This is a genomic window from Streptomyces asoensis, from assembly GCF_013085465.1.
Taxonomy (GTDB): domain Bacteria; phylum Actinomycetota; class Actinomycetes; order Streptomycetales; family Streptomycetaceae; genus Streptomyces; species Streptomyces cacaoi_A.
On sequence record NZ_CP049838.1, the window covers coordinates 7,433,563 to 7,548,905 of the forward strand.

The window sequence follows — 115,343 nt, forward strand, 5'->3', positions numbered from 1 at the left end:
GCCGAAGCAGCAGGACGAGTTCACTTGCATGAGCTGCTTCCTGGTGCACCACCGCAGCCAGCTGGCCCGGGAGAAGAACGGCCAGCCGATCTGCCGCGACTGCGACTGAGGCGGGGTCGGCCGTGACTGGCTCGACCCCACCTCGGAAGCGCCGCTTCCCCCTGCGGGGAACGGACAAGGGGCCCTCCCGCGGCCCTCACGGCGTGCGTGACGACGAGCGAGGCTCATCCGGTACGGGAGCGGTCCCTGCGGGATCGGCCTCGCTCGAACCCGCGGCTGACCGGGCTGACCTCCCGGTGCCGACGCGGAGCGCCGCCCCCGTCGCCAAGCGACGGGCGGCGGTCATCCGGGACAAGGCGACGGACCTGGCCCGGGAAGGCGTCCGAAGGGGCGGGAACCGCGCCAGGGCGGGACTGGGGCACCTCGCCGACCGGATCATCGACCTCGCCCCACGGGTCCCCGTACGGGACCTCCAGACGCTGCGCGGGCAGTTCCCCGGTCTCGGGCCCGAGCAGCTCGCGGACAAGCTCGTGTCGGGCGCGGCGAACGCCACGTCCACCGTCGGCGCGGGCATCGGGGCGGCGGCGATGCTTCCCGTGCCCCCCGCGATGCCGACCGAACTGGCCGCGGAGATCACCGGGGTCGCGGCGATCGAGCTGAAACTCATCGCCGAACTCCACGAGGTCTACGGCGTGCGGCCGGCGGGCAATCTCAAGGACCGCAGTACCGCGTATCTGCGCTCGTGGTCGGGCGAACGCGGCGTCAATGTCATGAAGCCGTCCTCGATCAACTCGGCGCTCGGCGGCCAGATGAAGCGTGAGCTGCGCCAGCAGATCATGAAGCGCATGGTCCGTGACCTGCCGAACCTGATGCCCTTCATGGTGGGCGCCGCCGTCGGCGCGGTCATGAACCGGCGGGACACCAGGAGAGTGGCCGCGAAGGTCCGGGCCGACCTGCGGAAGATGCAGGTGCCGTGGGACGCGTTGCCGGAACTGCCGCCGCTGGAGAGGCCGGCGGATCCCCTGGCCATGGGGGAGATCTCCAAGAACCCCTTGAACCCCTTGGGTCCCGACGACCCCGATAACCCCGATAACCCCGGAGAAATCGGGCGCTGAGGCTCCGGCTACGCCGTCGCCTCCCGAGCCGCCTTCAGTGCCTCTGCCAGGCGCTCCGGCTCCCGCGTCGACAGGTACAGGTAGGGCGTGGGGTCGTCCGGGTCGGTGACCTCGACCCGCAGGGCCGTGGGGATGTAGGAGCGCAGCAGCAGGAAGGCCCGGGTGTCGGCCTTGTACGTGCGCCAGGCGCGCGCCTCGTCCGCGTCCAGGATCTCCGCCTCGCCCAGGGCCGCGACCGGGATCTTCGCCTCGCCCGCGATCAGCGAGTCGCCCACGACGCGGATGCGGAGAGAACCGTAGGAGCTGGCCACGACCGCCGCCGCCGCGGTGCCGCCGACCAGACCGCCGAGCAACGGCAGGGTGCCGAAGGGCAGCAGGATCAGGGCCATGGAGACACCCACGAGGAACGAGACGAACCACCACGATCGAGGGGCGGTCAGGCGTTCTTCGTACGGGGTGGTCGAGAGCTGCATGGAGCCAAGCTTGGCACGGTGTCCTGATAGGGCGGACGCGCGGGTAAGGTCTGCGGCTGTGAGTGGTACTTCCGCAGCTCTTGAGCCTCCGGCCGATGCCGTGAAACCCGTCCGGCACCCCGACGCTCCCGTGCCCGGCGAGCTTCTCGGCGCCCACTACGAACACTGTTTCGGATGTGGCGGCGAGCAGAAGCATGGGCTGCATCTGGAGGCGCGGGCCGGCGAGGGGGTGACCGTCACCGCCGAATTCACCGTGCAGCCCGCCCACCAGGGCGCGCCCGGCCTCGCGCACGGCGGCATCCTGGCCACCGCCCTCGACGAGACGCTCGGCTCGCTGAACTGGCTGCTGCGGACGATCGCCGTGACCGGACGGCTGGAGACCGACTTCGTACGGCCCGTGCCCGTAGGTACCACGCTGTACCTGGAGGCCGAGGTGACGGCGGTCGCCCGGCGCAAGATCTACTCGAGCGCCACCGGGCGGATCGGCGGCCCCGACGGGCCGCTCGCCGTCCGTGCCGACGCGCTCTTCGTCGAGGTCGCGGTCGAGCACTTCGTGAGCCACGGCCGTGAGACGGAGATCCAGGCCGCCATGAGCGACCCGGACCAGATCAGGCGCACCCGCGCCTTCGAGGTGAACCCGTGAGCCGCGACCCCCTGAACGTTCTGATCCGGCGCGTCGACCCCGACGTACCGCTTCCGACGTACGAGCACCCGGGTGACGCCGGAGCCGATCTGCGCACCACACACAGCCATGAACTCGCGCCGGGGGAGCGGGCCGTGCTGCCCACGGGGGTGTCCATCGCCCTGCCCGAGGGGTACGCGGCCTTCGTGCACCCGCGCTCGGGGCTGGCCGCCCGGTGCGGCGTCGCCCTCGTGAATGCCCCGGGGACGGTTGATGCCGGGTACCGTGGGGAGATCAAGGTGATCGTGGTGAATCTCGACCCGCGCGAGTCCGTGCGGTTCGAGCGCTTCGACCGGATTGCCCAACTGGTCGTCCAGCAGGTCGAGAGGGTCCGCTTCCAGGAGGTGGCGGAGCTTCCCGAATCGGCGCGGGCCGCAGGGGGCTTCGGGTCCACCGGCGGGCATGCCGCCGTGGGCGGTGAAAGCGGTACAAGCGCCTCGGCCGCCGAGGGCGGCGCGACGGGTGGGAATCGATACGCTTCGGTCGTATCCGACCGGGAAGGACAGTGACGTGTTCGGACGTCGCAAGAAGAAGGGTGCCGCCGAGGACGCGGCCGGCGAGGCCGAGCAGGTCGTCGACAGTGTCGACGCTGAGGCGGACGACGTAGAGGGCGAGCGCGAGCGGGTGCGGCTCGAGCCCGAGCCGCGGCCCGACGGGCCCTGGGACGACTCGGAGGTGCGCGACCCGGCCGAGGGCCGTGTGGACCTCGGCGGGATCTTCGTGCCCGGGGTCGACGGCATGGAGCTGCGGGTGGAGGTCGCCGGTGACGCGATCGTCGCGGCGACCGTCGTACTGCGCGACAGCGCCATCCAGCTCCAGGCCTTCGCCGCTCCCAAGCGCGAGGGCATCTGGGGCGAGGTGCGCGAGGAGATCGGCTCCGGCATCACTCAGCAGGGTGGCATCGTCGACGAGGTCGAAGGCCCGCTGGGCTGGGAGCTGCGGGCTCAGGTGCCGGTGCAGCTGCCCGACGGCACGGGTGGTTTCCACGTCGTGCGGTTCGTCGGTGTGGACGGTCCCCGCTGGTTCCTGCGCGGGGTGATCTCGGGCCAGGGCGCGGTGCAGCCGCAGGCGGCCGGTCTGCTCGAGCAGATCTTCCGGGACACCGTCGTGGTCCGCGGTGAGGGCCCGATGGCGCCCCGCGACCCGATCGTCCTCAAGCTGCCGAACGACGCGCAGATGGTCCCCGAGGGCGTCCAGCAGCAGGACGAGAGCTCCCGCTTCTCCGGCGGCATGGGCCAGCTTCAGCGCGGACCGGAGATCACCGAGGTCCGCTAGTCCACGACGGCAGACCGTACGGCTGAAAGGGCCGCACCCCGGACGGGGTGCGGCCCTTTGTCGTGTTCGCGTCTCGCGTGCTTCTCGTGTGTGAACCCTTGACGGCTTATTGGTCTGGACCTACGGTCTCCGCTCAACGCCTGAGTTCATAAGGGCGCTCTGTGTTCACATACGCGAACGAGAACGGAGCTGCTGTGCGTCGAACCGCATTCCTTGTGACCGTCACCGCCCTGATCGTGGGCGCTCTCGCCTCCCCGAACGTCCCCCGGGCTCAAGCCGCCCCCACCACCTTCGCCCACCCCGGGGTCACCGTCTCCCGGGCGCAACTGGACTTCGTCCGGGGCAAGGTCGACTCCGCGGCCCAGCCCTGGAAGGGAGCCTTCGACCAGCTTCTGGCGAGCAAGTACGCCAGTCTGAGCCGCACTCCCAAGCCCCGCGCCGTGGTCGAGTGCGGGTCCTACTCCAACCCGAACTACGGCTGCACGGACGAGCGGGAGGACGCGCTCGCGGCGTACACCGACGCCCTCGCCTGGTACATCACGCGGGACGAGCGGTACGCCAAGAAGGCCATCGAGCTGATGGACGCCTGGTCGGCCGTCGTCAAGGACCACACCAACAGCAACGCGCCCCTCCAGACCGGCTGGGCCGGCTCGTCCTGGCCCAGGGCCGCCGAGATCATCAAGTACACGTACACCGGCGGCTGGGCCAACTCCGGCCGCTTCGCGACCATGCTGCGGGACGTCTACCTGCCCGAGGTCATCAACGGCTCCAACTCCAACGGCAACTGGGAGCTGTCCATGACGGAGGCCGCGATCGGCATCTCCGTCTTCCTCGAGGACAGGACGTCGTACGACAAGGCCATGGCGAAATTCCGCACCCGCACGGCCGCCTACGTCTACCTGGCCTCCGACGGCGAGCTGCCGAGGACCGTGCCGAGCCAGAACCTGAACACCCGGGACAAGATCGTCGCCTACTGGCAGGGGCAGGGCACCTTCGTCACCGGGCTGACCCAGGAGACCTGCCGCGACCTCACCCACACCGGGTACGGCATCTCCGCGATCTCGCACGTCGCCGAGACCAGCCGGATCCAGGGGCAGGACCTGTACGGCACCGATGTCGGCGAGCGGCTGCGGCAGGCCCTCGGCTTCCAGGCCAAGTACCAGCTCGGCACGGCCGTCCCGAGCTGGCTGTGCGGGGGCTCTTTGAACCAGGATCTCGGATCGGTCACCGAGGTCGGTTACAACGCGCTGCACAACCGTCTGGGCATCGCGATGACCAACACCCAGACGCTGACCCTTCAGAACCGCCCGGCCGGCACCAACAACCTCTTCGTCGCCTGGGAGACGCTCACCCACGGGGACAATCCCGCGTGACCCGGTGTCCGTGACCCGATGTGCGTGAACCGATCCGGGGGGCTCGTCCGATGAAGGGGTGAGGGGCGCCGGTGCTCGTCTCGCCGCGTCAGGGTTGCGTCAAAGGCGCCCCTCACCCTTCAGCTCGTCCCTTATGTCGGAACTGTTGGCCGTAAGGTCGACGCTGCGTACGCAGGAGTCACGGGAAGACAATGAGGCCATGGCACGCGGAAAGCTTCGGATCTACCTCGGTGCGGCACCGGGCGTGGGCAAGACGTACGCGATGCTGTCCGAGGCGCACCGCAGGGTGGAGCGCGGCACGGACTGCGTGGTGGCGTTCGTCGAGCACCACGGGCGCCAGCGCACCGAGGTGATGCTGCACGGCCTCGAGCAGGTCCCGCGCCGGGAACTGGAGTACCGGGGCGGCGTCTTCACCGAGATGGACGTGGACGCGGTCCTCGCCCGCGCCCCGCGGGTCGCCCTGGTGGACGAACTCGCCCACACCAACGTCCCGGGCTCGCGCAACGCCAAGCGCTGGCAGGACGTGCAGGAACTGCTCGCCGCCGGCGTCGACGTGGTCTCGACCGTGAACATCCAGCACCTGGAGTCCCTCGGCGACGTCGTGGAGTCGATCACGGGGGTACGGCAGCAGGAGACCGTGCCCGACGAGTTCGTCCGGCGCGCCGACCAGATCGAGCTCGTGGACATGTCACCGCAGGCGCTGCGGCGGCGGATGGCGCACGGGAACATCTACAAGCCGGACAAGGTCGACGCCGCCCTGTCCAACTACTTCCGGCCCGGAAACCTCACCGCCCTGCGGGAGCTGGCCCTGCTGTGGGTGGCCGACCGGGTCGACGAGTACCTGAAGCAGTACCGCAGCGAGCACCACGTGTCGGCGATCTGGGGTTCGCGCGAGCGGATCGTGGTCGGGCTGACCGGCGGTCCGGAGGGACGCACCCTGATCCGGCGGGCGGCCCGGCTGGCGGAGAAGGGTGCCGGCGGGGAGGTGCTCGCCGTGTACATCGCGCGCAGCGACGGGCTGACCTCCGCCTCGCCCAAGGAACTGGCGGTCCAGCGCACCCTCGTGGAGGACCTGGGCGGCACCTTCCACCATGTGGTCGGCGACGACATTCCGGCCGCGCTGCTCGACTTCGCCCGCGGGGTCAACGCCACGCAGATCGTGCTCGGCTCCTCGCGCCGCAAGGCCTGGCAGTACGTCTTCGGGCCCGGGGTCGGCGCGACGGTCGCCCGGGAGTCGGGGTCCGACCTCGACGTGCACATCGTCACCCACGACGAGGTCGCCAAGGGGCGCGGGCTGCCGGTGGCCAGGGGCGCCCGGCTCGGGCGGGCCCGGATCATCTGGGGGTGGCTGGTCGGTGTGGTGGGTCCGGTGCTGCTGGCGCTGCTGCTGAACACCGTCCACCTCGGCCTCGCCAACGACATGCTGCTGTTCCTGGCCGTGACGGTGGCGGCGGCGCTGCTCGGCGGGCTGCTGCCGGCCCTGGCCTCGGCGGCGGTGGGCTCACTGCTGCTGAACTACTTCTACACACCGCCCCTGCACCGATGGACGATCGCCGACCCGAAGAACATCGTCGCCATCGTGATCTTCGTCGGGGTGGGGGTGTCGGTGGCCTCGGTGGTGGACCTGGCGGCCCGGCGGACGCACCAGGCGGCCCGGTTGCGGGCCGAGTCGGAGATCCTGTCCTACCTGGCGGGCAACGTACTGCGGGGCGAGACCAGCCTGGAGGCGCTGCTGGAGCGGGTGCGCGAGACCTTCGGGATGGAGTCGGCGGCACTGCTGGAGCGGGCGGACGACAGGGCGCCGTGGACCCGCGCGGGCCATGTCGGGTTCGGACGACCGGTCGAGCGGCCCGAGGACGCGGACGTGGACGTGCCGGTCGGCGACCACCTGGCGCTGGCGCTCACCGGGCGGGTGCTGCCCGCGGAGGACCGGCGGGTGCTGGCCGCGTTCGCCGCGCAGGCGGTCGTCGTACTGGACCGGCGGCGCCTCCAGGAGGAGGCCGACCAGGCCCGAGCGCTGGCCGAGGGCAATCGCATCCGCACGGCCCTGCTGGCCGCCGTGAGTCACGACCTGCGGACCCCGCTGGCCGGGATCAAGGCGGCGGTGTCGAGCCTCAGGTCCGACGACGTGGCCTGGTCCGAGGAGGACCAGGCGGAGCTGCTGGAGGGCATCGAGGAGGGCGCGGACCGCCTCGACCACCTGGTGGGCAACCTGCTGGACATGTCCCGCCTCCAGACCGGTACGGTCACGCCGATCATCCGGGAGATCGACCTGGACGAGGTGGTGCCGATGGCGCTCGGCGGGGTGCCCGATCCGGCGGTGAGCGTGGAGCTGGACATCCCGGAGTCGCTGCCCATGGTCGCCGTGGACGCCGGGCTGCTGGAGCGGTCGGTCGCCAACCTCGTGGAGAACGCGGTCAAGTACAGTCCGGGCGGCGAGCCCGTGCTGGTCTCGGCGAGCGCGATGTCCGACCGGGTCGAGGTACGGGTCGTGGACCGCGGGCCGGGCGTTCCCGACGAGGCCAAGGAGCGGATATTCGCCCCCTTCCAGCGCTACGGCGACGCCCCGCGCGGGGCCGGGGTGGGGCTGGGTCTCGCGGTCGCGCGTGGTTTCGCCGAGGCCATGGGCGGCACCCTCAACGCCGAGGACACCCCCGGCGGCGGCCTCACCATGGTCCTCACCGTCCGCGCGGCGGGACCGCGCCTCGAGCCGCAGGCCGCACAACCTGCACAACCCGAAAGGCACGCCTCATGCTGAGCCCGGCCGAGGGGACGCCCCAGGCCCCCACGAGAGTGCTCGTGATCGACGACGAGCCGCAGATCGTCCGCGCCCTCGTGATCAACCTCAAGGCCCGCAGGTACGAGGTCGACGCGGCCCACGACGGCGCCACCGCCCTCCGGCTCGCCGCCGCCCGCCACCCGGACGTGATCGTCCTCGACCTGGGGCTGCCGGACATGGACGGCGTCGAGGTGATCAAGGGACTGCGCGGCTGGACCAGGGTGCCGATCCTGGTGCTGTCCGCCCGGCACTCCTCGGACGAGAAGGTCGAGGCGCTCGACGCGGGCGCCGACGACTACGTCACCAAGCCGTTCGGCATGGACGAGCTGCTGGCCCGGCTGCGAGCCGCAGTCCGCCGGGCGGAACCCGCCGGGGGAGGCGAGGACGAGGTCCTGGTGGAGACCGACGAGTTCACCGTCGACCTGGCCGCGAAGAAGGTCAACCGGGCCGGGAAGGACGTACGGCTGACCCCCACGGAGTGGCATCTGCTGGAGGTGCTGGTGCGCAACACCGGCCGGCTGGTCAGCCAGAAACAGCTGCTCCAGGAGGTGTGGGGGCCGTCGTACGGCACGGAGACCAACTACCTGCGGGTGTACATGGCGCAGCTCAGACGCAAGCTCGAGGCGGATCCCTCGCATCCCAAGCACTTCGTCACGGAACCCGGGATGGGCTACCGGTTCGAGCGCTAGTGCGACGGGTGGGGCGGCGGCTACGGCTCTGTGGGTGTGCCCCGGTACCCTTCAGACATGAGTGCTGTCCCTCGTTCCGAAAAGCCGGTGGGCCGGTTCCGGCGCATGCTAGACCGGCTCTCCTCGTCGCAGGAGGACCTGGAGTCCGAGGAGCTGCGAGAGGACGCCGAGACGGCCGGATGCACACGGATCGGAGACTGCCAGGACCGCCAGATCGTCACGGTTACTGGTACCTTGCGCACGGTCACTCTGCGGCCACGCGCCGGAGTCCCGGCCCTGGAGGCCGAGCTGTTCGACGGCAGCGCCGCGCTGGACGTGGTGTGGCTGGGCAGGCGCTCCATAGTGGGCATAGAACCGGGGCGCAAGCTCATCGCATCGGGGCGGGTCTCCATGAGCCGGGGCCGCCGGGTGCTGTTCAACCCCAAGTACGAACTGAGACCCCTGGGTAGGGAGTAGCCGGTGACGTCGCTCGACAAGCCGACCGAAGACACGACCGCGGACGACACGACCGCGGCCGACGCCCGGGCGGTGACCGAGGCTGCGCTGTTCGAGGCGTTCGGCGGGGTGCGGGGCATGGTCGAGACGGTCGTGCCCGGCCTGCTCTTCGTCACGATCTTCACGATCAACAAGGATCTGCACATGTCCGCGATCGCCGCGCTCGCGGTGTCGCTGATCCTGGTCGTGGTCCGCCTGGCGATGAAGGACACGGTCAAGCACGCCTTCAGCGGGGTCTTCGGCGTCGCCTTCGGCGTCGTCTTCGCGATGATGACCGGCAACGCCAAGGACTTCTATCTGCCGGGCATGCTCTACACGCTCGGCCTGGCCCTCGCCTACATCATCACGACGCTGTGCGGGGTGCCGCTGATCGGCCTGATCCTGGGCCCGGTCTTCAAGGAGAACCTCTCCTGGCGGACCCGTAACCCGGGCCGCAAGAAGGCGTACGCCAAGGCCAGCTGGGCGTGGGGGCTGATCCTGCTCGCCAAGTGCGCGATCCTGTTCCCGCTGTACTGGTGGGCCAACACCGCGCAGCTGGGCTGGGTGCTGATCGCACTGAAGATCCCGCCGTTCCTGCTCGCCGTCTGGCTGACGTGGGTCTTCCTCGCGAAGGCGCCCGCGCCCATCGATGTGTTCGCGGAGATGGAGGCGGAGGAGAAGGCCGCGGCCGCTGCGTCGGAGGCGTCGGAGGCGTCGGAGGCTGGTGGGCGGCACCGTCGGGAGGGTTAGCTCCCGGTGTCGGGGTGACCGTCCCTGGGGGCTGCGCCCCCAGACCCCCCTTCGGCCCTGAACGGGCCTCGTCCTCGAACGCCGGACGGGCCGGTAAGGACTCGTACGGGCCTCGTCCTCGAACGCCGGACGGGCCGATAGACAGACGCGCGATGGGGGCGCCCGGAGATCTCCGGGCGCCCCCATCGCGCGTCTGTCCCTGGCGGCTCAGCTGCCGGTGTCCTCCTTGCGGACCGACAGGAGGTCCTCCAGTTGTTCCTCTCTCGCCTGGGCGGCCACGAAGAGCAGTTCGTCGCCCGGCTCGAGGGAGTCCTCGCGGGTCGGGGTCAGGACCCGGGTGCCGCGGATGATGGTGACCAGCGAGGTGTCCTCCGGCCATTCCACGTCGCCGACCTGGGTGCCGGCCAGGGCCGACTCCTCGGGGAGGGTCAGTTCGACGAGGTTGGCGTCGCCGTGGCTGAAGCGGAGCAGACGGACCAGGTCGCCGACGCTCACCGCCTCCTCGACCAGGGCCGACATCAGACGCGGGGTGGAGACGGCCACGTCCACGCCCCAGGACTCGTTGAACAGCCACTCGTTCTTCGGGTTGTTCACCCGGGCGACGACCCGCGGGACGCCGTACTCCGTCTTGGCCAGCAACGACACGACCAGGTTGACCTTGTCGTCGCCGGTCGCGGCGATCACGACGTTGCAACGCTGGAGGGCGGCCTCGTCGAGGGAGGTGATCTCACAGGCGTCGGCCAGCAGCCACTCCGCCTGCGGGACGCGCTCGACCGAGATGGCGGTCGGCGCCTTGTCCACGAGCAGGACCTCGTGGCCGTTCTCCAGCAGTTCGCCCGCGATCGAGCGGCCGACGGCGCCGGCTCCGGCAATGGCGACCCTCATCAGTGACCGTCCTCCTTGGGACCCTCGGCGAACGAGGCCTCGACCTTCTCGACCTCGTCGCTGCGCAGCATCACGTGCACCAGGTCGCCCTCCTGGAGCACCGTCTGGGAGGTGGGCAGGATCGCCTCGCCGAGGCGGGTCAGGAACGCCACGCGGACGCCCGTCTCCTCCTGAAGCTTGCTGATCTTGTGGCCGACCCAGGACGGGGCGGCGTGCACCTCGGCGAGCTCGACGCCCCCGGTGGGGTCGCGCCACAGCGGCTCGGCGCCCGAGGGGAGCAGTCGGCGCAGCATCTGGTCGGCCGTCCAGCGGACGGTGGCGACGGTGGGGATGCCGAGGCGCTGGTAGACCTCGGCGCGCCGGGGGTCGTAGATACGGGCCGCGACGTTCTCGATGCCGAACATCTCACGGGCCACCCGGGCGGCGATGATGTTGGAGTTGTCGCCGCTGGACACGGCGGCGAAGGCGCCGGCCTCCTCGATGCCCGCCTCGCGCAGGGTGTCCTGGTCGAAGCCGACTCCGGTGACCCGCCGGCCACCGAAACCGGAGCCCAGTCGTCGGAAGGCGGTGGGGTCCTGGTCGATCACGGCGACCGTGTGCCCCTGTTGCTCCAGGGTCTGCGCGAGGGCGGAACCCACCCTGCCGCAGCCCATGATGACGATGTGCACGACCGTCCTTCCGAGGTCAAGAAGTCAAGAAGTCAATAAAAATTCTGGCCTGGCTTTGAACAGGGTCTCAGACCGTCGACCAAGCTACACACGTGCGGTCGGCGCAGGGCACCCCCGTGCACGCTTTGCGGGATCAGCGGCGGCTGATGCTCCAGACACTGAGGAAGGTAAGGATTCCGAGGCCGACGAGGGTGCCGACGGCGCCGATGATCTCCGCGGTCGTGTGCATGGGACCCTCCAAGGGGGCGGCAGCGGGCGGGGATTGTCATATAGGCATGGGAATCGGTGCGGTCGCGGAATCCGCAGCGCGGGCATGGCCGAATTCACCCGGGAGGCAGACGCGGCACGCCATCACCCGGCTGAGGCCGGGGGAGGGTGGGCGGTCCCGTGTTCGAAGGCCTACGATCCTCTGTTGTGTCCAAACTGACCGACGTGCCCAAACGGATTCTGATCGGGCGCGCACTGCGCAGTGATCGGCTCGGAGAAACGCTCCTGCCGAAGCGCATCGCCCTGCCCGTCTTCGCTTCCGACCCGCTGTCCTCCGTGGCCTACGCGCCCGGGGAGGTGCTGCTGGTCCTGTCCATCGCGGGCGTGTCGGCCTACCACTTCAGCCCCTGGATCGCCCTCGCGGTCGTCGTGCTGATGTTCACGGTGGTCGCCTCCTACCGGCAGAACGTCCACGCCTACCCCAGTGGCGGCGGCGACTACGAGGTGGCCACCACCAACCTCGGCCCCAAGGCCGGCCTGACCGTCGCGAGCGCGCTGCTCGTCGACTACGTCCTGACCGTCGCCGTCTCCATCGCCTCCGGCATCGAGAACCTCGGCTCCGCGATCCCGTTCGTGGTCGAGCACAAGGTGGCCTGCGCGGTCGCCGTGATCGTGCTGCTGACGCTGATGAACCTGCGCGGCGTCAAGGAGTCCGGCAAGCTCTTCGCGATCCCGACCTATGTCTTCGTCGCGGGCGTCTTCATCATGATCGCCTGGGGTGCCTTCCGCGGGCTGGTGCTCGACGACACCATGCGGGCCCCGACGGCCGAGTACACGATCAAGGCCGAGCACCAGGGCCTGGCCGGGTTCGCCCTGGTCTTCCTGCTGCTGCGCGCCTTCTCCTCCGGCTGTGCCGCGCTCACCGGCGTGGAGGCGATCTCCAACGGCGTCCCCGCCTTCCGCAAGCCCAAGTCGAAGAACGCGGCGAGCACGCTCGCGGCGATGGGCCTGCTGGCCGTCACCATGTTCTGCGGCATCATCGTGCTGGCCCTGTTCACCAAGGTCCGGATGGCCGAGAACCCGGCCGTCGACCTGCTGCACAACGGGGTCGCGGTCGGCGCCGACTACGTCCAGAACCCGGTGATCACCCAGGTCGCCGAGGCCGTCTTCGGCAAGGACAGTTTCCTCTTCATCGTCCTCGCCGCAGCCACCGCCCTGGTGCTGTTCCTGGCGGCGAACACCGCCTACAACGGCTTCCCGGTGCTCGGCTCGATCCTCGCCCAGGACCGCTACCTGCCCCGCCAGCTGCACACCCGCGGCGACCGCCTCGCCTTCTCCAACGGCATCGTGCTGCTCGCCGGCGCGGCCACGCTGCTGGTCGTCATCTACGGCGCCGACTCCACGCGGCTGATCCAGCTGTACATCGTCGGCGTGTTCGTGTCGTTCACCCTCAGCCAGATCGGCATGGTCCGGCACTGGAACCGCCTGCTGGCGACCGAGACCGACCAGCTCAAGCGCCGGCACATGATCCGCTCCCGCGCGATCAACACCTTCGGCGCCTTCTTCACCGGCCTGGTCCTGATCGTCGTCCTGGTCACCAAGTTCACGCACGGCGCCTGGGTCGCCCTGCTCGGCATGGTGATCTTCTACGGGACGATGAGCGCGATCCGCCGCCACTACGACGGCGTCTCCGCGGAGATCGCCGCTCCCGAGGGCCCCAGCGACGACACCGTCCGGCCCTCGCGCGTCCACTCGGTGCTGCTGATCTCCAAGATCCACCGCCCGACGCTGCGCGCCCTCGCCTACGCCAAGCTGATGCGCTCCGACACCCTCGAGGCGCTCACCGTCAACGTCGACCCGGCCGAGACGAAGACGCTGCGCGACGAGTGGGAACGGCGCGGGATCGACGTACCGCTGAAGGTCCTGGACTCGCCGTACCGCGAGGTCACACGGCCGGTCATCGAGTACGTCAAGAGCCTGCGCCAGGAGTCGCCGCGCGACGCGGTGTCGGTGATCATCCCGGAGTACGTGGTCGGCCACTGGTACGAGCACCTGCTGCACAACCAGAGCGCACTCCGGCTCAAGGGCCGGCTGCTGTTCACGCCGGGCGTCATGGTCACGTCCGTCCCGTACCAGCTCCAGTCGTCCGAGGCGGCCAAGAAGCGGGCCCGCAGGCGCTCGGAGTGGAACGCCCCGGGCTCGGTACGACGCGGTCCCGCGCAGCAGGGTCACCCGAAGGAGCCGACGGGCACCGGTTCCGGCAGCGCCCCGGGCTCCTCGGGGCCGGACGCGAAGAAGTGACCCTCGCGCCGGGCGGGCCCAAGACCCTCGCCCCGGCGCATGGTGAACGGCCGGACGACAGCCACGTAGACTGGTGGGCTGTTGTCCGGCCGTTCCTCGTTCGACGTTGTGGAGTCACCCCGCCATGCAGGCAGAACCGAAGAAGTCGCAGGCGGTGTCGCTCGTGGGGCAGGAGTACGAGGTCGAGATCGGCCCCGTCGCCCACGGCGGCCACTGCATCGCCCGGACAGACGCCGGCCAGGTGCTGTTCGTCCGGCACACGCTGCCCGGCGAGCGGGTCCTGGCCCGGGTGACCGAGGGTGAAGAAGGGGCCCGGTACCTGCGCGCGGACGCGGTACAGGTGCTGGAGGCGTCCAAGGACCGCGTCGAGGCGCCCTGCCCGTACGCCGGCCCCGGCCGCTGCGGCGGCTGCGACTGGCAGCACGCCAAGCCGGGCGCCCAGCGCCGCCTCAAGGGCGAGGTGATCGCCGAGCAGCTGCTGCGGCTCGCGGGCCTCACGCCCGAGGAGGCCGGCTGGGACGGCACCGTGATGCCGGCCGAGGGCGACAAGCTGCCGGCCGGCGAGGTGCCCGCATGGCGCACCCGCGTCCAGTACGCGGTCGACGCCGACGGCAACGCCGGGCTGCGGCGCCACCGCTCGCACGAGGTCGAGCCGATCGAGCACTGCATGATCGCGGCGCCGGGCGTCAGTGAGCTGGGCATCGAGGACCGCGACTGGTCCGGGATGGCATCCGTCGACGCGATCGCCGCGACGGGCTCCCAGGACCGCATGGTGATCCTCGAGCCCCGCCCCGGCGCCCGCCTCCCCCTCGTCGAGCTGGACAGGCCCGTCTCCGTCATGCGCGTCGAGGAGCACGACGGCGGCATCCACCGCGTCCACGGCCGGGCGTTCGTGCGTGAGCGTGCCGACGGCCGGACGTACCGCGTCGGCAGCGGCGGCTTCTGGCAGGTCCATCCGCAGGCCGCCGACACCCTCGTCAAGGCGGTCATGCAGGGCCTGCTGCCGCGCAAGGGCGACATGGCGCTCGACCTGTACTGCGGCGTCGGCCTCTTCGCGGGTGCCCTCGCCGACCGCCTCGGCGACAAGGGCGCGGTCCTCGGCATCGAGTCCGGCAAACGCGCCGTCGAGGACGCCCGGCACAACCTCGCCGGGTTCGAGCGGGTGCGGATCGAGCAGGGCAAGGTCGAGGCGGTGCTGCCGCGCACCGGGATCACCGAGGTCGACCTGATCGTCCTCGACCCGCCGCGCGCGGGCGCGGGCAAGAAGACGGTCGAGCACCTGGCCTCGCTGGGGGCGCGGAAGATCGCGTACGTGGCCTGCGACCCGGCGGCCCTGGCACGCGACCTGGCGTACTTCCGGGACGGCGGCTACAAGGTGCGGATGCTGCGGGCGTTCGATCTGTTTCCGATGACGCATCATGTGGAGTGCGTGGCGATCCTTGAACCGGTCGCAAAGGGCTCCTGACCTGCGGTTTTGCGCGTGCGCATTATGTGCGGTGTGGGCGTTACGGGCGATATCTTGACGCTGAAATGACGCTCGTGACGCTCATTTGACGCTCGTTCTGATGGGGTGTCAGACGACTTTTTGGCAGCTCAAGTACTTTCACGCTGACCAGAATCGGTGACCGTCGAGGACTGGTGACGCTCTCGATGATGCAGCCGTAAGTCCCAGCGGGACTCGGGCGGCAAGGAGCCGCTCTTCCGGGTCTATACAGGGCGCGCCCGTGCGGTGTGGGCTGGAGGCTGTGGAACGACGGCCTGCTCCGAACGAACGGCAGTGTGCGCTGCTTGAGCGGCTCGCGGCTGGTGAGGAACCAGGAGCCTGGGCGCCGGGGGAGTGGCGCTCGGCGCGTGCCCTGCGTGACCGTGGGCTTTTGACGGTGGACAAGGGCGGCGGTGCTGCCCTTGTGGAGGTCACGGAGGTCGGCCGTTTCTATCTCCGTCATGGCCGCTATCCCGACGAAGCGGAGCCTGCTGACCGCGGTGAGCCGTCGGTGCTGGCCGAGTCTCCGGTGCCGTACAGCGAGCGGCCCGTCGCCCGTGCGCGGCGTGCGAAAGCTCGCGAGTTGGTCGAACGGCTCCTCGCCGAAGGGCACGTCCGGTTCGCCCATGCCGATGATGAGGAGATCACGGAATGGCGGCGCGTCGTCAACTACGCGAAACGGCACGGCATGGAGCCGGTGGGCAAGCGCATCGAGAAGGTGCCGTACGGTCTGCTCGGGCTGGAGTTCTTCCTCGCGGAGGGCCCGCATCCCAATGCCCGGAGTCAGCGACCGAAGGCGGGCGCGTCGGCGGTCTGGGTCCCCATGCGGTTGGCGTCCCTTCACCCGGTTGTAGCTGCGCTCAAGGACAACGCGAGGCAGTTGGTGATGCCGCCCGCGCTGCGCCGCAGGTCGCTTCTGATGCTGCAGGGGCTGGCCGCCGAGGCGGCGCGGCGAGGGCACCAGGTACGGAAGGTCGGGTCGTCCTACTTTCCGCGTGAGGGCGGGGTGGACGTCGTTGTCGACGGCTTCGCGTATCCGGTCACCATCAGGCAGGAGTTTCCAGAGTCCACGGATCCGGAGCGGTCCGCGCGTCTGGTCGTGGAGGTCGCCCACGGGCTGACCGGCAGATCCGGCCGCTGGCGGGACCGTAAGAGTCGGACCCTTGAACAGTCTCTGGGCCTGGTTCTCGGGGAGATCGAGGCGCGAGCGGTGGAGGATGCCCGGCGCAGGGAGAGCGAGGCGCATGCGAGAGAAGAGCGTGAGGTGCGCCGGCGTGCAGCCATGGAGGAAGCGAAGGAATACGCCGTCCGGCAGCAATTCGCCGAGGTACTGCGTGAGGAAGCCGGGCGCTGGCGGGAGGCTGTCCTGATCGGTGAGTACTGCGATGCGTTGGAACGTCGTCTTGCCGAGCTGGACGAAGACTTGGACGAGCAGGCCCTGGAATCGGCCCGAGGTTGGCTGGAGTGGGCACGCGAGTATGTGCGGTGCATCGACCCCGTGCGACATCCTCCGGGCATGCCGACTCCGCGTGCTCCGACACCAGATGAGCTCCAGCCGTTTCTGAAGGGCTGGAGTCCTCATGCACCCGAACGACGGGGCGGCCGGTGACATGCGAGAGCCAGCGTCCTGCTGGTTCCCGCCCTCGATCGGATCGGTGCGGTCACACGTCCCGTCGCTGTGGCGTTTCGGCATCCGTCGCCGTGTCTAAGGAGGTGCCCATCAGCGAGGGGTCGGGGCCGAAGTCGTCCACTTCCATGGTGGCCTGACCGCCCGGCGGGCTGGTGAGGGAGCCTTGGACGCGGACGGGGACGCCGGTGTCGTGGCAGTGGACCGCCGCGTGGTAGTCGGCGTCGCGCAGGTCCATCCACACGGTTCTGACTCGGCGGTTGATCAGGGTCTGGACGCCTACGCGGCCCGTTTCGTCGTCGGGGTGGCGGCTGAGGTCGGTCACGATGCCGTAGATCAGGTGCCGGCTCGTGTAGATCCGTGTCTTGAGTTGGGCGGATACGCGATCTACGACGTCGATCGCCGCCTGGTTGAACTCGACGAGTGGTGGTGTTCCCGGGGGCGGGGCGGCCACGCGGGACCAGTTGAAGATGACGGCGAGGGTTCCGACCGCGTCCGCGCTCACCACCTTGCTGAGAGCCTGGCAGAGTTCGTACGAGACGCCCTCACCTACTGAGTCGGTGATCTCGCTGGGGGTGGGTTCCCGGTCGGCACCGGCCATTTCCTCGAGAACGCCCAGGGCGCGGGACATGGTGGCGGTGACGCGTCGGTCGAAAAGGGTCTCCTCCACGCCTACGTCGATCCGGTCCTGGCCGGGGGAGTAGACGTCCTCAGGAGCGCGGGCCTGGCTGATGATGGGCACGATGTACGAGCCACGCCGGGTCTGTCCGAGGCGGACGTCCCGGGCCTGTTCTCTCGCTCGTATAGGGAAGTTGCGGAAGTGGCCTTGTCGGCGGATCGTCGCGGCGGCGGAGGCCACACGCAGGCGCTTCGCGGAGATGAAGAGCTCGTAGCCGGACTCCAGGGGGATGGATCCGTCGCTCAGGGTGGGATGGGAGGCGTGGAGGTCGGTGACGTCGTTGAACACGGTCGCGACCGCGTCCTGGACCGTGCGGACGTCGCGTGACTCGACGCGGGCCAGGTCTCCGATCAGGATATGGGCGCGCTTGGTGAAGTCCGGGGCACCCGGCTTCATGGGGACCAGGACGACTTCGTCGGAGGGCCCGGGCAGGCGCCACAGTTCGGCGACGGCGCCACCGGAGACCGGGGTCCATCCGGTGACTTTGAGGTAGCTGCGGATTTCCTCGGGACCGAAGTCCGGCTCTGGGTGCACCATGTCAGTTCACCTCTCGGCCAGCGGGGCTGAGCAGCTGACGCGCCGTGTCGAACATGGCCCCTATCGATTTCGAGGTCAGAGGCTGGTGCTCGGGGAGGCTGATCGCGGTGGTGCCCTTGCTGCGTGCCTCACCCGCGCCGTGCAGGGACGCCCAGTAGCCGTGACAGGCCAGGACGATCGATTCAGGGTGGTGGGTCACCCATCGGCCGACGTCCGGCGGCACGATCAGTAAGGCGAGGTGGCCGGGTGCAGAGCGGTCGGGGTCACGGAGCTTGTCGTACGTCTCGATGTCGAGGTCGAAGCTGTAGCCGCCTCGGACAACGCGCGGGCTCTGCGTGCACTTTAACTGGACGTCGACCATCAATCCGCGCGTACGGAGGGTCATGTCGACGCCGTCCTTGTCGACGTTCCAATCGCAGATGGTGTAGCCGCCCTGTGTAGCGAGTACGTGGACGTAGGCCCGACTCACCTGCTCCTTCTGCCAGCTCGTCGCTTCCGTAGCCACTGGTCCCCCTCCCTGGCGTGGACGTGAGGATAAGGGGAGCTGGAGGGTAGGGGGAATAGGGCGTCTACGGTTCCGAGGGCGGTGGCGCTGAGGTGTGGCGTCAGCTGCGGTGGTGGGTGATGTCGCCGCCGGTAGCCGTGGAGCGTGCGTCGCACCGAAAGCCAAATACAAGATCTCGTCGGCGAATTCGATGCCGTCGAGGGGGAAGAGCACGCGCAGGACCAGTAAATGGCCGAGGCCGGTCAAGGGAGGAGTTAAAGCCCTTGATGGTCCCGCCGTCCGAATTCCGTTAGGAGCACGCTGGACGGCACCGGGCGTTTCGTAATGGGTGCTGTCTCTGCGGACTACTCTTTCGAACCGAAGCCGGTCGACTTGCGCGCTCATTCCCCCCTGAGGCCACAGCGCAATTGTTTCGGACTGCTGTCGTGCATGGGGTTGGGCGGACGTGAACAGGTCAGGTGCTTAGAAGGCGCCTGCTCTGTTCGGCTGCTTCGGGCCACGAAACGGGCGCTGTCGATGCTCCCTTGCGAGGCGGCGGCATCGGGGCGGTTCGCCGACGGCAGACAAGTTGGGACCGGAACGGACTGGAATAGAGGGCCCTGTGCAAGTCAATCTAGAGCGCTTCCTGAAGATCGTGATGACTTGCCGCCGCCATCCCTGACGTGGATCCGACGTCAGCATCGTTGAGATCCCGTGGCGTTATAGCACGGGATCCCCGGTTACCGAAACCGGGGATCGTGCCGACCATTGAATCTGTCACGCGGATCCCCGAGTGGCGCATTCTGTCCCTTTCCCTGAGGAGTTAATCGCTGTGTCCGTCGACGTAATGGACGAAGAATGGCTGCTTTCCGTGGAGCAAGTTCGATCGCTGCTCGAGTGGATACGTGGGCACGCGGGTGCCGATCGCTCGGTGTACGCCTTCATGCTCACCGTGGCCGAGCAGGCACTGCGTCCGGGGGAGGCTCGCGCCCTGCGAGTTCGCGACGTGATGCTCCCGGAGGGCGACGGGGGTCAGTTGACGGCTCGTCACCGAGGAGTAGCTAGGGAGATTCCCCTCCAGCCCCGTTTCGTTGAGTTTCTGCGTCACTGGATCGATGAGGCTGGTCTGAGGGAGGGCGATCTGCTGTTTCCCGGCAGGCGCGGTGGGCCGCTCTCGGCTTCCGTCTACCAGCAAGTGTGGGAGCAGGCCCAAGAGGCTGTCCTGCCCCGGGACGAGCGGTTCTCGTGGCGTCTGGGGGAGCCCATCTCCATCCTGCGGGAGTCGTGCCTCGTGGAGTGGCTGAGGATGGGCATCTCGTCCTTCGCGGTTGCCGAGCTGGCCGGTGTGACGCCGGATTGGCTGGCACTTCGCTACCCGCACTGCTTCCGTCGGGAGGATGCCGACATCGACTGGGATCGCCTGGCCAAGGCCATGGCCCTTCCGGAGCTCAAGCGATGAAATCCCGCCCGCGCTCCGGCCGATCCGCGGAGCGCGGGCACCCTACCGATTTCATCCCTCTGCCCCTCGTCAGTCCTCACGCCCAGCGACACCGTCACGTCACGAAATCCTGGTTTGCGAGGTTCCACTTCGAGGTGAGGTCTCACTGCCCTGAGGGAGCTGGTTGACCTTCGCCCTGGACCGGCTGCCGCTTCGCCGGGCACCCATCCCGCCCCCATCGTCAAGGATCTACCCATGCCTGCCCGCTTGCTGTCCATTCCCGCTGTCGCCGCCGCCCTGGATGTCGACCGGCGTACGGTCTACCGCTTCATCGCTGCTGGTGAGTTGCCGGTCGTCGATCTGCGGACCGGAGCGGGGCGTTCCCGTGTCCGTGTTCCCCTTGCCGGGCTCGAGGAGTTCATCACCAGCAGGTCGGTCGCTGCCCCGAGGTCCCGTCGCTGATCTCTTGCCGTCGGATTGTCCCGCTCCACCCTCGAACAAAGGAGTAGTACCGCGTACCTGCGCAAGTTGAAGTCTGGAAAGTGGCAGGCGACCGTCCGCAACCGGATAGGAGACCGGTTCAGCGAGTCGTTTCCCCTCAAAGCCCAGGCGCGGGCCTGGGGCATCGAGATGGAGACCCAGTTCGCGCGCGGAGGTATGCGCGACCCGCGGGCCGGTGAAGTGTCGTTCTGCGAGTGGCACGACCGGTGGTGGAACGCTCGCATCGTTGAGCCCCACACGCTGCGCGGCGACGCCTCCAACATCAAGAACCACGTCATGCCCTACTGGGCCGACTGGGAGATGCGGTCCATCACCCGCATGGACGTTCAGAGTTGGATCCGGACCCTGGTCGAGAAGGGCGCGGGGGCCGCTGCGATCAAGCGGGCCTACAACCTGACGTCCTCCATGATGCGCGCGGCAGTCGACGATGACGTGATCGCGGTAAGCCCCTGCCGCAGCATCGACCTGCCCACCATCGCGGTGAAACCGCCGCAGTGGTTCACGCTCGACCAGGCGCAGAGCATCCTGGACGAACTCCCCGCCCCGTGGCGGACGATGTGCCTGCTCGGCTTCTACACCGGTCTGCGCTGGGGAGAACTGACCGGCTTGCACCGCCACCGCATCGACACGCGTCGCGCGCGCCTGTTCGTGGTGGAGGTCAACAGCAAGAGCGGCATCAAAGAGTACCCCAAGAGCTCCAAGAGCCGCCGGGAAGTCCCGCTCCCGCCCCACGTCCTGGATGCCCTTGAACGCCACATCCACCGGCTCGACCGGGACGCCGTGGTCTTCACCACCATCACCAAGGGCCGTACCGGGCGCCTCCTCGCCGACAGTAACTGGCGCCGGCAGACCTGGTGGCCCACCGTCGAAGCCTCCTACTACTTCGACACCGATGGCGAGCAACAGCTCGTCCCGCACTACCCGCCCCACTCCATGCGGCACACCTGCGCCTCGTGGCTGGTCCAGAAGGGAGTCTCGCTCTACGAGGTCCAGCACCTCCTCGGCCACGAGAGCTTCCAGACCACCCAGCGTTACGCTCACCTGCAGCCGGACGCGCACAAGGCCGTCCTCGGAGCATGGGAGCGGATGGAAGCCCCGCTCACCGTCGCAGCATGAACGTTCCTTCACCCCTGTCCGCGCCGGACGGGGGTGAAGGCGTTTGACAGCAGGTGACGCCCGGACTGGCTGGGGTCGGCCGGCGGGTGTTACCTCGTATGGAGGAAGTCCCTGGCGCCGCGGAGCCTGATGCCCAGCCGGTATTGCGCGGCGCGGCTGTCGAGGCGTACGTCCAGTGCCCCCGGTAGCCGGGTGTCCGCCCGACGGCCCGCGGGCAGCAAGGAGGGTGCGATGCCGTCGCGGCGGGCGATGAGCACGCCCAGCGAGTAGCGGCTGAGGGCGTCGGTGCCGGCGAGGTGGAAGACGCCTGCCTCGTTCGAGGCCGCGAGCTTCCACAAACCGGCCGCAAGATCGGCGACGTGGACGGGGCAGCGAATGTCGTCCGTGAACAGGGCTCCCTCCCGCTCGTTGGCAGCCAGCTCGTGCACCACCCGTTCGTGGTGGGATCCTCCGTCGCCGATGATCAGAGAGGTGCGGACGACAATGCCGTCCGGCACAGCAGTCGCACAGCGGTCTCAGCGGCGGCCTTCGCGGCCCCGTACGGGGTGATCGGGTCTGGGGTGCAGGTCTCGTCGTAACGGGCTTTGCCGATGCCGGAGAACACGGCATCAGAGGAGACGTGTACCAGGCGGATTCCGAGCTTCGCGGTGGCCATGGCGATGTGGATGGAGCCGTCCGCAGTGATCGCCCAGTCCGCACCGCCGCTTGTCACGTTGATCACCGCGCGAGGTGCCACCGTAACCAGGAGCGCTTCCACCTGTGCGGGATCACGGACGTCAAGCTGGTGCCAGGCGCCGGCCTGCGCGGCACTGGGGCGGGAGCGGAACGTAGCATCCGCCCCCCAGCCCCGTACTTGCGCTTGGCGCAGCAGTTCCGTCCCTAAGAACCCGCTGCCACCAATGATCAGCATCCTCATGCCGCACACGCTAAGGCATGCTGTCGCAGCGACGGAGAGCACGGAAAATGCAGCAGGAGGCCGGACGCGTTCGGCGTGAGCATCCCACAGGGGACCGCAGCACGGTCGTGCGCTCACCCAAGTTCGAGGCAGGGTCTGTGCGGTGAGCCCTCATGTAACTCCCCAACAGGGAGCATCAGTTAGAACTGGTGAGTCTCCCGCGGAAGAGCAGCATGAAGCAGAATACGCGTGCGAGTGAGTCGGCAGTCGAGGGCGGTCTGTTGGCGCAAACGAAGCTGGTGGTCGAGGGGCCCTAAGGGTGAGCTCAACGATCATCTCGGGCGGGATAGCGGGGGCGGTCCGACAGCGCGCGACCTCGTGCGTCGCCTTGCCCATCCACGACACGAGCCTCAGGCCACCTGGGCATCCAACGGCCTGCTCAGCCAACTCGGCGATAGAATTACCTGGAGCCTGATCCACCGGCAACTGTTCGAGTAGCGGGTCGCCCTTCACGAACCGTACTTCCAGCCTTCAGCCCCGATTTTCCATGGGTGCAGCTCCTTGCGAGGGACGGGTCGCTGGGTGTTTGCCGGATCGGTGTAGCCGGAGGTCGTGATGATCCTCTCGGAACGGCCTGGTCACGCCCCGGCCCCGCATCAAGATCCACTGCCTCGACGCCGCAGGTCGCTGCGTTGGCCCCACCGGAGAGCCGAGCCGATCACCCAACCGCGCCTCAGGCAACAGTTCGCGGGATGCTATGCCGGTCGACGACTGCTGCCTCCATCCAGGTCTGGCGTTCCAGCGCGTCGTCCGAGAGGGAGTCACCGTCCCCCAGCGCGTATGACATCGTCTTCCCGTTACTCTCCCGATACAGCTCGATACTGGGTGTAGCATTTCCAGCGGTCATCAGGTGTCATCGGGGGGATGGTGCGCATGAATCAGGGCAACGTCGATCAAATGCTGGGAGAGCTCCACCAGGACCTCATCAGCGCCTTCCAGCGGATTCTCGATCTCTTCGCGAAGGCGGAAGGCGCCGTCGGTGCCATGAGCGGGACGAACGAACTTGAGGGGCACCTCTCAGCCGTACGCGACCTACAGTTGCTCATGCCGATCGTTGCGCCAATGAAGGCAGGGAAGTCGACCCTGATCAACGCCATCGTCGGCTACCAACTGCTACCCGCGCGGGCGAACCCGATGACCACGCTGCCCACCAAGATCATCTTGGTCGAGGGGCTGAGTCTGGATCAGCCCGAGCTGACCATTCCCGCCTCCACCCGCAGGCTGTATAGCACCATGGAAGACAGCGTCCGCGGTGCGATGCGGCGCGGCTGGACGGTCCCGCCCAAGCACGGCTATCTGAACGGACTGGCCCAGGACCTCGAGTGCGGCACGCTGCGCGACCTGGAGCCGAGGTACACCGGTACGACGAACGTCCACAGGATCCTGGCCAGGCTCAACGACGAGATGCGTCTGGCCACGCTGGCTGTGGAGTCCGACTTCCTCGGCAGAGTGACCGAGCTGCCCGAGTTGCGCGCCGGCCATCTGCATTCCTTCGCCACCGGCGAGATCAAGGGCGGCCAGTTGGTCATCATCGACACACCCGGTCCCAACGAACACGCCATCGCGGCCAGACTGGGTCCCGCACTCGAACGACAACTTGCCAACGCGCATGTGCTCCTCGCGGTGCTCGACTACACCCAGATGGGTGGTGACGCTGCGGCGGACATCGAGAGCCGCCTTGCCCGGCATGTCGAGATCATTGGGAAAGAGCGTTTGTACGCCGTGGTGAACAAGGTCGACGCTCGTAAGTCTGTCGACGATCTGAGCGCGGCCGACACCCGTGAGATCGTGCGGCACGGTCTCGGCATCGAGGAGAAGCAGATCTTCGAGGTCGCGGCCAACTGGGGCCTGCTCGGATCGCGAGTTCTCACCGAACAGTGCTTGCAGGACCGCGAGTTCCAGGTGGCACGCAGCCCGGCTGCGATCGCCGTACTGCGCGAACTCTACCCGCTCGACGATGAGACCGAGCTGAACGAGCGTCTGGCCGGGATGGAACCGGAGCACCTTGTCGGTGACGCCAATCGTTTCCTCAAAAAGAGCAAGATCCTTCCCCTGGTCGAGACAGTGATCAATCGCCTGCGGAACGACGCGGCACCGCAGGTGATGGGGGCCGGGTTGCAGCGCTATGAAGCGGCCATGACCGAGCTGGCGGGCGTTATCGCACTCAAGCGGAGCGCTGACGAACGTGACGCCGAGGAGATCGAGGCCCAACTGACCACACTCGGGGCCGAGATGGAGGAGTTGCAGAGCCACAAGGAGCGACTGCCCAGTGTCCGTGCACTGCAGGAGAGATTCCACTCGAAGATCGACATGTTCGCCACCGAGCTCGGCAGCCAGGGACACCAGATCATCCAGATGCTGCAGGTCGAGCCACCCAAGACGCCAAAGAAGCAAAAGGGGCGGATTTGGGCCCTTCCCCTGGTGCACAATATGAAGACCTTCATCGACAACGTCTTCTCTGACAAGCCCGCGCGCGACGAATACGAGTTCGCCACCCTCGAAGAGGCCAATCAGCTCAAGAACGTGCTCGCGGGCGCGGTCAGCGAACAGCTCCGGGAACTGCTCGACCTCGGCCGCTCCGAGCTGGACGCTCAGGTTCGGGAGATCTCCGCCGCCATCGTCGAGGAGCAGGAGCGGAAGGTACGCGGGCTCATAGAGCGGGCCGCACGGACGCTTTCGACCGCCTTCGACGTCGACATCAAGCCGCCACCGCCCGGCATCACGGGGCATATCAAGACCGACCTGGGCGATCCGGTGACGCGCATGGTGGAGAACGAAGAGAAGTACGAGGTGATTGAGGAGCAGCGCATCTGGTGGACGCTCTGGCTCTTCACGCGGGAGGTGTCGGTCACCAGGACCCGCAAGGTCGAGGTGCCCATGTACGTCGTGTCGCGCGAGAGCGTGATGACTCAGCTCCAAGCCGCCTTCGACGCTCAGATCGCCGAGGTACGGGACGTGCTGCAGGTTTACGTGGCCGAGCAGCTCACCGCGGAACTGACCGCCTACTACGACGGGCTGCAGGACTACCTCCAGCTCTATCACGACACGCTTACCCGCTCACTCGAAGGCCAGCGACAGGACAAGGAACGGCGCCGTGAACACGGCAAGGCGCTCAGGGAGATCGAGCAAGAGCTGACGGCAGAGCTCGAAGCGTTCCGCGACTACCGCCTCCGTCTTTCCCCCGCCTGACCGTGGAAAGGCGTGTTCCCTTCGTGGGACCCATGAAGTCGGGGAAATCCTCTCTGCTCGTCGCACTCGTGCGCCATGACGTGCTGCCCCGGCGCAGCCACGTGATGACTACGGTGGCCACGCGTGTGGTCCTCGGCGGGCACTCGAAGCCCGTGCTCCGCATCGACCGGCGGACCCTTGATCGGATCTCCGAGCAACTCAGCTTCTCCGCCGAAACGGAGGACCTGAGCAGATGGCCCGATCTGGCGCGCTTCTGTCACCGCGTACGGCAGGGCGGGATCGAGGTACGAGCGGGGATCCACGGCGCGGAAGCTGTCAGGCGGCAGCTACTCGAGCTCAATGAGCTTGCCCGGCTTGGCGGGCAAGCCGTCGACTGGTTGCCCGAGATCCGTCTCCCCAGCGACACCGACTGCCCGTTGGTGCTCATCGACACCCCTGGCGCCGCTCCCCACGACGCCGTCGTCGCCGAGCATCTAACTCAAGCGCACGGCTGCGTCGTGGTGCTCGACTACACCCAGCTCGGCAGCACGGCGGAGGCCGTCTTCGCTGAGCGGGTGCAACCCTTTCTCGACAGGCTCGACCGGGTGTGGATCGTGGTCAATCGGATTGACCAGCGCCGCGACCTCACCGACCGCGACCGTGCTGGCACGGCGGAGGCCGCCCGGGCCCTGTTCGGCCGCGACGACCCTGAGGTCTTCGAGACGTCGGCGAGCCTGGCTATGGCTGCCGATCCCCGTGCACGCGCGCGCTCGGGTGTGGAGCTGCTGAGCGGTGCGCTCAGCCTAGCGGAGGGATCGTCGTGACAGGCAGTGCGTTGCAGCTGGTGGGTCGACTTCCAGGGGTGAGCGACAGAGTGTTGCTCGAGCTGGTGAATGGGATCGGTGTCGCCAGCTCGGTCACCGCGGACCGCTCCGGTATGGGCGTGATGGGTCGGCTGATCGCCAACGTCACTGGCCAGGACCACGAGGCTCAGATACTGACCTTTCGCCACCTGATCAACGGGCAGCAGGCACTGGTTCAGCTGTCCGTCGAGGCCAATTTGCGCAGTGGTGTCACTGACCTGGCCCTGGCCCGTGTGAGCACGCATCTCAAGTCGGTCAAAGAGGTCACCCTGGCCGTGCGTGACGAGCACGACGAGCTTGCGGGCATGGTCGGCGAGCTCATCCAGGAATGCGACGCACGGGACGAATACCTGTCGCGGGTGGGACAGCGACTCAGCATCGTCGAGCTGAGGATGGCCGCCGATGACTTCCTGGAGATCGCGGTCACCGACGCGGAGCGCGTCCTCGATGGAGTGCCATGGCCGTACCAGGTGATTCTTCTGGCGCGGCAGCTCGCGAGCGGCCCCTGTGGACAGTGGGATGCCAAGCAGGGCGACACGGGGTACCGCACCCGGATCGCCAACGCCGTGGCCGATGCGATCGACGAGGTACGGCAGGCGCCTCGGCATGGCGTACAGCTGGAGGGAATTATCGATACTTCATGGCGGGTGCTGAGTCGGACCGACGAACGACGGCTGCTGGCCGAGCTGCTCGATGTGGGACTGAACCCTCAGCTGGCACTCGCTCATGGCCCGTTGACCCAGATGGCGGCCCTCACCATGGAGCTGGCTTCGCTTCCGGACGACAGTAGGCCGGACCGGCCGGCCAAGGTTGCTCTTGAGCTCAGTCGTCGAAGGGTAGGCCACCTTGATGGCGGAGCCACTACGCGAAGGTTTGTCGACCTTGCTGTACGCGAGCAGTTCGCCACAGTCGCCGATCTCTGGCGGCGCCGGTGAATCCGTTCCCCGCCACCGCGAGAGTCGGCCTCGTACTGGCGGGCGGCGGAGCAAAGGGTGCCTACCAGGTCGGAGTGATCCAGTACTTGGCCGAGATCGATCTTCCCCTCGCCGCAGTGGCGGGCACCAGCATCGGGGCGCTGAACGGCACGGTCGTCGCAGCGCATGGCTCGCCAGCTGCAGCGATTGAGCACCTGCGCAGTCTGTGGGCCGAAGTCGGAAGCATCGCGGGGGCAGGCATTACGGGGCCAGGAACGGCGTCGGATGTGATCGAGCTGGCTGGCAACCCGGTTCTGCGCCCCGATTTCGTTGCGGGAGTCGTGCACAGACACATCGACATGACGGATCTACGGCTCGCCTTCTGGGTCACCGCTTTCCCTAGTGCCCCGGACGACAACTGGCTTGCTGACGTGGCCCGTTCAGTGACGGGCCGTGGCCGCTCCGACTGGATCAAGGTGAACGCTCTTCCCTTGGCAGAGCGCAGGGAAGCCATCCTGGCCAGCGCGGCCCTGCCGTACATCGCACCGGGCCGGTGGGTCAATGGGACCTTCTACCGCGACGGCGGACTTGGCGGCCCCTATGCCAACACCCCAGCCGGTCCACTGGCTGCAGAGGGACCGTTGGACCTCATCCTCGTCACCCAGCTCACGCGCGGGGTGCTGTGGGACGCCGCGCGCTATCCTGACGCCACCATTCTGGAGATCCGGCCCTTTGACGCGTTGGCCGCACGAGGCCCGGTCGGATCCGCGATCGGGCTCATGGATTTCTCCCCCCGGCGCATGGAAGAACTGCGTCGGCAGGGCTATCAGGACGCCAAGCGGACCCTCTCGGACGCGCGAGCCGTGCTGGAATCGACTCATGAGCGGCGCACGGCGCAGGACATCATGCTGGAGGCGGTCCGCGACCTGGACGATCCGTGAAGGGTGCGGCTCCCTTCAAGGGGCGGTCTCATCTGTGCGAACTGTTGTGTGAGGCGCGGTTGGGTGACCGGCTCGGCTATCGGTGGGGGCAGCGCAGCCACCTGCGGCGTCCGAAGACGTACATTGCCCGCCGGGTCAGCGAGGGCAAGAGCCGTCGCGACCACAGCGATGCCTCAAGCGCAACATCTGCCGCCAGATCTTCAAATCCTCGAACGAAGGAGCCAGCCAAACGCGGAAGAGCTTCCTCAAGCGGCTTAACACGACATAGCAGCCACGGGGGCGACTTGGCACCCGCCCGGGGGCGTACGCCTGGAGCGTGTGTAGCCCTAGTGCGCCGCTGACAAACCGCCATCTCACCGATAGCGTCCTAGTGTGCTGTCGACTGAGGGACCGTTCTGGCCCTACCACGTAAAATTCGAGAGGGCCGGCGCCGGAGAGGGGCGGTACCCCGCCGTATGCGCAGGAACGGGCGGCATGCAACGTCGAGAACAGTCTGTAGGCGCGGAGCCGTGACAGCGTGCTGACTAGGCTCACAGGGCGGAGTTGCGCCGCTCAGATGACCGGGTTGGGCGTGATGGGGGAGAGGCCGTGTCCGTCGACGAGTACTTGAACAAGACCGAGGACGAACTGTATGCGCTGCTAGGCGCGTCGCTGCTTGGCGATACCCTCGGAGCCGCCCCGAGTGATCCCGACCGTCCGCGCCGGTTCGGCCAGGAATGGCTCAACGGGCAGCTAGATGCCCTGCGTAGCAGGATTTGCGGGCATGAGCGGCTTAAGGGAGTCGTGGGCGCCAGCTCTTCGGACCGGGTGATCGATGCATATGCGCTGTGCGATATCCTCGGCAACTTTGGCGGGGACCCGACGAAGACTGCGCTGGTGGCCGTCCTGGTGGCCCGGATCGGAGTCGGCGCCTTGTGCTCCGGTCACACGCCGCTCCCATGACCGGGGAGTCGATGGCCCAGGCCGCCGCACGCAATTTTCTTCAAGTGGGCAAGGAGAGCTATTCCTCGTACCTGCGTAAAAACATGTCGGAAATCGGTGCGCTCAGCAGCGACCAAACGTGGCGGCTGCCGTTCCCTGAGCTCTTCGGTGAGTCCCTGTCTGAGGTACTCGACGCTGCCGCGGCGGATCTCGCCTCCGCCTTGACCACCCTCGGGCGGGGAGACCGGCTCGCTCGGCTCGTCGTGATCGCCGCCAGGAGTCAGTGGGTCTCCGCCCAGTATGCCCCATATGGCGATGGAAGTGGCCTGGTGGTGGTGTCGGACTCGCTGGCCGGCCTGTGCACTTCCTACTGCCAGCACCTCAGCTGGGAGCTAGCGCCGATTTTCGATACGACCTCGTTCCTTAAGCCACTCCTCCGCCTTGCTGTTGCTCTCTGCAAGGGCACACTGGTCGGTGATCCGGCACGTCTGGCCTCGGTGCTGCGCTACCACCACGTCAACCGCCGGGCTCACGGTGTCGCCACCGCCCTGCTCACCCAGCAGGAACGGCGTAGCGAGAATGACCACGAGCATCACAGCGAGGCCGATCTATTCTTGCTGATGACTATCCGGTTTCTCCTCGGCCATGAAATGGCACACCACGCTCTCGCTCACCACGCTGAATGTTCCCAGTCACCGGAACAGGAGTCGCAGGCTGATTTCCTGGCCCTTCGGGCCGGAAACCTAGTGAACGCAGACGTGATGAAGAAGCATGCGTCCGATATTCCGTTCGTGCGCGAACAATGGATGGAGGATGCTGGTGAATTCTATGGGCTGGTGAGCGCCGTAATCGGGATGTTGGCCGTACAGTCGCTGGAAGAAGCCCTGATGGTCAGGCGGGGCAGAACGCACCGCCCCGCGCGTGAGCGCGCCGCACGTCTCATCGAACAGTCCTTGGGTGATGCCCGGATCCATGAGCACGAACGAGCCTTGGGACACCGCGATGCGCGTTTCCGCAGGCGGATCGAATCGGAACGCAACGCCCTGCAAAGTCTGACGCGCAGCCTGGCGGCGGCGACGGACAAGGCAGCTGACTTCAGCGCGAGACGCGCCAATTTCGACTGGGCGGGCCTGCCCATCGCGCAGGTCGTCGTGCCGGGCGAGAACCACTTGCGAGAGGTGGTCCGGCTAGATGGGCTGTTGAGCCAACCCGACGCATCGCTCACCGCCGCCCTGGCCCACAGTCCGCTGCACGATGGTGCCCTGTATGCGCTGGCCGGAAACACGCGCCAGGCGATGCGGGCCTGGAAAGTGCCCGACGCCACGACCCGCACCGTGCACGACGAGACGACCGCTCTGGCGTTCTATACCCTCGTCCACTTCATCCGGACCGCTAGTAAAACGTACGGACTTTCAGGGAAAGACCTTCATGAACTCCCGATCGTGGCTGCGACCTTAATCTCCCGGCGATTGACGCATGAGGAGTGACGTACCACTGGCACTTCACTCCCGGAAGGCCGGGAGCGTCCGACTGGGTAGCCGGAGGTCGTGGCAGCGGAAGCCGTTCGGGGGCGATGGCTGCACGGTGCACTTCGCCACTTCACCCGAAGAGGGTGCGGCGCAGGAGCCCGTCGAGACGAGGAGAGCCCCAGCCACCTCGACCGGGGCTCTCCTGATTTGTGTGCTGCCGGTGGCACACAGGGGCGCGCCTGCCCACCGGACACGTGCTTCAGCCGACCGTCACGGAGAATCCTTGACCCAAGATGATCAGTAGCGCCATGAAGACACCCACCGTCACCAGGATGCCGATCAGGCGACCCGTCCGGCGCTCCCCGCCGATGGCGTACCGGACGGTCCGCCACCACTCCTTGCCCAGCTTCACCCTGCTCACCTCCCTTGCTGTTCGCGTGAGTTGAGCATCCCTGGCGGGATATGCGGATAAATCATGGCGGTAGGCTGTGACACACAAAAGAACTGTCGTGAACCGTGGTGATCCGAATCCGGGTCATCACGGCGGGGAGGCCCCGTATGGGTGGCTCGGCCAGCAAGTTGATCGACATCCCGGACTCGGTTCCGGACGGACCGTTGCGTGACTGGCTCACCTGGTTGCAGGAGCTGAGGCGTCGAGCCAACACACCCTCCCTGACGGAGATCTCGAAGATGACTCTCGCCCGGAACCAGCCGGTGAGTGAGAGTACGGTGCGGCGCCTGTTGAGGGGTAAGTGCCTCAGTGACGGGAGCGCGTACGCTGTGGCCTATGTCTTGGCAGCGATGGACACGAGGCCGGTGCCGGGCAAGCCGTCGGACGACTGGGAAGCCTTCGGCCGCGAGCTGATCCGGCGGTTCGGTGCGGCGACCTCCGGAGCTGCGGACGCTTCAGTGGAAGCATCTCCCTACGAGGCGTCACGCGATCGGTTCCCGACGTTCCAGAGAGGGGAAGCCGACGCTGGCAGTCCGATGTGGCACCAAGCCTCGGAGGCGATTTCTGCATCTCGCGCGCGTCATACCCCCTTCGAGGATGTGTCGACGGCGGAGGTGTTGTACGCGGCGGAGAAGGTCAAGGCGGCACCGGGCACCTCGAACCTACGGGAGGCCAGTCGATGCCTGGGTCGTGAGAAGGAACTCGCCTGGCTCACTCGTACACTGACGGGCCGCCAGGACGGAGTGGGCCCCCCGACGGTCGTCGTGACCGGCCTGGGCGGCATCGGCAAGACCACGTTGGCCTCGGAGTACGCCCGTCGGCACATCCTGAAATACTCGTTGGTCTGGTGGGTCAATGCCGCGTCGCCCGAAGAGATCGAGACCTCTCTCACCCGTCTCACAAGCCGGCTGGCTCTCGGCCAGCTCGACGCCGCAGGACGCACCGCGCAGGTGAATTGGGCCATGCAGTGGCTGACCTGGCATTCGGACTGGCTGCTGCTTTATGACAACGTTGACGATCCTGATCATCTGAATCTGTACATCGGCGCACTCGTCCGGGGTTCTCACCTTGCCACCAGCCGCCGCACCACCGGCTGGGCCGACAACACCCGCACCCTGCTCTTGGACGTCCTCCGCCCCGGCGACGCCGCCCTGCTGCTGCGCAGCCTCGTGTGCGAAGGCACCACACCCACACCCCGGCAAGACGCCGACCTCCGCGCTCTTACCGCTGACCTGGGGAACTTGCCCCTCGCCCTCAGGCAGGCCGGCGCTTACCTGGCCCAGAACCGCGGCATCAAAGTCCAGGATTACAGACGCCGCTTGGAATCGAAGCTCGACAAGAAGGCCCACGGCGATAGCGCCGAACGCACCATCGCTCGTATCTATGACGTGACTCTTGGCACCCTCGAGGACGTCAACCCGCTGGCCGTGGAGGTGCTGCATACCGCCGCTTGGCTCGCCCCCGACGAGATCCCTCACACCCTGCTCACTCCCCCAGGCGCCGACCCCCACGACACTGCGGAAGCGGTCGGCACGCTGGCCGCATACAGCATGCTTACTGACACAGGCACCCATGTAAGCGTCCACCGCTTGGTCCAAACCGTCCTGCGTACCTCCCACACCACCAGCGGCGACACGCAGCCACCCCCCTGCCCACCGGGACGTCTGCGCGCCGAACAAGCAGTGCTCCACGATCTGATTCCGCTCCCAGGCCAGGACAGCATCCCCGCCGCCCATTTGGACGCTCTCACCCCCCATCTCGTCGCCCTGGCAGCCACGACCCCGCCAGGGCACTGCAACAGCACTCTCGCCACGGCCTACGACATCGCGGCCTGCCTGCTCAGTCTGCGAGGCCACGACGCACGCACTATTCCGCTGCTAGAGGCCACTGTCGCCCAGCACCGCCAAGACCTCGGCGACACCGACCCCGACACCCTCGGCAGCCGCAACAACCTCGCCTGCGCCTATCGGGACGCGGGGGACCTGACCAGGGCCATATCACTGTTGGAGGCAACTCTGCTGCAGTGGGAGGAGGCCCTCGGCGACACCCACCCCCACACCTTGGGCAGCCGCGACATCCTGGCCGGCGCTTACCAGGAGGCGGGAGATCTGGGCAAGGCCATCCCTCTGTTCGAAGCCACACTGGCGCAGCGCGAGCAGGTCCTTGGAAACACCCACCCGCACACCCTCACCAGCCGCTACAACCTCGCTGGCGTCTACCAGGACGCGGGGGACCTGGGCAAGGCCATCTCCCTGTTCGAGGCCACCCACGCCCAATGTGAGCAGGTCCTTGGCGACACCCACCCCCACACCCTCGACAGCCTCAGAAGTCTCGTCGCCGCCTACCTGGCTGCGGGATCTCTGGACAAGGCTCTTCCCCTGCTTCCGTCCCTTCTCGCTCCAAGCGAGTAGGTCTTCACGCACAGCCGCTCCCACACCTCCACCAACTGGGGGCAGAGGATGCGACCCCCGTGTAAGCACCATGCTGCGCCTGCTCGACTTTTCCAGGCGGGAGACCTGCAGAAGGGGCTCTGACCTGGGGCTAAACGTAGCGAACATGTAGTGGATGTGCTGCCTTACTGGCTCTTAACAGCAGCGGTTCGATCATGTGACTGTCTGCTTGATCGCTCGTTGATGTGGTCATGGGGAAGCGTCAGTCGCGGCCGTGGATCGTGTCGGACGCACTGTGGTCGCTCATCGAGCCGTTGCTGCCTGAGCCGCCGCCGAAGCAGGTGGAAGGCCGACCGCGAGTGCCCGACCGGCAGGCCCTGTGCGGCATCCTGTTCGTCCTGCACACCGGCATCCAGTGGGAGTACCTCCCGCAGGAGCTGGGCTTCGGCTCGGGCATGACCTGCTGGCGCCGTCTGGCAGCCTGGAACGAAGCCGGCGTCTGGGACCAGCTGCATGCGCTCCTGCTGAAGAAGCTGCGGTCACAGAATCAGCTGGACTGGTCGCGGGCGGTGATCGACTCCTCCCACGTCCGGGCCGCACGCAGGGGCCCAAAAGCGGACCCAGCCCGGTCGACCGCGCACGCCCGGGCAGCAAACACCACATCATCACCGACGGCCAGGGCATCCCGCTCGCGGTGTCGCTGACCGGCGGCAACCGCAACGACACCACCCAACTCCTGCCCTTGCTGGACAAGATCCCAGCGGTCGCGGGAGTCGTCGGCCGGCCGCGCAGACGGCCGGACATGCTCTTCGCGGACCGCGGCTACGACCACGACAAGTCCCGCCGGCTCCTGCGGCAGCGCGGCATCAGGCCCGCGATCGCCGAGCGGGGCCAGCCGCACGGCACCGGCCTGGGTACCTTCCGGTGGGTGGTCGAGCGGACGATCTCCTGGCTGCACGGCTTTCGCCGCCTGCGGATCCGATGGGAACGACGCGACGACATCCACGAGGCCTTCCTCGGACTTGCCGTCTGCCTGATCACCCACCGGCACGTCCAGAGGCTTTGTTAGGGCCAGTTACAGTAGGCACGGCGGCTCACTCGATCGTGTAGCGCTGGGTATGTGCGGCTGGCTTCTCTCGTCCGGCCTAGCTCGGTGGCGAGGTTCGGGTTAGGCTGATTTAGCCTGCAGTCGGCCCCGAGTCGACGTATCGGGAATCTGTAGGTGGGAACGCAAGCGTGAGTTGAAATAGCGCGCCCCTGGTGGGGCAACAGTCGCCGAACGCTCACCGCGTCCTCGGTCCGCGGCAAGCAGTACCCCGGGCGTGTGGGTCACGCGCTGCTGGAGACGCTGAACGTCGGCAGGTCTCAGCGACGACCACTCTGAGGGTGGTCGAGCTGAGGCTGCGTGCACCCGGTTCGACTTCCCCTCGAGAAGGGGCAGGGCCGCCGGTGCAGACCCAGATCATTCTCATCATCGTAGCCGTGTTCGGGATTGCTGGCCTCGTACTGATGTTCGCGTGTGGCTTCCTCCGGAGCCTCTCGACGTTCATGCAGGAGCTCAGGCAGACCGTTGAAGAGGGGCGGCAGCTTCGAGCTTCCTGGCGACGTGGTCGCAAGCGCGTCGGAGAGGACTCCGGCCATGGCCGCGCCGAGTGAGGTCGAGCTCAGGTTCCGGCTGATGGGACCCCGAGGCCGCATGGCTTGCAGTCGATCAGAGTGTGCCTGTCCGCCGTGACGCGGCGCGGCCCAGCCGGGATCACTCGTTCTGCTGGTTCTCCTCGATGATTTTGCGGATGCCGGTTCGCAGGAGGGGCTGAAGGGATCGGATGGTGAACTCCTCGAACGACCACTCGACCGGGCCCGGATAAGCGCCTGCCGCCTGAAGGGACTCCAGTGCGACGAGCGCGCGATCCGGGGTCGTGATGCCTTGCAGGATGGTCGCCAGGACATCTCGGACGTGCCAGCGATTGTGGTGATAGCCCAGTGCGGGGAGAGCGCGGACGGTGTGCCTTAGAATCTCCAGGTCTGCAGTGGCGACGACCGCGCGGTGGCAGAAGTTCGCCAGCACGTCGCAGTACTCGAAGCCGAAGTCGGTGTGGTCCGCGATGAAGTCGCAGAACTTCTCGTAGACCTCCAGGAAGCCGACGCTGTTCCTCTGCCAGGTCATAGTGATCGCGTTGGTCGGCATATGAACGAGGACACGCAGCACCTCCTGGCGGTCGTCCGGGTGGATGCCCTGTGCCCAGCTCAAGAACTCGTCGATTGCCGAAGCGTCGGGGAAATCGCTGGCCAGACGGGGGGTTAGCAGCTTGGCGATCGTCTCGTCCGTCTGCCAGTCGGGGCTCGTTGCGAGAGCCCTGTTGATCGCTTCCAGGAGAGCGACGGGAGTCTCGTATCGCTGTGCGTACTTTGCCGTCGCGCGCTGGATCACGGGCTTGAGCGGACCGTCCGGGATGTCATCGCCCGGCAGAAGCTGACCGGCGACAAGGTGATGGAGGATCTTGCCGAGGGAGTAGACATCGGCCCGGACATCCACCGTCTTGGCCGCATTCCACTGTTCGGGGGCCGCATAGAGGGGGGTGCCGAGCCCGTCTCCGGTCCAGGTGAGAGCGGTCGTCATGCGTTCCGTCTCGCGGGCCAGCCCGAAGTCGCTGATGGCCCAGCGGCCGTCGGATGTCCGGAGCACGTTGGCGGGCTTCAGGTCGCGATGGAGCACGCCGGCCTCGTGAACGTAGGAGAGGCCGTTGCAGAGCTGGCTCATCACCTCGGCGATCTCGATCTCCTTGCCCTCGAACTCGGCGGCGACGGCGTGGAGGCTGCCCTGCGCGAGCGGCATGGCGTACCAGATCTCCTCCTCCTCCGACATGTCTCCGTGCGCGATGACGGGGATGACGTTCGGATGGGACAGGCCGTTGAGGACACGAAGCTCCCGTTTGAACCGCCGGGCGGCGTCCCCGTCGAGATCCTGGATGTCCCGCTGGATCTTGACGGCGACGGGCTGATCGGTCTGCCGGTCCAAGGCCCGGTAGACGTTGGCGAACCCGCCCTCGTCGATCGAAGCCTCGATCTCGAACCGGTCCCCTAGGAGGCGACGGGCCTGGGCGGCCGAGGGGCGACCGGGGCCGGTCCTCCGCCAGCTCGAGGAAGACCACCCTGCGATGACGTCCAGGTCCCAGATCGGGCCCTGTGCGATCTCGGCGACAGGGACCGGGAAGCTAGCCCGCTGCCGGAGAACGGCCACCCGCTGGGGACTCACTCCCAGAACTTCGGCCACTTCGGAAACTCCACCCAGTCGCATCTCGAGCACCCCTTATTAGTTGAGGAGATCTCAACCATAACGGTGGTCGGGGTGCGGCTGCCGTGTTTAGCGCCCGCCTCCCGCCGTCGGTGGTGAAGTCGACGCCGACACGAGCTGTGCTTCGAGGTCGGCGATTCGTTTGTCGGCGAAGCGGACGTTGTCTCGGGCGGCGGACAGCTTCCCGGTGAGGGACTTGCTCTCCGCCGTGAGCTCGCGGACCCGCCTCTTCAGGTTCCCGTTCTCGGTGATGATCCGGGTGATGTCTTCCTGCGACCATTCGCTCCGCAGGTCCCGGACCTGGCCGAGAAGCTCAGCGATCTGCTCGCGCTGGGCGAGGATCTCGGCGTGGGCGGTCTTCAGGGCGGCCTCGGTGTTCAGGGCCCGTTCGCGCCAGGACGCTTCGAGTTCGTCCTGCGCGGCCTGGCGGTCCTGGACACGCCTGCCGACGGCCTGGCTCATCGCCTCATCGCTCAGAGTGCGGGCGTCGGCGTGCTCGTAGAGGAACGTGCGCGAGACGTCCGCGGTCCGCGCGACTGCGGCCATCGTGATGGGCACCCGGGTTTTGATCATCTGCTCCAGGACGTCCTTGCGGGCGTTGGGCAGGTCACTGGTGCGGATGGCGAGGAAGCGCGGCAGGCCACGTCGCGGGGGTCCCTCGCCGTGTTGGGACACGCTGACAGACGTGTAGGACACCCAATTGCGCCTGGAACCGCTGTTGCGCCAGTGCGTGGCGCTCCGCTTGTGACGGTGCGTGACACCGGTCCGGCCGCCCGCATGTCCGGGCGGCCGGTCGCCTTGCCGATAACCGACCAGACACGGCGAGGTACATCCCGGCGAGGGCCGTCCTATGACGGGCCACGCGTCCGGCTGACGCCGGGCCCGGCGTACGTATCCCGGCGGCGCGCTGCCCTGTTCGCGCCGCCTTCCCTACGGCCGAGACCCTGGAGGCCAGTTCGAAGGGGCGCACGAGGGACGACCCCAAATGGTCACCGGTCCCCGATGGGGCCGAAGCTTGCCCGGCATGCTCCGTGTGACAAGCTCACGACCTCGTTTGCAGCTGTGATCTCGTCCGGACGCGATCAGTCGATGTCCGGGTCACCGGCCTCTTCATGGAGCTGGGTGGCGAGGTCTTCGGCCCGCTCCAAGGCCCATGTGCGGAGAGCGCTGATGGTGGCCTCGTCCAGGCCGTAGGCAGTGAAGGCTTCGTCGTCGGTCCACTCGGCGCCCGTGAGGTTCGCCTGCAGGTCTTCGCGCTCGAAGCGGCCACGCGCGTGGCGGGCGGCCGAATTCCTCGAGCTCGGTATTGCTCCAGCGGCGGGAGGCCGCGAACACGTCGATCAGGTCGCGGGGCGCTCCGCGGTCGGCGAGGGCGCGGACCTTGGTCCCGATCACGTCCTCCTCCGCGAGGACGGGCCCGTACCGGCTTTGGGTGACCGGCGCCAGAAGATCTCCTTGAGGATGTCGACCTCGCATTCCTGCCCGGTGGCCGGGTCGGTGACGGTGAAGCGGGCGGACAGCGGGGCGGTCTCCAGCGCGTGCACGTTCCAGCCGCGGGCTTCCAGGCCGGCGCGGAGTGTGGCGGCGATGTCGGCCACGGGCGCCGGGTTCTCGCTGGCGACGTCGAGGTCCTGGCTGGGGCGGTTCACGAGGCGGTGTGCTCGCACGGCGTATCCGCCGGTGAGGACCAGCGAATTAGGGGAACCGACTGCGATCACATCCGCTAGGAGCCGCGTGTGCAGCTCCGGCACGTCCGTCACGCGGCTGCCCGGGTGGGTGCGGGAGGCGAGGTGGGGGAAGGCGTCCTCCCACACGGTGCGCACGGTGCGACCGACGAGGGTGCGCAGCACAAGCCACATCTGGAGGAGCAGATCCTCGTTGAGGTAGAGGGGTAGATCGTCGCGCAGGCCCTCGTGCGGGACAGTGCGGTACAGGCCCATGCGCTGGCGAGGCTTGCCCAGGTCGTACGAGGTCATCCCTGACCAGGCCATGTGCAGCGGTAGCTCCACGACACCCTGGGTCGGGCCGCGCAACTCGTCCAGTGACTTCGGCAGACGCCGCCGGAACTTCTCCCGGTACAGCGCCAGGTCCTCGGCGACCGCACCCGAGAGGTCGCTCGGCGTGGGCGTGGGGTGCTGTGAGCTGGAAGGCACGCCTCCATCATGGCTGCCGGAGAAGTGGCGCGGATGATGTGCGAGCCTACGTCGGGAGTGAGCGGGAGCGGGCTCTTGCAGGTGAGCTGGTCGTGGCAGCCTGTTCCGTCCGAAGAAACGGGATGGACTGTTGGCCATGACGCTCGTTTGACGCTCTGGGCGCCCGCACGCGGGACAATGAGCCGAGAAACCGGCTCTGACCTGGTCTTTTCCGAGACTCGCCCAGGCCCACATCTTTCCGATGACGCATCATGTGGAGTGCGTGGCGATTCTGGAGCCGGTGAAGAAAGACGGCTGACCTGGGGTTTCTTGGGTTGAAGGGACGCTTCAAGCGTTTTCGGCGCTCCACCACGTGGTGGTCTTGATGCCCTCGGGAACCGGTTGACCTGCGGTTTTGTGGCGTATGACAAGTGGTACCGATGGTGCGTTCTGGATTCTGACGCTCTTTCTCATGGAGTATCAGGCCGTCGGTCGTGACTGTGGTGCCTCGGTGACTGGCCGGACTACGTGACGATCTCTGTTCACGGTCCGGCCGATCCAGATGCGGTGGCGGCCAGACGGGCCAAGCTCATCGGTTCTGCGTGAGAGTCCGGAGCCGCTGCGTGAGCAGCGCCTTGGTCTTGGACAGCGAAGAGCTGGCGAAGGCCGTGCAGCGGGATCGGGGGATCCACGAGTGATCGGCGGCAGTCCGCGACGCGGATGTTCCAGTGATCACCTCGGCCGCTGTACTGGTCGAGGTGAACCACCCAAGGATGAATGATGCCGCGCTGAAGTGGAGTCTTTCCCGTCTTCGCGTGGAGTCGGCCATCCAGACTGTCGCCCAGTCTGCGGCAGCTCTCTTGCGAGGGTCAGGGCTGCATGGGCGCAAGTACGCTTTTGACGCCGTGCTGTGTGCGACTGCCCTGGCGCAGCCGGGACGCGTGACAATTCTGACCTCTGACGTAGGAGACGTCGAACCGCTCACCGCCGGCCATGCTCGGGTGGTAGCCGAAAAACTCTGACCTTCGCAGGGAGCTGTGGCCCAGTCGCCGCGCTGGGCAGTGCGCTTACGAGCTGTCGGCTCCAGTACTCCTCCTCGGGTCACGCACGAGTCGCAGAGGGGCGTGATGCGGTCTGAGCCGGTGGGAAACGGCTGTTTCCCACCCAAGCTCGACACCGCGCGGCTACAGTGCCAGCTGTGCCTGATGAAACGGCCGAGTCGTCCGTGAACATGCCGGATGACGGACTCATTTCCAGGACTGTGACGTACACAATGCATGCAGCGATGCTGAGTTGTACCGATGGACACTGGAGCGGCTGAGACAGGAATTCGGTGTGGAGGACAGGGACGTCTACCGAATCGAGCGCCTCTGTCGGAGGCTTGGTTTGGATATCACGGTCTGACCATCGCGCTTTCGGCGGACCTTGAGCTGCTTCTGTTGTGCCGTGGACCGCGTGGAGATGGTACTGGGAGGAACGGACTCTCAAACGACCTCAAACGTGCCCGGCAGCAGCGCAGTCTGGAGGTGCTTTCTTGGGGAGAGGCGGAGCTGGCATGATGCCCGGCCATGAGGAAGAGAGACGACAGCGACGAGGCGTTCGTCATTGATCTGTGCAATGAGGTACTGGGCGAGACAGCCCTGACCCAGCACAAGTTCGACTGGCTTCTGGGAGACCTCGACACGAGGGGCCGACGAGCCAGGCTGCCCGTTGATGCCTACTGGCCGGGGCATCAACTGGTCGTCGAGTACAGGGAGTTGCAGCATGACAGACCTGTGGCGCACTTCGACAAGCCGGACCGGCTGACTGTCAGCGGTGTCCATCGAGGTGAGCAGCGGGCCTTGTACGACGCCCGGCGCGACACCGAGATCCCCGCCCACGGGCTGCGACTGGTGGTCGTCCGCCCCGCCGACCTCGACGCGGACAGCCGCGGTCGCCTGTACCGAAACGCGGCGGCCGACTTCGTGGCACTCAGGAGGATCCTCGCGCGCGACAGCGACGAGGACCGGGTCACGGATGCCTTCCGGACCTGGCTGCTGACCGAAGGCTGGACCCCGGTGACTCCGACCGACCGTTGGACGGACATCGAAGCGGTGCGCCGGAGCGAGCGCCTCGTGGGCGAAGTCAAGGGACGGACCAGTGAGAAGGGCACCGACGCCGACATCGCCTATGGCCAGCTCCTGCGCCGTATGACCAGCGAACATCCGGATACTCGATATGCGCTGGTCGTCCCGACCTCATCGGTCGGGTCCGCCAAGCGTGTTCCGTCACAGGTACGACGACTGCTGCGCATCGACCTGTACGAGGTGACAGACGACAATCACGTGCGACAACTGCCCTCGTAGCCCTTCCTCTCGTCGGTCGAGTGGCGGCACGCCTGCTCCATAGCCGGTACAGAGCTTGGCTGCCGGACGGCGTGGCGCAGCCTCGTAGCCCTCCGCCTGATGCACGGGCGCCGATCTCATCCTGGCGGGTGCGTCCAGTGGGCGAGCGTCAAGCCGCAACCTTCGGCCCGGGGCGCGCGCAAGGGACATACGAGCACGGAAGGTTGGCAGTGCTCCAACGCGCCACCATTTCCGCTGGTTCGGCCGAAGATGCACTGGTCGAGGCCGAGGCTTTGCCGCTACTCATGGAGGCTTGGTCGGGGAACGGGGGATCCGATGCTGCTCGTCGTTGCATTACTGGTGGTCGGCGGTACCGCGCTGGTGTCGCGTTGCGGGGGCCCGACGGCCTACCACCGGCCATGTCGCCGCAGACGCAGGGGGCTGTTCGCGCGTTGCCGGGACCATAGCTTCACCCTGATCACGATCACCGACCTGGCGGGTCTCGCGCTGTTCGGGCTGGCCTGTGGCATGTGGGCGCTCTTCGGCCCGGCCGCCTGATGCGGCGCAGGCGGAGCCAAGGAGGGTGGGCTGCGGTTCCCTGGTGGGTGTGGGGCCTGGGCGCCTTCGCCGGGGTCAGTGGTCTGTGGCAGGCGGCCGAGCAGTGGCCGGTGTTGACGGGCATCACGCTGACCGTGGTGGCAGCGGGACTGGGTCTGAAGCCGGGGCGGCTGGCCCTACAGAGATGGACCGACCGCTCGGTGCTCGCCGCGGGGCCCGTGCGGTATTCGCTGGCGCATCTCGACGCCCTTGACCCCCGGGCGTTCGAGCTGGCGGTCTGCTCCCTGCTGCGCCGGGACGGACTGACCGCGGAGCACGTGGGCAGAGCGGGGGACAAGGGCGCCGACGTACTCGTCGTCGACCGCTCGCGACGGCGGGTCGTCGTGCAGTGCAAGCGGCTGCGACCGGACCGAAGGGTCGGGGACCAGGACGTGCAGCGGGTCAACGGCACGTACCGCCACGACCACGGTGCCCAGTTCGCGGTGATCGTCACCACCGGAGGCTTTACGGCGGCCGCGAGGGCCAGTGGCCCACGCTACGGGATCCGCCTGGTGGACCGGGACGCGCTGGAGCGGTGGGCGAACCTGGGCGAACCGCTGTACAGAATTCTTCGGGTTCCGGACGAGGACGCACGACGCAGGCGCTGGGTGCCCAGATCGTGGCGGCGAGACACACACTAGGGTGACGGTGCATCAGTTACTCCTCCAACTCATCTATACAGCAGGCGAGTTGGCGGCACGAGGGGGAAACATGTCCGACGAGATCGAGTCCGCGCGGATCCAGGTGTTCGGCGCCGACCCGCGGCATGCGGAGCTCGAAGCGAGAGAGCTCCGTGAGGTTCTGCGAGGTCTGGACGGCGCCCAGGTGAGCTTCGCCCCGCCTGAAGCGCCGCGCGCCACGGAGGGCGCGAAAGGGGCGGAGCTGCTGACCCCGGAGGTCGTGCTCGTCCTCTCCACAGGCACCCTCGCGCTGGCGAGGACAGCCATCAAGGCGTGGGTCGAGGTGCGTAAGAGCCGCAAGGTGCGCGTTGTGCATGCCGACGGGACGGTCACGGAGTTCCAGGGCGGAGTGTCCGGGCGTGAGGTGAAGGCACTGCGGGACGGCCAGAACGGCACGGGCGACAAGCCGGGCGCCGGCCCGGGAGGCGAACGATGAGCCGCAAACATGCCTTACTCGTGGGCACCGCCGTCTATGAGGACGTGAACTTCCCCGCCCTGTCCTCCGTGCGCGCAGACGTTCACTACTTGAGCCAGGTCCTGGAGATGCCGGCGGTCGGCAGGTACGAGAAGTGTGTACGGGTCGAGGACTCGTCGAAGGCGGCGATCAAGCAGGCCGTCGAAAAGTTCCTCAGGGACCGCGAGCCGGACGAACTGGTCGTGCTCTATATCAGTGGTCATGGAGCCTACGACCGTGAAGACGGTCAGCTCTACTACGTCACCACGGACACCGAGGCCGACCGGCTCCAGCAGACCGCGCTCGAAGCCTCCTACGTGACCGACCAGTTGGAGAAGTGCGCCGCTCGGCGCAAAGTCCTGCTGCTCGACTGCTGTTTCAGCGGCAGCGCGGTGCAGGGCTTTCGCAGCAAGGGAGCCTCACACGCGGCCACCTCACCTGTGGTCGAGGCCAGCGGCGTGCACGTCATCACCGCGTCGCAGCACTGGGAACAGGCCTTCACCACCGATGCGGACCAGCCCTCACAGTTCACCAGAGCGATCGTCGAAGGTCTGCACTCGGGACAAGCGGACCTGGACGGTGACGGGCACGTCTCGGCGAACGACCTGTTCCGGTACATCAGCCGTGACCTGCGAAAAGCACCTGACGGACGCCGACAGACGCCGACCCAGTCCAGTCTTCAGGTGACCGGCGACATCTATCTCGCCGATGCCTCCACCGGCCGTCAGATCCCCGCTCTCAAGCCGCTGCCCGCCGGGCTCACCGCGGTCACCGACGGCACCGGAGAGGTGACACCGGCACGGGTCAAGGCCACCCGGGCAGTACATGACGATTCCGCTTTCACCGACACCGACTGGGCGGGGCTGCTGACGTACTACCAGCACTGTCTGGAAGCGGAGAACTCCACCGACGAACTGCTGCCGCTGGTGGGCAGCGATCCGCCGCGCGTGGTCTGGCCGGCAGGGGAGGAAGTCCTGCTCTCCGGCACGGAGGCCACGGTCCAAGCGCCGGAACGCGTCGTGGACCTTGCCGAGCGCGCCCACCAGGACGGCGCCGACCTCTGGTACGGGTACCCCGTTGCCGTCCTCTATGACGGCAAGCGGCAGGTGTGCGCACCACTTGCCATGCGTCAGATCGAAGTCGAACGCGGCCCGCAGGGCCACAGTGTGGTGACACCCACAGGGCCGATCGTCCTGCATCCCAAGCTCGTCCTAGATCGGTTGGGCAAAGACGAAGGCAAGGAACTGCTCGCCGCCTACCAGCCCAACTGGCGGCCGGGCTTCCGGGAGGACATGGTCCGCGACCTGCGCAGTCTGCTGCACGAGCTGGGGCTGCCCGACACGGAGCACCTCGATCCCGGATCACTCGGCGACGGCAGCTCGCTGTATGCCGCGCACGAAGGCGCCCGCAATGTGGCGGTCGTCTTCGCCGCACGGTCGGACTCGGCGGCGACCGCACAGCTGATGAAGGACTACAAGACGCTTCAGAAGAATGTCCGGCAATTCGCCGAAACCGCGCTCGGGGCGTTCACCGGGTGTGCGGACTCAGAAGCGGACGAGAGCGCCGAGCAGGAGGTGCAGGTCGTCGCTCCATTGGAACTGAACGAAGGACAGGAGGCGGTCATCCGGGCTGCCATGGTCCGTAGGCTCACCGTCGCCACCGGACCGCCCGGCACCGGGAAGAGCCAGCTCATCGTCAACGCGGTCGCCACCGCCAGAGCGGCCGGCCAGACCGTGCTCGTCGCATCGACCAACAACAAGGCGGTGGACGAGGTCTGGGAGCGCTGCGAAGACCTGGCGCCGGGCCTGCTCGTACGCACGGGCAACCAGGCCGCAGTCGAGGAAGAGCTGCGGACGCTGGAGCGGCTGACGCGTAGCGTCCGGCCCCACCAGTCTTCCCAGACACACCGAGGCGAGCTGCGGAACCATCTCCGGGAGCAGGAGGCACTGCGTCGTCAACTCGCGCAGGTCGCCGGGAGAGAGCGGGAACTGGCAGACCTCGGCCGACTGCGCTTCTCCTACGCCGAACAACGTCACGGTGACCCGCAGGCGCTCGCTACGGCCCTGGGCGACGATGTGTCTCTCGGCCGGTGGCTGCGCCGGGCTCGCATGGCGGTGCGCCTCGGGATCTTCGGCGGGTGGCTGCGAAGCCGGTGCCTACGAGGTCTCGCCCCGCTGTCCGTACAGGCCGCAGGGCGTCCGGAGTTCGCCGGCCTGGTGTCCTTCGCGGAGGCCGAGGCCGCCTGGCGGCAGAAAAGCACCGAAGCCGACGCGGTAGCGGACGACCGCCAGCTCCTGGCGGCGCGTCGGGAGACCGATCGAGGGGTCCGGGACACGGCGGCAGCTCTGCTGCAAGCTCTGGTGGCGGAGCAGGCGACGACCGCGCGTGCTGCCATCCACGATCGCATCGAAGCCGTGAAGTCACGATCACCGCGGCAGTGGTCGTCCTTGGAGCGGATCATGCCGCAGGTGTCGGGCTGGGCCGTCACCGCAAGGTCCCCCCGGCGCTTCCGGGACCGGGCCGCCCTCTTCGACCTGGTCATCGTCGACGAGGCGAGCCAGTGCTCCACGCCGGATGTGCTGCCCCTGCTCTTTCGCGCACGGCGGGCTCTGGTGATCGGTGACCCCATGCAGTTGCAGCACATCACCACACTTCAGCCCCGGCAGGAGGCCGAGGCACACCGTGGGGCGGGGCTGCGGGCGAGCTGGCTGGATGAGCACCGGCTTGAACACCGCCGCTACTCTTCGTTCCATGCGGCTGCCCAAGCAGCAGGAAAGACCCTGCTGCTGGACGAGCACTTCCGTTGTCACCCGGACATCGTCGGCATCTCCAACCGCCATTGCTACGGCGGCCGGCTGACCGTCCTCACCGAACCCCGGTCGTTACGACGCCTCGACGGAGTCGACGCGGTTCAGTGGCTCGATGTGGTGGGAACAGCGCGCAGAGGCGGCAACGGGTCGTGGGTGAACCAGGAGGAGGCGGAGCGCGTCCACCTTTCGGTGGAGCGACTGCTGAAGCGGCTGCCTGAGGGCTCGACGGTAGGGGTCGTCACCCCCTTCCGCGCTCAGAAAGACCTGATCGCCGAGCGCTGGAAGCACGAGTCGCGCGTACGGGTCGGTACGGTGCACACCTTCCAGGGAGGACAGCAGGACGTGATCCTGTTGTCACTCGTCGCGGGCGCGCGAATGCGCCCCAGCGCGGTCAACTGGCTCTGCCGCGAGGTCAATCTATGGAACGTGGCCATCACCCGCGCTCGTTCGCATCTCATCGTGTTCGGCGACCGTGACTTCTGGTCGGCCCGTGCGGGGATGCCGCATGCGCTGTTGGACGCCGCCGAGGCCAAGGCCTCGCTGTCTTCGCCCGGCCCGGAATCCGGACAGCAGCACGAGCTTGTCGGTGACCGGCTTCAACTCCTGCTGACGGACGAGATCTCCGGAGTCCTGCTCGACCGGAACGTCACGACCGACGGCTATGCCTGCGACTTCGACGTCCGCCGGGGTACGGGTGAGGCCCAGGTTCAGTTGGACCACGGGGCGCCCGCCGATGTGGAGGTCGCTCGCCATCTGAGGCTCGCCCTCAGCCACGCAGCCCTCCTGCCGAACGGCGTGCGACTGCCTGCCTGGCACGTGTGGGCCGGTCGGACGGAACGCGTGACGGGGCGGCTCAGCGGCCGATGAGGGCGAAGCGCAGATACCGGAGCGAGGACAGTGACCGGGCCGACCGCCTGGCCGCTGCAATCTCGGCCTCATCGGCGGCCGATGGGCTTTTCGAGTCGACGAGTTGTCCGGCTCGTCGGACGAACTGCTGACACCGCCCGGAGGCACGCCTGACGGCGAAAGGAGGCCGAAGCACAGGATCTTGTCGAGGGCACTTTGAGTAGGTCCGCCCCTACGTCAACGTCCTCGCACTACCATGCGATCGGGGGATCTCGGTGACTCGGCGTGCGCGCTGGTGACCGAACGTCTGCATGTCGTACGAGCGCCTCCGACGACCGACTTCTTCACAGTCCGGCAGGAGCCCAACGTGCCGTATACGGCAGAGATCAGCCGCAGCAATCCGACGAGCATCATTTTCCTCGTCGACCAGTCGACCTCCATGAGCGATCCCATCGGCGGTGAAGTTCCTCAGCAGAAGGCTGATGTTGTTGCCGACGCCATCAACCGGCTCCTCACCGAACTCTCGGTCAAGTGCGCGAAGGAAGAGGGCGTACGCGACTACTTCCACGTCGCGGTCGTCGGATACGGCGCCACCGTCGGCTCGGCGTTCGCCGGCTCGCTCGCCGGACGGGACATCGTTCCCCTCAGCGAGGTGGCGGACAATCCGGCCCGCGTCGACGAGCGAAGCAAGAAGGTGCCCGACGGCGCCGGTGGTCTGGTCGAGACCGTGGTCAACTTCCCGCTGTGGATGGACCCGGTTGCCCACGGCGGAACCCCGATGAACCGCGCTCTTCAGTACGCCGAGAGTCTCGTCGCCGGCTGGACCGAGCGCTACCCGGCCGGTTTCCCGCCCATCGTCATCAACTTGACGGACGGGGAGTCGACCGATGGCGACCCGACCGCGGCCGCCGAGGCCATCACCTCGCACGCCACGGCCGACGGTGCGGCGCTGCTGTTCAACCTGCACGTCTCCGCGGCCGGTGGAACACCCACCGCCTTCCCCGACAGCGCGGACGGTCTCCCCGACAGCTACGCCCGCACACTCTTCTCCATGTCCAGCCCTCTGCCGAGTCATATGCGTTCGTACGCCGCATCGCAGGGCCAGCGGGTCAGCGAGACCACCCGCGGCTTCGTCTACAACGCCGACATCACCACGGTCGTGCAGTTCCTCGACATCGGCACCCGCGCCACCGAGCTGCGGTGACGGCTCCACCTTCCTGCGTGTACGTCACGCACCTCGTAGCCCCCAAGTACGGGAGCACGGAGGCGGAATGTGAGGATGCCGTCGTTGTGCTCCCCCATCACTCGCACGACTACATGCTGCGAGAACCGCTCGCCGCGGGCGTCTGTGACGGGGCCACGGAGAGTGCCCTGGCCAAGGATTGGGCCCGGCTCCTGTCCCGCGCGGCGGCCGAATACGCCATGGAGCGTCCGGACCTACTGTCCGGCGGTACCGCCTTCGAGGAGTTCGCGTCTTCGGCGGTGGCTCAGTGGGATCCCTGGCTTGTGCAGTACACGCAGGCGCGCATTGCGGAAGGGCGCCCGTTGAAGTGGTACGAGCACACCAAGCTCGCCGAAGGCGCCTACGCAACGCTGCTCACTGTGCGCGTCGACCCGGACCCCGGTCCTGGCTCGAGCCCCGACTCCGACGCGTCTGAACCGGCGTGGCGCTGGCGGGCCGCCGCCCTGGGGGACAGCTGTCTGTTCCATCTGCACGACGACCGGCTGGTACAGGCCTTCCCGGTGGGTACTGCCGACGAGTTCGGCACAGCCCCCGACCTCTTCGGTAGCCGTAACCACGATGTGGCGCTGTTGGCCTGCCGTACTCGGTTCACCGAAGGCCGGTGTCGGCCCGGCGACCGGCTGCTCCTGATGACCGACGCACTGGCCGCGTGGTTCCTGTCGGCTCCCGACCAGGACACCGCCGTACGCCAGCTGCTGGAATTCTCCGGGCCCGACGACCTGGGCGGGTTCGTGGACTGGCTGAACGGTCTCCGGGACCGCAAAGAGTTACGTAACGACGACGTGGCCGTCGTACGGATCGATTTCGAAGGACGGTGAACGTGGGCTCGCCCACCGGTCAGCAGAGGCAGTTCCCCAGTGGTGCCGCCTACGCCGAGGCCTTGCAGCACACACAGCTGTGTTTCGAGCACCCCGAACTCAAGGGTGCAAGGCCGGAACTGACCAAACTCGGCCTGCCCCGCGCCATCTCCGGCGCCTTCGCGAGCGTGTTCTCGCTGACCTCGGCCGCGTCGGGTCGGCGGTACGCGGTCAAATGCTTTACCCGTCACGTCCCTGATCAGGAACTTCGCTACCAGGCCATCAGTAGAAGACTTGCGCAGCTTGACCCGGCCGAGCTCTCCCAGCCGTGGAACCTCGGCTTCGAGTACCTTCCTGACGCGATCGGCGTCGGCCAGGAGCGCTACCCGGTCCTGAAGATGGAGTGGATCGAGGCCGTCACCCTGTCCTCCTGGCTCGACGACAACCACACCGACCGGTTCGCCGTCGACCGTCTGGCCGACAGGTTCGAGGCGCTGACCCGCGATCTGTCGGAACACGAGATCGCCCATGGCGACCTCCAGCACGGCAACCTGCTTGTCGCAAGCGACGACACCCTGCGCCTCGTCGACTACGACGGGATGTACGTGCCGGCGCTGGCAGGCCTCGGTGGAACCGAGCGGGGCCACCGCAACTACCAGTCGCCCATGCGCGGAAACGATGACTTCGGGGCGGCGTTGGACCGGTTCTCCGCCTGGGTCATCTTCATGTCGCTCAAGGCAACCGCCGCCGACCCCGCTCTGTGGCATCGGCTGCACGAACCCAGCGGTGAGTTTCTGCTGCTCACGGAGGAAGACTTCAAGAGTCCGGGCGGCTCCACAGGGCTCCAGACGCTACTCACCCATCCAGACCCGACGGTGAGAGGCCTCGCTGACCAGGTGAAGTCCTTGGCCTTCCAGCCACTGGACGTGCTGCCCCCGCTCGCCCACGCGATCCCCAAGCAGCGGGCCGCCGCGACGACGACCACTTCGGCATCGGCTCCCCCCACGACGACCCATTCGGGTACGGGGGGACTGCCCGACTGGATGACCGGGCACGTTCCCCCGCAGGCCGCGCTCTCCGCCACTTCACCGGACGGCTTCCACATCCGGACGCCGTTGGACGTCGTCACGGCCGCACTCTGGCCGCTGTTGTTGGCCGCGACGGCCTTGGTGATCGTCGCGGGTTTCCCGACCCCCCTGATCGGATCCGGAGTACCTGTCATCGTCGCCGCCGTGATCACCGCCTTCGCACGGAGCCGCCGGGTGGAGAGGGCTCGGTCACGGGCCGTCCTGGGCAGACTGACGGACGAACTGGCCCAGCTTGACGACCCCGTCAAGGCAGCCGAGAAGCTGCGCAAGGACAAGGCGAAGTTCGACGCGGCGGAGACGAAACGGACCACTGCCTACCCGCAGGAACAGAACAGGCTCACAGCCCGGTACCACGCCGCGCTCAAGGAGGCCGAGAAGCGCAAGGTCCGCAAGCAGCGTGACATCGACAAGAAGATCGACGGGCTCTCGGAGGACCTCCGCAAAGCCTTGGCCAAAGCGCTTGCCGACAAACAGGCCGCGTACGTCCGGGATCAGCTCGGTCGTCGGCTGATCTCCCAGTCTCCGCCGCACGGCATCGGGCCGAAACTTGCCGCTCGTCTCGCCGCGGCGGGCATCCGGTCGGCAGCTGATTTCAAGGGCTACCGCTCCGTGCAGAACAACTCCTACAACAGCACCGGCGCCGTACTGGTGTTGACCAGCGGCCGAGCCATCAACGTTCAGGGAATCGGCGAGGCCAAGGCCATCGCTCTCGACGTCTGGCGTAAGGACTTGTTCGCATCCGCCGTCGCTCGGCAGCCGAGCGCTCTCAGCGCGGCGGAACGACAGCAGATCGAGCAGGGCATCACGCACCGCCGGGCCCAGCTAGCCCTCCAACGCAAGGCTGTGGAGTCCGAGATCGAGGCCTCGCGTGAGCAGGCGCGGAAGCATCTGGAGGACGGCAAGGAGCGGCTCGCCCGGGAGAACACGCTTGCAGGCGACCGGGCCCGGCAACAGCGGCAGGAGTTCGGCCGGCGTACCGTCGCACTCCAGCAGAACAGCGCACTCCACGGGAGACTGAGCGCTTCCATGGAAGCCGCCAGACTCCGACACCGCGGGCTGTCGTACGCGTCCTACGTGCGATTCCTCTATATCGGTCGCTGAGACCACGCCCGGCGGGGGAGGGGAAGGGTCGGATCAGGGCGTCGCGGCCCGGCGTTGCAAAGCACTGCGGGCACGACCTCCTCGCCGGCCTTCAAGGGGTTTCCGGCCGGCCGTCGCTCACCGTTCCCGTAGCCCTCGACCCGGTCGGCGATCAGCGCGAGCAGCGAGTCGGTGCGGTGGAGGTCCTCGGGCTGGTTGCGCAGGGGGCTCGTCGAGGACGTCGAGGTCGTGTAGGCAGGTGAGCACGGTGTCTCCGGGGGGCATGGCAGAGCTCCGTGGCCACCTGCGGGCTGAAGTTCCGGAGGTCGAAGCGTGGCGCCAGACGCGACGGATCGTCCGTCACCGTCGCGTACCAGTCGTCGTCGATGGTGAGTTCACGGTGAGTGCCATCTCATCGGATCTGCTCTGCCGGGGCCGGGTAGCCGCCCGGCCGTCACCAGTTCCCGTAGTCCTCGACCAACGTGTTGATCAGCGCGAGCAGCGCGTCTGCCCGGTGCCGGTCCTCGTGCTGGTTGCGCAGGGACTCGTCGGCGGCCCGGAGGCGGGCCAGGGCGGGCGGTTCGCCGTCCATCACGTCCTCGATCAGCGGCGTGGTGATCAGGTCCAGGCATTCGGTGAACAGGTGGCGGGTGGCGGGCGAGGGCAGGTCGGGGGCAGGGGCGGCGAGCCCGGGGGTCAGGTACCGGACCGGGTCGGTCAGGCTCCAGCCGACGACCGCGCCCTGCTGGACGAGGAGCGCCACGTCGGGGGCGATGCCGATGCGGGCGTCCAGCGGCTCGTCGAGGACGTCGAGGTCGCGCAGACAGGTCAGCACGGCATCGCCGGGGGAGCGGCACAGCACCGTGCACATCTCATGCCGGAAGTTCTTGACCTCGTCCGCGCGGAGCCCGCCCGGCCGTACCGCGGGTGTGAGGGGAAGGCGGGCGGAGTTCTCGGCTGACGCCGACTCTTCCGGCATCCGGAATTCAGCCCCGACCAGCTGTCGGCCGATCGGGTCGAAGCGGAAAACGTCAGGGACGTCCCACAGCCAGTCCTGGCTGCCGAACGTGTCCGCGAGGAACTTCTCTCGTTCCACCCTGTCCGCATAGGGGGAAAGGATCACGAAAGTACCCAGGAGCCGGGGGACGAGGGGGAGCGGTTCGTCCGTCACGGTCGCGCACCAGCCGCCGTCGAACTTCAGTTTCGTCGTCATCACTGCCTCATCTGATCCGTACTGCCGGAGGCTGGAAGCCGCCGTCCTTGGCGGGGATCCTGCCTGTCACGATGGCCTCGTCAGTCACCGGCGCACCCGGGTCCGTGGGTTTGCCGCCGAGCGCCTCGGCTCCGGAGCCGCCCTTGATGCCCGACGGTCCGTACGCCGTGATGGCCTGGCCCTGGGTGGTGCCGGGACCGTCGATCACGACGATGTCGTCGCCCTGTCTGAAGGTGAATGTCCCGGCCTGGCCCGTCGAGTGGTACACGGCGTCCGGGTTCTTCAGGATCTCGATGACCCGTTCGTCGCTGAAGGCGTGTCGGGTGTCCCCGTGGTAGTCGAAACGCTTCTTGAACTCCGCGTTGTTCGCCCTGTCGACGATGCCGTCCACGATCTTGTCGATCCGCTTCTGGGCCCGCTCCTCCCTCGTGTACTTGGGCATGAGGCCCAGCGGGTCGCACCCGCTGTGCGGGTTGTCCACGTACGCGAGGGGATTCGGGGCGGGAGCCAGGCCGAGAGGGTCCGGCGAGGTGTAGCGGCCGGTCTCGGGGTCGTAGTGGCGGAAGCAGTTGTGGTGGAGGCCGGTCTCGGGGTCGTAGTACTGGCCGGGAAAGCGGAGAGGTGTGTAGGCACTGCTGTCACGGGACCAGGCCGTGGTGCCCCAGAGCGTGCTCCGGGTGCGCCAGGCGATGTCGCCCGTCTCGTCGATGAGTTCGGTCGGTGTGCCGACGAGGTCCGTGGCGATGGCGAAGAACCGGCGGTCGATCTCCTCCTGGCGGTCGTCGGCCGTGAGGATGCGCTCGGTCTGGGCCAGGGGGACGACGTCACGGTGGTCCCAGGTGAGGGCGACCGTGTTCGGGGCGTCCGGCCGGTGGCTCGTCTGTTCGCACAGGGTGAGGCCGTCCCAGGTGAAGCGGACCTCCTCCACCACGCTCTCGCCGTCGGCCGCCAGGCGCTGTTTCGCGGTGCGGCGGCCGAGCGGGTCGTAGCGGTACCTCCACCGGGTTCCGTCGGGGGTGGTCACGCAGGTGAGGCGGTTCTCCGTGTCCCACGTGCAGCGCCAGGTGTCCGGCTTGCGGGAGAGGCGGGTCTTCTGCCGCAGGACGACCCGGCCGAGGGCGTCGTACTCGAAGCGGACGTCTCCGGCGCGGGTGAGGGTGGTGCCGGTGTAGGCGCGCGATCCGGTGGCCTCGCGGCCGGGGTGGCCGGAGGGCCAGGACGCCGAGGTCTGGTTGCCGGCGTCGTCGTAGGCGTACCGCTCCGTCCATCCCTGGGCGTGGACGGCGGTGACTCGGCCCACGCGGTCGAGATCGAAGGTGCGGGAGCCCGACAGCCGGTCCACCACGGAGGTCAGTTGACCATCGGCGCGGTAGGAGTAGGCGCGGCTGTTGACGTCGCGGCCCCCGGCGGTGATCTGCTGCGTGGACAGCCGTCCGGCCTCGTCCCAGGCGGAGGTCATGGTGATCGCGTCGCCGAAGACGCGGGCGAGCTCCCGGCCGGCGGCGTCGTGCGTGAAGTCGATCCGGAGACCGCCGCTGGTCAGCTGGTGGGGCAGTCCATCGGCGCCGTAGGAGTAGGAGGTGACGTGACCGGTGGGCGTGGTGCGGCGCGTGCGGCGGCCCAGGGCGTCGTAGGCGTACAGGATGGCGCGGCCGTCGACCAGTTCCGCCTTGGTGAGTCCGCGACGGTCGTACTGGTAGCGGAGTTCGCCGTTCGGTCCGGCTGCCTCCAGCAGGCGCCCGGCCCGGTCGTAGGCGTACGTCGTCACCCGGCCGTCGACGTCCTTGGCGACCACCTGGCCGAGTCGGTCGCGCTCGAACGAGATGGTCCCGCCGAGCGCGTCGACACGGGCGGCCAGCCGGCCCGCGGCGTCCATCCGGTAGGTGAGGGTGCGGCCGTCGAAGTCGGTCTCGGAGACGACGTTGTCGGCGGCGTCGTACGCGTAGGTCCAGGCCAGCCCCTGTGGGTTCGTGACGCGGGTGAGGCGCAGCGCGGCGTCGTGCTCGAACTCGTAGCGCGCGCCGTCGGGTCGGGTGCGGGCGACCGGCAGGTCGAAGTGGGTGTACTCGAAGCGGGAGACGCCACCGGACGGGTCGGTACGGGTGAGCAGGTTGCCCTCGCCGTCGTAGGTCCACGACTCGGTGGCGCCGTCGGGACCGGTGCGCCGGGCGAGTTGCCCGTCGGCGTCCCACTCCAGGCGGGTGACGCCGCCCGCCGGATCGGTGACGCGGACAGGTCTGCCGAGGGCGTCCCGCTCCGTGCGGGTCAGGGCGCCGGCCGGGTCGGTCACCTCCACGGGCAGCCCCGCCGCGTCGCACGCCACGTGTGTGGTGGATCCGAGAGGGTCCGTGATCGCGGTGAGCCGGCCGGTGTGGTCGTACGTGTAGCGGGTGGTGGCGCCGGCCTGGTCGGTGACCGCCGTGCGGTTGCCGCGTTCGTCGTACGCGTGGACCATGCGTGCGCCGTCCGGGCCGACGACCTCCACCGGCAGGCCGAACGGACCGCGCACGGTGCGCAGTTCGCTGCCGTCAGGGCGGACTGCGGAGACGACCCGGTCCTCCTCGTCGTAGGAGAAGGCGGTGGTGAGGCCCAGCGGGTCGGTGCGCGTCACGAGGTTGCCGCGCGTGTCGTAGCCGAACCGGGTGGTGTGGCCGAGCGGGTCGGTGAGAGCGAGCCGACGACAGCCGGCGCCGTACAGGTGACGGGTGACCCGCCCGTCGGCGGTGGTCAGGACCGTCGTGCGGTGACCGGTCCCGGCATCCGGTTCCGTATAGGACAGGGTGATCTGGACGTGGCCGGCCTCGCCGCCCTCCGCCACGACGCGGTCGCGGTCGTCGTAGACGTAGTCGTAGCGGCTTCCGTTGGAGTCGGTCCAGGCGATGACGCGGCGGCGGTCGTCGTAGACGAAGGTGGTGACGGCGCCCGACGGCTTGGTGACCGTGGTGAGGTCGCGGTCCTGGTAGCCGTAGTTCAGCAGGGGCAGATCCGCCCCGCCCTCGCCCCCGCCGGCCAGGGACAGGCCGGTGACCAGGCCGTCGGCGACGGACAGGTTCACCCGGTGACCCGCCGAGTGGACCAGGGCCAGCGGCAGTCCGTCCTCGCCCCGGTCGACGTCGACGGCGTGGCCGTTGCGTTCGGTGATGCCCGACAGCCAGGCGACGCCGTCGCCCCCCGGTTCGCCGCCGGACGGGGCGGTGAAGTGGAAGGTCAGGCCGCTGTCGGGCGCGGTGACCGTGTAGCCGCCGTCGGTGTCGCGGGCCAGCAGCGTGCGGGCCCGGCCCGTCTCCGGGCGGGTGGGCAAGCCGGGGACCGGGTGCGGGTACGGCACCAGAAGCCCCTCGGCGGTGACATGGAGGGCACCGACGGCGTCGATCTCCAGACGTTCGTCGACGGTGGACGACCAGGCGGGCCCCAGGAAGCGGCCGGTGGCGGTGCCGGACTCGGTGCGACGGGTGAAGACCAGCGGCAGGATGCCCGGGATCTCCAGGTCGGTCTGGGGCAGGAACATCCGGCCGGTGGCGAGGTCCACCGGGTCCGTGCCCTCGGCGGGGCGCTCCCCGTCCGGTCGGCTGTGGGTCCCGTCCGGGGCGTCGTCGAGCAGGCGGCGCAGCCGCGCGGCGTCGGCCGCCTCCTCGGCGATGCGCACGCCCTTCACCGCGGCGCCGCCGCCCCCGGTGGCCACGGTCAGCGCGACGTCGGGCAGCAGCCGGCCGAAGCCCTCGGCCGGGTCCTTCATGAAGTCGCCGACCATCTGCTTGCCGGTGCCGACCGGGTCGTTGGCGGCCACCACAAGGCCGGCGGCCAGGCTGTTGAGGGACGTGGCGTACTCGGCCGGGTGCGTGATGTTGTACGGGTCCAGGGGGTTGACGCTGCGCACGAAGTTCAGCAGCCCCGCCGTGCCCTTGATGACGCCGCCGCCGACGTGGTCGCCCATGAGCTGGAGCTCCTGCATCCCGTCGCCCAACTGCTCGGCGTAGGACGGCTTCTGCGGGGCCATGTCGCGGGCGGCGCGGACCGCCGTGCGCGCGGTCTCCGCCGCCGAGTTGCGCTGCTTGCGAGCCTCGGCCAGAACGTCCTGGGCCTCCTGCATCAGCTTCTTGCCGGGGTCGTCGAACGTCGCCGCGGGCTTCGGCGGCAGCGAGGCCGGGTCGCGCTTGTCCGCGGGCTGGGCGTTGTAGCGATCGACGGCGCCGTTGTAGTCGTCGACCTTCTTGCGGTGGGCGTCGGCGGCGTCCTCGGAGGCCTTGACACCCTCCTTCCACTTGTCGATCGCCGTCTGCGCCTGTCCCTGCGCCCAGGTGACGGTGCCGGCGAACGCCTCCAGCGCGCCGACCGCCTTCGTGCAGGCGTCGGCGGCGGTGTACCACTTGGGCGGCTGGGTGCTCACGGCGGTGCGCAGCGCGTCGGCCGTCTCACCCTTGAGCCGGGACGAGTCGAGGCCCTTGAGACCGTCGCCGGCGTTGTCGAAGGCCGACTGGAAGGCGCGGAGCTTCGTGGCGGTGGAGGTGATCTCGCTCGGGCTGCCGTAGATCAGCTTGGTCTTGTCCTCGGTCTGCCCGAGGTCCATCTCGTCGACCTCGGCGCCCAACCGGTTGGCGACCGAACGGGACTGTTCACGCACCCAGTCCGCGCCGGACTCCCAGCCGACGTCCTCCAACCGGTCGGCGGTCCAGTCGCCCGCGTCCTCGACCCGGTTGCCCACCCACTCGACGCCGTCCTCGACCGCGTCCTCGACCGAGTCGGGCGTGATGTCACTGATGAAGTCGCCGATGCCCACCGTCAGTTCCCCCCGGAGTCAGCCTGCTGCTCCTGCTGGGCGCGTTCCTCCGGCGAAGGGCCGAAGGTGTCGTCCAGCGCCTGGTTCCACTGGTCGTCGGAGATGCCGAGAGCGTCGTTGAGCACCTGCGACTGCTGACCGCCACGGCCCTCGGTGAGAACGGTGCGGCCGGTGTCCTTCCAGGTCTGCTCCATGTCCTGACCGGCCTTGTCGAACGACTCGGCGCTCCAGTCCGGGTTCAGGTAGTCCGGCGTGAAGATGTCGCCCCAGTCCTGCTGGGCGATCTCCTCCTCACTGGCGTGCGGGTTCCCGCCGAACAGGGAGTTGGCGCCCACCTTGAGCGTGGCCGCGACGTACTGGTCGTGCTCCCACTGGGCGCCCGCCGCCAGGCCGAGGCGGTTCGCGAGCGCGCCGGCGTCGTGCACCAGGGCACGCACGCCCCACTCCCAGCGCTCGCAGAAGTCCTCGAAGTCGACCGCGAGGCCGTGGTGCCCGGCCTCCATACCGGTCATCGCCAGCTCCGAGAATCCCTTTCCCAGCACCGACCCGGTGGCGCCGCCGAGTTCACCGAGCTGGTCGATGGTCGCGCCGACGCCCTGGGTGAACTTGGCGACGGACGCCTTGTCGAGCCGCAGGTCCGGTCCGTCCCCGCTCATGACCGCGGCCCCTCTCCCGCCGCGCCGGCGTCGACGGCGACCGGGTCCGGAACGATGCCGACGACCGGCGGGAAGAACATCGACCCGTCCTCGGTGGCGATGTCGACGGCGAGACCGGCGGGCTCGCCCAGCGTGGGCACGATCTCGTCGACGATGCGCGCGCCCAGCAGCGCCGCGTAGTCCATGGGTTGGTCACCGCGCGTGTGATGCAGGGCGAACCGGGCCAGTGCTACCTCGTCGGTGAACCCGCAGATCCACCGCACCCCGCCCGAACGCACCGACCAGAGACCTCCGTCGGCCACCGGCACCAGGAGGACCGAGCGTCGCATCTCGCCGACCAGAGCACGCGGGTCGTCGCCTCCGCTTCTCCGCTCGGCGATGCGTTCGGCGAGTGCCGCCTTCGGCTGCTGCACGGTTCCTCCCCGGTCGTAGGTGACTGATGGCACCGTAGAACAGGACGCGCGTGAAGGAGCGGGCGGTTCTGGTGAGGCTCGCCCGCCCCGCCCGACAGGCGTGTGGGTTCAGTCGTGGCGCCCCTGTCCCTCCATCGTCTCCACCAGCCGCCCCAACGCCCTGAGGACCCATTCCCGGTCGTCCCCGAGGCCCGCCAACAGGTCTACCTCTGCGGCGAGTTGGCGGGGGAAGAGGTCGTCGACGGCCTTGGCGCCCGACTCGGTGATGGTGAGCAGGGAGGCGCGGCGGTCCGCGGGGTTGGGGGTGCGGGTGATGAAGCCGCGTTTCTCCAGTTTGGCGAGGGTCTTGCTGACGCCCGCGCGGGAGAGGCCGAGGCGTTCGGCGAGGCTGCGGGCGATGACCGGGTCGGTGGCGTGGCGCAGGGGGATGAGCGTGTCGACCTCGGGGGCGGTGAGGGGGGCGCCCGCGTAGAGGGGTTCGACGGCGCGGTCGAGCAGGCCCGTGGCGCGCTTGAGCAGGCCGACCACTTCCATGGGGGAGGTGTCGAGGCCCGGGTTGTGCGCGGCCCACTGGGCGCGGACGTCGGTGGGGGAGGCGGGGGAGGTGGGCATGCGGCTCGCCTTCTGACCTGCTCGCTATTTGTTAGCTGGTGAACTATTGGTTATCTTTATTTTTATGGTACCTCCGTCATCCTCCCGTGCCGCCGCGGTGTCGACCGCCACCGCCCCAGCCCCAGCCCCGGGGGAGCGTTCGGCCGTCGGCCTTGTCGCCGTCCTCGGTGCCCTGACGGCGGTCGCCCCGCTCGCGACCGACATGTACGTCCCCGGCTTTCCGGCCATGGGGGACGCGCTCGGCGCGAGCAGCTCGGCCGTGCAGCTGACGATGACCGCGTTCCTGGCCGGGCTGGTCGTCGGGCAGTTGCTGATTGGTCCGCTCAGTGACGGGCTCGGGCGGCGCCGGCTGCTGATATCCGGGTCGGCCGGGTTCGTTCTCTTCTCCCTGGTGTGCGCCGTCGCCCCGAACGTCGGTCTGCTGACCGGCGCCCGCTTTCTCCAGGGCGTGGCCGGCGCGGCGGGCATGGTGCTGGCCCGGGCCGTCCTCACCGACCGCTTCCACGGCGCCGAACTGCCGCGCCACTTCGCGGTGCTCTCCCAGGTCATGGGCGTGGCGCCGATCGCCGCGCCGGTGCTCGGCGGGGTGATCCTGAGCGTGTCCGCCTGGCGCGCGGTGTTCGCCGTGCTGGCCGTGCTGGGCGGACTGCTGCTGTTCGCCGTGGTGCGCGGGGTGCCGGAGTCGCTGCCGCCCGAGCGGCGTCAGAGCGGCGGGTTCGTGAACACGTTCCGTGCCATGGGAACGCTGCTCGGCCGCCGGGCGTTCATGGGGTACGTCCTGGTCGTCGCCTTCGTCGCGGCGGCCCTGTTCTCCTACATCAGCGGTTCCAGCTTCGTCTTCGAGAACCTCCACGGCGTCTCCTCGACGACGTACTCCCTCATCTTCGCCACCAACGCGGTCGGCATGCTGCTCGCCGGCGCGGTCTTCTCCCGGCTCGCCGGGCGGGGCGTGCGGCTGAACACGCTGCTCACGGCCGGTGTCGGTGTGGTGCTGTCGGGCGCGCTGGGGCAGGTTCTGGTGGTCCTGTCCCTGGGTGAGAGCCTCGTGGGCACGTGGGTCACGCTGTTCGTGACCGCCGCCGGCATAGGGCTGGTGTTTCCGAGCGGCATGAGCATCGGACAGGCGGTGGGGCGGATGGCGCCGGGAGCGGCGTCCGCGCTGCTGGGCGGCCTCCAGTTCCTCTTCGGAGCGCTCGCCTCACCGCTGGTGGGGCTGTTCGGGGAGGACAGCTCCCTGCCGATGGCCCTCATCATGCTGGTCGCCGCCGCGGGGGCGGGACTCGCCCTCCTCGGACTGGCCCGGCCGTGGCAGGGGCAGGGGGAACCGGCCTCGGTCTGAGACGGCGGTCGGTCTGAGGGTGTTGTCGGTGGGACCCGGCGGTCGGTCTGAGGGTGTTGTCGGTGGGACGCGGCGGTCGGTGCGAGGCGGCGGTCGGTGGGACGCGGCGGTTGGTGCGAGGCGGTGGTCGGTGGGACGCGGCGGTCGGTGCGAGGCGGTGGTCGGTGGGACGCGGCGGTTGGTGCGAGGCGGCTGTCGGTGGGACGCGGCGGACTGTGGGACGCCTGCTGCCGGTGAGACGCTGCCCTCGTTGGGGGGCATCCGGGTCGTAGCAGGGGCACATCCGGGTCGTACCAGGGGTGCATCCGGGTCGTACCCGGGTCGAGCCCGAGTCGCCCCCGGGGCGAAGATCCGCCACAATGGGCGCCCGTCGTCCGTTCGTCCGTACCGAACCACCCGAGGTTTCCCGTGACCCACTCCGTGGCCCGCGAGCCGCAGCGGCGTAATTCGCGGTCCAACCGGGCGCGCATTCTGGCCACGGCCCGGCAGGAGCTCGGCCGGAACCCGGACGTCACCCTGGAGGAGATCGCGCGGGCCTCCGGCGTTGTACGACGGACTCTCTTCGGTCACTTTCCCGGGCGGGCGGCGTTGTTGGAGGCGCTCGCGGAGGAGGCGTCCGAGGCGTTGCGTGGCGCGCTGGCGGTCGCGGCGGCGCCGCAGGAGCCGGCCGAGCGGGCGCTCGCGCACTTCGTGCACACGATCTGGCCGGTGGGCGACCGCTACCGGCTGCTCCTGGCGCTGGCCCGGCGTGATCTGGGCGACGAGCGTGTCGCCGAGGTCCTCGCCCCCGCCCGCGACGAGGTCACCGCCATCCTGACGCGCGGACAGCGCGACGGTGTCTTCCACACGCAGCTGCCGCCCGCCGTGCTGAGCGCGGGGCTCGAGGCGATGCAGGTCGCGCTGCTGGAAGAGGTCAACACCGGGGCGCTGGAGGACGACGGGACCCGGACGGCCGTCGTGACGCTCGTCGCGGCGGGGGTGCCGGAGGACCGGGCCCGGGCCGTGGTCGGCGAGGTCTCTCGGCGGCAGCGGTAGCGGTAGCGGCAGCGCTGGGCCGGGGGCCTGAAGCGTCCGGCTCGCCATAGGCCTCCTGCCTTTCCGTCTGCGCTCACAGGTTTTGGTCCGACAATGCTTCGTCCGGGCGGAAGGTGACCGACCTTCCCGTGAACCGGGCGTCGAGGCCGGTGGCGGTGGTGGTCACGGAGCGCAGGCTCAGGCCGTCGGGGAGGTTCCGCAGCTGGATCGGCTGTTCGAAGACCTTGTCGAGTACCGCTTCCCCGACGGCGGGCAGTGCGCCGCCCTCGACCCGGAAGTCGTCGAACGCGATCCGGTTGCCGGACGCCGCCGAGACGGTCGTTGTCACTGTGATCTTTCCTCCGCCGAGAGGCAGCAGGATGTCCGCGCTGATCCGGCCCGGCCCCTTGCCCTGGGACACCTCCAGACCCAGGGCGTCCGACACGTCCGGGTAGGACAGCCGGGCGGTCGCCGCCGCCGAGCGGGCCCGCGCCTCGCTGCCGTCGTCGGACCTGGTCAGCCCGTCCAGTCGTAGGTCGAGTTCGGACAGTGGCAGCGGGCGGGCCGACCCGTCGGCGGGGATGTCGTGGGCGGTGATGTCCACTCTCCGCAGGGTGCCGGAGGCCACCTGCGTCAGGACGGGGAACCCGCGCACGTGGACCTCGGGCCGCGCCGGGGTGTCCATGCCCTCCTGGAACGCCTTCGCCGTTCGTGACTCCACCCGTGCCGTCACGAGCCGGTCGACCGTGGTGGGGACCAGGATCAGCGTGAGCAGGGCGGCGAGGGCGATGGTGGTGGCGGCCGGTCGCCGTCGGCGTCGGGTGCGGGGTGCTTCGGTCGTGTCGTAGGACGCGCCGGCCTCGTACGTGGGCCGGTACATCAACTCTCCTTCGTGGGAGGCGGCTTCGTCTGCCGGGTGGTGTGCGGGCGGCGGACGGTCGGGGCCGCGGTGTCGCCTTCGACGTCCGCGGCGATCAGGACGGGGAGGCGGCGGCACGGGTGCCGTCGTCGGCCCGGCCTTCGGTGTCGACGGTGGCAAGGGGGCCGATACGGGACGGCCATGTCCCGGGCGGTGGTGAGGAGTTCACCGAGCCGGGCGGCGACGAGGTGCCGGCGGGTGAGCCCGGTGACTGAGTCCGATCAGCGAGTCCGATGAGGGTGCGAAAGCGGTCGTCCACCGCGCACAAGGTGAGGACGGAGCGTGTCAGGGCACTCGTGGCGTCGGCGATCTCGGCGATCTCGGCGATCTCGGCGAGGCCGGGCGTCGGAGCCACGCCTCGGTTGGTTCCCGCGGGGGCGGTCGGCCGGTCACTTCGCCTCCTCTGGGCTCGGAGCAGCGGGGTCATCGAAATATTTGCACACCAGTGGGCAATAAACTAGCCTGCACATCAACGGGCAATTAACTCGTCGCCTTAGGAGCCCCCCATGCCCTTCCCCGTCAACACACCCGTCGAGAAGATGACCGGGCCGTACGCCAAGCGCTGGTCCGCGCTGATCGTGCTCTGCCTGAGCCTGTTGATCGTGGTCATGGCGAACACCTCACTGATCGTGGCCGCACCGGACATGACCACGGACCTGGGCCTGAGCAGCAGTGACCTCCAGTGGGTCATCGACGGCTACACGGTCCCGTACGCGGCGCTGATGCTCGTGCTGGGGTCGATCGGCGACAAGTACAGCCGCCGTGGCGCGCTCGTCACCGGGCTGCTGGTCTTCGCGGGCGGTTCGGTGATGGGCAGCCTGGTGGATCAGACCGCGCTGGTCATCACGGCCCGCGCGATCATGGGTGTCGGTGCCGCGGTCGTCATGCCGGCCACGCTGTCGCTGCTGGTCGCGATCTTCCCGCGGCGTGAGCGGGCCAAGGCCATCACGGCCTGGACGGCCACCTCGGGGCTGGCCATCGCCGTCGGTCCGCTGGTCGCCGGCTGGCTGCTCCAGGACCATGCGTGGGGCTCGACCTTCCTGATCAACGTCCCCATCGCGGTCGTCGCCGTCGTCGGCGCGCTCGCGCTGATCCCGCCGTCCAAGGCGGCGGGCATGGGCCGGATCGACTACGTCGGCGGTCTGCTGTCGATCGTCTCCGTCGGCTCGCTGGTGTACGCGACCATCGAGGGCCCGCACTTCGGCTGGGGTGCCGGCCCGATCGCCGCGGCCGTGGTCGCCGGGGTCGGCATGGTGGGGTTCGTGGCCTGGGAGCTGCGGCATCCGCATCCGATGCTGGACGTCCGCAAGTTCCGGCTGCGGCCTTTCAGCGGTTCGATGCTGGCGGTGCTGTTCTTCTTCTTCGGCACCTTCGGCGCGATCTACTACTCCACCCAGTTCCTCCAGTTCGTGCTGAACTACGACGCGCTGGAGACCGGTGTACGACTGCTGCCGCTGGCCGGTGCGGTCTTCGTCGGCGCCGCGGTGACCGGGCGGCTGACCCCGAAGCTGGGCGTGCGGGCGATGGTCGTGTCCGGCATGGTGATCGGCACCGTGGGCGTCTTCCTGCTCACCCGGGTCGACACGGGCTCGACGTACACGGACTTCCTCGCCCCGATGATGATGCTGGGCTTCGCGATCGGCCTGAGCGTGTCCCCGGCCACCGACACGATCATGGGGTCGTTCCCGGAGAGTGAGCTGGGTGTCGGCGGCGGCGCCAACGACACCGCGCTGGAGCTGGGCGGATCGCTCGGCATCGCGATCCTCGGCTCGCTCCTCGGCACCGCGTACCGCGACGAGCTGACCGACCTGGTCGGCGGCAACCTTCCCGCCGCCGCCCTGGAGACCGCCAAGGACTCGGTGGGCGGTGGCCTGGCGGTCGCCGAGCAGGTCGCGAAGGACCCCGCCGGTGGGGCGCAGCAGGCGCAGGCCCTGGTCGAGGCGGTGCACGAGGCCTTCGCGCACGGTGTCGCCCAGACCAGCCTGGTCGGCGGGATCATCATGGCCGCCGGCACGCTGATCGTCTTCGCGGTCCTGCCCGGCCGCAAGGCCTCAGCGGACACGGAGCGGTCGCAGCGGTCGGAGGGATCGGAGGGGTCGGGGGAGGTCGCGGCCGCGGAGGAGTACTCCGACGCCTCCCGGTAGACGGTCCGCCCGGCTGCCCGCTCGTCCCGCCCTGCCGCAGGGTTCCTCGGAACTCCGCCGGTGGGGCGATCGGCGTCCGGACTTCAGTCGGAGACGGTGGCGTGTTCCCGCCCCGGCTCCGGCTGCGGTTCCGTCGCCGTGGCCGCCTTCGGAATCAGGCCGCTCATCGCGGCGCACTGTTCGGGCCCCATGACATGGGCCAACGCCCCCGTCACCGTCTCGGCCAGGGCGCCGGACGCCTCCCGGAGCAGGTCCCGGGCCTTGTCGGTGAGGGCCACCTCTATGCCGCGCTTGTCCTCGCACACCGACCTGCGGGTGACGAGACCGGCGTGCTGAAGGCAGGCGATCTGGTACGTCAGCCGGGTCTTGGGCCGCCCCAGCAGCTCCGCGACGCGGGTCATGCGGAGGCCGCCCTGGGGCTGCTCCGCCAGCAGGCACAGGACCAGGAACTCGTCGTGCGAGACGTCGAGCCGCTCCTTGACCACCGAACGCAGCCGCTGCTCCACCGCGCCGGTCGCGGCCAGCAGCAACATCCAGCCACGCAGTTCGGGTGGCAGCAGACCGGCCCCGGCGCCCTGCACTGACGGGCATGCGGGCAGGTCGACGGGGTGTTCAGGGGAATCTGCCATGCTTCGAGTGTATCTCTAGTCCAAATTTGCATGACCCCGTTGTTCAGATTTGGATAACCGGCTAGCGTGGCCCTGACCCTTATCCAGATGTGGAACACCAAGGAGAACTGCCATGACCGTCGCCGTGGAAACAGGACTGTGGCAGCTCGACGCGGGCGCCTCCACCGTCGCCCTGAAGCACAAGGCGATGTGGGGCCTGGTCGCTGCCAAGGGTGTCTTCACCACCGTCAGCGGCGGGGGCGAGGTGGCCGCCGACGGAACCGTCACCGGCACCCTGGTCCTGGACGCTGCCTCCATCGACACCAAGAACGCCAAGCGGGACACGCACCTGCGCAGCGCGGACTTCTTCGACGTCGAGAAGTACCCCGAGATCACCTTCGCTGTGCACGCCGCCGAACTCGGCGCCGACAGGGTGGTGAAGGTGTCCGGCCAGCTGACGGTGCACGGCATCAGCCGCCCGCAGAACTTCACCGCTCGCCTGAGCCAGGTGGACGCGGACGCCGTCACCCTGGATGCCACATTCACCGTGGACCGGAACGAGTTCGGGATCACCCTGAACCAGCTCGGCATGATGGGCGGCCTGACGGCGATCACCACCACGCTCCGCTTCACGCGCACGGTCGCCTGAGGCGTTGGCTGACGCCACGTCAGGGAGCCTTTTTGTGGCCGGCTTTGCGTGATGAAGTGAACTTCCCTGCGGGCGACGGGAGTTCGTAGGCCACCGTGGCGTCGGCGCGGACTCCGCGGAGGGCCGGGGGGCGGGGGCCCTTCGCGATCATCCAGTACGGCTCCATGCGTGTCGGCGGTCCATGTGAAGTGGTGGCCGAGGGCGCCGCCTTGGGTGTTGTCGATCTCAAGTGGCGTGAGTGACACGGCAGTTGTAGAGGTTCGGCGGGCCGACGTGACCCAGATGTACAGCGGGGGCGTCGTCCCCGTCGCCGCAACTGTCGTACGCGCCAGGAGCCGGGACGACGATCAGTACGACCGCGGTGAGCCGACGCGGTGAGCTGACGCGGTGATCCGGGTCGGTGATCCGGGTCGGCCATGCGGGTCGGCCGCCGGTGCGCTCCCGCCGGCGGGCCGGGTGCGGCTGCCAGGCACGGGCGAACTCCGACGGAAGCGCGGTGCCGCGGCAGCCATCCCAGCGGTGCCATCAACAGGCAGTGGCCGTCCTTGGACCGCATCGCCGGGAAGAGAACCGACCGGGGCAGCGCGGTAGCACCGCCGCCGCTGTCAGCATGCTCGCGTGCACATACCGCGAGCCGATCGCTGCCGTCCGCGAGGCACAGCGACACGCGCACCGAGCCCACCCCGCTGATCACCTTCATCGCCGCCGAGCAAGCGGTTTCGCAACGCAATCGGGGCTGGTGAGCGGGGTGCGCCTGGACGTGAAGATTCCGGTGTGGCCGCGGCTGGGAAGCCGCTGCGCGGCACCGGAGACGGTGGCGGTCCGTGTCGCTGTTGGGCTGAACGGGTGACTTGGCGTAAGAATGGCTGGTGCAGGCATTGAAGGCGAGTCAGTTCGGGGGGTGCCGGTGAACCGTTACGACGTCACCGATGAACAGTGGGAAGGGCTCGCTCAGGTTGTTCCGCTGCGGGGCCGGGACGCGTGGCCGTCGGCGGTGAGCCATCGCTCGCTCCCCGACGCGGAGACCGAGACCCGGCGCCGTTTCGTCGTGCTGCGGGTCAACGTCTTCGCGGACGCCCGCGAGGTCGCCGAGACGCTGATGGCGGGCATTCCGGTGCTGCTCGACCTGACGGGCGCGGAGACCGATACCGCCAAGCGGGTCCTGGACTTCTCCACCGGAGTCGTCTTCGGCCTGGCCAGCGGCATGCACCGGGTCGACCGCAACGTCTTCCTGCTGACCCCACCGGGCACCGAGGTCAGCGGAATCATGGAGGGGGCTGGGGTACCCGGAGTCTGAGCGGCCCTGCGGCGTCGAGCGACCGCACCGAGCGCGGCGCTCGGCGACACCCGGCCCATCGGCTCACCCGGCCCATCGGCTCGCGCGGCTCGCGCCGCTCACGTCGCCCTTGCCGTTTGTCGCGCTCCGCGACGATCGTAGGGGGCGTCGCGGTCGCTCGATCGTAGGAAGCTTTTCGGGGCGGAACGGTTCGTCTGGTGGCGGAGTCCTACGGTCCGGATATGCCCTCGCCGTTTACCTCTTCCGCTGCCTCCTCCTCACCCTTACCCCACCCTGCGTCCGACGGGCCGCCGCCCGGGGACGTCTCCCGCACCGTGCCCGCGCAGGCGCCGTCCGTGGCGGAGCGACATGTTCCGTCCCCCGCGCCGGGTCCCCGTACGGCGTCCGCCGGGGTGCGGTACGTCCGGCCCTGCGTCACCGAACTGCGGCTCTCGGCCTTCGCGGGGCATCGGCGGGCCCGGTTTCCGCTGGGGGCGGTCACGCTGTTCGTCGGGGCCAGTGGGAGCGGCAAGAGCAGCGCGCTGCGGGCGTACGAGGCGCTGGCGCGGCTGGGGGGAGGGGCCCCGCTGGGTGAGGTGTTCGCCGACCCGGCCGCGTGTGTGCCGCAGGGGGCGCGGCCCGATGCCCAGCGTCGTCGGGGGTTCCGTATCGGATGCACGGCCGACGGGCCCGGCGGCCCCGTTCTGCTCGACGTCGCCGTGCAGGCCGAACCCGAGCTGCGCATCGTGGGGGAGCGGCTGAGCGCGGCGGGTGTCGTGCTGCTGGAGACGGCGCTGCGCGATCCCGGGCGCCGCACGGTACAGGCCGCCTGGCACACCGGCGGCTCCGCGCCGGTGACGCGCGCCCCGCTGCCCGACGACCGGCTCGGCACCGCCCTGCTGCCGCTGCGCGTGGCCGGCAAGACCGACGGACAGCGGCAGGTGCTCGCCGCCGCGGAACAGATGGTCGTCGCCCTGCGGTCCGTCTTCGCCTGCGATCCGCAGCCCGACTGGATGGGGGGCCCCGTCCCCACCGGCTCCGGCCGACTGCTCGCCGGCTGCGACAATCTCGCCGACGTCCTCTGGCGCACCCGCGAGGAGTGCGGACGGCGGCACGCGCAACTGGTGGCCGCGCTGTCCGCCGGATCCACCGGGCCGGTCGTGGACCTGCGCGCCGAACCGCTGGCCGACGGCACGGTCCGCGCACTGCTCCACCGCGCCGACGGCAGTCGTACGGAACTCGCCCGGCTGGGATACGGCGAGCTGCGCTACGTCGCCCTCGCACTGGTGCTGCTCACCGGGCCGGGCGTCCTCGACGTGGACCCGGCCGGCGAGGTGCCCGCCGCGATGCAGACCCTCACCCTGCTCGCGGACGGCCTCGACCGTGGCCTCGACGTACGACAGCGCGCCGAACTGCTGCGGCTGGCGGTGCGGATGGCCGAGCGCGGGCACATCCGCTGCGTCGGCGCGGTCGGCGACGGGTACGGGGCCACCCGGACGGAGGGAGTGACGGTGGTACACCTGGGTCCGTGACAGAACAACACCTCGACGTGGCGAAGCTCCAGCGCAGACTCGCCGAGTTCGCGGCCGCGCGGAACTGGCAGCCCTTCCACACCCCGAAGAACCTCGTCGCCGCGCTCAGCGTGGAGGCGTCCGAACTGGTCGAGATCTTCCAGTGGTTGACGCCGGAGGAGTCGGCGCGCGTGATGGAGGACCCGGAGACCGCCCACCGGGTGACGGACGAGGTCGCCGACGTGCTCGCCTATCTGCTCCAGCTGTGCGAAGTGCTCGGTGTCGATCCGCTGGCGGCGCTGAACGCGAAGATCGACCGCAACGAGCACAGGTTCCCGGCGCCGTAGCGGTGACACAGCGCGGTGGCCTAGCGGTGGCGTAGCGGTGCCGGGGCGGTACCTCGAAGGTGAGCCGAGCAGTCCGTTTTCACTCTCCGCAGTCGAAGGGCGGACCGAAATCGATTTGTTGTCCACAGATTTCGGTCTTCCTCTGGCTTTTCGCCCCATAGACCCTCACTCTGGGTAGTGGACCGGTGGACACGGGTGTTCGGGCGGACGTGCGGCAGCACGTCGGGGCAGACGGGGGCAGCGCATGGACGCGGTGCGGCTCATCCTGACGAGCAGGCGCGCGCTCGCGGGCGGCGGCGAAGGAGCGGGGATTCTCGCGGAGGTGTGGCAGGCGCAGGCCCTGGCGCAGGCGATCGGCAGTCGCCTCGCCGTCTCGGGCCCGCCCGAACTGCGTGGCGAGGCGCTGGGGCTGACCGAGCTGGCGGGCAGAGGCTGCGGTGTGCTGGGCGCGCCGGACCTCGACCCCGGGGACCTGCTCGCCGCCCGGCTCACCGAACTGGACGACGCCCGCCGGGCGCTGCTCGACCTGAGTGGCCTGCTCGGCGAGGTCGGCATCGCCCTGGTCGGCCTCGCGAGCTCGGCGGACGACCAGGGCACGTACTGGAAGTGCATGGAGGCCATCGACGCGGCGGACGAGTCCAGGGACCGGGTCCTGGAGATGCTGCGCAAGCTGGCGGCGAGGGAGGAACGGGAGGAAAGAGAAGGCGCCCTGCCGGAGAGGTGAGGGAAACCGACCTGTCCGGCACTCGGCGCCCGGCACCCGGCACCCGGCGGAAGGGCGGAAGGGCGGAAGGGCGGAAGGGCGGAAGAGCGGAAGGGGAGGGGGCTGGGGGGGCGAGAGAGAGTCAGCCCGCCATGCCGCCTTCTTCTCCCGGCCCCCGCCGCCCACCCCCGGTCGACTGGAAATCCGAATCCAGCGCCGACAGATCCGCGTTCAAGGCCGCCATCAGCTCCTCCATCTGCTGCAACAACCCCTTCGGCTGGGCTGCGGCGGGGGCTCCGCCCTGCTGCGGCACGGTCTCTTCGGACATGACGGCCTCCTCGGCCCTGGCCCCCCGTGAGGAGAGCGATGCGGGTGCGTCCCGGCGCTGACCAGCCGGGTACGGGCGCCGGGCGGTCCGGCTCCGCCCGCCCAACGATCACCGGAGGGGCGGGTCACTTGCCCGGGCAACCGCCCACGCACGGCACAGGCGTTTTTCACCCGACCGGGGACGGCCGGGGGAGACGGGACCGGTGGGGTTGACGGGAAGGCCGGAGTGCAGGATGGAGGTATGGATCTGCGTATCTTCACCGAGCCCCAGCAGGGGGCGACCTACGACACCCTCCTCACCGTGGCGAAGGCCACCGAGGACCTCGGGTTCGACGCCTTCTTCCGGTCCGACCACTATCTGAAGATGGGCGACGTGAGCGGTCTCCCGGGTCCCACGGACGCCTGGATCACCCTCGCCGGGCTCGCCCGCGAGACCAAGCGCATACGCCTCGGCACGCTGATGACCGCCGGCACCTTCCGGCTGCCCGGCGTCCTCGCCATCCAGGTCGCGCAGGTGGACCAGATGTCCGGCGGCCGCGTCGAACTGGGCCTGGGCGCGGGCTGGTTCGAGGAGGAGCACACGGCGTACGGCATCCCCTTCCCGAAGGAGAAGATCGGCCGGCTGGAGGAGCAGCTGGAGATCGTCACGGGTCTGTGGGCGACGGAGCTCGGCAAGACGTACGACTTCCACGGCACGTACTACGACCTCACCGACTCGCCCGCGCTGCCCAAGCCCGTGCAGGCGAAGATCCCGGTGCTGATCGGCGGCACCGGTGCGACCCGCACGCCGCGGCTGGCCGCCCGGTTCGCCGACGAGTTCAACATGCCGTTCGGCTCGGTCGAGGACAGTGAGCGCCAGTTCGGCCGGGTGCGGGCGGCCGCGCAGGAGATCGGCCGCGCAGCCGACGCGATCACCTTCTCCAACGCCCTCGTCGTCTGCGTCGGCAAGGACGACCAGGAACTCGCCCGGCGTGCCGCCGCGATCGGCCGTGAGGTCGACGAGCTGAAGGCCAACGGGCTGGCCGGTTCCCCGGCCGAGGTCGTCGACAAGATCGGCCGTTACGCCGAGGCCGGCTCCCGGCGGTTCTACCTCCAGGTCCTCGACCTGCACGACCTGGACCACCTGGAGTTGATCTCCGCCCAGGTGCAGGCGCAGCTGACCTAGCACGGGGGACAGGGACGTGAACGGCGGCGCGCCCCGGCTCGGCTTGGACATCGTTGTCCTCCTTGTCCGGCAGTCGGGAGGCGCCGCCGATCATCTGTGACACGGCTGTGACCGGAGGTATGGCCTCCGTCACAGTCGGCATGGCCGGGCCCTGATGAGGTGGCCGGATGTGCAGACCCCTCCCACTCCTCCCGGCCCTCGCCGCCGTGCTGCTCCTCACGGCATGCGGATCGGAACACGCCGGCACGCAGAACGGCGGCGTCGGCGCGAGCGGCTCGACGCCGCGGACGCAGGTCACCGAGCCCGCCGTGGACGGGGTCCGGATCACCTCGGTGACCATCCCCTCCGCCTCCGCGAGCCCCAGCACATCCGGCGGCGGCCCCGTCAAGGTCGAACGCCTCCCGACCGGGCTCGCCGCCGACTCCGGCATCTCGGCCGCCTACGAGGTCACCAACTCCGGTACCGAGGAGCTGACGTACACCGTCCTGTTCGACTTCACGACGAGCGCGGGCGAGGTCATGAGCAACGAGCGGGTGACCGTGCGCTCGGTGGGGGCCGGCCGGACGGTACGGGGCACTGTCCGACCGGGAATGCTCGCGCCGGGAGCTTCCCCGGTCACGATGGTGAAGGTCGGCGAGGTGACCAAGGTCCCGGCCGACGAGGCGCCGACCGAGGCCGGGGTCTGCCCGCCCTCCGGGATCCGCGTCTCCGCCGACGACGGCGATGCCGCGATGGGGCTGCGCGTCGTGGGACTCGTCCTGGAGAACTGCGGCGATCGCGACTACACAGTGGACGGCTACCCACAGGTGAGCCTCCTCGACGAGGACCATGAGCCGATCGGCGGCGTCAAGATCTTCAAGGGCAGCGGCGGTATCTCCACCGTCACCGGGTTCGACGACCCGCCCCGGCCCGTCACCCTGAAGCCCGGCGAACGCGCGAGCGCCGGCCTGATGTGGCGCAACACCACCGGCTCCGGCACCGCGGTCGACGTCCCGTACGTCCGGGTGCGCGCCAAGTCAGACGCCGCGCCGGTGATGGTGACCCCCCACCTGGACCTCGGCACCACCGGAAAACTGGGCGTCAGCCCATGGCGAAGCACACCGGAGTAACAGACGGAGAGACGGAACACTCCGCCGCCCGGCGGCCCGGGGGTGCGGCTCGGCCTGGCGCTCGGCGGCCCGGGGGTGCGGCTCGGCCTGGCGCTCGGCGGCCCGGGGGTGCGGCTCGGCCTGGCGCTCGGCGGCCCGGGGGTGCGGCTCGGCCTGGCGCTCGGCGGCCCGGGGGTGCGGCTCGGCCTGGCGCTCGGCGGCTCGGGGGTGCGGCTCGGCCTGGCGCTCGGCGGCTCGGGGGTGCGGCTCGGCCTGGCGCTCGGCGGCTCGGGGGTGCGGCTCGGCCTGGCGCTCGGCGGCCCCGGGGAGCAGCCCGGTCCGCCGCCCGGCTGCCCCCGGCGAGTCGTCCGACCCGCAGGCCCCGCCCCCCGGCGATTCCTCCTGCCGCCCGCCCACGTCCCCGCCCCCGGCACCCGGTGTCTGACCAGTGCGGACGGTCGTCGGCCGGCTTGGAAAATCGCGAGTGGTGGGGAAGCGTTCTCTGTACGTTGTAGGGGTGCGCGAGCGCACGATCAGCGCTTTCGCTCCTTCTTCCGAACCCTACCGAGGCACCCACGTGTTCCTGACGATCAGCACCACCGGCACCCCCGAACGTCCCGCCACCGACCTGGGCTTCCTGCTGCACAAGCATCCCGACAAGGCGCAGGCGTTCTCCACCTCCTACGGCAAGGCCCACGTCCTCTATCCCGAGGCCGATGCCGAGCGCTGCACGGCGGCGCTGCTGCTGGAGGTGGACGCCGTGGCGCTGGTCCGGCGCGGCAAGGGCAAGGGCCGGGGCGGTGCTCCGGACGCGGCCCTCGCCCAGTACGTGAACGACCGCCCCTACGCGGCCTCCTCACTGCTCGCGGTCGCCCTGAGCGGCGTGTTCTCCAGCGCGATGCGCGGCGTCTGCGCGGCGAAGCCCGAACTCCCCGCTCAGACACGGCCGTTGCGGGTCGAGGTGCCCGCACTGCCCGCCCGCGGCGGCGCCGACCTGGTACGCGCTCTCTTCGAGCCGCTCGGCTGGGCCGTGAGTGCCGAACCGGTGGCTCTCGACACGGAGTTCGAGGAGTGGGGCGACTCGCGGTACGTGAGCCTGGTCCTGGAGTCGGAGACGCTCACCGTCGCCGAGGCCCTGCGTCACCTGTACGTCCTGCTGCCCGTCCTCGACGACGCCAAGCACTACTGGGTCGCCTCCGACGAGGTCGACAAGCTGCTGCGCGCCGGCGAGGGCTGGCTGTCCGAGCACCCTCAGCAGAAACTGATCACCAGCCGTTACCTCTCCCGCCGCTGGTCGCTGACCCGCCAGGCGATGGAGCGGCTGGAGCTGGTCCGGCTCGCCGAAGCCGACGACAGCGAGGTCGAGGAGATCGACAACGCGGTCGAGGCGGAGGCCGAGACGGAGGAGCGTCCGACCCCGCTGGCCGTGCTGCGCCGCGAGGCGATCGTCACGGCGCTGACGGAGTCCGGGGCCGCCCGGGTCCTTGACCTCGGCTGCGGCCAGGGCCAGTTGGTGCAGGCGCTGCTGAAGGACCCGCGCTTCACCGAGATCGTCGGTGTCGACGTGTCGATGCGCGCGCTCACCATCGCCTCCCGGCGGCTGAAGCTGGACCGCATGGGCGAGCGGCAGGCCTCCCGCGTCCAGCTCCTCCAGAGCTCGCTCGCCTACACCGACACCCGCCTCAAGGGCTACGACGCCGCCGTGCTCAGCGAGGTGATCGAGCACCTCGACCTGCCCAGGCTGCCCGCCCTGGAGTACGCGGTGTTCGGTGCGGCCCGCCCGCGCACGGTCCTCGTGACCACGCCGAACGTCGAGTACAACGTCCGCTGGGAGAGCCTCCCGGCAGGCCACGTCCGGCACGGCGACCACCGCTTCGAGTGGACCCGCGAGGAGTTCCGCGGCTGGGCGGCCAAGGTCGCCGAACGGCACGGCTACGCCGTCGAGTTCGTCCCGGTCGGCCTGGACGACCCGGAGGTCGGGCCGCCCACCCAGATGGCCGTTTTCACCATGAGCAGCGTGAACGAGAAGGAGGCGAAGGCAGCATGACCGAGACTCAGGTTTCCATGAAGCAGGGCCGTGTACTGCCCGTCACCGACCTCTCCCTCGTCGTGCTGATCGGCGCGTCCGGGTCCGGCAAGTCCACTTTCGCCCGCCGCAACTTCAAGCCCACCGAGGTCATCTCCTCGGACTTCTGCCGAGGTCTGGTCTCCGACGACGAGAACGACCAGAGCGCGACACGGGACGCCTTCGACGTCCTGCACTACATCGCGGGCAAGCGGCTCGCGGCCGGCCGCCGCACGGTGGTCGACGCGACCAGCGTGCAGCAGGACGCCCGCCGTCAGCTGGTCGACCTGGCGAAGCAGTACGACGTGCTGCCCATCGCCATCGTGCTGGACGTGCCGGAGGAGGTGTGCGCCGAACGCAATGCGGCCCGCACCGACCGCGCCGACATGCCCCGGCGGGTCATCCAGCGCCACACCCGCGAACTCCGCCGCTCGCTGCGCCACCTGGAGCGTGAGGGCTTCCGCAAGGTGCACGTCCTGCGGGGCGTCGAGGACATCGAGAGCGCCTCAGTTGTCACCGAGAAGCGCTTCAATGACCTGACCCACGTCACCGGCCCCTTCGACATCATCGGCGACATCCACGGCTGCGCCTTCGAACTGGAAGGCCTGCTCGGCAAGTTGGGCTATGTGGACGGCGTCCACCCGGAGGGCCGGCAAGCCGTGTTCGTCGGTGACCTGGTCGACCGGGGCCCGGACAGCCCGGGCGTCCTGCGCCGCGTGATGGCGATGGTCAAGTCGGGCAACGCCCTCTGCGTGCCGGGCAACCACGAGAACAAGTACGGCCGTCACCTGCGTGGCCGCAAGGTCCAGCACACCCACGGCCTGGCCGAGACCATCGAGCAGATGGAGAGCGAGAGCGAGGAGTTCCACGCCGAGGTACGGGAGTTCATCGACGGCCTCGTCAGCCACTACGTCCTCGACGGCGGCAGGCTCGTGGTCTGCCACGCGGGCCTGCCGGAGAAGTACCACGGCCGCACGTCCGGCCGCGTCCGCTCGCACGCGCTGTACGGCGACACCACCGGCGAGACCGACGAGTTCGGCCTGCCGGTGCGCTACCCGTGGGCGGAGGACTACCGGGGCCGTGCGGCGGTGGTCTACGGCCACACGCCCGTCCCGGAGGCCACCTGGCTGAACAACACCATCTGCCTGGACACCGGCGCCGTGTTCGGCGGCAAGCTGACCGCGCTGCGCTGGCCGGAGCGCGAGCTGGTCGACGTACCGGCGGAGCAGGTCTGGTACGAGCCGGCGAAGCCGCTGCGCTCCGAGGCGCCCGGCGGGCACGACGGCCGTCCGCTGGACCTGGCGGACGTGCACGGCCGACGCATTGTCGAAACCCGTTACGAGGGTCAGAACCGTGTCTCCATCCGCGAGGAGAACGCGGCCGCGGCCCTGGAGGTCATGAGCCGTTTCGCGGTGGACCCGCGGCTGCTGCCGTACCTGCCGCCGACGATGGCCCCCACGGCCACCTCGCACGTCGAGGGCTACCTGGAGCACCCGGCGGAGGCGTTCGCGCAGTACGCGCAGGACGGTGTCGCGCGGGTCGTGTGCGAGGAGAAGCACATGGGCTCGAGGGCGGTGGCCCTGGTGTGCCGGGACGCGGAAACGGCGCGTAAGCGTTTCGGAGTGGACGGCCCCACCGGATCCCTCTACACCCGCACGGGCCGGCCGTTCTTCGACGACGAGAGCGTGACGGAGGAGATCCTCGGCCGGATACGGACGGCGGTGGAAGAGGCGGGCCTCTGGTCGGAGCTGGCCGCACCCGACAGCGCCTCCGGCGCGGTCGACTGGCTTCTGCTGGACGCCGAGCTGATGCCCTGGTCGCTGAAGGCCTCGGGTCTGCTCCGCTCGCAGTACGCGGCCGTGGGCGCCGCGTCCCGCGCGGTCTTCCCGGGCGCCCTGTCCGCCCTGGAAGGCGCGGCGGCACGCGGTGTCGACGTCGGGGACCTCCTCTCCCGCCAGCGCGAACGCGCCTCGGACGCGGCAGCGTTCACCGAGGCGTACCGTCGCTACTGCTGGACGACGGACGGCCTGGACGGCGTACGGCTGGCCCCGTTCCAGATCCTCGCGGTCCAGGGCCGCAGCCTCGCCGACCTGCCGCACGACGAGCAGCTGTCGCTCCTCGACCGGCTGGTGGAACACGACAACACGGGCCTGCTCCAGACCACCCGGCGCCTCTACGTCGACACGGCCGACCCCGAGTCGGTCCAGGCCGGTGTCGACTGGTGGCTGGAGATGACGGGCCGAGGCGGCGAGGGCATGGTCGTCAAGCCGCTGGGCGCCCTGGTCCGAGGGGGGTCCCCCCGCTCGAGCGAAGCCGAGAGTGGGGGAAGTGCGGGCCGCCTGGTCCAGCCCGGCATCAAGTGCCGGGGCCGCGAGTACCTCCGGATCATCTACGGCCCGGAGTACACCCGGCCCGACAACCTCGCCCGACTGCGCGGGCGCTTCCTCAACCACAAACGGTCGTTGGCGATCCGCGAGTACGCCCTCGGCCTGGAGGCCCTGGCCCGCCTGGCCGAGGGGGAGCCCCTGTGGCGCGTCCACGAGGCGGTGTTCGGCGTGCTGGCCCTGGAGTCGGAGCCGGTGGACCCGCGGTTGTGAGCGGGGCGTCGGGCTTCGACGCGACGGGCGAGGAGCTGTGCTGCGCGGCGTTCGTCCGGCTGGACGGGGCGCTGCGGGTGCTCGCCGCCCGGGCCGGGCTGTCCGACCGCTACGACGTGGTCGCCGAGGGGATGCAGCACCTCATGGCGTCCCTCGGCGGACAGGAGCTCGACGGCAAGGTGCTGGGGGCGGCGTTCGGCGAGAACTGGGGTCTGGATGCCAGGTATGCGCCTGAGCTGCCGGGCGCGGACTTCTTCAGGGAGGGGTCGAGGCTCGTGTTCATCGCGCTCGTCGCCGCCCGGCCCGACCGGCAGCTCACCCCCGAGCAGGGGGTGGGCAAGGCCGTGGACGCGGCGGCCGCCTGGCCGTCGGACGTCCGGATCGGCTCCTTCACCCGGCTCGTCGACTTCGAACTGGCCTGCCAGAAGGAGGCGGCGGAGCGGCTCCGCTCAGCGGGTCTGCCCGCGCTGCGCGAGCTGGCCGAGGCACGAGCGGAGGAGTACCGCAGGGTGGCGGAGGCGCTGCCGCCCCTGACCGGTGGGCATGCGGGGGCGCTGCCGTCCTGACCGCAGGGGGCCGAGCCGCTGTGGGCCCGGCCGGTGGGCGTGCGGAGCGACTGCCTGCCCGACCGGTGGACGAGTGTGCTGCGGATCGATCCACCACCGGCCTCAACTCGTCACCCGCGGGCGGGGGTTGGCGCTGCGGCTCAACCGACGAGCCGCAGCGCCGCCTCCGCCCGCCCCACCCGTACGCGCTGCCCCCACGTCAGCTCCACCGCATCGCTTTCGATCCCGTCACCGAAGGCGATGAGCCGTTCCGACTCGACGGTGAGCGTCAGACGGCCGCCGGCCGCGAGCTCGCCCGCGACCAGCGAGGTGCCGGTCGCGGGGGAGGGCCACGCCTCCCGTACGAACCACACCAGCCGGTCCTCCGTCGGGCCCGGAAGGCGCAGGCCCATGTCGCCCCCGCCGCCGCCCCGCTCCTGCCACACCGACCGGATCCAGCCGGTCGCCCCGGTGCCCGTGCCCACCAGCACCCCGGAGGAGGCCTGGGCCTCGACGGCACCCCCGTCGTCGTCGAGGCCCAGGCGGTAGCGGGCGGTCTGGTGCCCCGCGGCGCCCAGGTAGATCTCGTTGAGGGCCAGCAGCCGCTGGGTGTCGTCGGCCACCGCCTCGACCATGGTCAGCCCGTCCGTGCCGGTGCCCGCCGCGAGCACGGAGGGCAGGAGCAGCCGGGCGTCCGCCGGGCGGTGGCGGACCAGGACGCCCGGGTTGCGGCCGGGGTCGGTGTCGATGCCCACCACCGGCTGTCCGGCCAGGTACTTGGCGACGTTCGCCACCAGTCCGTCCTGGCCGACCACGACCACGACGTCCTCGGGTGCGAAGAGGAAGCGGTCCAAGTCCGCGCGCTCCACCCGGGTCTGACGCCAGGTCAGAGGTATCGCCGCCGTCACCTCCGCCATGGCCCGCCTGGTGCGGCGGTGGCGTTCGGCGATCTCCTCGATGTCCCGGCCCCGCGAGGAGAGGAAGAAGGCGGCCTGGCCGTGGGTGCCGTGCCGGGCCACCAACTCCTCGTACTCCGTGATGCGGTGGACCAGCACGGCCCGCGGGGCGAGACTCATTCCCGTTCCCCGGCGCCGAGCCTCGACAGGAGCCCGGTGAGGACGTCCGGCGAGATCGTCACGCTGTCGATGCGCGGCAGGTTCTCGGCCAGGCGTGTCCCGGTGAGGGCGTGCAGGGTCGCCACGTCGACGTCCGCGTGCACGCGCAGCCAGGCCGCCTGTGCCTGGGCCCGCGCCTCGCCGACCTCGCGCGCCGCCTGCGCCTCGGCGTGGGCGAGTTGGACCGAGCGGGCCGCCTCCGCCTCCGCGAGCCGGACCGTGCGCGTCGCCTCCGCCTGGGTCAGCCGCTCCGTGCGCTGCGCCTCGGCGTCCGCCAGCCGCACCTGCTTCGCGGCCTCCGCCTCCGCCAGCTTCACCGACCGCGCGGCCTCCGCCTCCGCGAGCCGCACGGACCGGGTGGCTTCCGCCTCCGCCCGTACCTTGTCCGCCGCCGCGTTCTCCTCCGCCTCACGACGGGTGTTCGTACCGCGCTGTTCGACCAACTGCTCCTCACGGCGGGCCAGTTCGATCTTGCTGGCCAGTTCGTTCTCGGCGATCGTCCGCTCCCGCTCGACGGCCACCGCCCGCCGCTCGTACGTCGCCCGGTCGGCCTCCTGCTGGATCTGCTCACGTGCCGGGGTGCGCAGCGCCCGTTCCACCTCCGGTTCCGGACGCAGCGCGACGACCCGCACGGCCACGATCTCGATGCCCGTGGCCGGCAGTCGCGGCTCCGCCGCCAGCCCCGCTGCGACCCGCTCCCGTACCGACTTCACGCCGTCCACCAGCGCCGACGCCAGCGACGTACGCGCGAGGACGTCCAGCGCGTGCTGTTGCGCCGTCTCCGTCAGCAGGGTGCCGAGCTGTTCCAGGGGCGCACTGCGCCACACGCCCGTGTCCGGGTCGATGGAGAAGTCGAGGCGGGCGGCGGCGACGGCCGGGTCGCTGATCCGGTAGGTCACCGTCGCCTGCACCGCCACGTCCTGGAAGTCGACCGTGCGGGCGTGGAAGGTCATCGCCAACTCACGGTCGTCCACCGGCACTTCGGAGAGCGCCGCGCTCAGTGAGCGGAACCAGAAGCTGAGCCCGGGACCGTCGTGCGCCAGCTTGCCGGAGCGGTGGTGGCGCACATGCGCCGTCGGAGCGCCGCGCAGATGGCGCCAGCCCAGGCGCCGGGTGATGTCGGCCATGAGAGACCCCCCTCGTTCCATTTCTCGTCAGTGCGACGATAAGGAAAACGATAGTCGCGCGTTCCCCTTGTCGTCAAGGGGACGAGAACGGGTGGAAGGCGGCGGAGGCGACGAGGGGAGGAATAAGCTCGTGCGGAAACGGTCCAGTAGGGGGTGAAGGCGGTCCCCGATGGTCAGGATGGAGACATGGGATTCCATGTCGACTCCGAGGCCGGGCGGCTGCGCCGCGTCATCCTTCACCGGCCGGATCTCGAGCTCAAAAGGCTCACCCCCAGCAACAAGGACGCACTTCTCTTCGACGACGTGCTGTGGGTGCGCCGGGCGCGCGCCGAGCACGACGGGTTCGCCGACGTGCTGCGCGACCGCGGTGTCGCCGTACACCTCTTCGGCGACCTGCTCACGGAGGCCCTGGAGACCCCGGCGGCCCGAGCGCTCGTCCTGGACCGCGTCTTCGACGAGAAGGAGTACGGGGTGCTCGCCACCGACCACCTCCGCGCCGCCTTCGAGACACTCCCCGCCCCGGAACTGGTGGAGGCCCTCGTCGGCGGCATGACCAAGCGGGAGTTTCTGGAAGCGCATCCCGAACCGACTTCCGTGCGCTTCCATGTCATGGACCTCGACGACTTCCTCCTCGACCCCCTCCCCAACCACCTCTTCACCCGCGACACCTCCGCCTGGATCTACGACGGCGTCGCGATCAACGCCATGCGCTGGCCGGCCCGGCAGCGCGAGACCGTCCACTTCGAGGCGATCTACCGGCATCACCCGCTGTTCCGAAGCGAGACGTTCCGTGTCTGGTCCGAGGGGCAGGCCGACTATCCGTCCACCATCGAGGGCGGTGACGTCCTCGTCATCGGCAACGGCGCCGTGCTGATCGGCATGAGTGAGCGCACCACCCCGCAGGCCGTCGAGATGCTCGCCCACAAGCTGTTCGCGGCGGGCTCGGCCGAGACCATCGTGGCCCTCGACATGCCGAAGCGGCGCGCCTTCATGCACCTCGACACCGTGATGACGATGGTCGACGGCGACACCTTCACCCAGTACGCGGGCCTCGGCATGCTCCGCTCGTACACCATCGAACCGGGCGTCGGGGAGAAGGAGCTGAAGGTCACCGACCATCCGCCGGAGCACATGCACCGCGCGATCGCCGCCGCCCTCGGTCTGAGCGAGATCCGCGTGCTCACCGCCACCCAGGACGTCCACGCGGCCGAGCGTGAGCAGTGGGACGACGGTTGCAACGTCCTCGCCGTCGAGCCGGGCGTCGTCGTCGCCTACGAGCGCAACGTCACCACCAACACCCATCTGCGCAAACAGGGCATCGAAGTGATCGAGATCCCCGGCAGTGAGCTGGGCCGGGGGAGGGGCGGGCCGCGCTGTATGAGCTGCCCGGTCGAACGGAGTGCCGTATAGGCGTACAGGCGTCTGTATAAAAATGCTGAGGGTCGTATAGACTTCCGAGGGTCCCTGCCACCGCAGTCCCGTGCACTGCAACTCTTCACCGCACTTCTGGAGCGACCCCCATGGCGACAGTCCCGACCGCCCTCGCCGGCCGCCACTTCCTCAAGGAGCTGGACTTCACCGAGGAGGAGTTCCGCGGCCTGATCGAGCTGGCCGCCGAGCTGAAGGCCGCCAAGAAGGCCGGGGCCGAGGTCCAGCACCTGCGTGGCAGGAACATCGCCCTGATCTTCGAGAAGACCTCGACGCGCACCCGCTGCGCGTTCGAGGTCGCCGCCGCCGACCAGGGCGCCTCCACCACCTACCTCGACCCCTCCGGATCCCAGATCGGCCACAAGGAGTCGGTGAAGGACACCGCCCGTGTGCTGGGCCGGATGTACGACGGCATCGAGTACCGCGGATCCAGCCAGCAGCAGGTCGAGGAGCTCGCCGCCCACGCGGGCGTGCCCGTCTTCAACGGACTCACCGACGACTGGCACCCCACCCAGATGCTCGCCGACGTGCTCACGATGACCGAGCACTGCGCCAAGAACCTCGTGGACGACCGTTTCGTCCTCGCCTACCTCGGCGACGCCCGCTTCAACATGGGCAACTCCTACCTGGTCACCGGCGCTCTGCTCGGCATGGACGTCCGGATCGTCGCGCCCAAGGAGTACTGGCCCGCCGACGAGGTGATCGCGCAGGCCCGGAAGCTGGCCGAGGGCTCCGGGGCCGCGATCCTGCTCACCGAGGACCTCGCCGAGGGCGTGGCGGGCGCCGACTTCGTCGCCACCGACGTGTGGGTCTCCATGGGTGAGCCCAAGGAGGTCTGGGACGAGCGGATCGCCGCCCTCGGCCCGTACGCCGTGACCATGGACGTCCTGCGCGCAACCGGCAACCCGGACGTCAAGTTCCTGCACTGCCTTCCGGCCTTCCACGACCTCGGCACCAAGGTCGGCCGCGAGATCCACGAGACCCACGGCCTGGACTCCCTCGAGGTGACGGACGAGGTGTTCGAGTCGGCCCACTCGGTCGTCTTCGACGAGGCGGAGAACCGCCTGCACACCATCAAGGCGGTACTGGTGGCGACGCTCGCCTGAGCGAGCGGATCGGACTCACTTTCCACGTCCGCTACGGACTCACACTCCATGTCCGCTACGGACTCACACTCCATGTCCGCTACGGGCGCCGCAACCCACGGTTGACGCGGGGCGCGCCCGTCGGGGCCGGGTCGGTCGACGTCACGCCGGATGCGGGCGCCACTGCGGCGGGACGGCGGCGAGCCTGAACCACACCGCCTTGCCCTGCTCGGTGGGCCGGTGCCCGCAGGACGAGCTGAGGGTGCGGATGAGCAGCAGCCCGCGCCCGTGCTCCTGCCAGGGGTCGGGCTCCTTCCCGGAAGGACGGGTGAGATCGCCGGGCGGAACCGGGTCGGCGTCGTGCACCTCGACCTGGCAGCCGGTCGGCTTCAGCTCGACCACCAGCTCTATCGGGGCGTCCCCGGCGGTGTGCTCCACGGCGTTGGCCACCAGCTCGGCGGTGAGCAGCTCCGCGGTGTCGCTGTCCGCCCCGTGCTTCAGCTCGGCCAGTGCCGTTCGGACCAGCGCACGGGCCACCGGCACGGCCGCGGCGGAGTGCGGCAGCGCGATACGCCAGGAGGCGGCCGGCTCGGAGGGGCGTTCGTACAAGGCGAGTCCGTTCATGGCGCAGGTTCCGGTGATCGACATCAGGCGGTCCTGCTTTCAACTTGAGGAATGGTACGGCGGCCTCCGGCAGAGGCGCTCGTCGGGCGCCGTACGGGACCCTCGGCCCCTGCCCGGCGACTTACCCGGGTCAACGGTCCCTCTCGCGTACCTGATCCCGTTGTTACCGCGTTATTGACGACCGGTGACGTGTGTGACGAGAACATGTCGTGCGGTGACACAGCGATTCTTCCCGGAGGCTCTATCGCGTACTCATGACGACAGTCACCAGAAGGTGATAACTTCGGGAGTGACTGTCGAGGAGGCCGCCCTCATGAGTCCCTTCACCGGCTCCGCCGCCCGTACCTCCGACTGGCACCACCTGCGCGTCGAGCTCACCGACGGCGTCGCCACCGTCACCCTGGCCCGTCCCGAGAAACTCAACGCCCTCACCTTCGGCGCCTACGCCGACCTGCGCGATCTGCTCGCCGAGCTGTCCAGGGAGCGGTCGGTCCGCGCCCTGGTACTGGCCGGCGAGGGCCGCGGCTTCTGCTCCGGCGGAGACGTCGACGAGATCATCGGCGCCACCCTCGGCATGGACACCGCCCGGCTTCTCGACTTCAACCGGATGACCGGCCAGGTCGTGCGCGCCGTACGGGAGTGCCCGTTCCCGGTCATCGCCGCCGTGCACGGCGTGGCGGCGGGCGCCGGCGCGGTCCTCGCCCTGGCCGCGGACTTCCGGATCGCCGACCCCAGCGCCCGCTTCGCGTTCCTCTTCACCCGCGTCGGCCTCTCCGGCGGCGACATGGGCGCCGCCTATCTGCTGCCCCGGGTCGTGGGCCTCGGCCACGCCACCCGGCTGCTCATGCTCGGTGAGCCGGTCCGCGCCCCCGAGGCCGAGCGCATCGGCCTGATCAGCGAACTGACGGACGAGGGCCGGTCCGACGAGGCCGCACAGGCACTCGCCCGCCGCCTGGCCGACGGACCCGCACTGGCGTACGCCCAGACCAAGGCGCTCCTCACGGCGGAACTGGACATGCCGCTCGCCGCGTCCGTCGAACTGGACGCCTCCACCCAGGCCCTGCTCATGAACGGCGAGGACTACGCCGAGTTCCACGAGGCGTTCACGCAGAAGCGACCGCCGAAGTGGCGGGGGCGGTGACCATGACAGCCGACGCGGGGACACCGGCGTCAGCCGCACCGGGCGGTGCCGACACGCGGCTCCACGGGGGGCCGCGGCCGGCAACCGGCGGCCCGCCGCCGCACGACGGCGCCGGCCACCCCCGGCGCATCGCGATCATCGGCGGAGGCCCCGGCGGTCTCTACGCCGCGGCCCTGCTGAAACGCCTCGACCCCGCCCGCGAGATCACCCTCTGGGAACGCAACGCCCCCGACGACACCTTCGGCTTCGGAGTCGTCCTCTCCGACGAGACCCTCGGCGGCATCGAACACGCCGACCCGCAGGTCTACGCCGCCCTCCAGCAGGACTTCGTCCGCTGGGCCGACATCGACATCGTGCGTCGGAACACCCGGCACACCTCCACCGGACACGGCTTCGCCGCCCTCGGCCGGCGCAGACTCCTGGGGATCCTGCACGAACGCTGCCGCTCCCTCGGCGTCGACCTGCGCTTCCGCACCGAGGCGCCGGACCCCGCACGGCTGGCGCAGGAGCACGACCTCGTCATCGCCGCCGACGGCGTGCACAGCACCACCCGTGAGGCGTACGCCCAGGTGTTCCGCCCCCGGGTGGCCGGGCACCACTGCCGCTACATCTGGCTCGCCGCGGACTTCGCCTTCGACGCCTTCCGCTTCGAGATCGCCGAGACCCCGTACGGCGTGATGCAACTGCACGGATACCCCTACGCGGCCGACTCCTCGACCGTGATCGTCGAGATGCGCGAGGAGGTATGGCGGGCAACCGGTTTCGACGAACTCGACGAACAGGAGTCGGTCGAGCGCTGCGCCAAGATCTTCGCGGACGCCCTCGGCGGACGCTCGCTCAAGTCCAACAACTCCACCTGGACCACGTTCCGGACCGTCGTCAACGAGCGCTGGTCGCACGGCAACGTCGTCCTGCTGGGCGACGCCGCCCACACCGCCCACTTCTCGATCGGCTCCGGCACCAAGCTCGCCGTCGAGGACGCCCTGGCGCTGGCCGCCTGTCTGCACGAACACCCCGATCTGCACAGCGCGTTGACCGCCTACGAGGAGGAGCGCAGGCCCGTCGTCGCCTCCACCCAGCGGGCCGCCCGCGCCAGCCTGGAGTGGTTCGAGAACATCGGCCTCTACCTCGACCAGCCGCCCCGCAGATTCGCGTTCAACCTGCTCACCCGCAGCCGCCGCGTCACCCACGACAACCTGCGGCTGCGCGACCCCCACTTCACCGAGGCCGTGGAGCGGGAGTTCGGCTGTCCGCCCGGCACGCCCCCGATGTTCACCCCGTTCCGGCTGCGCGGTCTGACCCTGCGCAACCGGGTCGTCGTCTCGCCCATGGACATGTACTCGGCCACCGACGGTCTCCCCGGCGACTTCCACCTCGTCCACCTCGGAGCCCGCGCCCTCGGCGGGGCCGGACTGGTGATGACCGAGATGGTGTGCGTGTCTCCCGAGGGACGCATCACGCCCGGCTGCACCGGCCTCTACACCGGTCGCCAGGCCGACGCGTGGCGGCGCGTCACCGACTTCGTGCACGACCGGGCGCCGGGCACCGCGATCGGCGTCCAGCTCGGCCACTCCGGGCGCAAGGGATCGACGAAGCTGATGTGGGAGGGCATGGACGAACCACTGCCCGAAGGCAACTGGCCGCTCGTGGCCGCCTCCCCGCTGCCGTACAAGCCGGCCGGCCAACTGCCCCGCGAGCTCACCCGAGCCCAACTGACCGACCTGCGCCAGGAGTTCGCCGCAGCCGCGTCGCGTGCCGCCCGCTCCGGCTTCGACCTTCTCGAACTGCACTGCGCCCACGGCTACTTGCTGTCCGGCTTCCTCTCCCCGCTGACCAACCGCCGAACCGACGCCTACGGAGGCTCGCTCGCCAAGCGGCTGCGCTTCCCGCTGGAGGTCTTCGACGCGGTCCGCGCGGTATGGCCTGCGGAACGACCCATGACCGTCCGCATCTCCGCCACCGACTGGGCCGAGGGCGGCACTTCGGCCGACGACGCCGTCGAGATCGCCCGTGCCTTCGCCGCGCACGGCGCCGACGCGATCGATGTGTCGACCGGACAGGTGGTGGCCGAGGAACGGCCCGAGTTCGGACGCTCCTACCAGACGCCGTTCGCGGACCGGATCCGCCACGAGGTGAGGGTGCCGGTGATAGCGGTCGGCGCGATCTCCTCCTGGGACGACGTCAACTCGCTGATACTGGCGGGCCGTACGGACCTCTGCGCCCTCGCCCGGCCTCACCTCCACGACCCGAACTGGACCCTGCACGCGGCCGCCGAGCAGGGCTACACCGGCCCGGGCGCCGACTGGCCCGCCCCCTATCGCGCAGGCAGCCGACCGCCGCGCACCGGACGCACGGACGCACCCAAACCCCGTCTGAAACTCACGAGTTGAGGTGCTCGGGGGCGGCCCCGGAGACTGCCCCGGGAGCTGAGACCGCCGTTACTCCCGCGAACTGCGCCCCCGCGTCCCGCAGCCGCTCGTGCAGTCCCTGGAACACGGCCGCCGAACGGGTCCCCGGCCAGTCCTCGGGCAGCAGGCGGGCGGGCAGGCCGGGGTCGGTGTAGGGCAGGTGACGCCAGGAGTCCAGGGCGAGGAGGTAGTCCCGGTAGGCCTCCTCCGGCGGGGTGTCCGGACGCTGCCGCCAGGCGTGCAGCACGCGCGCGTGGCCGTCGAGGAACGTCTCGTGCTCCTTGGCGATGGCCGCCAGGTCCCACCAGCGGGCGACGGACTCGACGGTCGGCGAGAAGCCGAGGTGCTCGCCGCGGAAGAGGTCGACGTACGGGTCGAGGCGCAGCCGTCGGAGGGTGTGCCGGGTCTCGTCGTGCAGCCGCGCCGGCGCGATCCAGACCCCCGGTGCGGCGGTACCGAACCCCAGGCCCGCGAGCCGCGACCGCAGCACGTGCCGCTTCTGCCGCTCCGACTCCGGCACGGAGAACACCGCCAGCACCCAGCCCTCGTCCTCCGGCGGGGCCGTGGCGTAGATGCGCCGGTCGCCGTCGTCGAGCAACTGCCGTGCCTCGTCCGACAGTTCATACCCGGCCGCGCCCTGCGCCGTACGGGCGGGCAGCAACAGTCCGCGCCGCTTCAGCCGGGACACCGAGGAGCGTACGGAGGGCGCGTCGACGCCGACCGCGGCGAGCAGCCGGATCAGCTCGGCGACGGGCACCGGGCCCGGCGCGAAGCGGCCGTACGCGCCGTAGAGCGTGACGATGAGAGACCGGGGTGCGGGCTGATCGGACACGTTGATCATCTTAGGTCTTCGGTATCACTGCTGGTCACTATTGGTGTCATCACCGACGTGATCTTCGCTGCGCCTTCGCTGTGGTCTTCGGTACGCAGCCTGAATCTCTGGAGCTTCCCGGTCGCCGTGCGGGGCAGCGCGTCCAGGAAGACGAACTCGCGCGGACACTTGTACGGTGCCAGCTCCTCCTTGAGGAAGACGCGCAGTGCCTCCGCGTCGTGCCGGACGCCCGCCCGCAGGACGGCGAACGCGACGACCACCTGCCCCCGTTGCTCGTCGGGACGTCCCACGACCGCCGCCTCGACCACGTCCGGGTGCCGCAGCAACGCCTCCTCGATCTCGGGCCCCGCGATGTTGTACCCGGCCGAGATGATCATGTCGTCGGCGCGGGCGACGTACCGGAAGTAGCCGTCGGCCTCACGGACGTAGGTGTCGCCGGTGACGTTCCAGCCGTCACGCACGTACTGCTGCTGACGCGGGTCGGCGAGGTAGCGGCACCCGACCGGGCCGCGCACGGCGAGCAGTCCGGGCTCGCCGTCGGGCACGGGCCTGCCGCCCGGATCCTGCACGCGCGCGTGCCAGCCGGGGACGGGGACGCCGGTCGTGCCGGGCCGGATGTGTTCGTCGGCGGCCGAGATGAAGATGTGCAGCAGCTCGGTGGCGCCGATGCCGTTGATCAGCCGGAGACCGGTCCGCTCGTGCCAGGCCCGCCAGGTGGCGGCGGGCAGGTTCTCGCCGGCGGAGACACAGCGGCGCAGCGAGGAGACGTCGTGCGCGTCGGGGTGGTTGTGGTGGTCGAGGTGGTTGAGGTCGTTCACGCCGTTCAAGTCGTCGAGCATCGCGCGGTAGGCGGTGGGAGCCGTGAACAGCACGGTCACCCGGTGTGTGGCGATCGCGGGCAACAGCTGCCGAGGGCCCGCTTGTTCGAGCAACAGCGCGCTGGCACCGGCCCGCATCGGGAAGACGACCAGCCCGCCGAGGCCGAAGGTGAAGCCGAGCGGGGGACTGCCGGCGAAGACATCGTCCGGAAGCGGTTTCAGTATGTGCCGCGAGAACGTGTCCGCGATCGCCAGTACGTCCCGGTGAAAGTGCAGACAGCCCTTCGGGCGGCCGGTGGTGCCGGAGGTGAAGGCGATCAGCGCCACGTCGTCGGAAGCGGTTTCGACAGCCTGGTACGGCTCTTGCGGCGCCGACCGGTTCAGCAGGTCGTCGGGGGCGTCACCGCCGTACGTCGTGATCCGGAGCCCGGGTATCTCCGCCTTGGCAAGGTCGTCCACGGCCCTGATGTCGCACAGGGCGTGCTCCACCCGCGCGATCTCGCACATGGTGCGCAGCTCGTTCGGCCGCTGCTGGGCCAGGACGGTGACCGCGATCGCGCCCGCCTTCAGCACCGCCAGCCAGCAGGCCGCGAGCCAGGGCGTGGTGGGACCGCGCAGCAGCACACGGTTGCCGGGGACGACTCCGAGATCGCCGCTGAGCAGATGCGCGATCCGGTCGACGCGGGTCCGCAGCTCCCCATATGTCCAGGACGGCCCGGAGCCGGTGTGGAACACGGGCCGGTCCGGGGCGGTGTGGTCGAGCAGCTCGGCGGCGCAGTTCACCCGATCGGGGTAGTCCAGTTCGGGCAGATCGAAACGGAGGTCGGGCCAGCGGCCGGGCGGCGGAAGGTGGTCGCGCGCGAAGGTGTCGACGTGGGCCGAGACGTTCATGGGCGTTCGCCCCCCTTGCCTGGATGGACTTCCGGCTGGGCTGCCCGGGCGGGCGTCGTCTTGGGGTCGCGCAAGGAGCGTAGCGCGTTGGTGACGACAGTCAACGGTACGCGATACCGTCGGAGGAAGGCGCAACCGGCCGGGCAGGACCTCCGGGGCACGAAACTGGCGTGACCGCTCCGGCAGGGCAGAAACGGTTGCGGCACGTCAGGCACAGCGGAAACAGCAGGGTGGAAACAGGTACAGCAGAGACGGGCACGGCTGGAACAAGCAAGGCGGAAACAGGCACGGCAGAAACAGGCAGGCACGGCAGAAACAGGCCCGGCGGAAACAGGCAGGCACGGCAGAAACAGGCACGGCAGAAACAGGTGGAGCAGAAACTCCGGCGGAATCAGACCCGGCGGAAACAGGTGGAGCAGAAACTCCGGCGGAAACAGGCCCGGCGGAAGCAGGCAGGCACAGCAGAAACAGGTACAGCAGGTCACGCACGGCAGAGGGGACAGGCGATGCCCGCATTCTCGCTCGAACCGGCACAGGCCGCCTGGTGCGCCGAACTGCGCGCCCTTGCCGCCGAACGGCTGCGCCCACTTGCCGAGAAGGGCGAACCGGGATGCGTCAACCGTCCGCTCGTCGCCGAACTCGGCCGGCTCGGCCTGCTGCCGCGACTGTTCACCTCCGGCGCCGTCGACCTCTGCCTGATGCGCGAGTCCCTCGCCTACGCCTGCACGGAGGCGGAGACCGCGCTCGCGCTGCAAGGACTGGGCGCGCACCCGGTCCACGCCCACGGCACCCCCGCCCAGCGGCAGCACTGGCTGCCCCGCGTCACCGACGGCACCGCGATCGCCGCCTTCGCCCTGAGTGAGCCGGGCGCGGGCTCGGACGCGGCGGCCCTGTCCCTGGCCGCCGAGCGGGACGGGCCGGACGGCTGGCGGCTCACCGGAGAGAAGTGCTGGATCTCCAACGCTCCCGAGGCCGACTTCTACACCGTCTTCGCCCGCACCACCCCGGGGGCCGGCGCCCGTGGCGTAACCGCTTTCCTCGTTCCCGCCGACCGTGCCGGTCTCACCGGCTCCGCCCTCGACATGCTCTCCCCGCACCCCATCGGAGCGCTCCGTTTCGATGCCGTCCCGGTCACGGTGGACGACGTGCTCGGCGAGCCCGACCGCGGTTTCCGGGTCGCCATGGGCACCCTCAACCTGTTCCGCCCCAGCGTCGGCGCCTTCGCCGTCGGCATGGCGCAGGCCGCCCTCGACGCGACCCTGGCTCACACCGCCCGACGGGACGCGTTCGGCGGCAAGTTGAGCGACCTTCAGACGGTCGCCCACCAGGTAGCCGAGATGGCCCTGCGCACGGAGGCCGCGCGTCTGATGGTCCACGCGGCGGCGTCGGCGTACGACAGTGGCGCCCAGGACGTCCCGAAGCGTGCCGCGATGGCCAAGCTGTTCGCCACCGAGACCGCGCAGTACGTCGTCGACACGGCCGTCCAACTCCATGGTGCACGGGCCCTGCGTCGCGGCCACCTGCTCGAGCATCTCTATCGGGAGGTGCGCGCGCCCCGGATCTACGAGGGCGCGAGCGAGGTCCAACGCGGCATCATCGCAAGGGAGTTGTACGCCGAACTCGCAGATCTGGAGGCCAGGTGACCACCGAACGCGTCAACCCGCCCGAACTCTCCCCGCCCCTCGGCTTCTCCCATGCAGTCGTCGCCACCGGCGAGCGGATCGTCTTCCTGGCCGGTCAGACCGCGCTCGACGCCGACGGGAAGATCGTGGGGGAGTCGCTGCCGGAGCAGTTCACCCGGGCGCTGACGAATCTGCTGGCCGCGCTGACGGCGGCGGGCGGTGCGGCGTCGGACCTGGCGCGCGTCACCGTCTACGTCACGGATGTCGCCGCGTATCGTGAGAAGGCTGGTGAACTGGGCGCGATCTGGCGGGAGTTGGCGGGACGCGACTATCCGGCGATGGCGGTCGTCGGAATCGTACGACTCTGGGACGAGCAGGCACTCGTCGAACTGGACGGGTTCGCGGTACTCGACCGTGAACCGGGCCAGTAACCGGTATCAGCGACCGGTATGGGCGACCGGTTTCCGTAACCGGTATCAGAGGCTGGGTTCCGTAACCGGTATCAGAGGCCGGGTGCGGTAACCGGTATCAGTAACCGGTATCAGCAACCGATGTCAGCAACCGATGTCAGCAACCGACGTCAGCAACCGGCTTCCGAGAAGATGACCGGCGGGCCGGCCTCGATGATCAAGGTCAGGCGGCGACGGCCAGCTGTCCGGCGGTCACCCGGTGCGGGTCCACGACCCGGCCGTCGGGCAGCAGTTCGCCGGAGTCGTCGAAGACGATGGTGCCGTCGCACAGCAGGTTCCAGCCCTGCTCGGGGTGGGCGGCGACGATGTGCGAGAGGTGTACCGGCCGGGCGTCGGCAGAAGCGCTGGGAAGCTGGTGAGAACACATGGAGCACCTCCACGTCGGTGGGGTCGGCCGTCCGGTCGGCCCCCATGGGTAGACCATGCGCCCGGCCCGCCCGCATCTCCAGAGGGTGCTCGCAAGCGTGACAGCACCAGGACAACTCCAGGACCGTTCGTCGACGACCGGTGCGGACTCGCCACCGAAGGAGTGACGATCACCGCCCAGGGCGCGCCCGCCCGGTACCTGTGGAGGCCCCCACAACAGGAGGTTCTCCCATGTCGTTGCGTCCCGCCCTCTCCGCGGCCGTCGGTGCCGTACTGCTCCTGCTCGCCGCCCCGGCGGTCACGGCCACCGCCGATCCTTCGGAGTCCGTCACCGTCGACCCGGTCGGCAGCATCGCCTCTGACGGCACCGTCACCCTCTCGGGCACCTACCGCTGTGTCGGCAACACGGGTCCCGTCTTCGTCAGCTCCTCGGTCGGTCAGGGTTCGGGCAAGGCCCGGCACGGCATCGGCGGCACCCGTGCCGTGTGCGACGGCGCCGAGCACGCCTGGAAGAACACCGGCAAGGCCGCTCCGGCCGACCTCGAACCCGGTGCGGCCCACGTCGAGGCCACGCTGATGGAACTCCGTCCCGAGGGGAGCCTGCCGCTGCCCCGCTTCCACGCGGCGCAGGAGCGGGACATCACACTGACCGCCGGCTGAGCGGCCGGTCCCGGACGGCGGGCCCCTTGACGGGCACCGCATCCTGAGCGGCGGGCCCGCCAGCCGGCCCGCCGCTTCTGGCGTCGTAGGGCCGGGGCGGCCGCCCGGCGAGGCAATGTCGGAATGCTCAATCGGTTCAGACCGGGTAGGCGTGGGTCTGGGTGGCCTTCACCGTCGCCCAGACCCGCGCCCCCGGGTGCAGATCGAGTTCGGCCGCGGCGACCGTGGTGAGGTCCGCGGCGAGCGGGAGTTCGCCGGTCAGGTCGGCGCGGATCTGGTCGCCGTGGGTCTCCAGGCCGGCGACCTCGCAGTGCCAGAGGTTGCGGGCGCTGGCGCCGGTCGGGCGGTCGCGGTAGAGGGTGACCGCGCTCGGCGGGAACGCCACGAACACCGGGCCGGTCAGGACCTCGGTGGTGGTGATGGGCGGGCCGGCGTCGAGGCGGACGGAGTGGCCGTCGGCCTCGCCCCGGTAGAGGTTCAGGCCGACCAGCTGGGCGATGTAGTCCGTACGGGGATGGCGGGCGATGTCGGACGGCTCGCCCTCCTGGACGACCCGCCCGTGCTCGACGACGACCAGCCGGTCGGCGAGCACCATGGCGTCCAGGGGATCGTGCGTGACCAGGACGGCGACGGCCTCGAACTCGGCCAGGTGACGCCGGAGTTGGGCGCGGACCTCCAGCCGGGTGCGGGCGTCCAGCGCCGCCAGCGGCTCGTCGAGGAGCAGCAGCCGAGGACGGGTGGCCAGCGCACGGGCCAGGGCGACCCGCTGGGCCTGGCCCCCGGACAGCCTGCGCGGCCTGGCGCCGGCGTGCGCCGCCAGACCCAGGCGGGCCAGCCACTCGGCGGCCTGGGCACGGGCCTCCGCCTTGCTCGCGCCCTGGCAGCGGGGCCCGAAGGCCACGTTGTCCAGGGCGGTCAGATGCGGGAAGAGCAGATAGTCCTGGAAGACGACACCCACGGGGCGGGACTCCGGCGGCGTACCGTCCAACGCGCTGCCGTCCAGCCGTAGCCGACCGCCGGTGAGCGGCGTCAGACCGGCGAGGGCGCGCAGCGCGGTGGTCTTCCCCGCGCCGTTCGGACCGAGCAGGGCGACCACCTCACCCGGCGCCACGCTCAGCGCCACGTCCAGCCGGAACGCGCCGCGCTCCACGACCAGGTGGGCGTCGAGCCCGTCCACGGGGGTGCCGGCGCGAACGTCCAGCCCGTCCGCGAGCGCGCCGACGCGGCGGACGTCCTCGACGGCATGGGAGTCGGCGGCGGTCTTCCGGGGCTCGGGCTCGGTCATCCCGCTGTCATCCAACGGTCGCGCAGGCCCGCCAGCACCGCGACGGACACCGCCAGCAGGACCAGGCTGAGGGCGATGGCGGCCTCCGGGTCGCTCTGAAGGGCCAGATACACGGCCAACGGCATGGTCTGGGTGCGGCCGGGGAAGTTGCCGGCGAAGGTGATCGTCGCGCCGAACTCGCCGAGCGCCCGGGCCCACGCCAGGACCGCGCCGGCCGCGATGCCCGGCGCGATCAGCGGCAGCGTGACCCGGCGGAACGCGGTGAAACGGGAGGCGCCGAGGGTGGCGGCCGCCTCCTCGTAGCGCGGGTCGGCGGCGCGCAGGGTGCCCTCGACGCTGATGACGAGGAACGGCATGGCGACGAACGCCTCGGCGACCACGACCCCGGCGGTGGTGAACGGGAGCGTGACGCCGAACCAGGAGTCCAGCGACTTCCCGACGATGCCGTTGCGGCCGAGCGCCATCAGCAGCGCCACACCGCCGACCACCGGTGGCAGGACGAGCGGCAGGGTGACGAGGGCCCGGAGGAGGCCGCGCCCGGGGAACTCGACGCGGGCCAGCAACCAGGCCAGCGGTACGCCGACGACCAGAGTCACGGCGGTGGCGGCGGTGGCGCAGACCAGCGACAGCCGGAGCGCCTGCCACACCTCGGCGCTGGTCAGCAGCTCGGGCAGGCTGCGCCACGGGGCCCGTACCAGCAGGGCGATCAGCGGCAGGACCAGAAACGCCAGGCCGATCAGCGCGGGCACCAGCAGGGGCAGCGGCACGCCGCGTACCTGGGCCCGGACACGCCGGCGCCGCGGCCCACCCCGGACGGTGTCGGCCGCGACGTCGGACCTGTCGGTCGGGAGGGTCACGGCTGGAGGAACCCGGCCTCGGTCAGGACCTTCTGGCCCTCGGCGGACCGCACCAGAGCGATGAACGCCTTGGCCGCCTCGGTGTTCTGCGCGTCCTTGAGCTGGACGATCGGGTAGTCGTTGATGGCGTCGGCCGACTCGGGGAACTCCACACCCTCCACCTTGTCACCCGCCGCGTGCACATCGGTCTTGTAGACGACCGCGGCGTCGGCCTCCTTCAGCTCCACCTTCGTCAGGGCGGCCTTGACGTCCTGCTCGTAGGAGACGGGGGTGAGCTTCAGCTTGCCGGCGTCGAGAGCCTTCTGGGCGGCGGCGCCGCAGGGCACCGTCTTGTCGCACAGCACGACCTTCAGGCTCGACCTGGTGAGGTCCTTGAGGGAGGAGATCTTGTCGGGGTTGCCCGGCAGGGTGGCGATCTCCAGCTGGTTGTGGACGAAGGTGGCGGGCGTCCCCGAGGCGTCCCCCGCGTCCGTCACGATCGCCATCGTCTTGGGGCTGGCGGACGCGAACACGTCCGCCGGGGCGCCGCCGGTGATGCTCGCGGCGAGGGAGTCGCTGCCGCCGAAGCTGAAGGTGACCTTCGTGCCCGGGTGCGCCTTCTCGAACTCCTTGCCCAGCGTCGTGAAGCTCTCCTTCAGCGAGGCCGCGGCGAACACGGTGACCGTGCCGGACAGCTTGGCCGACGCGGACGCGGAGGAGTCCGACTTCGTCGACGAGGAGTCGTCGGACGACGAGCAGGAGCTGAGGGCCAGCAGCGCGGTGACTCCCAGGGCGGCCACCTGCATCGGTCGGCCGGTCCGGCGCGCGGTACGGGTCATCACGGGTCCACTCCCTCTGGTCCTGACGGACACCATCACGTGTGGTCCTGACGGACCATCTACGGTCTCTCGACGACCACGTTGGTCGACTTGATCACGGCAATCGCCGGAACACCGGGCTCCAGCTCCAGCTCATCGGCCGACTCGCGGCTGACCAGCGCCACCACCCGGAACGGTCCGGCCTGGATCTCCACCTGCGCCGACACGTCCCCTGGGAGCACGTCGGTGACGATGCCGGAGAGGCGGTTGCGGGCCGAGGAGCCGGTGGACCCCCATTCCGCGCGGTGCACCTGCCGGGCGTAGGCCGCGAGGGCCGGCCCGGGGATGATCCGGCGGCCCAGCTCATCGCGTCGGGCGGTGAGTTTCCCGCCGTCGACCAAGCGCCTCACGGTGTCGGCGCTGACACCGAGTAAGGCGGCAGCGTCCCCGATCCGGTAGGTGTGCATGCGCTGATGATACTGCCGCAGATGCGAGGTAAAAGTCTCCTGTCGCTTCGCATGAGCCGGAACTTTGATCGACGGCGGTGGCATGTGCGTTTGTACGGGAGGCGGGTCCGGGTACGGTCATCCAGGAGGTGGTAGCCCGTGAGCCAGTCCCTCGCAGCTGCCGGTACGGCTGTTGGTACAGCCGCCGATACGGCCGCCAGTACGGCGGCGGAACTCGTCCTCGCCGGCGATCTGACCCGGCCGGCCCGGCTCACGGTGCCCGACCTGCTCGGCTGGCCGCAGCACCAGGCCGAGGTGACCTTCGAATGCGCCACCAGCGGCGTCCGGCGCCACCGCTTCACCGGACCGCTGCTGCACGAGGTCCTCGTAGACGCCGGCCCCGGCTTCGACCCGGTCCGGCGCAAGGACCGTCTGCGCTTCCTGATCGCGGTGTCCGGCGCGGACGGCCACCACGCCCTGCTGTCCTGGGCGGAGATCGACCCCGACTTCGGGCGCGCGCCGGTCCTCCTCGCGGTCACCATCGACGACACCCCGCTCGACCGCGCCGGACCCCAGCTCGTCCTTCCGCAGGACCGCTGCGGTGCCCGGCACATCAGCGGCGTCAACGCGATCCGCGTGGATGGCGACTACACCTCGTGGGCGTGACACCGAGCGAGCCGCACCTGGGCGGGAGACCAGGTCCCGGAGTCGCCGGCCGGACTGTCGGCGCGGGTGGTGCTGGGCGGCCCGAGGACGTCGTACGACGCCCCTGCGCATCCCTCGTCGCGTTGGACGGCATTTTCAGCGCGGGCCTGGTCGACCACGTCCCCGACCCTGTCGCGGCCCTGCGCGAATGGGCCCGGGTGACCGCCCCCGACGGCATCCTGCCGCTCTTCCACCCCTCCGGCCGCGCCGAACGCGCCGCCCGCCACGGCCGCTCCCTGGACCCGGCCGACCTGCCGGCCGGGGAGAACCTCCGGCCGGCCCTGCGCGCCGCCGACCGGACCCTGGCCCGCTACGAGGACACGGCACACCACTTCCTGGCCCGCGCCGTCCGCGATACCGGCCGACACCTCGGCCGGCTGACACCTCGGCCGTCCGACACCTCGGCCGTCCGACAGGCGACCGCTGAGCCGCGAACCGCACGCTGCCTCCGCCGCTAGACGCCGAAGGCGCCGCCTTCGACGAGGATGAGGAGCCCGAGGGAGATCAGGACCAGCGGCAGCAGGACATGGCCCCACCGGCTCAGCGCCCGGGCGACGAGGGGCGGGTGGCGAAGAACCGCCCGGCGAAGCCCGGCACGTACCGGACGGCTGACGGCTGACGGCCGACGGTCGCCCGGTCAGTGCCACGCGCGACCGGTGGCGGCCACGCCTGCTCCGCGCTCTCAGGCCCGGTCGATGTGTACGTTCGTCGACTTCACCCGGGCGGTGGCCTCCACCCCGACCTCCAGCCCCAGTTCCTCCACGGCCTCCCGCGTCAGCAACGACACCAGCCGGTGCGGTCCGGCCTGGATCTCCACCTGGGCGGCGACATCACCGAGTTTCACGGCCGTGACGATGCCGGGAAAGGCATTGCGGACCGAGGTGTACGAGGCACCCTCCTCGCCGCCACCGGCCTTGGCCAGCTCCACCGAGAAGGCAGCCAGATCCCTGCCGTCGATGAGGCGTCGTCCGCCCTCGTCCCGGTGTGTGGCCACCCGGCCCGCGTCCGCCCACCGCCGCGCGGTATCCGGACTCACCCCGAGCAGACGCGCCGCCTGGCCGATCGTGTAGGACTGCATAGGCGCCAAGATAGGCGATCAACGGCCACCCGACCGTGCGCAGGGGCGCGCATCCCCCGCCGCCGGGAAGAACTGAGGCCCGGCGGCCCAGAGGGCACTGGTTGATCGGCACGACCCTCGTCCGAGTGACTGCGGGCCGTTCCGACCCGGTCGCGTCCGCGGTGCGCGAGTCTCGTCCCTGTCGACATTCCTTCTGTCCGGGTGCAGTCGTGGAGGTGCGGATTGGCTCGGTCCCCCGTGCGCGATCCACGCGAGTACCGCCGGGCCGAGCCGGTCGGCGTACGCCACCGGGTGACCGCGGCCCGGCCCGGCACATCACGTGCCGGGCCGGGCCACCGTTCAGAAGTCCCAGCTCTGGCTCCGCGCTCCGTTGCAGCTCCAACTCACCAGGAGTTGGCCGTTCTCAGGCCGACCGCCCAGGATGTCGAGGCACTTTCCGTTCAGCCGACTGCGGATCTCGGTGCCGTTGCGGAACCACTTCTGGGTGCTGGAGCCGTTGCAGTCCCACGTGTCCACCGAGCCCTGGTCACCCGGATGGGACGCGTAGATCTCCAGGCACTTTCCGTTCATGCCGGAACGGATCTGCTCACCGTCCCAGCGCCACTGCTGGTTGGTGTTTCCGTGGCAGTCCCACGTCACGGTGGAGGCGCCGTTCTCCTGATGGAACATGAAGATGTCGGCGCACCTGCCGTTCAGATTGGACTTGAGCAGCGGTGCCGCTGCGTAGGCCGGCGGTCCCGTCAGGCTTCCGCCGATCGCGAGCCCGATCGCCGCCAGCAGCGGCACCAGTCGTTTCGTAGCCTTCATGCTTTCCCTCCGCATGGTCGGTGCGCGGTTGCGCTGGTCCATGGCTACCTGCCGAGGGTTGTCCGGCGCCGGGTCGGCGACGCCGGACATCAACAGCCGGACAATCACCGCGTATCGCGGCTGCGGAGAGGCTCGGGAGAGGAAGGGCATGCCACGCGCCGAACGCCCGCTTGACCTGGACACCGGTCCGCTGACGTGCTTCGCGGCCGACCTGCGGAAGCTGCGCGAGACGGCGGGACGGCCCCCCTACCGGACGATGGCCCAAAAGGCGCACTATTCGTCCACGACGCTGTCGGACGCCGCGGGCGGACGCACGTTTCCCAGCCTGAGTGTCACGCTCGCGTATGTCGAGGTGTGCCAGGGCGACCGCCGCGCATGGGAATCCCGCTGGCACGCGGTCGCCGCCGAGATCGCCGCGAGCGCGCAGGGCGACGGGCCCGCGGAAACCAGCCGGCAGAGCACGCCGTACGCCGGTCTTTCGGCGTTCCAGCCGGAGGACGCCGACCGCTTCTTCGGGCGCGAACGGCTGACCGACGAGGCGCTCGCGAAGGTGCGTGACCACCGGTTCCTGGCGGTCTTCGGGCCGTCCGGATCGGGGAAGTCCTCGCTGCTGCGGGCAGGGCTCGTCGCCCGTGCGCGGGCATCGGGGTGGCCGGTGATGCTCTTCACGCCGGGGCCCCACCCCGTCGAGGAGTGCGCGATCCGCCTGGCCGCGGTGACGGGAGAGGCCCCCGGCGCGCTGATGACCGAGCTGCGCGACGATCCCGAGGCGCTGCACCTGCGGATCCGGCAGGCCATGATCCACGGCACACCGGACATCGACGCGCTGATCGTGGCCGACCAGTTCGAGGAGGTCTTCACCCTCTGCCGGGACCGGGACGAACGAGACGCGTTCATCGCCCTGCTGATCGCCGCCACCACCGCGACGACCAGCCGGACCCGGGTGGTGCTCGGCGTACGCGCCGACTTCTACGCCCACTGCGTCCAGGACCCCCGGCTGGTCGAGGCGATGCGCGGCGCGCAGCTCGCCGTCGGCCCGATGAGCAGCCAGGAGCTGCGCGAGGCCATCACCCGGCCGGCCAGGCTCGCCGGCTGTACGGTGACCGGACCGCTGCTGGCCGCCGTGGTCGCCGACGCGACCGGCCAGCCAGGTGCGTTGCCACTGATCTCACACGCGATGGTCGAGACCTGGCGCCGTCGCAGCGGCAACCGCCTGACCCTGGACGGGTACCTGGCGGCCGGCGGGATCCAGCACGCGCTCGCGCAGACCGCCGAGACCGCCTACCGGGCGTTGTCGCCGGTGCAGCAGAGCCTCGCCAGATCGCTGTTCCTCCGGCTGACCGCCCTGGGCGACGGTACCGAGGACACCAGGCGCCGCATCGCCCCGGACGAGCTGGACCCGGGCCCCGACACCGCCTTCGTGCTCGAATCCCTCGCCCGGCAACGGCTGGTGACGCTGGACGAGAGTTGCGTCGAGATCACCCACGAGGCGATCATCCGCTGCTGGCCGAGGCTGCGCGACTGGCTGACCGAAGACCGGGACCGGCTGGTCCTGCACCGGCAGCTCACCGACGCGACCGCCGACTGGGAGGCGCACGGCCGCGACCCGCACGCCGTGTGGCGGGGGGCCCGCCTCGCCGCAGCACTGGACCTGGCCGCCGCGGATCCCGGCCGGCTGACCTCCAGGGAGCGGTCTTTCCTCGGCGCGAGCAGGGACGCGCAGGCCGGCGAGATGGCGGCGGCCAGACGGCGGACGCTCCGTTTGCGGCAACTGGTCACGCTTCTCACCGTACTGATGGTCACCGCGGTCACCGCGGGAGTGCTGGCCGTCGGCTCCCGCGACGCGGCCGTCCGGCAGCGTAACGTCGCCATCGCGCGGAAGGCCGCCGCGGACGCGGCCGAGGTGCGGCACCGCAACCCCGCGCTCGCCGCGCAGTTGAACCTGGCCGCGTACCGGCTGGCAGCCACGAACGACGTCCGCGATCAGCTGATGAGCACGTTCGCGACGCCGTACATCAGCCGGCTCACCGGTCACACCTCCGACGTGGTCTCGATCTCCTTCGCCCCGCAGAGCACGGTCCTGGCCACCGCGAGTTGGGACGGCACGGTCCGGCTGTGGGACGTCGGGGACGCCCACCACCCCGTCCGGCTGGCGGTCCTGAACCAGCCCCGGCGGCTGCTGTCGGTCGCGTTCGGGCAGGGCGGCCGGGTCCTGGCGGCGGCGAGCGAACGATCGGTGCGGTTGTGGGACGTGGCGGACCGGCGGGCGCCCGTCGAGCTGAGCACCCTGCCGGTTCAGTCGGCCGCACCGATGTGGGTGGCGTTCCGGCCCGACGGCGACATCATCGCCACCGGCCACACCGACGGCGCGACGCGGCTGTGGGACGTGCGGGATCCCCGCCATCCGCGACCGCTGGCCACCCTCCCCGGCCATACCGCCGCGGTCACCTCCTCGGCGTTCAGCCCGGACGGCCGCAGGCTGGCGACCACCGGCGACACCACCGCCCGGCTGTGGGACGTCGCCGACCCCGCGCATCCGCGCCGGCTCGACGTGCTGCGCGGACACACCGACACGGTGACCTCGGTGGCGTTCAGCCCGGACGGCCGGACCGTGGCGACCGGGAGCTGGGATCACACCGCCCGGATCTGGCACATCGGCAGCAGCCCGCGGACGCGGCCACCGGCCGTTCTGCTCGGCCATGTCACGATCGTCTGGTCGGTGGCGTTCCACCCCGACGGCCGGACACTCGCCTCGGTCGGCGGGTCCACTCTGCTCTGGGATGTCGACGACCCGGCACACCCGAAGCGCGTCAGCGCGATTCCCGGTGGGGCCTACCAAGCCGCGTTCAGCCCGGACGGGCGCACGCTCGCCGACTCCGACCGGCTGCTGGACCTGCGGGACCTGTCGCTCGGGACCCACGACGACGTCGTCACGTCCCTGGCGTTCGCCCCTGGCGGCCGCCTGCTCGCCAGCGCCAGCTGGGACGGCACCGTACGGCTGTGGCAGGTCACCGGTGGCCGGGCCCTGTGGCCGCTGGCGCTCCTGCGCGGGCACACCAGGTTCGTGCGGTCCGTGGCGTTCAGCCCGGACGGGCGCACCCTCGTCTCGGCCGCCGAGGACGGCACCGTCCGCGTCTGGGACGTGACCGCTCCACGCGGACCGCGGCTCATGTCGGTCCTCACCCCCGATGCCGGTGAAGTCGCGGGGGCCGGCTTCGGCCCCGGCGGCCACGTGCTGGCCGTGTGGGCGAAAGCCGAGGCCGGACTGTGGGACCTGACCGATCCCGGCCGCCCCCGGCTGCTGAGCCGGATTGCCGAGGGCGGGCCGGACGTCACCATGGCGTCGTTCCGGCCCGACGGCCGCACACTGGTGACGAGCACGGGAGAGTCCGGCTCGCTGCGGTTCTGGGACATCAGCGAGCCGCGCAGCCCCAGGGAGCTCCGGTCCCCGCTCCGATCCGAGCCGCTGACCGGTGGCATGTTCAGCCCCGACAACCGGACCCTGGCCGCCGTCCACCGGCCGGACAAGACGGTCTGGCTGATCGATATCGGCGACACCGGCCGCCCGATGAAGGCGGTGAAGGCGGTGAAGGCGGGCACGGTGACGCGGCTACGGGCGTCCGGCTCCTGGCTCTACGCACTGGCCTTCTCCGCGGACGGCCGCCGACTCGCAGCCGGTGCCGCGGACGGCAGAATCCCGATGTGGGACGTGGGGGGTGCGGCTGCTTCCGTCCTCCTCACCGGTCAATCGAATCCGGTACCGGCCGTGGCGTTCGACCCGCACGGCAACACCCTGGCCACCGGCGGCAACGACTTCACCATCCGGCTCTGGGACACCGGCCTGGACAGGGTTGCCGCCCGCATCTGCGACCGTGCGTACCCGCGGATCACCAGAGCCGAATGGGCACGGTACTTCGCGGCGGTCGACTTCACCCCACCGTGCCCCGCCACATGACGCCCACGGCCCAGGCCGGCCCTCTCCACGTTCGTGCTTCCGTCGGCGAGTCGAGGACGGTGCCGATGAGGCGTTGACGCCCGAAGTCCCGGAGAAGTACCACAGGCGCCGCAAGGCCCCTTCCTGGCCCGCATCCATGCAGGTCAGGAAGGGTGTGACGGTCGTTCTTCCGAAGGCGTGGCTCCGATGGCGAGGTTGCGCCAGGTGGCCATCGCTCGGGGCGCGTTGCCGGTCCGCAGCTGTGAGGCGTCCTCGGCGAAGGTGGTGTCGCGGACGTGGTGCAGGGTCTCGATCTTCCAGTGGTCGCGGACGAGTTCGGCGAGCTGGGCCGCGGTGGCCTGTTCGGCGGTCAGACTGGTGACGGCGTAGACCGTCTTGACGGTGGTCTTGCGGGTCTTGTGGTCGGTGCGCCGGCGCTTGATCTGGACGGCCTGGCGGGCTCCGGGGAAGAGGAGGCTGTTGACGGTGGCGGCCTTGATCCGGCGGATCTCCGAGCGGCCGTGGTTGGTGCCCCGGGTGCGGCCCTGAAGCGGGATGTCGTTCCAGGGAAGGGACTTGAGCTGCTTGCGCGGCTTCTTCTGGTTGCCCTTGACGATCACGATGTAGTGGGCGCCCCGGCCGAGGAGGTGGTCGGCGTGCTCGCGCCGGGTGTGCATCGCGTCGCTGGTGACCACGGCTGAAGCCAGGTCGGCGACGGTGTCCAGCAGCGGCTGGAAGCAGGTGATCTCGTTGGTCTTCTCGCCGATGTCCAGCTGGGCCAGGACCAGGCAGGTGGCGTGCTCCAGCGCGGCGAGCAGGTGGATCTTGCGGCCGTTCGCTCTGGCCGCGCCGCGCAGGCTCTTTCCGTCCACGGCGAGGCCGCGCAGCCCGGTCGCCTTCGGGCGGCTGTCGGCGAGCCAGCGTCCGACCGCCCGGTCCAGCGCGTCGCCGTCGATGCGGGCCAGCAGCCGTCGGACTGTCGTTTCCTCAGGCAGGAACCCGCTTCGGGCACAGTGGATCTGGCCGTATGCCGAGGCGTTCCAGGACGGACGGCGGGGCATCTGCGATCCACTCACCGACCGCCAGCAGAGAGGTCGCTCCGGCCAGAACCGCGCACGCGGTCAGCGCGAGTACGACGACCAGTGCGTGCCGTACGCCGCGCGGATCTCGCGGGTCGGGCACTTGGGCCAGTCGCGCCAGCAGGTCCGGGATCTCCTCGGGTACGGCCTCGGGATGCTCGCGGAGTTGGTCAAAGGCAGGCGGGATCGGCGATGATGCGTCGGCAGGCACGGTCTTCCAGTCGGATCACGGGGCGTCGAGAACTCCATGATCTTGGAAGCCGTGCCTGTCGCATTCCCCGGATCCGCCGAGCCGACGGATCGTCACGAACCGGACGTCAAGTGACTACGCCGAAGCCCTGTCTCGGAAGGGGCAGGAGAGTATCGAGGTCATCTTCTTCAGCGGCAGCGACGCCGAAGCTTTTCTACGGGCCGTCGAGGCCAACGTCACTCATGGCCTTCCTCTCTCGCAGGCGGACCGGAATGCTGCTGCGGAGCGGATCATCACATCTCACCCGCACATGTCTGACCGCGCGATCGCGAGATCGGCCGGCCTTTCGGCGAGAACGGTGGCCAGAATCCGCCAGCGTGTGACTGTGGACGGGCCGGACACAGTGGTGCGCGTCGGGAGGGACGGCAAGGTTCGTCCTCTGAACAGCACCGACGGCCGTGCCCGGGCGGCTCGGCTCATCGCGGAGAATCCGCGCGCCTCGTTACGCGAGATAGCGATAGATGCGGGCGTGTCCCCCGGGACGGTGCGCGACGTTCGCATGCGCCTCATGCGCGGTGACGATCCGACGGCGGTTCGGCAAGACGCTCCTGCGAAGGCCGAAAAGAATGCAACCGAAACCCCCGATGTCATCTTGGAAAAGCTGCTCCGGGATCCGTCGCTACGACACAACGAAGCGGGTCGGCACCTTCTGCGCTTGCTGCAGTTCCATGCCAAAGGCGACTGGATAATCTCGGCGGTGCCGCCGCACTGCACGCCTCTGGTCGCCGACCTGGCGGCTCACTACGGCCGCATGTGGCTGGAATTTGCCCAAGCGTTGGAAGGCCGCGAGCGGCCCGAAACGAGCGGACCCATCGCTGTGAACTCGTCGTCTGTGTGAAGCCCGTGCCTGGCCATCTACTCCTGCGCATCGTGCGCGACGGCGATGTGCTGCTGGGTGCCGAGGTCACGTCCCTGCTCTCCGGAAGGCTGATGCTTCCATGACCCCTGCCGCGTTGTTCACCACGCGGGTCTACCGCAGCGTGGACGATCTTCCGCTGGATAGGCTCGAACCGCTCCTCGCCTCGGGAACGCTGTACGACTCGCCCGCGTATCTGCGCTACTGCGAAGCAGCGTCGGGCGGCCTGTTGCGGCACATCATTCTTGAGGACGAGCGAGGCCGAACGGTGGGTCTGGTCTCCCTGCGCGTCGTGCGCGACGACCAGGTAAGGAGGCTCTACAACCTCCAGGCGCTCCTCGACAGCCCGGAAACAGATGCCAAGCCGGCCGGGGAGACCGCGCCGGACTCCGGCACGGTGCCAGGCTTCCCACCTCTGTTCCCCAACGCCATCGCAGCGGTGCCCGGGGCCCATTGCGTGCTGCTGACCGACCCCGAGGCCGATGCCGCGCTACGCTCGACCCAGCGCGGCGCGTTGGCACGTGCGGCCGTGGAGTTGGCCGAGGTGGAGGGCTGCGTCGCGACGGGGTTCCTCTACCTCGACGAGGACGCGGCCAAGGACATTGCTGACGCGCTGGGCACCGACGCTCCCTTCCTCGTCGCCGCGCAAACCGAACTGGCTGGCGGCTGGCCCGATTTCGAGCACTACCTCGCCACGCTGAGCACCTCACGGCGCGCCATGGTCCGGCGAGAGCGCAGACAGTTTGCCAAGGGAGGAATTACCACACGTGTCTTGTACGGCACCCAGGAGCTGAACGAGGCCACGGCACAACTGCAACTGAGGTTGCTGGAACGCTACGGGGTCGCTGGGACAGTCGAGTCCATCCTGCGCGACTACGCCCAGTTGCGTGCCACCGTGGAGGGGCAGGTGCGCGTCTTCGTGTGTGAACAGGACGGGCAGCCCATTGGTATGAGCCTCGGTCTGGTTGACGGGGAGCGGCTCTACATGCGCCTCGCGGGCTTCGACTACTCCGCGACCGACACCAGGTTCACGTACTTCAACGCCGTGTACTACGAGCCGATCCTGTGGGGTATCGAGCACGGGATCAAGCGCTACTTCTTCAGCACTGGCACCTACGACGCCAAACTCGCCCGTGGCTGTACCCCCGTCCCGCTGTACGGGGTCGTTCAATGGCCCGCCCCACTGCGCGAACGAGCCGTACTCCGCCTCGCGGCGCGAGAAGCGTCCCTTCGATCGGAACTCGGACTGCCGGAATAGCCCTCAGCAGACGGCCGAGATCGGAAGGAAGGAGCGGCTCGATGGCCAAACCTCTCTTCGTGCTCGCCGACGCACCAGGCCTGGGCCTCCCGATCGTACGAAGGACCGGAACCAACTCGCCAACAAGATAAGGAACTCTTTCAGCCTGGCCACTGAACGAGTGACGGCATCGGTCACCGCAACGCTCGAAGCTTTCGAGCGGTTGGGGGAGGCGTTTGTAGTCTCAACCCGTCGGCGCAGGAGATTCTTCTAGCTTGTGTCAAGCGGCCCGCGTAAGAGTTCTTTCGTTGCTTCGGTGCGGTGAGAGTTTTGAAGGCCTTGCGGGCTATGTCGCGTTTGAGACAGCGGATGATGTCCTTCCTCTGCAGGCTCTCCGCAGTGCGGCGGGCGACGCACGCGCCTGTCCGAAGGGCACGTTGCAGCCGGACGACGGCGATGCGGTAGAGGGCGGTGTTGGCGGAGCGGTTTCCTCTGCACAGTTGAGCCGATGGCGGTCCCTGCGGCCGGAGGAGGCCGGGACGGGCGACGCGACAGCGCGCAGAGGGGCGAAGGCTGTCTCGGAACACAGGCGTTTGGGACTGTCGTCGGCGGCAACCAGGAGCAGGGCAACCGTTTCGGGACCGGCGCCGTGGCTGGCCGGCATTCCGTCTCTTGCGGGAGCGAGTAGTCCTTCTCGCCCCTTGATGGGCAACTGCACGATCAGGCAGGGGCTTTGGCCGCGATACGGGCGAGCAGCTTGTCGCGCACAGATGGCCACTCGTCCGCGAGTACGCTGTAGTACAGCGAATCACGGCGCGTGCCGTCCTGGCGCACCATGTGGCTGCGCAGCGTCCCTTCATGGATCAGCCCCAGCCGTGTCAGGGCTTGCTGGGACCGCACATTGAGGTTGTCGGTCCGTAAAGCGATTCGGGCGAGGCCCAGACCGTCGAAGGCGTGTCCGAGCAGCAGAAGTTTGGACTCGGCGTTATACGGGCCACCCCAACAAGCACGATCGAACCAGGTCGCACCAATTTCAGCCCGGCTGGCAGTGAGGTCAAGCTCATACAAACTGGTTGAACCGACCACCGCCTCGTCTCCCAGGCGCTGGACGGCGAAGCATTGTCGGGCTCGATCCGCCAGCATCTGCATGATCATCGCCCGCATTTCTTCCAGGCACTCAGGGCGAGGCCGAGGCATCCATCGCCAGACCTCGGGATCCGACGCAGAGGGGAAGAGCGCTTCTGCGTGGTCAACAGACAGCGGGATGAGACGGACAGCGCTGCCGAGGAGAGAGTCGTTGCTCACTACTGCACCGTACCTTCGGAAGCGCTGCCGCACCGTGGCTCACAGCAGCTAATGCAATGCGGTGGGTCGCCCCGGTCGCATTGTCTGGGGCGGGAGTTGAGCGTTCGGTCCGGTGTGGGGACATCGCCGTGGATCGTATCGGATGAGCTCGACTTGCATGGCGCGCTGCGTGCTGACAACCATGCGCTACACCGTGAACTGACGGCCCTTCGACAGTCCGCCGGCCTCCCCGCGACTGTCAGTGCGCTGCGTGTCTGCGACGTGGTGCTCTGGATGCACCACCGTATGGATCATCAACAGAGAATCTGTACCGGGACCTGAGTCCGTCGGCCGCACTCGAGGGAGCCTTCCCCTTGGAGGGTAGATGGTCCCTTGCTGCCGCCGGAACACCCCGTGACCTGCGGTGTACCAAAGTGCCAACTATCTCTCTGATTCCGCACCCACGATTGCTGAACCTAGTTGGCATCAGAGCAGGTCACGAACGTTCCCTAGTGTCAGCTATCGATCCTGGTCACATTTGGCGGCACCCGGGAACGCTGAGGCCGTTGCCTTACTCGCCAATTCCGAAAGGTAGCCCCTTCCGATCATTGCCCAGAGAACGTCGCATGACGTTGATCAGCTTCACCTGCGCCTCGGCGGGTGCCTGCATGGACTGTTCGAACTCCTCCGGACTCAACGGGTCATGCAGCGGGGTGCGTTCGCCTCGCTCCACCTGGTTCAGGAAGGAATTGATGGCGCGGCCGAAATTGTCGATTTCCGTCGCGACCTCCGTGGGGGCAGGGTCATTGCATGAGCGAGATCTGTCCGGTTTCGTCAGGTGCGGCAGAGGGCCCGTAGGGGCCGGTGGTGGTCGCGGCCGGCGTGGCGGACGGCGGCCGCGATGTTGGTCTGGCCGTCCTGGCGGAAGACGCTGATGGCGAGGTTGCGCAGGGAGGCCATGGCCCGGGGCAGGGTGCCGGTGCGGACCTTGGAGTTGTCCTCGCGGAAGGTGCGGTCGCGTACGTGGTGCAGGAGGTTCTCGATGCCCCAGTGGCCTCTGATCCAGGTGGCGAGCTCGGCGCAGGTGGCATCGAAGACGCCCAGGCTGGTGATCAGGTAGACGCCGACAGTCTGGGAGCCCAGGTGCTCCAGCGCAGCGGGGATGGGCGATGATGTTCGGGCAGGCACGGTCTCGCTCGGTTCTCATGGGTCTCGACAACCACGTGAGCACCGGCACCGTGCCTGCTCTGCTGCCCGGGTTGCCCCTGAGAACACCGGACATGACGTTACGTCACGCATGGAACCCGGCGAACCGAACCAACCTCGACTACGCAATGGCCCCGCCATCACAACTGCCTTCAGTCCCCGAAAGCGCCGGACTCTTTATCAGGGAAACACCAACCCCCCAGCTCAAGCAACCCTCGCCACACCAACTACGAACCTCGGAATCACACCGCCCCCTCACGGGGTGAAGGGCGGAGTGCTGCCGCCGAGACCGCGCACCAGGTAGGTGGTGACGCGGCGGCCCTGAACGCGTTCGTCCTGCGGATTGCCGGGCAGGGGCCAGCGCAACTGTCCGTACAGGGCTCCCCGGTGAAGGTCGAAGGACGCCTCGACGAGGTCCGCGTAGGTCTCCGCACGTTCCGGGACCCAGCCGGCGAGGGCGGCGACGGCCGCGGTGAGTCCGACGGGAACGGCCCACAGGGTCCAGGGCGCGAAGGCCGTGAAGGCCAGTCCCCACACACATGCCGCGCTCGAAGCGTCCAACGACAGCCGAGCGGTGGCGATGTCCTTCCGTGTCGTGTCCGGCAGCAGCAGCCACAGATGCGGCCACACCGCCACGGCATCGAGCCCGTACTTGTCCGTGGGCCGGGTCTCCGCCGCGCGGAGGATGTTGCCGGTCCGCGTGGGCAAGGGGTTACCCGTACTCGGAAAGCGACGCAGGCGCGCGGTGAGCGTACCGTGTTCGGCGTTCTGTTCCGGGGTCGCCGAACCGTCGTGCACCGCCGGGCTCAGCTGCTGGAACCGCAGCTGTGCGTCCGACAGTCGGCGGCGCTGACGTTCCACCAGAAGGGTCACGGACGGGCAGCAGACCAGAGCCAGCATCCCGGCGCGGTTCTTCGCTGATCGCGACAGCTGGCCTGCCGGGACCTACGTCGTACCGGAGCACTCGTTCGCCATCGACCTGACCGAAGTAGAGATCAAGATCTCCCACGAGCACACCGACGTCCGGTGGCTGGACTGCAAGGCGGCTCTCGAGGCACTGCGGTTCGACAGCAATCGCACGGCTCTCGGCGAACTTAACGAGCGTCTGCTGGCCGACGACCTGCCTCTGCCGGTCGAGTGATCGCCGGTGGTTGACGCACGCCCCAGACGACGCCGCACGGTCATACTCGGCGAGGGTTATGTAGGTCTTCCGCTGGCCATCAGGGCAGCACAGGTCGGCCACCGTGTCATCGGGTTCGATATCGATGCCGTGCGTGTGAAACAGCTGAAGGCAGCGGAACCGTTGGGTCCTGATGTGACGGCGGACCAGATCACGGACGCGCTGACGAGTGGCAACTGCACGCCAACCACGTGCTCAGGCGACCTGGCTGGGTTCGACGTTGCGCTCATCGCCGTGCCGACCCCGCTGCGCGATGGCGCGCCGGATCTCTCCGCAGTCCTGGACGCCGGCCGGATGCTCGCCCCGCACATGCGCCCCGGCTGCGTCATCGTCCTCGAATCACGCTGGCCAAGGCGTACAGCGAAGCCGGCTACTTCGCCCGGAACGTGCGCACTATCGAGGTGCTCGTCGACCGCGACGCCGTCGCCTCCGGGGCGGCGGCCACCGGTGAGCCCTGGCAGTACTACGACCTGGGCCACGGCTGGTGCACCTATTCCTTCTTCGAACAGTGCCAGCACCGGATGGCCTGCGCCCGCTGCGACTTCTACATCCCCAAGAACTCCAGCAAGGCCCGACTCTTCGAAGCCAAGGAGAATCTGCAGCGCATGCTCGCCTCCATCCCTCTGACCGAATGCGAACGCGCTGCGGTCGACGACGGTCAAGCCGCTATCGCCGCACTCCTCGACCGGCTCACCGACGTCTCCATACCCGCGGGCGCCACACCGCGGGAGCTCGGCCTCCCCTCCGTCGTCAACATGCTGCCCACAGCGGAAGTCCGCCATGGCACGCCATTCGCATGCTGAGACAGCAAATCGGCTCCTTTCCGCACCCTTCAGACTTGGATCTTCACATCATTGAGGCGTTGCAAGGCCGCTTGCAGATTGAACGGAAGTCGAAAGCGTTCACGCATTCCTCGGATTGCCTGCTCCGCCAGCGAGGCCCACATGTCAAAGAACCCGTCAGGTGAGTCAACCGCCTCTCCAGTGGGGGTCAATCGCGCACCGGAAGGAAGGGCCGCTGGCAGCACAAGGACTTTGTTTGCTACCGGAAGTAGGGCCTCATCTGTCTTCCCGCGTGCCACGTGAAGAGCACGGAGATCTTCCCCCGGCGCGGCCAGAGTGTGACGCTGCGCGCTTCTAGCATGCGCTGTCCATTCGAGCAGTTCATCGGTGGGGCGCAGGTGGATAATCAGCGGAGTCTTACGTGTACGTGATGTAGCGATGATACTGGCGACGGTCTCGGCGTCACCCGTGTCCGCTGCCCAAACACGGATTCGTCCAAGGTCACTGCCCTCAACGTATGTTCGTGCGACCTCCAGTCGGTCGCGGTCTCGGAAGCGATCGTTATAGTGATGATTGAGCCGTGAGAAGGCACGAGAAGCGACAAAGGCAACATGGCTGTAGTCGTAGTCGAAGGCGTAGCCGAGAAAACTTGCGACGTCTGCAGAGCCTGCCCAGTGTCCTCCGACGACGGCGATGGACCGTGGCACACCGAGAAGCGGAGTGCCAGACCCTCGACGGAGGCCAACGAAGCGCGGCACATTGATGGTGAGGGCCATTGTTCCTTCCCTCCAGCCTTCCGTGAAGCCCGCCCCAAACCATGCAAGTTCGTCATAGAGGGCCGCCTCAACACGCGTACGGGCAGACTCCGAAACTGGTCCGTCATGCAGCGGGCGCAGTACAACACGGTCGGCATAGTGCCGTCGCCGATCTCCAGTTCCCAAGAACAGCGGACGCATGGAGACTTCAAAATTTCCTTCCGTCAGGGCTGTGTTGGCGATGCGGGTCGCCCCTGACAGGGGATCTCCGGGAAGACGCTTGGCGGAATGTTCCATCCGCTCCGCCTGCTCCTCGATCTGGTCGAGGTACGTAAGAAGATTCGATAGCCCTTCGAGGTAGCCGGCCAATGCGAGCAGTCGCAACTTCGGATAGTTGAGTGCCTCGGCCAGACGTGCGGTGTCGTCCATGCTCGGCTTCATGTGTCCACCGAGAATGTCCTGCACCTTGGCCTTGCTCATGTTGGCAGCCTCGGCGAGTTGCGCACGAGTCATGGTTCCGGCCGCGGCACGTAGTTCCTGACACCAGGGCTCGTTGAGGTGTCGCGCAGTCTTCTTCGATTCATCGCTCATGTTGGCAGCATGATCCCCCGTCAGCTCTCGTAGCCATAGCAGTATCAGATGCATGGCACGTCGTACCAGGCGCCCAGTACGAAGAAGAGTTGGCCGTACCAGTGAGGCAGTACGGCATGTGACCGATACAGCACCTCCGGACTGACGGGGTAGCGGACGGGACATACCCCCAACAGCCAGGAGTTACGGAGACTCTGGCTACTAAGGGGTGGGACCTCGTCATGAACGAAGAGTCGCGTCGCAACAGGTCGCAGGAGAAGGAGGAGTCAGCTCCGTGGCGAAAGGTGATCGCTGCTGCCGCCATTAGGCTGGTCACCGCCGTGATCATCATTTTGCTGCATCACGAGCAGTAGATAGTAGCGCCTGCCGGGGGAACCCGAAAGAGCTCTCCCGGCTCCAGCCTGAACAGGATTCCAGGTTGGTTAGCTGACCTCATGGGGGGGCCAAGAAACGATCCCCGTTGAACCTCACGGCCCATGCGCAAGCTCTCCGGGATGGATCACGTGAGCCCGGGCCTCACAACCTGCACCACGGCTGGTGCACCTATAACACCATCATCAGCCTGCCCAACGGATATTGGACCAAGGTAAACAGTCTCGAACCTTGACAAATCTGATTCCACATAATGCCCATCTCGTCGTGAGTCAGGTTCCAGCGCGCGTCGAGGAGGGGCCGGAGGGCGGGATCGCCGGTGAAGGTCGATCCCGCCAGGTATCGCGGGGTGACGTGGTACTCGCGCCACTGCTCGTCGTTCGGGCTGTACGGCACGGCTCCTCCAAGGGCGTGGTCAGCGGCGGCGGGAGGAGCCAGTAGCGGGCACGCCGGCGGCGGCCGAGGCAACGGGCGGAGTCACTCCGGCCGGTTGTGGCTGCGGGGCATGGCTGAACAGGGAGTTCGGCGCGACGGTGCTGCGACGCAGGGCGGCTGCGGTCCGGATGCCCGTGTGGGTGCGTGTGGCCGCCGCGACCCCGACAAGGGCGGGACGCGGTGTGACGACGGGGTTGCTCCAGTGCTCGACGGCTGCGTAGACCGGGCCCAGCGCCCGCCCGGCCGCGGTCAGGACATACGGATCGCCGTGGCGCGGTCCGGTGCGGGTGACCAGGCCGTCGAGCTGAAGCCGGATCAGGCGCTGCCGGGTGAAGCCGTTGTCCAGTCCTGCCTGTTCGGCGATGTGGACGAACCGCATGGACCCGCCCGCGTCGAGGACCTGGATCACGGCGGTCGAGTGGCGAAGGTGCAGCCGGCGCACGGCGTCCTCGACGCGCTCGGCACCGGCCACCTTGCCGAGCGACAGGTGCGCGTGGGACCAGTCGGACAGCGCCCGGTGTACCGATGACAGTGCGTTGCCGAACCCACTGAGCTGGTATGGGGCACTGTGGCGATCACCGGCTCGGGTCACCAGCCCGTCATCGTGCATCTGGGCCAGCCGCTTGCCGACGAACTGCTCGCTGACAAAGGGGAGGCGGACGGCGACGTCACGCACACGCATGGGTCCGCCCTGCTGGGCCAGGGTCTGCGCCGACCAAGTGGTCCACTTCGGCGCTATCAGGGACAGTGCCTCCTCGACGCGCCGGGCGTCGACGGAGCCGCTCTGGGCGGTTGCGGGACGGAGCCGCTCTGGGCGGTTGCGGGTGGTGCGGGCGCGGACATGGCGGTAACTCCGTTATAACGAAGGGTGAATCGAACGGCGGGGTGCGGATCAGTGAAGGTCGCGCTCGGCGCGGAGACGCTGGAGCACCGCGCCGAGGCGGCGGTTGCTGACGTGGATGCTGCGGACGCGCAGGCCCTGGCGCAGAGCTTCGCGGTTGAGCCAGGGCAGAAGGGCGGCGACCTCTCGGGTTACGGCTATGAGGTCCTCATCGCCCGGCGCGGGGCCGGTTTGCCGGGCGGCCGAAGACCGCGGGCGGCAGGCTGGTCCAGGAGGAGGCGGACGTTCAGCAAGTCCCAGACTGCCTCGGCTTCCGACTGCTCCCGGCGTTCGAGGTCCACGACTTCGGCCGCGTACCGCAGCACGAGGTCGTCGAGGGCGTGTCCGCCGGAGCGGTCCGTGTGCCAGGCGGGAGTGATCCCGTTCTTTTCTGCCTTGGCTGCGCGGGCGCGGACACCGCGAAGTCCATCACTGCCAACAGAGGACAGTTGGACTTCCCAGCCGATTCGGCGTCCGTCGGCTCCTTCGACGAGGGTGTCGGTCTGTATCCAGCTACGGCCCACGCGGGTGCGCACTTCGCTGTCGCTGTGGAAGCCGCCCTCCTCGGCAGCGCGCAGGATCCGCTCCTGGTAAGCCTTGTGCTCATCACTCATCGGGACGGTGTGGCGGGCTTCGTCTTCACGCCTCTCGTGCACCGCTTCGCGGTGCCCGTTGGCGCGCAAGCGCAGGTGCATCCATGCTTCCACGCCCGCTTCGCGGCATATGCCTCCGCACTGGAGGTCCCGCTGGTGCACCGGTACGCCTCGTTGCCCGTAATACCGGTCTGTCTTGTAGATCGTCTCCCACAGATCAGGAAGTTCTGGATGATCGAGGTCGTCCATGGTCAGGTCGAGCAGGATCTGGAACTTCGTGTGCCAGACGATGTTGGCCACCCAGTACCACCTTTTCATTGTGAAAGGCCGTGAGAACTACGGTAGCGACGACTACTGACAACGAGGGATGGAGCAGGCACGGCAATGGTCGTAAATCGGCCGCCGCACCGGGCCGGGCATCCGCGGAGACCGTGCTGTCGGCTTCCCCGTCAGCGTCCTCGCGGTTTGCTGGGACACGGATATCGCAGCCGTGAAGCCAACGTCGGTGTCAGTGACCAGGCTTCGGGGGGAGCACTCGCTCAAGGAAGTCCAGCCGAACCTGGCGAGGCAGCCGGCTATCCAAGCCGAGGGCTGTGCGGATGGAATCGGCGCTGACGTCACGTGGGATGTCCAGCCGACGCTCGGCATCTCCGATGATCTCGCCAATGATGTGGTGGGCGGCTTGTGGATGATGCCCGATAAGCCAGTCCAGCGTCTTCGCCACAGGTGTTGCGATGCCGTAGAAGGGCGAATCAGTACCGCCGGTGGCTCTGTGCACTTCCAAGCCGTAGGCGAACTCGTCGAGGATGGCGTGTCGGAGGGTGGCGGCCAGATCGTAGGGATCGATGATGCTGGCGGTGTCTGCGGCGACACTCCAAGCGAGCTCATCGGCGACCTCTTGAACGGAAGCTTGGGTGCGGTGGCGCAGGGCCCAACGCTTGCGCCAGTCGGGCCGCTCCCACAGGACGCCGAGAAACCGACGGGCCAATCGCTGACGCAACTCAGAGGCACCCACGGGCAGACCCGTTTCGTCACCGGAGCTGAGTGTGGCGGCGACACTTTCGGGTGAACGCTGGCGTTGTTCAGCCCAGTCGCCGGCCACAGGGCGGGACCAGAGGTTACGGCCGTTGACGGTGGCCTGAGGCGGAGGAACGTCGCTTTCACCGCGGGAGATGTAGGCGCGCAGGGTAGAAGCAGCGATGCCGCCGATCTCGGCCATCTCGGGCACCCCGATGAGCTGATCTGCGGCGAGCTCGGGAGCGGATACACGAACAACGCACCGGGACAGCGGTAGAGCGTCACCGGGACGTCGCGAGGCCCACAAGGCCAGGTGGTCGTTCCACTGGTCGGGGAGAGGGGCTTCGAGATCGAGATTGGCCACCTTCAGGAGGCGCCCTCCGTCGGGATGAGCGTTGTCGTCGAGGAGGTCGTCGGCGGTGATGGTGGTGGCGGCTTTGACCAAGCGCCGGTCATAGTGCTCGCTGGCGGCGTCCCAGACCTGCTCGGGCCGGTACCAACTGGTTCCGTCCCACCAATAACCGCCCTGGCGGAACAGGAGCTGCGGGCCCCACCAGTTGCTGTGCCAAGGGGAGGCGTCCTTGTCACGGATCACGAGCACCGTGCGGCCGTGCTCGGGATGGTGGCGGACGACCCAGGCCAGGTCATGGCGGATCGGATCGGTAGTGAATGCCAGCCATGCACCTTCTGCGGTTCCGTCCCTGTCCCATCGGCCCCAGGTGCCGCCATCTTCGTGACGGCCGATGGCCTCTACTGCGGCGGGATCTTCGATGGGGATGTGGGCGTCGTCCACGAATGGCAGACCCGGTACGGGGTGGTCGGTGTGCAGGCCGTTCCCGACGGGCTGTAGGCGATGCATAGTGCTGTACCCCCTAAGTCGAGAGTGCTGTAGAAGCTTACAGCACTCTCGATCCCCTAGGTACAGCGGTTTGAAACGCCGGACGCAAAAGATTTCACCCGGCGCCCGATCGGATCGGCGTCATGGCCCTCGATCTGGCGATCACGAGGGAGGCGGTCACGTCGTCGAAACCGTGGAACCAGGCGGCCAGAGTGGGGCGCGTTCCGCGCTGGGAGGCGGACGGGGAGCGCGAGGGGTGAGGAAGCGCCCCCAAACGCTCTGCTCCCAAGCCTCGGAGCCGTCGTCGGTTCGGGGACATTCTGGGGACTTTCAAGTCTGTCCCAGAGCCTTTTCGGGGACATTCCGCCGAGTAACCAGGAAAGGCCCCGACAGTACTGAAAGACAAGAACGCGCTGCTCAGAGCCAGCCCGCTCAGCACTCGATGATGTTCACCGCCCGCCCCGCGCCGTCTCCTTGTACTTGACGGACATGTCCGCGCTGGTGTCCTTCAGGTCGCCGACCCGGACGTGGGGGTCAGCCGGATGATCGAAGGAGCGCCGGTGCGCGTGG

General features: G+C 69.1%; 98 protein-coding genes and 6 pseudogenes (1 of these 104 running past the window's edge). 62 read left to right on the forward strand and 42 right to left on the reverse strand.

Annotated elements, in window-relative coordinates:
• A protein-coding gene (locus G9272_RS33430) for a DUF4193 domain-containing protein (RefSeq protein WP_003993510.1) crosses the window boundary here: on the forward strand, window positions 1-109 show its final stretch. It extends 188 nt beyond the left edge of the window; the window shows 109 of its 297 coding nt (coding positions 189-297); the start codon falls outside the window, past its left edge; the stop codon is at window positions 107-109.
• 13 nt (window positions 110-122) lie between these two features.
• Complete coding sequence (locus tag G9272_RS33435) at window positions 123-1,115, forward strand: hypothetical protein (protein ID WP_171399966.1); 993 nt, start codon at window positions 123-125, stop codon at window positions 1,113-1,115.
• Between the two features lie 8 nt (window positions 1,116-1,123).
• Here G9272_RS33435 and G9272_RS33440 read toward each other — a convergent pair whose 3' ends face one another.
• Complete coding sequence (locus G9272_RS33440) at window positions 1,124-1,588, reverse strand: DUF3093 domain-containing protein (RefSeq protein WP_171399967.1); 465 nt, start codon at window positions 1,586-1,588, stop codon at window positions 1,124-1,126.
• A 58-nt stretch (window positions 1,589-1,646) separates the two neighbouring features.
• Here G9272_RS33440 and G9272_RS33445 point away from each other — a divergent pair, with 58 nt between their 5' ends.
• From G9272_RS33445 to G9272_RS33480, 8 genes are all read left to right on the forward strand, one after another.
• Window positions 1,647-2,231: a PaaI family thioesterase gene (locus tag G9272_RS33445; RefSeq protein ID WP_171399968.1), complete on the forward strand. Its 585-nt coding sequence runs from the start codon at window positions 1,647-1,649 to the stop codon at window positions 2,229-2,231.
• Entirely contained in the window at window positions 2,228-2,779 is a 552-nt protein-coding gene (dut, locus tag G9272_RS33450; protein ID WP_171399969.1) for a dUTP diphosphatase, read from the forward strand. The genes G9272_RS33445 and dut overlap by 4 nt, the downstream gene beginning before the upstream one ends.
• 1 nt (window position 2,780) lies before the next feature.
• Window positions 2,781-3,545 carry a DUF3710 domain-containing protein gene (locus tag G9272_RS33455; RefSeq protein ID WP_171399970.1) on the forward strand — a complete coding sequence of 255 codons (765 nt, stop codon included), beginning with the start codon at window positions 2,781-2,783 and terminating at the stop codon, window positions 3,543-3,545.
• 194 nt (window positions 3,546-3,739) lie between these two features.
• Window positions 3,740-4,918 (forward strand): alginate lyase family protein, encoded by a 1,179-nt coding sequence (locus G9272_RS33460; RefSeq protein WP_171399971.1) that lies wholly within the window; start codon window positions 3,740-3,742, stop codon window positions 4,916-4,918.
• Between the two features lie 199 nt (window positions 4,919-5,117).
• Window positions 5,118-7,676, forward strand: a complete 2,559-nt coding sequence (locus tag G9272_RS33465) for an ATP-binding protein (protein WP_171399972.1) — start codon at window positions 5,118-5,120, stop codon at window positions 7,674-7,676.
• A complete protein-coding gene (locus G9272_RS33470; protein WP_171399973.1) occupies window positions 7,670-8,386 on the forward strand; it encodes a response regulator in 717 nt (238 codons plus the stop codon). The genes G9272_RS33465 and G9272_RS33470 overlap by 7 nt, the downstream gene beginning before the upstream one ends.
• A gap of 57 nt (window positions 8,387-8,443) precedes the next feature.
• The gene (locus G9272_RS33475; protein WP_171399974.1) at window positions 8,444-8,842 is read left to right on the forward strand and encodes an OB-fold nucleic acid binding domain-containing protein; all 399 of its coding nucleotides are present in this window, start codon (window positions 8,444-8,446) and stop codon (window positions 8,840-8,842) included.
• A 3-nt stretch (window positions 8,843-8,845) separates the two neighbouring features.
• Window positions 8,846-9,610, forward strand: a complete 765-nt coding sequence (locus G9272_RS33480) for a DUF3159 domain-containing protein (RefSeq protein ID WP_171399975.1) — start codon at window positions 8,846-8,848, stop codon at window positions 9,608-9,610.
• A 207-nt stretch (window positions 9,611-9,817) separates the two neighbouring features.
• Here G9272_RS33480 and G9272_RS33485 read toward each other — a convergent pair whose 3' ends face one another.
• On the reverse strand, window positions 9,818-10,495 hold the full coding sequence (locus G9272_RS33485) for a potassium channel family protein (protein WP_020125145.1): 678 nt from the start codon (window positions 10,493-10,495) through the stop codon (window positions 9,818-9,820).
• The gene (locus G9272_RS33490) at window positions 10,495-11,163 is read right to left on the reverse strand and encodes a potassium channel family protein (protein ID WP_020125146.1); all 669 of its coding nucleotides are present in this window, start codon (window positions 11,161-11,163) and stop codon (window positions 10,495-10,497) included. The genes G9272_RS33485 and G9272_RS33490 overlap by 1 nt, the downstream gene beginning before the upstream one ends.
• Window positions 11,164-11,577: 414 nt before the next feature.
• On the opposite strand from G9272_RS33490, the gene G9272_RS33495 reads away from it, so the two are divergent.
• The 3 genes from G9272_RS33495 (at window position 11,578) to G9272_RS33505 (ending at window position 16,763) form a co-directional block, all read left to right on the forward strand.
• Window positions 11,578-13,671: an APC family permease gene (locus tag G9272_RS33495; protein ID WP_171399976.1), complete on the forward strand. Its 2,094-nt coding sequence runs from the start codon at window positions 11,578-11,580 to the stop codon at window positions 13,669-13,671.
• 124 nt (window positions 13,672-13,795) lie between these two features.
• A complete protein-coding gene (locus G9272_RS33500) occupies window positions 13,796-15,136 on the forward strand; it encodes a class I SAM-dependent RNA methyltransferase (RefSeq protein ID WP_171399977.1) in 1,341 nt (446 codons plus the stop codon).
• Window positions 15,137-15,551: 415 nt separating this feature from the next.
• Window positions 15,552-16,763, forward strand: a complete 1,212-nt coding sequence (locus G9272_RS33505) for a hypothetical protein (protein WP_253268258.1) — start codon at window positions 15,552-15,554, stop codon at window positions 16,761-16,763.
• Between the two features lie 52 nt (window positions 16,764-16,815).
• Here G9272_RS33505 and G9272_RS33510 read toward each other — a convergent pair whose 3' ends face one another.
• Window positions 16,816-17,997 carry a hypothetical protein gene (locus tag G9272_RS33510; protein ID WP_171399978.1) on the reverse strand — a complete coding sequence of 394 codons (1,182 nt, stop codon included), beginning with the start codon at window positions 17,995-17,997 and terminating at the stop codon, window positions 16,816-16,818.
• Window position 17,998: 1 nt separating this feature from the next.
• Window positions 17,999-18,502 (reverse strand): DUF4365 domain-containing protein, encoded by a 504-nt coding sequence (locus G9272_RS33515; RefSeq protein WP_171399979.1) that lies wholly within the window; start codon window positions 18,500-18,502, stop codon window positions 17,999-18,001.
• Between the two features lie 811 nt (window positions 18,503-19,313).
• On the opposite strand from G9272_RS33515, the gene G9272_RS33520 reads away from it, so the two are divergent.
• The 3 genes from G9272_RS33520 to G9272_RS33530 all read left to right on the forward strand — a co-directional run bounded on the left by G9272_RS33520 (window position 19,314) and on the right by G9272_RS33530 (window position 21,536).
• The gene (locus G9272_RS33520; protein ID WP_171399980.1) at window positions 19,314-19,940 is read left to right on the forward strand and encodes a tyrosine-type recombinase/integrase; all 627 of its coding nucleotides are present in this window, start codon (window positions 19,314-19,316) and stop codon (window positions 19,938-19,940) included.
• 234 nt (window positions 19,941-20,174) lie between these two features.
• Window positions 20,175-20,381, forward strand: a complete 207-nt coding sequence (locus tag G9272_RS33525; RefSeq protein ID WP_054243456.1) for a helix-turn-helix domain-containing protein — start codon at window positions 20,175-20,177, stop codon at window positions 20,379-20,381.
• Between the two features lie 66 nt (window positions 20,382-20,447).
• Window positions 20,448-21,536, forward strand: a complete 1,089-nt coding sequence (locus tag G9272_RS33530) for a tyrosine-type recombinase/integrase (protein WP_171399981.1) — start codon at window positions 20,448-20,450, stop codon at window positions 21,534-21,536.
• An 89-nt stretch (window positions 21,537-21,625) separates the two neighbouring features.
• Here G9272_RS33530 and G9272_RS33535 read toward each other — a convergent pair.
• Window positions 21,626-22,452 (reverse strand): annotated as a pseudogene (locus G9272_RS33535) (SDR family oxidoreductase).
• Window positions 22,453-23,364: 912 nt separating this feature from the next.
• Here G9272_RS33535 and G9272_RS33540 point away from each other — a divergent pair.
• The 6 genes from G9272_RS33540 (at window position 23,365) to G9272_RS33565 (ending at window position 30,785) form a co-directional block, all read left to right on the forward strand.
• Window positions 23,365-25,680 (forward strand): dynamin family protein, encoded by a 2,316-nt coding sequence (locus G9272_RS33540; RefSeq protein WP_171399982.1) that lies wholly within the window; start codon window positions 23,365-23,367, stop codon window positions 25,678-25,680.
• A 32-nt stretch (window positions 25,681-25,712) separates the two neighbouring features.
• A complete protein-coding gene (locus G9272_RS33545) occupies window positions 25,713-26,483 on the forward strand; it encodes a dynamin family protein (RefSeq protein ID WP_171399983.1) in 771 nt (256 codons plus the stop codon).
• Window positions 26,484-26,521: 38 nt separating this feature from the next.
• Complete coding sequence (locus G9272_RS33550; RefSeq protein WP_171399984.1) at window positions 26,522-27,457, forward strand: hypothetical protein; 936 nt, start codon at window positions 26,522-26,524, stop codon at window positions 27,455-27,457.
• Window positions 27,454-28,377, forward strand: a complete 924-nt coding sequence (locus G9272_RS33555) for a patatin-like phospholipase family protein (RefSeq protein WP_171399985.1) — start codon at window positions 27,454-27,456, stop codon at window positions 28,375-28,377. Before G9272_RS33550 ends, G9272_RS33555 begins: the two co-directional genes overlap by 4 nt.
• 588 nt (window positions 28,378-28,965) lie before the next feature.
• On the forward strand, window positions 28,966-29,319 hold the full coding sequence (locus G9272_RS33560; RefSeq protein ID WP_171399986.1) for a hypothetical protein: 354 nt from the start codon (window positions 28,966-28,968) through the stop codon (window positions 29,317-29,319).
• Window positions 29,316-30,785 (forward strand): hypothetical protein, encoded by a 1,470-nt coding sequence (locus G9272_RS33565; protein ID WP_171399987.1) that lies wholly within the window; start codon window positions 29,316-29,318, stop codon window positions 30,783-30,785. The genes G9272_RS33560 and G9272_RS33565 overlap by 4 nt, the downstream gene beginning before the upstream one ends.
• Before the next feature lie 241 nt (window positions 30,786-31,026).
• On the opposite strand, the gene G9272_RS33570 is transcribed toward G9272_RS33565, so the two are convergent.
• Window positions 31,027-31,188, reverse strand: a complete 162-nt coding sequence (locus G9272_RS33570; RefSeq protein ID WP_171399988.1) for a hypothetical protein — start codon at window positions 31,186-31,188, stop codon at window positions 31,027-31,029.
• A gap of 137 nt (window positions 31,189-31,325) precedes the next feature.
• Between G9272_RS33570 and G9272_RS33575 the strand changes: the two genes are divergently transcribed.
• The 3 genes from G9272_RS33575 to G9272_RS33585 all read left to right on the forward strand — a co-directional run bounded on the left by G9272_RS33575 (window position 31,326) and on the right by G9272_RS33585 (window position 35,264).
• Window positions 31,326-33,629 (forward strand): tetratricopeptide repeat protein, encoded by a 2,304-nt coding sequence (locus tag G9272_RS33575; RefSeq protein WP_171399989.1) that lies wholly within the window; start codon window positions 31,326-31,328, stop codon window positions 33,627-33,629.
• A 230-nt stretch (window positions 33,630-33,859) separates the two neighbouring features.
• Window positions 33,860-34,677, forward strand: a protein-coding gene (locus tag G9272_RS33580; protein WP_253268019.1) for an IS5 family transposase whose coding sequence is annotated in 2 segments (ribosomal slippage) — window positions 33,860-34,211 and window positions 34,211-34,677 — 819 coding nt in all. Because the reading frame shifts where the segments join, the coding sequence is not laid out codon by codon here.
• A gap of 380 nt (window positions 34,678-35,057) precedes the next feature.
• Window positions 35,058-35,264 (forward strand): hypothetical protein, encoded by a 207-nt coding sequence (locus G9272_RS33585; protein ID WP_171399990.1) that lies wholly within the window; start codon window positions 35,058-35,060, stop codon window positions 35,262-35,264.
• Window positions 35,265-35,364: 100 nt separating this feature from the next.
• Here G9272_RS33585 and G9272_RS33590 read toward each other — a convergent pair whose 3' ends face one another.
• The 4 genes and pseudogenes from G9272_RS33590 to G9272_RS33605 all read right to left on the reverse strand — a co-directional run.
• Window positions 35,365-36,882: a serine/threonine-protein kinase gene (locus G9272_RS33590; RefSeq protein WP_171399991.1), complete on the reverse strand. Its 1,518-nt coding sequence runs from the start codon at window positions 36,880-36,882 to the stop codon at window positions 35,365-35,367.
• A 90-nt stretch (window positions 36,883-36,972) separates the two neighbouring features.
• Entirely contained in the window at window positions 36,973-37,599 is a 627-nt protein-coding gene (locus G9272_RS33595; RefSeq protein ID WP_253268020.1) for a DUF6262 family protein, read from the reverse strand.
• A gap of 386 nt (window positions 37,600-37,985) precedes the next feature.
• A pseudogene (locus G9272_RS33600) lies at window positions 37,986-38,663 on the reverse strand (nucleotidyl transferase AbiEii/AbiGii toxin family protein).
• 15 nt (window positions 38,664-38,678) lie between these two features.
• Window positions 38,679-39,056, reverse strand: a pseudogene (locus G9272_RS33605) (hypothetical protein); the annotation flags it as partial.
• 602 nt (window positions 39,057-39,658) lie between these two features.
• Here G9272_RS33605 and G9272_RS45555 point away from each other — a divergent pair.
• The 9 genes and pseudogenes from G9272_RS45555 to G9272_RS33645 all read left to right on the forward strand — a co-directional run bounded on the left by G9272_RS45555 (window position 39,659) and on the right by G9272_RS33645 (window position 50,975).
• Window positions 39,659-40,057 (forward strand): annotated as a pseudogene (locus tag G9272_RS45555) (DNA-binding protein).
• A gap of 546 nt (window positions 40,058-40,603) precedes the next feature.
• Window positions 40,604-41,380: a hypothetical protein gene (locus G9272_RS33610; protein WP_171399992.1), complete on the forward strand. Its 777-nt coding sequence runs from the start codon at window positions 40,604-40,606 to the stop codon at window positions 41,378-41,380.
• A 315-nt stretch (window positions 41,381-41,695) separates the two neighbouring features.
• Window positions 41,696-41,917 carry a hypothetical protein gene (locus G9272_RS33615; protein WP_171399993.1) on the forward strand — a complete coding sequence of 74 codons (222 nt, stop codon included), beginning with the start codon at window positions 41,696-41,698 and terminating at the stop codon, window positions 41,915-41,917.
• 47 nt (window positions 41,918-41,964) lie between these two features.
• Complete coding sequence (locus tag G9272_RS33620) at window positions 41,965-42,597, forward strand: restriction endonuclease (protein ID WP_171399994.1); 633 nt, start codon at window positions 41,965-41,967, stop codon at window positions 42,595-42,597.
• 70 nt (window positions 42,598-42,667) lie between these two features.
• The gene (locus G9272_RS33625) at window positions 42,668-43,072 is read left to right on the forward strand and encodes an effector-associated constant component EACC1 (RefSeq protein ID WP_171399995.1); all 405 of its coding nucleotides are present in this window, start codon (window positions 42,668-42,670) and stop codon (window positions 43,070-43,072) included.
• On the forward strand, window positions 43,069-46,767 hold the full coding sequence (locus tag G9272_RS33630) for a caspase, EACC1-associated type (RefSeq protein WP_171399996.1): 3,699 nt from the start codon (window positions 43,069-43,071) through the stop codon (window positions 46,765-46,767). Before G9272_RS33625 ends, G9272_RS33630 begins: the two co-directional genes overlap by 4 nt.
• A 346-nt stretch (window positions 46,768-47,113) precedes the next feature.
• The gene (locus G9272_RS33635) at window positions 47,114-47,950 is read left to right on the forward strand and encodes a vWA domain-containing protein (protein WP_171399997.1); all 837 of its coding nucleotides are present in this window, start codon (window positions 47,114-47,116) and stop codon (window positions 47,948-47,950) included.
• An 86-nt stretch (window positions 47,951-48,036) separates the two neighbouring features.
• Window positions 48,037-48,807, forward strand: a complete 771-nt coding sequence (locus G9272_RS33640) for a hypothetical protein (protein ID WP_253268021.1) — start codon at window positions 48,037-48,039, stop codon at window positions 48,805-48,807.
• A 2-nt stretch (window positions 48,808-48,809) separates the two neighbouring features.
• The gene (locus G9272_RS33645; RefSeq protein WP_253268022.1) at window positions 48,810-50,975 is read left to right on the forward strand and encodes a hypothetical protein; all 2,166 of its coding nucleotides are present in this window, start codon (window positions 48,810-48,812) and stop codon (window positions 50,973-50,975) included.
• Window positions 50,976-51,408: 433 nt separating this feature from the next.
• On the opposite strand, the gene G9272_RS33650 is transcribed toward G9272_RS33645, so the two are convergent.
• The 5 genes from G9272_RS33650 to G9272_RS33670 form a co-directional block, all read right to left on the reverse strand.
• Window positions 51,409-52,167, reverse strand: a complete 759-nt coding sequence (locus G9272_RS33650) for a hypothetical protein (RefSeq protein ID WP_171400000.1) — start codon at window positions 52,165-52,167, stop codon at window positions 51,409-51,411.
• A gap of 7 nt (window positions 52,168-52,174) precedes the next feature.
• On the reverse strand, window positions 52,175-56,944 hold the full coding sequence (locus G9272_RS33655; protein WP_171400001.1) for a putative T7SS-secreted protein: 4,770 nt from the start codon (window positions 56,942-56,944) through the stop codon (window positions 52,175-52,177).
• A gap of 2 nt (window positions 56,945-56,946) precedes the next feature.
• Window positions 56,947-57,600 carry a hypothetical protein gene (locus G9272_RS33660; RefSeq protein ID WP_171400002.1) on the reverse strand — a complete coding sequence of 218 codons (654 nt, stop codon included), beginning with the start codon at window positions 57,598-57,600 and terminating at the stop codon, window positions 56,947-56,949.
• Window positions 57,597-58,013: a hypothetical protein gene (locus tag G9272_RS33665; protein ID WP_171400003.1), complete on the reverse strand. Its 417-nt coding sequence runs from the start codon at window positions 58,011-58,013 to the stop codon at window positions 57,597-57,599. The genes G9272_RS33660 and G9272_RS33665 overlap by 4 nt, the downstream gene beginning before the upstream one ends.
• A gap of 108 nt (window positions 58,014-58,121) precedes the next feature.
• A complete protein-coding gene (locus G9272_RS33670; protein WP_171400004.1) occupies window positions 58,122-58,625 on the reverse strand; it encodes a MarR family winged helix-turn-helix transcriptional regulator in 504 nt (167 codons plus the stop codon).
• A gap of 64 nt (window positions 58,626-58,689) precedes the next feature.
• Here G9272_RS33670 and G9272_RS33675 point away from each other — a divergent pair, with 64 nt between their 5' ends.
• Entirely contained in the window at window positions 58,690-59,964 is a 1,275-nt protein-coding gene (locus tag G9272_RS33675) for a multidrug effflux MFS transporter (protein ID WP_171400005.1), read from the forward strand.
• Between the two features lie 408 nt (window positions 59,965-60,372).
• Window positions 60,373-60,999 (forward strand): TetR/AcrR family transcriptional regulator, encoded by a 627-nt coding sequence (locus tag G9272_RS33680; protein WP_171400006.1) that lies wholly within the window; start codon window positions 60,373-60,375, stop codon window positions 60,997-60,999.
• A gap of 73 nt (window positions 61,000-61,072) precedes the next feature.
• On the opposite strand, the gene G9272_RS33685 is transcribed toward G9272_RS33680, so the two are convergent.
• Together G9272_RS33685 and G9272_RS33690 are read right to left on the reverse strand one after the other, a co-directional pair.
• On the reverse strand, window positions 61,073-61,858 hold the full coding sequence (locus tag G9272_RS33685; RefSeq protein ID WP_171400007.1) for an LmeA family phospholipid-binding protein: 786 nt from the start codon (window positions 61,856-61,858) through the stop codon (window positions 61,073-61,075).
• A 94-nt stretch (window positions 61,859-61,952) separates the two neighbouring features.
• The gene (locus G9272_RS33690; RefSeq protein ID WP_171400008.1) at window positions 61,953-62,252 is read right to left on the reverse strand and encodes a hypothetical protein; all 300 of its coding nucleotides are present in this window, start codon (window positions 62,250-62,252) and stop codon (window positions 61,953-61,955) included.
• A 151-nt stretch (window positions 62,253-62,403) separates the two neighbouring features.
• On the opposite strand from G9272_RS33690, the gene G9272_RS33695 reads away from it, so the two are divergent.
• On the forward strand, window positions 62,404-64,041 hold the full coding sequence (locus tag G9272_RS33695) for an MFS transporter (protein ID WP_171400009.1): 1,638 nt from the start codon (window positions 62,404-62,406) through the stop codon (window positions 64,039-64,041).
• An 83-nt stretch (window positions 64,042-64,124) separates the two neighbouring features.
• On the opposite strand, the gene G9272_RS33700 is transcribed toward G9272_RS33695, so the two are convergent.
• Entirely contained in the window at window positions 64,125-64,670 is a 546-nt protein-coding gene (locus G9272_RS33700; RefSeq protein ID WP_171400010.1) for a MarR family winged helix-turn-helix transcriptional regulator, read from the reverse strand.
• 112 nt (window positions 64,671-64,782) lie between these two features.
• On the opposite strand from G9272_RS33700, the gene G9272_RS33705 reads away from it, so the two are divergent.
• From G9272_RS33705 to G9272_RS33725, 5 genes are all read left to right on the forward strand, one after another.
• Window positions 64,783-65,298 (forward strand): YceI family protein, encoded by a 516-nt coding sequence (locus G9272_RS33705; RefSeq protein WP_171400011.1) that lies wholly within the window; start codon window positions 64,783-64,785, stop codon window positions 65,296-65,298.
• Between the two features lie 907 nt (window positions 65,299-66,205).
• Complete coding sequence (locus G9272_RS33710; protein ID WP_028806047.1) at window positions 66,206-66,595, forward strand: cell division protein SepF; 390 nt, start codon at window positions 66,206-66,208, stop codon at window positions 66,593-66,595.
• A 335-nt stretch (window positions 66,596-66,930) separates the two neighbouring features.
• Window positions 66,931-68,106 (forward strand): ATP-binding protein, encoded by a 1,176-nt coding sequence (locus tag G9272_RS33715; protein ID WP_437184329.1) that lies wholly within the window; start codon window positions 66,931-66,933, stop codon window positions 68,104-68,106.
• Window positions 68,103-68,432 carry a nucleotide pyrophosphohydrolase gene (locus G9272_RS33720; RefSeq protein ID WP_171400012.1) on the forward strand — a complete coding sequence of 110 codons (330 nt, stop codon included), beginning with the start codon at window positions 68,103-68,105 and terminating at the stop codon, window positions 68,430-68,432. Before G9272_RS33715 ends, G9272_RS33720 begins: the two co-directional genes overlap by 4 nt.
• A 244-nt stretch (window positions 68,433-68,676) precedes the next feature.
• A complete protein-coding gene (locus G9272_RS33725; protein ID WP_171400013.1) occupies window positions 68,677-69,156 on the forward strand; it encodes a DUF6099 family protein in 480 nt (159 codons plus the stop codon).
• Between the two features lie 121 nt (window positions 69,157-69,277).
• On the opposite strand, the gene G9272_RS33730 is transcribed toward G9272_RS33725, so the two are convergent.
• Complete coding sequence (locus tag G9272_RS33730) at window positions 69,278-69,463, reverse strand: hypothetical protein (RefSeq protein ID WP_171400014.1); 186 nt, start codon at window positions 69,461-69,463, stop codon at window positions 69,278-69,280.
• Window positions 69,464-69,703: 240 nt separating this feature from the next.
• Between G9272_RS33730 and G9272_RS33735 the strand changes: the two genes are divergently transcribed.
• From G9272_RS33735 to G9272_RS33755, 5 genes are all read left to right on the forward strand, one after another.
• A complete protein-coding gene (locus G9272_RS33735) occupies window positions 69,704-70,627 on the forward strand; it encodes an LLM class F420-dependent oxidoreductase (protein ID WP_171400015.1) in 924 nt (307 codons plus the stop codon).
• A gap of 167 nt (window positions 70,628-70,794) precedes the next feature.
• Window positions 70,795-71,736: a DUF4232 domain-containing protein gene (locus tag G9272_RS33740; protein ID WP_171400016.1), complete on the forward strand. Its 942-nt coding sequence runs from the start codon at window positions 70,795-70,797 to the stop codon at window positions 71,734-71,736.
• Window positions 71,737-72,292: 556 nt separating this feature from the next.
• The gene (locus tag G9272_RS33745) at window positions 72,293-73,762 is read left to right on the forward strand and encodes a 3' terminal RNA ribose 2'-O-methyltransferase Hen1 (protein WP_171400017.1); all 1,470 of its coding nucleotides are present in this window, start codon (window positions 72,293-72,295) and stop codon (window positions 73,760-73,762) included.
• The gene (locus G9272_RS33750; protein WP_171400018.1) at window positions 73,759-76,377 is read left to right on the forward strand and encodes a polynucleotide kinase-phosphatase; all 2,619 of its coding nucleotides are present in this window, start codon (window positions 73,759-73,761) and stop codon (window positions 76,375-76,377) included. Before G9272_RS33745 ends, G9272_RS33750 begins: the two co-directional genes overlap by 4 nt.
• A complete protein-coding gene (locus G9272_RS33755) occupies window positions 76,374-76,943 on the forward strand; it encodes a hypothetical protein (protein ID WP_171400019.1) in 570 nt (189 codons plus the stop codon). The genes G9272_RS33750 and G9272_RS33755 overlap by 4 nt, the downstream gene beginning before the upstream one ends.
• A gap of 140 nt (window positions 76,944-77,083) precedes the next feature.
• Here G9272_RS33755 and G9272_RS33760 read toward each other — a convergent pair whose 3' ends face one another.
• Window positions 77,084-77,998: an NAD(+)/NADH kinase gene (locus G9272_RS33760; RefSeq protein WP_171400020.1), complete on the reverse strand. Its 915-nt coding sequence runs from the start codon at window positions 77,996-77,998 to the stop codon at window positions 77,084-77,086.
• Window positions 77,995-79,164 carry an SPFH domain-containing protein gene (locus tag G9272_RS33765; RefSeq protein ID WP_171400021.1) on the reverse strand — a complete coding sequence of 390 codons (1,170 nt, stop codon included), beginning with the start codon at window positions 79,162-79,164 and terminating at the stop codon, window positions 77,995-77,997. Before G9272_RS33765 ends, G9272_RS33760 begins: the two co-directional genes overlap by 4 nt.
• Window positions 79,165-79,350: 186 nt before the next feature.
• Here G9272_RS33765 and G9272_RS33770 point away from each other — a divergent pair, with 186 nt between their 5' ends.
• Together G9272_RS33770 and argF are read left to right on the forward strand one after the other, a co-directional pair.
• The gene (locus tag G9272_RS33770) at window positions 79,351-80,574 is read left to right on the forward strand and encodes an arginine deiminase (protein ID WP_171400022.1); all 1,224 of its coding nucleotides are present in this window, start codon (window positions 79,351-79,353) and stop codon (window positions 80,572-80,574) included.
• A 110-nt stretch (window positions 80,575-80,684) separates the two neighbouring features.
• Window positions 80,685-81,698 carry an ornithine carbamoyltransferase gene (gene argF / locus G9272_RS33775; protein WP_171400023.1) on the forward strand — a complete coding sequence of 338 codons (1,014 nt, stop codon included), beginning with the start codon at window positions 80,685-80,687 and terminating at the stop codon, window positions 81,696-81,698.
• A gap of 141 nt (window positions 81,699-81,839) precedes the next feature.
• Here the strand turns inward: argF and G9272_RS33780 are convergent, their stop codons facing one another.
• Entirely contained in the window at window positions 81,840-82,325 is a 486-nt protein-coding gene (locus G9272_RS33780) for an ATP-binding protein (protein ID WP_253268024.1), read from the reverse strand.
• Window positions 82,326-82,614: 289 nt separating this feature from the next.
• Between G9272_RS33780 and G9272_RS33785 the strand changes: the two genes are divergently transcribed.
• Both G9272_RS33785 and G9272_RS33790 read left to right on the forward strand, forming a co-directional pair.
• Window positions 82,615-83,442 carry an enoyl-CoA hydratase family protein gene (locus tag G9272_RS33785; protein ID WP_171400024.1) on the forward strand — a complete coding sequence of 276 codons (828 nt, stop codon included), beginning with the start codon at window positions 82,615-82,617 and terminating at the stop codon, window positions 83,440-83,442.
• Window positions 83,443-83,444: 2 nt separating this feature from the next.
• Window positions 83,445-85,832 carry a bifunctional salicylyl-CoA 5-hydroxylase/oxidoreductase gene (locus G9272_RS33790; RefSeq protein WP_253268025.1) on the forward strand — a complete coding sequence of 796 codons (2,388 nt, stop codon included), beginning with the start codon at window positions 83,445-83,447 and terminating at the stop codon, window positions 85,830-85,832.
• Here the strand turns inward: G9272_RS33790 and G9272_RS33795 are convergent.
• The gene (locus tag G9272_RS33795; RefSeq protein WP_171400026.1) at window positions 85,822-86,691 is read right to left on the reverse strand and encodes a PaaX family transcriptional regulator; all 870 of its coding nucleotides are present in this window, start codon (window positions 86,689-86,691) and stop codon (window positions 85,822-85,824) included. The genes G9272_RS33790 and G9272_RS33795 overlap by 11 nt on opposite strands.
• Window positions 86,688-88,391, reverse strand: coding sequence for an AMP-binding protein (locus tag G9272_RS33800; protein WP_171400027.1), 1,704 nt, complete (start codon window positions 88,389-88,391; stop codon window positions 86,688-86,690). Before G9272_RS33800 ends, G9272_RS33795 begins: the two co-directional genes overlap by 4 nt.
• A 506-nt stretch (window positions 88,392-88,897) precedes the next feature.
• Here G9272_RS33800 and G9272_RS33805 point away from each other — a divergent pair.
• Together G9272_RS33805 and G9272_RS33810 are read left to right on the forward strand one after the other, a co-directional pair.
• The gene (locus tag G9272_RS33805; RefSeq protein ID WP_171400028.1) at window positions 88,898-90,034 is read left to right on the forward strand and encodes an acyl-CoA dehydrogenase family protein; all 1,137 of its coding nucleotides are present in this window, start codon (window positions 88,898-88,900) and stop codon (window positions 90,032-90,034) included.
• A complete protein-coding gene (locus tag G9272_RS33810) occupies window positions 90,031-90,444 on the forward strand; it encodes a RidA family protein (protein ID WP_171400029.1) in 414 nt (137 codons plus the stop codon). Before G9272_RS33805 ends, G9272_RS33810 begins: the two co-directional genes overlap by 4 nt.
• Window positions 90,445-90,646: 202 nt before the next feature.
• On the opposite strand, the gene G9272_RS33815 is transcribed toward G9272_RS33810, so the two are convergent.
• On the reverse strand, window positions 90,647-90,850 hold the full coding sequence (locus G9272_RS33815; protein ID WP_171400030.1) for a DUF5999 family protein: 204 nt from the start codon (window positions 90,848-90,850) through the stop codon (window positions 90,647-90,649).
• A 230-nt stretch (window positions 90,851-91,080) separates the two neighbouring features.
• On the opposite strand from G9272_RS33815, the gene G9272_RS33820 reads away from it, so the two are divergent.
• Entirely contained in the window at window positions 91,081-91,509 is a 429-nt protein-coding gene (locus G9272_RS33820; RefSeq protein ID WP_171400031.1) for a DUF6299 family protein, read from the forward strand.
• A gap of 136 nt (window positions 91,510-91,645) precedes the next feature.
• Here G9272_RS33820 and G9272_RS33825 read toward each other — a convergent pair whose 3' ends face one another.
• Genes G9272_RS33825 through G9272_RS33840 form a run of 4 tightly spaced genes read right to left on the reverse strand, consistent with a single transcriptional unit; the run spans window position 91,646 to window position 94,915 of the window.
• The gene (locus tag G9272_RS33825) at window positions 91,646-92,794 is read right to left on the reverse strand and encodes an ABC transporter ATP-binding protein (protein ID WP_253268026.1); all 1,149 of its coding nucleotides are present in this window, start codon (window positions 92,792-92,794) and stop codon (window positions 91,646-91,648) included.
• Window positions 92,791-93,651, reverse strand: coding sequence for a molybdate ABC transporter permease subunit (gene modB, locus G9272_RS33830; protein WP_171400032.1), 861 nt, complete (start codon window positions 93,649-93,651; stop codon window positions 92,791-92,793). The genes G9272_RS33825 and modB overlap by 4 nt, the downstream gene beginning before the upstream one ends.
• Window positions 93,648-94,469, reverse strand: coding sequence for a molybdate ABC transporter substrate-binding protein (gene modA, locus G9272_RS33835; RefSeq protein WP_171400033.1), 822 nt, complete (start codon window positions 94,467-94,469; stop codon window positions 93,648-93,650). Before modA ends, modB begins: the two co-directional genes overlap by 4 nt.
• Before the next feature lie 59 nt (window positions 94,470-94,528).
• Window positions 94,529-94,915 (reverse strand): TOBE domain-containing protein, encoded by a 387-nt coding sequence (locus G9272_RS33840; protein ID WP_171400034.1) that lies wholly within the window; start codon window positions 94,913-94,915, stop codon window positions 94,529-94,531.
• A 138-nt stretch (window positions 94,916-95,053) separates the two neighbouring features.
• Between G9272_RS33840 and G9272_RS33845 the strand changes: the two genes are divergently transcribed.
• Both G9272_RS33845 and G9272_RS33850 read left to right on the forward strand, forming a co-directional pair.
• Window positions 95,054-95,560, forward strand: a complete 507-nt coding sequence (locus G9272_RS33845) for a molybdopterin-dependent oxidoreductase (RefSeq protein ID WP_171400035.1) — start codon at window positions 95,054-95,056, stop codon at window positions 95,558-95,560.
• A gap of 122 nt (window positions 95,561-95,682) precedes the next feature.
• Window positions 95,683-96,057, forward strand: coding sequence for a methyltransferase domain-containing protein (locus G9272_RS33850; protein ID WP_253268027.1), 375 nt, complete (start codon window positions 95,683-95,685; stop codon window positions 96,055-96,057).
• A 224-nt stretch (window positions 96,058-96,281) separates the two neighbouring features.
• Here the strand turns inward: G9272_RS33850 and G9272_RS33855 are convergent, their stop codons facing one another.
• Both G9272_RS33855 and G9272_RS33860 read right to left on the reverse strand, forming a co-directional pair.
• Window positions 96,282-96,677, reverse strand: a complete 396-nt coding sequence (locus tag G9272_RS33855; protein WP_057605771.1) for a TOBE domain-containing protein — start codon at window positions 96,675-96,677, stop codon at window positions 96,282-96,284.
• 339 nt (window positions 96,678-97,016) lie between these two features.
• Entirely contained in the window at window positions 97,017-97,484 is a 468-nt protein-coding gene (locus G9272_RS33860; RefSeq protein ID WP_171400036.1) for an RICIN domain-containing protein, read from the reverse strand.
• A 148-nt stretch (window positions 97,485-97,632) separates the two neighbouring features.
• Between G9272_RS33860 and G9272_RS33865 the strand changes: the two genes are divergently transcribed.
• On the forward strand, window positions 97,633-101,439 hold the full coding sequence (locus G9272_RS33865; RefSeq protein WP_171400037.1) for a WD40 repeat domain-containing protein: 3,807 nt from the start codon (window positions 97,633-97,635) through the stop codon (window positions 101,437-101,439).
• A 245-nt stretch (window positions 101,440-101,684) separates the two neighbouring features.
• Here G9272_RS33865 and G9272_RS33870 read toward each other — a convergent pair.
• Together G9272_RS33870 and G9272_RS46245 are read right to left on the reverse strand one after the other, a co-directional pair.
• Window positions 101,685-102,479 (reverse strand): annotated as a pseudogene (locus tag G9272_RS33870) (ISAs1 family transposase); the annotation flags it as partial.
• Window positions 102,406-102,708: a transposase family protein gene (locus G9272_RS46245; RefSeq protein WP_367398566.1), complete on the reverse strand. Its 303-nt coding sequence runs from the start codon at window positions 102,706-102,708 to the stop codon at window positions 102,406-102,408. The pseudogene G9272_RS33870 and the gene G9272_RS46245, both read right to left, overlap by 74 nt.
• A gap of 364 nt (window positions 102,709-103,072) precedes the next feature.
• On the opposite strand from G9272_RS46245, the gene G9272_RS45565 reads away from it, so the two are divergent.
• The gene (locus tag G9272_RS45565) at window positions 103,073-103,585 is read left to right on the forward strand and encodes a hypothetical protein (protein ID WP_253268029.1); all 513 of its coding nucleotides are present in this window, start codon (window positions 103,073-103,075) and stop codon (window positions 103,583-103,585) included.
• A gap of 100 nt (window positions 103,586-103,685) precedes the next feature.
• Window positions 103,686-104,861 carry a GNAT family N-acetyltransferase gene (locus tag G9272_RS33880; protein WP_171400038.1) on the forward strand — a complete coding sequence of 392 codons (1,176 nt, stop codon included), beginning with the start codon at window positions 103,686-103,688 and terminating at the stop codon, window positions 104,859-104,861.
• 699 nt (window positions 104,862-105,560) lie between these two features.
• Here the strand turns inward: G9272_RS33880 and G9272_RS33885 are convergent.
• Window positions 105,561-106,145, reverse strand: a complete 585-nt coding sequence (locus G9272_RS33885; protein WP_171400039.1) for a GNAT family N-acetyltransferase — start codon at window positions 106,143-106,145, stop codon at window positions 105,561-105,563.
• Between the two features lie 153 nt (window positions 106,146-106,298).
• Here G9272_RS33885 and G9272_RS46470 point away from each other — a divergent pair, with 153 nt between their 5' ends.
• Window positions 106,299-106,466 (forward strand): DUF6308 family protein, encoded by a 168-nt coding sequence (locus tag G9272_RS46470; RefSeq protein ID WP_437184386.1) that lies wholly within the window; start codon window positions 106,299-106,301, stop codon window positions 106,464-106,466.
• Between the two features lie 492 nt (window positions 106,467-106,958).
• On the opposite strand, the gene G9272_RS33890 is transcribed toward G9272_RS46470, so the two are convergent.
• Together G9272_RS33890 and G9272_RS33895 are read right to left on the reverse strand one after the other, a co-directional pair.
• Window positions 106,959-107,312, reverse strand: a complete 354-nt coding sequence (locus tag G9272_RS33890) for a hypothetical protein (protein WP_253268031.1) — start codon at window positions 107,310-107,312, stop codon at window positions 106,959-106,961.
• 273 nt (window positions 107,313-107,585) lie between these two features.
• Window positions 107,586-108,203 carry a hypothetical protein gene (locus tag G9272_RS33895; protein WP_171400040.1) on the reverse strand — a complete coding sequence of 206 codons (618 nt, stop codon included), beginning with the start codon at window positions 108,201-108,203 and terminating at the stop codon, window positions 107,586-107,588.
• A gap of 274 nt (window positions 108,204-108,477) precedes the next feature.
• Here G9272_RS33895 and G9272_RS33900 point away from each other — a divergent pair.
• Together G9272_RS33900 and G9272_RS33905 are read left to right on the forward strand one after the other, a co-directional pair.
• A pseudogene (locus tag G9272_RS33900) lies at window positions 108,478-108,816 on the forward strand (nucleotide sugar dehydrogenase); the annotation flags it as partial.
• Between the two features lie 80 nt (window positions 108,817-108,896).
• Window positions 108,897-109,313, forward strand: a complete 417-nt coding sequence (locus tag G9272_RS33905) for a hypothetical protein (RefSeq protein ID WP_253268296.1) — start codon at window positions 108,897-108,899, stop codon at window positions 109,311-109,313.
• Between the two features lie 29 nt (window positions 109,314-109,342).
• Here G9272_RS33905 and G9272_RS33910 read toward each other — a convergent pair whose 3' ends face one another.
• From G9272_RS33910 to G9272_RS33930, 5 genes are all read right to left on the reverse strand, one after another.
• Window positions 109,343-110,638, reverse strand: coding sequence for a helix-turn-helix domain-containing protein (locus G9272_RS33910; protein WP_216377843.1), 1,296 nt, complete (start codon window positions 110,636-110,638; stop codon window positions 109,343-109,345).
• 543 nt (window positions 110,639-111,181) lie between these two features.
• A complete protein-coding gene (locus G9272_RS33915; RefSeq protein WP_171400042.1) occupies window positions 111,182-111,406 on the reverse strand; it encodes a hypothetical protein in 225 nt (74 codons plus the stop codon).
• A 19-nt stretch (window positions 111,407-111,425) separates the two neighbouring features.
• Window positions 111,426-112,193 carry a winged helix-turn-helix transcriptional regulator gene (locus G9272_RS33920; protein ID WP_171402284.1) on the reverse strand — a complete coding sequence of 256 codons (768 nt, stop codon included), beginning with the start codon at window positions 112,191-112,193 and terminating at the stop codon, window positions 111,426-111,428.
• Between the two features lie 290 nt (window positions 112,194-112,483).
• Window positions 112,484-113,218, reverse strand: coding sequence for a hypothetical protein (locus G9272_RS44810; RefSeq protein ID WP_216377844.1), 735 nt, complete (start codon window positions 113,216-113,218; stop codon window positions 112,484-112,486).
• A 208-nt stretch (window positions 113,219-113,426) separates the two neighbouring features.
• Entirely contained in the window at window positions 113,427-114,728 is a 1,302-nt protein-coding gene (locus G9272_RS33930; protein ID WP_253268033.1) for a hypothetical protein, read from the reverse strand.
• Window positions 114,729-115,343 lie beyond the last annotated feature (615 nt).

What these genes read in the sequence shown, in the direction of transcription:
- G9272_RS33440 (WP_171399967.1), bottom strand. Translation starts at nt 1,588, where the DNA reads ATGCAGCTCTCGACCACCCCGTACGAAGAACGCCTGACCGCCCCTCGA.
- G9272_RS33465 (WP_171399972.1), top strand. Translation starts at nt 5,118, where the DNA reads ATGGCACGCGGAAAGCTTCGGATCTACCTCGGTGCGGCACCGGGCGTG.
- G9272_RS33470 (WP_171399973.1), top strand. Translation starts at nt 7,670, where the DNA reads ATGCTGAGCCCGGCCGAGGGGACGCCCCAGGCCCCCACGAGAGTGCTC.
- G9272_RS33475 (WP_171399974.1), top strand. Translation starts at nt 8,444, where the DNA reads ATGAGTGCTGTCCCTCGTTCCGAAAAGCCGGTGGGCCGGTTCCGGCGC.
- G9272_RS33485 (WP_020125145.1), bottom strand. Translation starts at nt 10,495, where the DNA reads ATGAGGGTCGCCATTGCCGGAGCCGGCGCCGTCGGCCGCTCGATCGCG.
- G9272_RS33500 (WP_171399977.1), top strand. Translation starts at nt 13,796, where the DNA reads ATGCAGGCAGAACCGAAGAAGTCGCAGGCGGTGTCGCTCGTGGGGCAG.
- G9272_RS33510 (WP_171399978.1), bottom strand. Translation starts at nt 17,997, where the DNA reads ATGGTGCACCCAGAGCCGGACTTCGGTCCCGAGGAAATCCGCAGCTAC.
- G9272_RS33525 (WP_054243456.1), top strand. Translation starts at nt 20,175, where the DNA reads ATGCCTGCCCGCTTGCTGTCCATTCCCGCTGTCGCCGCCGCCCTGGAT.
- G9272_RS33540 (WP_171399982.1), top strand. Translation starts at nt 23,365, where the DNA reads ATGAATCAGGGCAACGTCGATCAAATGCTGGGAGAGCTCCACCAGGAC.
- G9272_RS33545 (WP_171399983.1), top strand. Translation starts at nt 25,713, where the DNA reads ATGAAGTCGGGGAAATCCTCTCTGCTCGTCGCACTCGTGCGCCATGAC.
- G9272_RS33565 (WP_171399987.1), top strand. Translation starts at nt 29,316, where the DNA reads ATGACCGGGGAGTCGATGGCCCAGGCCGCCGCACGCAATTTTCTTCAA.
- G9272_RS33575 (WP_171399989.1), top strand. Translation starts at nt 31,326, where the DNA reads ATGGGTGGCTCGGCCAGCAAGTTGATCGACATCCCGGACTCGGTTCCG.
- G9272_RS33610 (WP_171399992.1), top strand. Translation starts at nt 40,604, where the DNA reads ATGAGGAAGAGAGACGACAGCGACGAGGCGTTCGTCATTGATCTGTGC.
- G9272_RS33615 (WP_171399993.1), top strand. Translation starts at nt 41,696, where the DNA reads ATGCTGCTCGTCGTTGCATTACTGGTGGTCGGCGGTACCGCGCTGGTG.
- G9272_RS33625 (WP_171399995.1), top strand. Translation starts at nt 42,668, where the DNA reads ATGTCCGACGAGATCGAGTCCGCGCGGATCCAGGTGTTCGGCGCCGAC.
- G9272_RS33630 (WP_171399996.1), top strand. Translation starts at nt 43,069, where the DNA reads ATGAGCCGCAAACATGCCTTACTCGTGGGCACCGCCGTCTATGAGGAC.
- G9272_RS33650 (WP_171400000.1), bottom strand. Translation starts at nt 52,167, where the DNA reads ATGACGACGAAACTGAAGTTCGACGGCGGCTGGTGCGCGACCGTGACG.
- G9272_RS33660 (WP_171400002.1), bottom strand. Translation starts at nt 57,600, where the DNA reads ATGAGCGGGGACGGACCGGACCTGCGGCTCGACAAGGCGTCCGTCGCC.
- G9272_RS33670 (WP_171400004.1), bottom strand. Translation starts at nt 58,625, where the DNA reads ATGCCCACCTCCCCCGCCTCCCCCACCGACGTCCGCGCCCAGTGGGCC.
- G9272_RS33675 (WP_171400005.1), top strand. Translation starts at nt 58,690, where the DNA reads ATGGTACCTCCGTCATCCTCCCGTGCCGCCGCGGTGTCGACCGCCACC.
- G9272_RS33685 (WP_171400007.1), bottom strand. Translation starts at nt 61,858, where the DNA reads ATGTACCGGCCCACGTACGAGGCCGGCGCGTCCTACGACACGACCGAA.
- G9272_RS33695 (WP_171400009.1), top strand. Translation starts at nt 62,404, where the DNA reads ATGCCCTTCCCCGTCAACACACCCGTCGAGAAGATGACCGGGCCGTAC.
- G9272_RS33700 (WP_171400010.1), bottom strand. Translation starts at nt 64,670, where the DNA reads ATGGCAGATTCCCCTGAACACCCCGTCGACCTGCCCGCATGCCCGTCA.
- G9272_RS33705 (WP_171400011.1), top strand. Translation starts at nt 64,783, where the DNA reads ATGACCGTCGCCGTGGAAACAGGACTGTGGCAGCTCGACGCGGGCGCC.
- G9272_RS33725 (WP_171400013.1), top strand. Translation starts at nt 68,677, where the DNA reads ATGGACGCGGTGCGGCTCATCCTGACGAGCAGGCGCGCGCTCGCGGGC.
- G9272_RS33730 (WP_171400014.1), bottom strand. Translation starts at nt 69,463, where the DNA reads ATGTCCGAAGAGACCGTGCCGCAGCAGGGCGGAGCCCCCGCCGCAGCC.
- G9272_RS33735 (WP_171400015.1), top strand. Translation starts at nt 69,704, where the DNA reads ATGGATCTGCGTATCTTCACCGAGCCCCAGCAGGGGGCGACCTACGAC.
- G9272_RS33740 (WP_171400016.1), top strand. Translation starts at nt 70,795, where the DNA reads ATGTGCAGACCCCTCCCACTCCTCCCGGCCCTCGCCGCCGTGCTGCTC.
- G9272_RS33750 (WP_171400018.1), top strand. Translation starts at nt 73,759, where the DNA reads ATGACCGAGACTCAGGTTTCCATGAAGCAGGGCCGTGTACTGCCCGTC.
- G9272_RS33760 (WP_171400020.1), bottom strand. Translation starts at nt 77,998, where the DNA reads ATGAGTCTCGCCCCGCGGGCCGTGCTGGTCCACCGCATCACGGAGTAC.
- G9272_RS33765 (WP_171400021.1), bottom strand. Translation starts at nt 79,164, where the DNA reads ATGGCCGACATCACCCGGCGCCTGGGCTGGCGCCATCTGCGCGGCGCT.
- G9272_RS33770 (WP_171400022.1), top strand. Translation starts at nt 79,351, where the DNA reads ATGGGATTCCATGTCGACTCCGAGGCCGGGCGGCTGCGCCGCGTCATC.
- argF (WP_171400023.1), top strand. Translation starts at nt 80,685, where the DNA reads ATGGCGACAGTCCCGACCGCCCTCGCCGGCCGCCACTTCCTCAAGGAG.
- G9272_RS33780 (WP_253268024.1), bottom strand. Translation starts at nt 82,325, where the DNA reads ATGTCGATCACCGGAACCTGCGCCATGAACGGACTCGCCTTGTACGAA.
- G9272_RS33785 (WP_171400024.1), top strand. Translation starts at nt 82,615, where the DNA reads ATGAGTCCCTTCACCGGCTCCGCCGCCCGTACCTCCGACTGGCACCAC.
- G9272_RS33790 (WP_253268025.1), top strand. Translation starts at nt 83,445, where the DNA reads ATGACAGCCGACGCGGGGACACCGGCGTCAGCCGCACCGGGCGGTGCC.
- G9272_RS33795 (WP_171400026.1), bottom strand. Translation starts at nt 86,691, where the DNA reads ATGATCAACGTGTCCGATCAGCCCGCACCCCGGTCTCTCATCGTCACG.
- G9272_RS33800 (WP_171400027.1), bottom strand. Translation starts at nt 88,391, where the DNA reads ATGAACGTCTCGGCCCACGTCGACACCTTCGCGCGCGACCACCTTCCG.
- G9272_RS33805 (WP_171400028.1), top strand. Translation starts at nt 88,898, where the DNA reads ATGCCCGCATTCTCGCTCGAACCGGCACAGGCCGCCTGGTGCGCCGAA.
- G9272_RS33815 (WP_171400030.1), bottom strand. Translation starts at nt 90,850, where the DNA reads ATGTGTTCTCACCAGCTTCCCAGCGCTTCTGCCGACGCCCGGCCGGTA.
- G9272_RS33820 (WP_171400031.1), top strand. Translation starts at nt 91,081, where the DNA reads ATGTCGTTGCGTCCCGCCCTCTCCGCGGCCGTCGGTGCCGTACTGCTC.
- G9272_RS33825 (WP_253268026.1), bottom strand. Translation starts at nt 92,794, where the DNA reads ATGACCGAGCCCGAGCCCCGGAAGACCGCCGCCGACTCCCATGCCGTC.
- modA (WP_171400033.1), bottom strand. Translation starts at nt 94,469, where the DNA reads ATGACCCGTACCGCGCGCCGGACCGGCCGACCGATGCAGGTGGCCGCC.
- G9272_RS33840 (WP_171400034.1), bottom strand. Translation starts at nt 94,915, where the DNA reads ATGCACACCTACCGGATCGGGGACGCTGCCGCCTTACTCGGTGTCAGC.
- G9272_RS33855 (WP_057605771.1), bottom strand. Translation starts at nt 96,677, where the DNA reads ATGCAGTCCTACACGATCGGCCAGGCGGCGCGTCTGCTCGGGGTGAGT.
- G9272_RS33860 (WP_171400036.1), bottom strand. Translation starts at nt 97,484, where the DNA reads ATGAAGGCTACGAAACGACTGGTGCCGCTGCTGGCGGCGATCGGGCTC.
- G9272_RS33865 (WP_171400037.1), top strand. Translation starts at nt 97,633, where the DNA reads ATGCCACGCGCCGAACGCCCGCTTGACCTGGACACCGGTCCGCTGACG.
- G9272_RS33880 (WP_171400038.1), top strand. Translation starts at nt 103,686, where the DNA reads ATGACCCCTGCCGCGTTGTTCACCACGCGGGTCTACCGCAGCGTGGAC.
- G9272_RS33910 (WP_216377843.1), bottom strand. Translation starts at nt 110,638, where the DNA reads ATGAGCGATGAATCGAAGAAGACTGCGCGACACCTCAACGAGCCCTGG.